Source organism: Halorhabdus sp. BNX81 (assembly GCF_029229925.1).
GTDB lineage: Archaea > Halobacteriota > Halobacteria > Halobacteriales > Haloarculaceae > Halorhabdus.
Genome location: NZ_CP107254.1, coordinates 281905 through 392454 on the forward strand (window position 1 = coordinate 281905; position 110550 = coordinate 392454).

A 110550-nucleotide genomic window follows, 5' to 3' on the forward strand; every position below is an offset into this window, starting at 1 on the left:
GGAGCGAGGATGGCGAGGTTATACAGTGCTCCCGCGATTGCGAGAGCGACCGTCATCGCACCGAACGCCGCGGCGAGGGCGATGATGAACCGCGAGCGTTGCACAACTCCACGTTAGGCCGTCCCCAGGTAAGGTTCTCGTTCCCCGGCAAATTGCGTGGGATGGGGTCACACCCCCGGGCCAACTGGACCGGCGTGACTAGTGGTGCTGGTGTGTCCAGTGGCTTTTTGCCCCCCGTCTCCAACCACGGGTATGCTCGTCTATCACGCCCTCTTTGTCACGCTGCTGGTCGGGACGACCGGTTTTTTCACCGCGCTTGCCGCGTTGAACGTCCGACACGCCGAACGGACCGTCGCCGAGGAAACGGATCTCGTGACCGAGCGTCTCGGGATCGAGGATCCCGAAGAATTACTCGCGTACAACCGGCTCGGAACGGCCCTGGGAGAGCTTCGGACGTGGGTGACACTTATCGTCGTCCTACTGGTGCTTTATTCGGGTCTGTACGCTGACGCCGTCGCGGCCCTGGAGGCGACTGGCTGGCCCGCCTTCGCTCGTGGGACCGCCCTCGTCGTGGGCAGCGTTCTCGCACTTCAGGCGTTCACCCTCCCCTTCGATGTCGTCGAGACGTTCGTCATCGAGGAGCAGTTCGGGTTCAACCAGCAGACACTACAGCTGTACGCACGGGATCAACTTGTTTCACTGGTTGTGACGGTCGTACTGGTCGGCGTCCTCGCCGCGGCGATCTTCATCGCCATCGACGCCCTGGGCGGACTGTGGTGGGTCGCCGCCTGGGCGCTGTTCGTCGGCTTCGCCCTGCTCATGCAGGTGCTGTATCCGCGCGTGATCGCGCCGCTGTTCAACGACTTCGACCCGATCGAATCCGGCGATCTCCACGACGCGGTGACCGATGTTTTCGATCGCGCGGGCTTCGACACCGACTCCATCTACGAGATGGACGCCAGCCGCCGCTCCTCGCATGCAAACGCCTATTTCATCGGCTTCGGCCGGACCAAGCGGGTTGTGCTGTTCGACACGCTGATCGAGCAGTTGTCGATCCCTTCGGTGCAGGCCGTCCTCGCCCACGAACTCGCCCACTACGACCGCGGGCACATCTGGAAGCAACTCGGCGCGAGCGTCATCTGGATGGGTGCCCTGCTATTCGGTGTGTCGCTGCTGGTCGAGACAACGTGGCTCTATGAGATGTTCGGCATTGCCGGCCAGCCAGTCTACGCCGGCCTCGTGTTGGCCGTGCTGTGGCTCGTGCCCGTTTCCCAACTCTCCGCGCCGCTCACCAACCGACTCTCACTGGCACACGAACGCGAGGCTGACGCCTTCGCCGTCGAGGTGATGGGGGCCGAGCCGATGGCCGACGCACTCGCCGATCTGACGAGTGAGAACCTCTCGAACCCGTTTCCCCATCCGCTCTATGAGACGTTCCACTACGATCACCCACCCGTGCCGAAACGGCTGCAGCACATCCGAACGCTGGCCGACGAATCCGCAAAAGCTGAGGCTTAGTCCAGATCGATTGCCGTTACGCCCGTGACACGGGGTTCGGATTCGAGTTCTTCGAGCAGGTCCGGCGAGACGGGTTCGTCGAGATTGTACACCGACATCGCCTCGCCGTCGATCGACTCGCGGGCGTTTGCCATCCCCGCGATGTTGATGCCGTGCTCGCCGAAGACGCTGCCGAGCGCGCCGATGACGCCAGGCTCGTCGCGGTTACGCGAGATGAGCATGTGGCCATAGGGCGTCGCATCGACCCGGAACCCGTCGATCTCGACCAGCCGGGGCTCGTTGTCGCCGAACAGCGTGCCGCTGACGGTGAGTTCGTCGTCCCCGTCGCTGACCGTGATCGACACCAGACTCTGGTAGTCTTCGGTCTCGCGGCGCTTGCTCTCGACGACCTGGATGCCGCGCTGTTCGGCGATCCGGGTCGGGGCGTCCACGACGACGTCCTGCCAGCCGAAGGGGTTGAACACGGCTGCGGTGACGAGATCGGTGTCCTCGTCGGCGAGGTCGCCCGCGTACTCGATCTCGATCGACTCGACCCGGCCCTCGAACAGCCGGAGGGCGATCTTGCTTGCCGTCTCGGCGACGTCGACGTAGCCCCGGGTGCGGGGATCCGAACTCGCGTCCGTCGAGGAGAGATTCAGCGCGTTCTGGACCAGATCGCCTTCCAGCGCCGAGATGATGCTGTCGGCGGCCGTGACGGCGACGTTGACCTGCGCGTTGTGAGTCTTCGCGCCGAGGTGGGGCGTCACCACGACGTTGTCGACGTCGAGCAGCGGGTTGTCCTCGGGCGGCTCCGTCGAGAAGACGTCCACGCCGGCGGCCGCGATCTCGCCGGATTCGACGGCGTCGGCGAGCGCCGGCTCGTCGACGATACCGCCACGCGAGGTCAACACGACCAGATCGCCGGCGAAGCGGTCGATCTCCTCGGGGCCGATCAGCCCGCGGGTCTCGTCGGTGAGCCGCGCCTGGACCGACAGCATGTCGACGCGTTCGAGGAGTTCGTCGAGTTCGACCAGTTCGATCCCCATCTGGCGCGCGCGAGCTTCCCCGAGGTAGGGGTCGTAGGCGACCAGATCCATGCCGAGGTTGTCGAGCCGCCAGGCCACCTCCTGGCCCAACCGGCCCAGTCCGACGATCCCGGCGGTCATGTCGCCGAGTTCGAGGCCGTCGAAGGACGCACCGTCCCACCCGCCGCCGGCGACCTGCATGTGCGCCTGCGGGATCTGTTTGGCGGCGGTAAACGCCAGGCCGATCGTGTGCTCGGCGGCGGCGTAGACGTTCCCGCGTGGCGCGTTGGCGACGATCACGCCGTGGTCGGTCGCCGCGGGGATGTCGATGTTGTCGACGCCGATGCCCGCCCGCGAGACGATCTTGAGGTTGGGCGCGTTCTCGAAGACCTCGCGGGTGATCTCCGTCCCGCGGATGAGCAGCGCGTCGACGTCCGCGATCTTCTCGAGGACGCCCGCCGTGTCGATGTCGAAGTCGGTCTCGACGTCGAGGCCGGCGCTCCGGAGGCGCGCCAGCCCGGCGTCGTCGATCGGGTCCGTGACCAGTACCTTCATGCACGGAGGGAATCTCCCCATCACATTAACCTTTTAGAGTTCGTCCTGTCGAGGGGTTCTTACTTGCTGTAAACGATGTGTATCAAGGACTGGTAAAATGACGGATTTATAATGTTTGGAAGGTCGTCGGAAAATACGTCTCTTCGGAGATAAATATACACAGTGAACGTGGCCACCCCGATCAATTCAGTATATTCTCCTTGTACCAGAACGTCAAGCGTAAACATTGGAGGGAGGAGTATGGCACTCCAGAGAGACATATTCCAGATACCGTACGCGATTATTAGATATAAAAGGGCGAAGATAGCTCTCCATGGGGTGTATGCATATGCCAGGATAAACTCAGCGAGACCAACTAGTAGCGTGTAGCCTGCGATAAGGGTAATTCCAAGTGGCCGCTTTTGGGTAGACATTACTTCATAGGCACATCTTCAGTATATAAAATCTTGCCACATTTGATTTATTACATTCATGTCAGTGTGTGCGCCGTGAAGAACGCGAGCCAGTGGTTTACGGCGAACAGGGCAATGAACAGGCCAAACAGCAAGAGGATTCCGCCCTGGGTTCGTGTCAGGCTCACCTTCCAGTCGGTCGGTTCGACCGTCTCCCAGTCCCGTTTACTCCCGATCGAATCCAATCGCTCCTCCCAGAGCGCGAGGGTATACGGCCTGAAAACGGCGAGGAGGCCAAGTCCGGTCGGGACTGCCGAGATCACCGTATAGCCGATTGCGAAGGCGAGACTCACTGCTCTCCGGTTCGTTATATTATACCATATTTTTTGCCCTGTCGATAGGGTAGTGTTCAGATACGCACTGGCCGCTGGAATGCAGACACCGAAAGCCCTCGTGCAGTTCCGGTCCCGCGGCTCGTTGCGGTCCTCACTGCGTTGCGGTCCTTACTTCGCCGGGGTTCCCGGAACTGCACTCGCCCTTTCATCCGCCAGGAGTTGGACCGTGAGGGCGTCTACGTGCCTGTTGGATGAAAGAGCGAGCCCCGCGAGGGCTTTCGGTGCGTTGCCTTCAGTTTGGATCTCTCATCTGAACACCACTGTCGACAGTCCATTTGTTTTGGCTCGTTTCCCATTCATGGATATCGCCGATCACGAACCGCGCCCGTTTTAGGCACGCTCGCCCATCGTCGGACAATGACGAGCGTGCGGATGGCTGTGCCCCGGAAGGGCCGGCCCCTGGAGGCGGTCCTCGAACGGATCGCGAGCCGGACCGGCCGGACGGGCCTGGCCGACGGGATCATCTCGACGCTGCGCTACGAGAAGGCCATCGCCAAAGGGGAGCAACAGCCCGACGCGCCGGTCTACGAGCGCCTTTCGAGCTACAGCGACGCTACGGACCCGACTGCCCCCGAATACACGCTGATGCGGGACGACCGTCAGGGGATGCCCCGCCGGATCGTCTTCGACAGCGTGCGGATTCCCACGGAGACGGTCGATCTGGAACTCATCGGCCGCGAGGAACCCTTCCGGGCGCTCCGGAAACACGAGTTCGCACTCGGCTTCGACAGTGCCGACCTCGTTCTGGAGGAGGTTGTCCGCCTCGACCCCGACCCGCTCACCGATCTGGCGGCGTTGAACGAGCGGATCGACCCGCTGGATACCGACGTCCGCGTCCACACTGGTCTCGGCGATACGGTGTATCACACGCTGCTCGCAACTCCCTCCGTTGCAGACACCCGGGACGCCGATCTCACGCGGGAGTTTGTCGCCGACTACGCCGGCGAACTCGCCATCTCGCCGCGGTACGAACGCCTCGTGACGGCGGTCCTCGGGACCGACGCCATCGAGGGCATCGACTTTTGCCACCCCGGTCGCGATCGGACTGAGGAGGACGTCGTTTCCGAGGTCGGACTGGGGGTCTATATCACCGTCTCGGGCTCGACAGCGAGAGATCACGGGCTCCTCGTCGGGGAGCGTCTGTTCCCCAGCGAGACGGTGTTGCTTGAGAACGGGGCCGAGATGACCGACCACGCCGAACGGGCGGTCGACCTCGTCGACGGTGCGGACATCGACACGGCGCTGGCAATTCAGTAGGCCGGGGGCCATCTTCCCCGTCGAATCGGCCGCCTGTCGACGGGCCGGTGTTTTCTCTCCATCCGACGGTCACCGGCATGGTCGAATTGCTGACGAATTCGATCGTACGAGTCGACAGCAGCCACTCCTCAACCGGAATCAAGATATGCTTGCCCCTGGAGTGACCGCCATCGTACACGCTCTACTGATACGGGTTACCACTCAGGCTGTGATCACCTGCATGACTGTTTGATTGTGGGCCAAAAATGATATTCAATATTAAATTACGTCAACGTGCGACAGCCTGAGAGATAAAGGATTATAGTGGCTGATTTTGAATCGTATTGACATGGATGCGGAGGAACTTCGAGACGCGCTGGAGAACACGGGGCTGACGTCGTATCAGTCGGATGCGTACCTCGCGGTGCTGGATCTCGGGGTGGCACCGGCTGTCACGGTCGCTCGAAACTGCTCCGTTCCCGTCTCACAGATTTACAAAGTCTTGCGTGATCTAGAGCAGAAGGGATTCGTCGAGACGATCGAGCGCGATCAACTGCACGTCCGGCCGCGGGACCCGGACGTGGTGCTCGATGAACTCCGTTCGACCGGCCAGTTGCTCCAGCAGGCGGCCGACGATATCGAGGACCGGTGGGAACAACCCCGGCTGTACGATGACAACGGTGGCGTCGTCAAACATCAGGAGACGCTCTTAGAGCGGGCAAAGGAAGCCATCGCGGAGAGCGAGACCCTCATCGAGATGGTGCTGTCGCCCGAGCAGTTCGAGACCCTCCATTCAGCACTGGTGACGGCCAAGGACAACGGCGTCATCGTTCGGGTCACGCTCTATGACAACCCGGAGACCGACGAACTCGCGACACACCATGACGTCGAAACAGCCGTCTCCGAACTCCGACTGTCGTACATCCCTGGTCCGTTCCTGGCCGTCGTTGATCGCGGTCGCTGTTTCTTCACACCGGACGCCAGCGCCACTGATCAGCACGGACTCCTGGTCGAAGACGAGACGCTATCCTTCATCTTCCACTGGTACTTCTACACCTGCAACTGGGCGCTCAACGATCGAGCGTACGTCGACACCACCAGCGGGTGGACCTACGTCACGCTCGAAGGCTTCGTCCGTGACTTCGCGGTCCTGCTCGACGGTGGGCTCGACGTTTCGATCACGGCTATCGGCTACGATAATTCCGAGCGCAAACTTCGGACCATCTCCGGGTGCGTCGTCGATATCTCCTATACGGATGACTTTCGGACCAGTGAGCCACCGACGCTCGAACAGCTGTCGGGCTCGCTTTCCGTCCTGTTGGACATCGGTGCCGAGACCTATGCGATCGGGAGCTGGGGAGCTGTCTACGAGGATATGGAGGTCCACCGCATCGAGATCGACGATATCTCGCTGTCGGTGACGGATGACCACTGCTTGCCGACATCGGCCCCGCCGACTCCCCAGGCGTGACCCGGTCTCTCAGGGAGTCGGGGAACGCCGCGTCGTCCAGGCAGTGATCGCGATGATCGCCCCGAGGACGACGAATGCCCCGGCCAGGAGACTAAGTGCCGTTCCGAGACCGATGTAGCCACTCACCACCCCGATTATCGCCGGGAACAGCGATATTCCGAGGTAGTTTCCACCGGTCGCGATGGCGCTGATCGGTCCGCTGTAGGCCGGGTGTTCGTCGACGCCGAAGGCCGAAAGCGTCGGGAAGAAGCTACTTACGAGTATCCCCGTCGCGAGGATCGCCGCAACGAACATTGCGACGCTAGTCGTCGTAAACGCCAGGTAGACGAGCGGTGCCGCGCCCACCGCGAGGACGAACGTCACCACGAGATAGTCAAAGCGTTCGATTACCAGTCCGTACACTCCTCGGGCTGGAATATACACGAACAGGAAGCCGGAGAGGAGAAGATTCGCCTGCGCGTCCGTCATTCGGTCGCCCGCGAAGTACGGCAACCAGGTGAAGATGCTCCCCTCGATGCCGCCGCTGAAAACCAGGGCCACAGCCATGCCGAGGATAGCGGGGTTGTCAAGCACCGCCCGAAGTCGGGCGACCGTCAGCTCTTGCTCGTTGGCCGCGGATTCGAGGTCGTCGGCGCGGACCAACAACAGGATCGGAACGACGAACAGCAGGGCCACGATGGGAAAGACGTATCGCCAGTTCCCAACGGCGACGACGGCGTTTGCCAGCACCGGCGCACTCGCCCCGCCGACCGCCCACGCCATCGCGTAGAGGTTGAACGTCCGGCCACGCTGGTCGGGATAGAGGTGACTCAGCGCTGGGCGATCGAGCGCGCGACCGACGCCGTCGGCCGTCCCCTGGATCAACAGCAATCCGAGAAAGAGGCCGTAGATCGGCGCGACCGCCATCGACAGGAGTGCGACGACCGCCACGCCCAGCCCGCCGAGCATCGTCCGCCGGACGGGCAGATGCCCGGCAGCCAGTCCGACCGCCAGCACGGCCAGCAAAAACCCAAGCGTGCCGGCCGGCGCGACCAGTCCCAGAACCCCTTCAGAGACGTCGAACTCCGCCGCGACCCGGGGCAAGATTGCCCCCCGCATCTGGAGGGCGATCGCATCACCGACCACGAACGTGAAGATCGCGAGCGTCCAGCGTCGGCGATTGTTCACACCGGTTTATTAGAACAAGCGGTGAAAAATTTCACCATTCGGAGGGATCTTTTCGGTCACAGTGGCCCAGCACTCGTCGGTGCTGTCGACAGCGGGGCAACCCGTCGGTCGGCCCGGCGAGCCACGGGTCGCGAACGGGTCCCCGGCAGTCCCGACCACTCAAGTTTCGGCGGCCCCTCGGTTCGAATCCACCGAGTGATACTGTGAACGAGATCGATGAGGAGACGGCCGCCGAATGGCGTTCGATCGCCCGGGAGGCAGCCGAGTCCGGGGCCGAGATCGCCTGTGAGTACTTCCGGGAGGGGATCGGCAACGACTTCAAGCGCGACCAGATGGACCCGGTTTCGAAGGCCGACCAGGAAGCCCAGGAGCGGATCATCGCGGTCTTGGCCGATCGCGATCCGGACGCGGCGATCGTCGGCGAGGAGAACGACGCCGAAAAGACCGTTCCCGAATCCGGGCCGGCCTGGATCATCGATCCGATCGACGGCACCAACAATTTCGTCCGGGACAATCGCCTCTGGAGCGTTAGCCTGGCACGCACACACGACGGCGAACCGGTCGCCGCCGCGACGGTGTTGCCGGCGGTCGGCGATACGTACGCGGCGGGTCTTGGTGCCGTCGAACGGAACGGCATCGAGTGCGCGGTCAGCGACCGGACGGACCCCTCGTCGCTGATCGTCGCCCCGATCTTCGGGCTGAAGGACCGCGATCGCGACGACTACGACCACGTGACGAGTTACATCCACCACGAACTCGGCGATCTCCGGCGACTGGGCAGTGGCCAGACTTCCATGGCGATGGTGGCCTGTGGCGAGATCGACGCCGCGATCTCGACGGTCCACATGACCGCCTGGGATACCGTCGCCGGCGCGCACATGGTCCGGGCCGGCGGCGGCCGCGTGACCGATCTCGCTGGAAATCGGTGGCGACACGACAGCGACTCGCTGATCGCCACGAGCGGTGAGATTCACGACGACGTCCTGGCGGCGCTTCGGGGGCGTCTCGATCGGGAGTAGCAGACGCGCTCGGACGCCAACGATCAGTAGTACGTCGCTCTCTGTCGGCTCGGGCTTGCTCAGTACGTCTCTATTTCGACGCCGAGTCGTTCGAAGTCCTCGACGTTTCGAGTGAGCACGGGTTCCTCGACGACCTCGGCAGTGGCGGCGATGATCACGTCACCGTCTCCGACCGGTGTGCCGTCGTTCTGTAGCTCGCCCGAGAGTTGCCCGGCCTTTCGCATGACTGCGGCGTCGGCGGGATAGATCGGCTTGGAGTCGAGGACGGTTTCGACCGTCTCGCGCTCGGTCTCGGAATCGGCCGCGCGAGCGATCCCGTAGTACAGTTCGAACAGCGTCATCGACGAGAGCCGCTGTTGGACGAGATCCCGTTCCAACTCGCGGGCTTTTTCGACGGCCGCGTCGTCGCCGTTCATCAGATCGATGAGAAACGACGTATCGAGGAGCACGTCAGACCCCGTCCATTCGGTCGGCGATCCCCTCGAGTTCGTCGCTCCGCCGTTCGCGGCGCTCCGCGACGGCATCTCGGAGGGAGTCGGCTTCGTCGTCGCTCAGGATCCCCGCAAGATCCAGGAGCGACCGCTCGCCGGCCAGCCGGAGGACCACCTCGGAGAAGGTCTCTTCCTCGCGTTTGTGCGCGGCGAGGCGCTCGTAGGCCTCCTCGGAGAGACGGATGCTTTTCGACATGTGCATACGGTTGTATGCAGACTCACAAAGGCTTTTCTCCGACCGTCAGTCGCTTCGTTTTGTTCAGCCGTTTAGATCCTTCGCCGGGCGCTCGCGGTCGGTTCGTCCTCGAAGAAGCCCTTGACGATCTTCTCCTCGGCGCGGTAGGGCCCATCGTTTTAGACGTTTCAATAGCTCACGACTGCCCGAATCGTTGTCACAAACCTTTTCAGTATTGGATAGGATATCTATCTATGGGCAGTAAAAATATCCAAAATGGCGCGTCACTTGCGTTGCCGGTACCGGTTCCACCGACGGGGCTGTTCAGTCACGGCTGTACTCCCGATGTACTTGGTGTTCTCGTCGACAACCCACATACAGCGTTCGGTATTCGGGATCTTAGCCGGGCGACAGACCACCCACATCGGAGCATTTCGGCGGCCATTGAGGACCTTGCAGCGGTCAACTTCGTCGAAACGGAGTATGACGGTCGGAAAAAACTCGTCCGAATCAATCGGGATCGGTTGGACAAACCGAACGATCCGATCGTCCAGATTCCGCAGGCGGAGTATCACACGCCAGTCCGGGAACTTCTCGCCCGGTTGTCCGAACGATTGGACAACGTTCGTGGGATCGTGCTCTTCGGGAGTGTCGCCCAGGGCGATGCAGACCGCCGAAGCGATATTGATTGTTTTGTGCTCGTCGGCGGCACACAGGCGACCGCGCAGCGAATCGCCGACGAGATCACCGACGAGTTGAACGAGGTGCCCTTCGACGGGGACCGCTACAAGTTCCACGTCCTGGTCGAATCCGTCGAGACCGCCCGTCGGCACGGCGATCGGCTGCGTGACATTTTCGCAACCGGACTCACCCTCGAAGGTTCCGACGCACTCGCCAAACTCAAATCGGAGGTATTGACGGATGGACGGTAGCTACGTCGAGGAAGCCCTCACGGATGCCGAGCGGGCCTTTCAGGACACTCGCGGACACACCGCCGAAGACGGGTTATCCGTCACGGATGCCGCGCTTGTCCAGTTACGAAAAGCCTGCCGTCTCCTGGAGGCCGCGCGTACACTCCGACAGCGAAACGGGTACTACACTGTCGTGATCGAGGCGTCGTTCGTCGCCATCGAACGGAGTATTCAGTTCTATCTACTCCATCGGGGGCACGTCTCGGCGGAAGATCTGCGATACGAACACACGGAAATCTATCGACACGGAACGACGGTGAATCTGTTCAGCGACACGTTCGCGGATCGGCTCACACAGCTCTGGAAGCAAAACCGAGCCGAAGTATACTATCGTGACACGGTTGCCAGCGCCGAACAAGCGGATGCGATGTTGGCGCTGGCCGAGGCCGTCCACCGGTACGTTCTCGACTACGCCTCCTTGGAGTATGAGTGTGTCTGTTCTTCGAGCACTTGATCGTCGACTTCCGATCGAAGCACGCAATCAGATCCGCCGTCGAGCACTCGCGGTCGGTTCGTCCTCGAAAAAGCCCTTGACGATCTTCTCCTCGGCGCGGTGGAGCGTCTCGCTACAGGTCGATTTGGCCATGTCCTGCGCGTCGGCGAGTTCGGTCAGCGTACACTCCCGTGGGGTGTCGTAGTACCCACGCTCGATCGCCGCCTGGACCAGCGTCGTCTGGCGATCGGTCAGCACCTGCTCGGGTTCGACGTGCTGGCGGAGCTGCTCGACGGTGAAGGAGATGCCAAGCGTTTCCAGTTGCTCGCCGAGTTCCGAGAGGCGGTCCTGGGAGGCCGTGAGTTCCCAGCGCGCCTCCCCATCGCGGATGTCGAAGGGGAGTTCCAGCGGGATCCCGGAGCCGATGATCGGGAACAGCAGGAGTGGATCGGTGGTCTCGAATTGCACCAGAGCAGTGTCTTCGTGGCGACCCAGCACCGCCAGATCGGTGACGGTCTCCTCCTCGTCGATCGCACGGACGACCGCCGGCACGTCCGGGCCGTCGACTTCGACCAGTCCAACGCCCGATTCCTCGCCCTTCGGGAACGCCGAGAGGACGCGAATGCACGACTCGGGATGATCCTGCGAGAGCGCGCCGATCCAGATCCGCCGGGGGATCGAGAGCGTCAGCGTCGCATGTACCATGTCCTGAACGTGTTCGGGCCGAACCAGGGTAATTGTTCCGAACATGTTCGACAGCGGCGGCTGCCCGTCGGGTTCACCCGCCGCAGGGCCGAACGTGTTCGACGACAGATTGACGCCGCCGGGGGTCCCTGTGGTGACCATGCAAGAGGTCACTGTCTCGCGGGACGTGGCGGCCGATCCTGAATCCGTCCGGGACGGATTCGAGGACATGGAGGCGTTCATGGACGCCGCGGGATTCGACGAGGTCACTGTCGAGGGCGACCGCGTGACGGTCGAGCGTGCGATCGGCCTGGCTGAGCTGGAACTCACGCTCGAAATCGTCGACAGCGACGACGCGCTGACCTACGAACAGGTCGAGGGGATGTTCGACGAGATGACGACGACCTATCGTCTCGACGGTGCGGACGGCGAGACGACGATCACCGCCCGGACGCAGTTCGAACTCGGCGGCGTCATCGGGGCAGCCCTCGACGCGACCCTGATCAAGCGCCAGCGGACCAAGGAACTCGAGGATCAACTGGCGTATCTCGAAGAGACCGCGACTGGAACCTAACCGACGGCTGACGACCCCGGTAATCGCATCGCCAGGCTGTACATTTCGCCCGTCGACTCCGATCCGATCGTTGTCGCGATGTCCTCGGCCCGTTCAGCTAGCAGATTTCCCGCTGTGCCAGCATCGTCGGCGAACTCCTGAGCAGCGTCAGCGTGGGCAGAAACGTGTGATTCGGACCAGGGAACGGGATCGAGCACGGGCTTCGTCCGGTCGTGTGTCCACCCATAGGACTCGAAGATGCCGCGGAGGACGCGGGCCGGATAGAACGTCAGTGCCGACCGGCCAACGGCGAGTTCGGCGGCCGCGTTCTCGACGGCGAAGAGATCGCGCATGGCCGCCTCGCCCGGCAGCGGCGCGTAGTCGTCGACGATCAGGTGCGCCCCCGGGGCCGCGACGCGTGTCACCTCGGCGGCGATATTTTCGAGTGCCGCCGGCGGAACGACGTTGCACAGCGCGTGGGCGGTGATGATTTCGACCGAATCGTCGGGGAGTGGAATCTCGCGTAGGTCGCCTTCGAGCACGCGAACCCGATCCGGATACTCCTGACCGACCCGTTCACGGACCGTCTGGGCGTGCTCGCGCTCGTTGGTCACTGCGACGACGCTGTCTGCGCCCGCGTCGATGAGTCCGGCGGTCGCGTTCCCCGCGCCGGCACCGGCTTCCAGGCAGTGCGCGCCATCGACAGGGCGATCGGCGAGCGCCGCGGTGACGGTCTCGGGAACCTCCATGCTAGTGATGGAGTTGTTCCGGCACCGGACTCCCGTCGTGACGGGCGTCCTCGCGAACGCTCCGCTGGGCCGCGGCGTCGAGTTCCGCGAACCGGTCGCCCGCATCGAGGACCATCTGCACGAGCTTTGGATCGCCGGGGCTGACGACGCTGGTGACGCCCTGGGAAAGCGTGTAGTTCAGTCGATCGCGGATCGTCTCGGGGGTGTCGACCGGCTCGTACCAGTTGGCGTAGGGTCGGCGATGCTCGGGCAACTCCGCGGTCGGGGGCCACGAGCCGCCGGCGAAGGCCTTGATCGCCAGCGTGCCGACGTCCTCGCGGTCGGCGCGATCGAGAACCGCCTGGTAGTCGTACTCGTCGCCGTCCTTGGCGTCGACGACGGGGTTCAGCGGGAACATCACCGACTCGAGGTCGTCGATCCGGCCGAGCGCATCGAGGATCAGGCCCGGATCGCCGTGGCTCGTCAGGCCGATGTGCTCGATGAGTCCCTCGTCTTTGGCCTCGCGGAACGCCGCGAGCGCCCCGTCGTCGGCCGTGATCTCGTCGAGTTCGTCCGCGTATTCGAGGCCGTGGACCTGATAGAGGTCGATCGTGTCGACGCCGAGGCGATCCAGCGATCGTTCGAGTTTCTCCCAGGCTCCCTCGTAGGACCGTTCCTGGGTCTTACACCCGAGGAAGATCTCCTCACGATACTCTCTGAGCTTCGGGCCGAGCTTGAGCTCGGCGTCGCCGTAGGTCGGCGCGACGTCGAAGTGATTCACGCCGTGATCGAGGACGAGTTCGACCATCTGGTCGGCTCCCTCCTGTTCGAGCCAGTTCAGCGCGATCGCGCCGAACGTGACGACGCTTGAGTCCTGACCGGTGGTGCCGAGCGGACGGGTTTGCATACGTGACCGTACTCGCGTGCGGACCATAAGTCACCGTGACGGGCCTTCGAGTTAGGAGTCTGCGAGTTCGAGCGTGAATCCGAATCCCGATTTCTCCTTGTCGATGTTTTCCCATTCTTCGTCAGGCCCAGCGACCTGAACGACCCTGTATGGTTCGGTACTCGCAAACTCGTAGGTTCCGGACGGGAGACAGGCTTCCTGTCCGAATCCCAGCAGCGTGTAAAGCTCGGCGACCGTCTCCCCCGGTGAAAGCTGGATGACGGCCAAGTCCGTTTCGTCACTTCCCGGGACCGCCGGCGCGCGCCAGCACCCGTCGGTCGGCTTCTCGGGCACCCACTCTTCGACAGGGGTCGTCCGTCCGGTCTTCTCGATACGGTCGGTGCCTCTGGGGATCGCCACCAGCATGTCGTCCGTGTCGACTCGACCGCCGACGTAGTTGCTGAACGGTAAAGTCCCTCCGAACGCGATCTGCCGCGGCGCGTCTGTCGACGCTGAATGTTCTACTTCGACCCGAATTCGGCCGGGCTGGTCGGCCGAGAACGATTCGACAATGTCGACGGTCAAATCGAAGGAGTCCTGTATTTCAGCGGGGACGGTTGTATCCACCACTGAAACGGCTGGCGTGCGGACGGAACTACCGAACGGTTGTTCACACCCGGCGACGCCGAGAAGCCCACCGACGGCGGCAGTCTGGAGGAGGTCACGACGGGAAACCTGCATTGTCTCCGGGTTGTGCTGTCTTCTTGTTAAGAATTTATATCACGACCGTATCAGGCCTTGCAACGGCCTGTCATCGTCCGGCCGGAGCCGTCCTCAGCTTCTATCGGCCCGGATTCGCCTGTTTACTCAAGAATCGTCGAGGGTCGCTTCAGATAGTAGTCCTGCTCGGTGACGCGCTGGTAGAGGCGATAGAGCGTCTCGACCGCGGCCGGATCGGGATCGAACTGGATGTGGGGGGCCATGTGATACCCCTTCGCGCTGACGAGGAAGAAATAAAGCGTCTGGTGGTGTTTCGGGCTGGCATCGACGACACCCAACTCCCCGCCGCTGAGGTCCTCGGCGAAGTCGTTGAGCATCCCGGCGATGTCGTCGTTGAGCTGTTCGTCCGGCCGGTAGGCGGGTGCGCCGAAGGTCTGCTGGAGGAACTCGGTCGTGTTCGCAAGGAACGGGTTCGAGTCGAGGCCCGTCGGATCGACCGCTGCGAAGGTCTCGTAGAGATCGAGCAACGCGTGGAGTTCGTCGTCGGTGAGCGCGACCGGCATCACGGGATCACCCTGTGGGATCGCGTAGTCCGGGAACGAGTACGATCCGGGGTCCGGGAGATTTTCGAAGACGTCCTCGAGTGCCATGCGTGGACATACGACCCAGTCATGCAAATGGTTGGTGTCGGGCGGGAGTCGACTGCACCATCCCCCTCACCGACCAGTCGGGACGCTTTTCACGGCGCGATTCGGATTCGCGAGCATGAGCGATATCGAACAGCAATTCGTCGACAGCGGGGTCGTGGCAGTGCTCCGGAACATCGACGCCGACGCGATGGTAGACACCGTCGAGGCCCTGCATCGGGGCGGCGTGACTGCCTTCGAGGTCACCGTCGACGCGCGGAACGCGAGCGAATTGGTCGGGGACGTCGTCGAGACGTTCGACGGCGAGGACGCGGTCGTCGGGGCCGGGTCGGTGCTCGACGCCGCCGCGGCCCGGGGTGCCATTGAGGCCGGTGCCGAGTTCGTCGTCGGCCCCACACTCGAAGAAGACGTCATCGAGACGGCCAACCGCTACGATACGCTCGTCGCGCCGGGCGTGATGACCCCGACCGAGGCGCTGCGGGCCGCCGAAGCCGGGGCCGACCTGATCAAGGTGTTCCCGGCCGCGACCGTCGGCCCGGGTCATCTCAGTGCGATCCAGGCCCCGCTCGGTGACCTGCCGCTGATGCCGACCGGCGGCGTCGGACCGGACAACGTCGCGGACTTTTTCGATGCGGGCGCGACCGTCGTCGGCGCGGGGAGTGCGATCATCGATTACGACGCGATCGAGCGTGGCGACTTCGAGGCCGTCGAAGCGCATGCCGCCGAATTCGTCGCGGCGGTCGAGGACGCCCGCGACTAGCGGCGTTTTCGGGCACCGTAGCCGGGGGAGTATCGATCGTCGCTCGAACATTCGATGAGAAGATACTTCCCCGTCGCCCTCCCTTTTAGCGAACATGAGCGAATACACAGTCACCGGGACGTTTCAGGCCCGTGACGGCTGGCAATCGTTCGAGACGGAGATCGAAGCACCGAACGAGAACGTCGCCGAGGAGCACACCCTTGCGGAGTTCGGCTCCCAGCACGGGCTCAAACGCTCTCAGATCGAGATCGAGGGGGTAGACGCATGAGTCTCGGTGGTGGCGGCGGCGGTCAGCAGCAACTCCAGGAGATCGCACAAGCGATCGAAGCAATCGACGAGGAACGCGAGGAACTCGAAGCGGAAGTCCAGGACCTCCGCAACAAGCAGACCGAGATCGACGAGGCGATCGAGGCCATCGAGACGCTCGAAACGGGCTCGACCGTGCAGGTTCCCCTCGGCGGCGACGCCTACGTCCGCGCGGAAGTCCTCGATATGGACGAGATCACCGTGAGCCTCGGTGCCGATTACGCGGCCGAGCAGGGACAGGACGACGCGACCGACACCCTCGAACGCAAGCAAGACGCCATCGACGACCAGATCGAGCAGCTCTCCGCGGAGATCTCCGATCTCGAAGAGGAGAGCCAACAGCTCGAACAGCAGGCCCAGCAGATGCAACAGCAGCAGATGCAACAGCAGATGCAGCAGATGCAACAGCAGGAAGGCGGCGAAGAGTAGGCGATGTTCGACGGACTGCGCGAGAAGCTCGGCCGCTTCAGCGACGACGTCGAGGAAGACGTCGACGCCGTCGAAGAAGGTGAGGCCGACGATATCGATGACAGCGGGGCCGACGCTGAGGCCCCGGGTGAGGGTGGGTCTGCGGGAGATGTCACCCAATCCGCGGCAGAGAGCGACGCATCCAGCGAATCCGATGCAGACGCTGAATCGACGGTCGACACGCAGCCAGCAGACGGCACAGCCGCTACTGAGACGTCTGCCGAACCGGACGCGTCCACCGAGGACGCGGCGGAACCCGACCGTGGCGTCGCCGAGCGGGCGAAACTCTTTGCGACCGGCAAGACCGTCATCGACGAGGACGACCTGCAGGACCATCTCGATGATCTCGAACTCACGTTGTTGAGCAGTGACGTCGAGATGAGCGTCGCGGGCGAGATTCTCGACGGCGTCGAGGCGAACCTCGTCGGCGAGACGCGCCGGCGTCTCCAGAGCACGGGCAACCTCGTGCAAGATTCCCTCCGGGAGGCATTGTACGACGTCATCAGCGTCGGGCAGTTCGACTTCGAGGAGCGGATCGACGAGGCCGAGAAGCCGGTCGTGATCGTCTTTACGGGCGTCAATGGCGTCGGCAAGACCACGACGATCGCCAAGCTTGCCCAGTATCTCGAGGAGCGTGGCTACTCGTCGGTGCTGGCCAACGGCGATACCTACCGGGCCGGCGCGAACCAGCAACTCGGCGAACACGCCGACACGCTGGACGTCCCCTACATTTCTCACGAACAGGGCGGCGACCCGACGGCAGTCATCTACGATGCCGTCGAGTACGCTGAAGCCAACGACGTCGACGTCGTGCTGGGCGACACGGCGGGGCGACTCCACACCAGCGAAGGGTTGATGGATCAACTCTCGAAGATCGAGCGCATCATCGAGCCGGACATGACGCTGTTCGTCGACGAGGCCGTCGCCGGCCAGGACGCCGTCACTCGCGCGACTGAATTCAACGACGCCGCCGAGATCGACGGCACGATCCTCACCAAGGCTGACGCCGATCCGCAGGGCGGCGCGGCGATCTCGATCGCCCACGTCACGGGCAAGCCGATTCTCTTTCTCGGCACCGGCCAGGGCTACGATCACCTCGAACGGTTCGACCCCGAGGAGGTCGTCGATCAACTGACGCTCGGCGAGTGAGCGTCTCCCCGACAACCACCCCTGTCCGTGTCGTAGCTGTCGGCACGCCTCGCCCCTTCCCACGAGCACTGACACGTGCTGCCGTGTCAATCACGATTATCCGTGCGGGTACAGTACCACCTGTCAGATAAATGAATACAGTCGAACAGTGGAAACAGGAGAAACACCCCCTCGACGTGATCGAGGACGTCACGGAATACGCAGAGGGTGGCCTCTCCTTTTCCGAGATCGAGGATCGGGCGGGCGATGGCGAGTGGGAGCGCCTGAAGTGGGCCGGGCTGTACGCCCACGGTGAGCACGACGACTTCTTCATGAAGCGGACGAAGGTGCCTGGCGGGTACCTCACACCCGAACAGGCCGAGGTGATCGGCCAGGTTGCCGACGAATACGCCACCGCACCCGCGGAACACGGTGGCGACGAACAAAACGAGATCTGGGGTGACGCGTATCTGGACATCACCACCCGCCAGGATATCCAGATGCACTGGATCGCGGTCGAGGAGGTCCCCGAGATCTGGGCGACCTACGACGAGGTTGGCCTGACGACGGTCCAGGGGTGTGGCGACTCCGCCCGGAACGTGCTGGGGTGTCCCGCGGCCGGACTCGACGAACACGAATGCTTCGACGCCCAGCCCGTGATCGATGCCGTCAACGAATTCTTCACCGAGAACCGGGAGTACGCCAACCTGCCCCGGAAGTTCAAGATGACGATCACCGGCTGTGCACACGATTGTGGGCAATCCCAGATCAACGACGTGGGCCTGACGCCGGCCCGGAAGGAAGTGGATGTCTCCGGCGAAGCCGGAGGCTCGTCGGACTCGTCCGACGGTGGCACCGACATCTACGGCTTCCATTGCAAAGTTGGCGGCGGACTTTCCGATGGCCCGCGGATGGCGACGCAGATGGATGTCTTCGTCCCGCCCGAAGACGCCGTGGAGTTTTGCCGAGCCATCGCCCAGACGTTCAAGGAGTTGGGCGATCGGAACAACCGCGGGGTCTGCCGGATGCGCTATCTCGTCGAGCAACTCGGCACCGAGGAATTCGAGGCCGCTGTCCGGCGGCGCTGCAGTGTCGACCTCCCGAAGAGTGGGACCGACCTCACCGAGGGCTATACCGGTGATCACGTCGGCGTCCACGACCAGAAGACGGAGGGGCTAAAGTACGTCGGGTTCAACGTCATCGCCGGCCGGATGAGCGGCGAGGAGTTCGTCGAGGCCGCCCGCGCGGCGAAGAAATACGGCACCGACGAGGCCTCGATCCGGCTGGCGACCGACCAGAACTTCCTGATCACGCACATTCCGGCCGAGAACGTCGGCGACCTCATGGCCGAACCGTTCGCCCGGAAGTACAGCCCCGATCCCGGGCCCTTCTCTCGGGGCGCGGTCGGCTGTACGGGGTCGGAGTTCTGCAACTACGGCATCATCGAGACGAAGAATCGCGTTTACAAGTGGGCGAAAGCCCTCGACCGCCGGATCGAGACACCCGATGATCTGGATGTGGTGCGGATGCACATGTCCGGCTGTTCGGCCTCCTGTGCCCAGCCACAGATCGCCGACATCGGGTTCCGGGGGGAGACGGTGAAGGTCGACGATCCCGAGGACTCGACGAATTTCGAGGGCGACGCCATCGTCGAGGGGATGGACTTCGGCCTGGGCGGCGCGCTCGGGACCGACAACGAGTTCCTCGATTGGGTCGAGACCGCGGTGCCCGCCCGGGCGGTGATTCCCGCCCTGGAGGAACTGTTCGCGGCCTACACCGAGGAGCGCAACGAGGGCGAACGGTTCTACGCGTGGTGTCGTCGCGTCGAGAACGACCGCCTGCGATCGATCATGCAGGGGGCCGATGCGCCAGTCGCGGCCGGGGTCGCCCAGGAGACGGGCGGCCGGGGGTCGAGTGATGACTGACGACCCGCTGCCGGGCGTGCCCGGCGGTCGCGACGAGAGCGGCGGTGCAGACGACGGCGGGTGTGGCGATGCCTGTGGCTGTGGACGCGAAACGGCGACCGATGGAGGAAGTACACCGACGAACGTCGACGAGCATGGCCAGTTGCGCGACGTCGAGTTCACTCAACCCGCCCGCGAGGCGAGCCAGGATGTCTACGAGACGCCGCCGGATCAGCGCGTCCAGCGACCCGGCGAGGAACACCTCGAACTCGACACGCCGTCCTACGAGATCCGCTCGCGGATGAGCGACATCGAGACGCCCGACGAGAAGACGTGGTTCATGGAACTGGACGACGCCGTGATCGACGACGGGCGGTGCATCCAGTGTGGCACCTGCGTCGCCTCGTGTCCCAGCGACTCCATCGGCGTCGACGAGAACGGCCTGCCCGAACTCGTCAAGATGTGCACCGGCTGCTCGCTGTGCTGGGACTTCTGTCCCCGCGGTGGCCTCCGGTACGAGCGTCAGTGGAAGATCACCGGCGGCGACGACAACGTCAGCGGTGCGGGCGACCCGATCACCGAGTTCTCGGCGAAGGTCGAGGACGACTGGCGGGAGAACGCCCAGGACGGCGGGCTCGTCACGAGCGTGCTGTGCCACCTGCTGGAGGCTGGCGAGATCGACGGCGCGCTCATCGCCACCGAGAGCGACGAGGACCCCTGGAAGGCCGAGGCCTTTCTCGCCACTTCCCCCGAGGAGTGCATCGAAAACGCCGGGTCGATCTACACCCAGACGATGGCGCTGGGGAATCTCGACTTGCAGCAGTGGGATCACAAGATCGACGGGCCGATCGAGGACGCCTCACTTGCCCTCGTGGGTACTCCCTGCGAGATCGAGGGGATCCGGGCGCTGCAGGACTTCGAGTGGGAGTACGGCAGCCACGAGGAGGGTGTCCGGGCGATCGACTACGCCATCGCGCTCATGTGCACGAAGAACTTCAACTACGAGCGCCTCATGGGCGAGCAACTCGTCGAGCAGCGGGACATCGACCTCGACGACGTCGGCAAGATGGACGTGCTCGACGGGAAGCTGATGGTCTACGACCACGGCGGCGAGTTGATCGTCGACGAGGACGTCGAGAACTTCCACGACGCCGCGCTGAAGGGCTGTGACGAATGTGCGGACTTCACCGGCTACTGTGCTGATCTGACGGTCGGCTCCGTGGGGTCGAGCGACGAGTACTCCTCCGTGATCGTCCGCACCGAGACAGGGTTGGACGCCTGGAACCTGACGAAGGACGATCTGGACTATCACGACCTGGAGGACCGCTCGGCGGTCGGCGGCCTGCAGTCCTGGGACAAGAAGAAAGCGTTCGACGCCTTAGAGCGCCCGTTCGACCCCGACGCGCCGCGATTCATCGAGTACACCGAGCACGTCGAGCACTACGGGACGACACTGAATCCCCACGACGAAGGGCACTGACCGACAGTCGAAAGAGGTGGTACCCTTGGGGCTCAGTACGTTTGCACGTCCACCTTTTCGATCCGTTCGAAGTGTTCCCGGTTCCGCGTCAGGACGGGTTCGTCTTCGAGCAGTGCCGTCGCAGCGATCACGCAATCCTCACGATCGATCCGCTCACCGTTGGCGGCGAGTTGGCCGGATATCTGACCAGCCCGTCGCATCACGTCCTGATCCGCCGGGACGACGACTTTCGAATCAAGCACTTCCAGGACGGCCGTCCGTTCGTCTTCAGGCCGTCCTGACTGGGCGACACCCTCGTAGAGTTCCAGGACGGTGACTGCCGAAAGCTTCTCGGGGATGCGCTCGCGTTCCATCCGCCTCACCGCCTCGAATGCACCCTCGTCTCCCCGGATGATGTCGACGACGAACGACGTGTCCTGAATCATTTCTTCCCGTGGCTCTCTTCGACGGATTCCCGACGTCGTTCACGCGATCGAGCGCGACCCCGCTCGATAGCTGCTTCCAGATCGTCGGTTTTGCCCTCCCAGATTCCAGCGACTTCCGACCAAGACCGTTCACCGGCCAGTCGCTTGACGACGTCGCTAAAGCTTTCCCCCTCGTGTTTTTCTGCCCGGAGACGCTCGTAGGCCTCCTCGTCCAGCGAAATGGTTTTCGTCGCCATTAATACACAGTTGTGTATGTACATACTTAAAAACACGTGTCGGTTGATGGTTTGGTGCGGGAGGCGTCCTTCGGTATCCCGAACATCTAATTGTATCAATCGAAAATAACGTGGTAGTGTCGCTGCTTTCGAGCGAGTCGACCACGGCGGGCCAGATTGCTCGTCTCTTTGCCGCCGAGACGGCGGAGTACGTCACGTTGCTCGTGGTCTGGGCGTCGATAAGTCTGGCCGTCGGTCCCAGCGTGCCGCGAGCCACTTTGGTTGCAGTCGTCCTCGCTGTGATGGATGTCGTTGATCGGCGACCGTGCGTCGGGAATGCGTTCGCGTTCCTGGGCGTGAGAGTATTTCTCCAGCCGGTTGCCTTCTGGTGGTTGTTCGTCCCAGGCTGGTCGTGGCTGTATTTTCCCACACAGGTTGCCATTCTCGCGATCAGCTTCGTGGTCGCGTTCCACTGGGGGCCGCTGGAGACAAGCCGACGGCTTCGGGAGGGACTCGACAGGGTCGTCAAAACCGACCCGGGTGCGGGTGCTCATTGACTACCTGGTGTACGTCCGCACCGATTCAATCCCGTCATTGCCGAATCCGAAGACATCCACGAAGGCAGCGATTTCCTCGCCGTCGTCGTCGAGCAGTCGACCACGGACGGCGAGTTCGCCGTCGCCGTCGCGATAGATCGCGTCGATCGGGTGGCTCGTCTCCCGGTTCGGTCGCTCCTCTCGCATGAACTGGACGAAGCGGTCGCGTCCGTCGAGGGTGAGTCCCGGACGGTCGTGGACGAAATCGGGAGCGAGCAGCGAGGTCAACCGATCGTAGTCGTGCTCGTCCAGAGCGTGATAGAACGATCGCACGCGGTCCGCGGGATCGTCTGTGGACATAGTCGACCCACGGCGACCGGACACAAGGATCTCTCGACTCGGGTGGACGCCCTTTCGAGACACTGACACTACCCCGATCCTGACTCGTCGGGTCCGAGATCGCCGCTCTGGGACTGCAGTTCCTCGGCGATCTCTTCGATCTCTTTCTCCGTGATGTCCGTTTCGGATGCCTCACTCTCGTCGTCGTTCGTCTCGGATTCCTCGGTCTCTTCACCGTCTGGCTCGGCGACACCCGTGTTCTCGGCTGGGCTGTCGGTGGTATCCGTTGGGGGGTACCGTGTTGGTGAGTCCTCTCGTGGCGCTTCGTGAGCTTCGTCGTCCAGGTGTCCTTCCGCGTCCGAGTCTTCGGTCGCGTCATCCGCGCCAGCGTTCTCATCAGCCTCGGCCAGGGCATCAGCGATCTGGTCGTCCTCGGCGCCGTCGGGGTCGTCGATCTCCATTCCGGCCCCGGCGTATTCGCGCATCCGCCTTGCGGTCTCGGTATTCGGGCCGTCCTGGTCCGGCAGGTCGTCGTTATCCCCGGTCTCGATCGTCACTTCGTCGAGTTCAAGCTCGACACCGCCGGCTGCCGTCCCCTCGTCCATCCCCGACCGAATCGCCTCCATCGCGGAGACCGTGTCGTCATCCTCGAGTGCATCGGGATCGATGGTCACCACGTCATCCTCGACGGTGATGTCGTCCGGATCGAGCGGTTCCGCCAGGTTTCGGGCTGTCTCTAAGGGTGATTCGGCGTCCTCGCGGTAGGCGTTGCCCTCCTCGCCGTCCCCACTGGAGAAGGCGTCGGCCGCTTCGGCGAGCCAGTCGGCGGCCTGCCAGAGCGCGTTTGCTTTCCGCCGGGCACGTTCGAAGTGATCGGAGAGATCGCCGTCGTCGACGAACCGGCCGGCCGAGGCGAACTGGTCCGTGGCGGTCGTGAACTCCTCGCGGGCGCGATCGAAGTCCCCCCGTGAGACCATCCAGTCGTGGGCCTCGAACTCACCCATCGCACTCGTAAACGCCCGCCGGCCTTCGATGTAGTGGGCGTGGGCGACACGATACCGCGAGACAGCCGCCGCGTCACCGCCGATGTCGCCGACCGCTCGCTGGATCGGTTCGGTCGGCGGGACTTCCCGGAGCTCGCGGGTCGACCAGGTATACTGAACGACGCCGTCCAGATCGATGACGAACACCGCCCGCTCGGTCAGGTGCTGACCGTGGTCGTCCTCGAAGCTGACGCCGTAGGCGTCCGCTACCTCGCCGCGGGTATCCGCAGCCAGCGGGATCGCGAGATCGTACTCCTCGGCGAACGCCCGGTGGCTGAACACCGTGTCCGGCGCGATCCCGATCACGGCGACATCCGGTTGCATCGTGAACAGATCGAGTTCGTCGAGGTCGCTCTCCTCGCCACAGGCCGGATTGAAGTCGCCTGGATAGAACGCCAGAATGACGATCCGATCGCCGAGGTACTCGTCCAGCGACACCGACTCGATGTCGCCCTCCACAGCGGCAGGGAGCGTAAACGCAGGCGGCTTTTCCCCGGACGACAGCATGACCAAACGTTGTAAAGCCGGCGGCATAAGGGTACCCCGTGCTTTCGTCGCCTGAAGACGCCCCGATCAGGCGATCTTTCGTCGCCGTCTTCGAGGTGCTTTTGGGTTGGTGGCCGCTACGTCGTCCGTGGAGCTACACGTCCGCTACGAGGGCGACGACGACCCCGAGAAGTGCACGGCCCGGAAACTCGACCGGATGGACATGGTCACCCTCCATCGGTCAGCCCGGGCGACCCCGGCGGGAGTGGTTCTCAACCCCTTCGCCGACCGTGCACTCTCGCCGGCCGACGCCGACCACGACCGGTTGATCGCCCTCGATTGCTCGTGGGAGACCGCCGAGCGCGAGGCTTTCGACTTCGCGGGCGTCCAGCGGTCCTTACCCTTCCTGGTCGCTGCCAATCCCGTCAACTACGGGACGCCCTTCCAGTTGAACACCGTCGAGGCGCTGGCCGGCGGGCTGGTCATCCTCGGCGAGCGCGACCACGCCGAACGCATCCTCTCGAAGTTCCGGTGGGGCCACACGTTTCTGGAACTCAACGCCGAGCCGCTCGAACGGTACGCAGCTTGCGAGGACTCAAGCGAGGTTGTCGCGGTCCAGGAGGAGTATCTCGTCGAGGCGTCGGACTAGATCGCGGCATGTCGCTCAATGTGTGCCAAAGCCGGGCGTTGACGCCGGCGGATCGAGCGGGCTTTCGGGGAGACCGCCTTCGACATCGGGGTCGTTGAACGCGCTCGGCGCGACGTCGTTCGGGCCGTCAGGGTAGAACAGCGACGCCAGCGCCTGGATCTGTGTCCGGCCGACGCCGAGTTCGAACTGCCCGCCACCGTACATCGTGATATCGTTGTCCAGACAGTACGAAACGACGTCACAGAGGCCTTCGACGCTGCCGATCCGGGAGGGTTTGATGTTGACCCACCGCGGCTCGAAGGAGACTGATTTGAGGGATTCGACGCTCGTGACTGGGACGTCCCACGAGAGGCGGTTGGCATGTTCGGCAAGCAACGGCTGTGTCTCTTCGCTCGCGGCCGGATCTTCGACGACTGCCGTCGGGAAGGCACCGAAGACCCGCTCGTAGAGCGATACGTTCGGCGGCTGATGGACATCGGCGTGGGCATATTGCCCCTTCAGATCCAGAATCCGGACGGCGTCGGTCGCGGCGAGCCGATCGATCAACTCGGCGGTCCACTCCGGTGTCGGGTCGAGCTTGAGTTCGACGTCCGGATACGCGTCACGCAACCGGGCGATCCGGTCGAAGGAGGGGGATTCGCCGAGCGTCGTGCTGACGACGAACCGGACCGGGTCGTACGACCGCTCGAACACGTCACCGAGATCGAGCCCCGCTTGGGCGAGCCCAAGATCGAGTGCCGCACTCTCGAGGGCCCACCGCCGGTAGCGCCGGGATGGCGGTCGTTGCGGGCCGCTCGGAAAGAGATCCATCGACGCGACGGTGTCGGCAAAGGAACCGAACGTGTATGCGCCTTCGAGGGGAAACGGCCCGGACTCGGCGAGTGCGTGGTGGTCCTCGCCGTCGTAGGTCACGTCTTCGCCGCGGCCGACGTGGCCGTCTCCCCGGAGCAGTACCGTCGTCGTCGTTCGCGTAAATCCGCTCGACGTGTCCTGTTCGCGCTGTTGTAATTCGACGTCGTCGATCGTCACCGAGAGGTCGGCAACCCGCCCGTAGTCCATACCGCTTTCTGTGAGCGAAGCGGTATAAGCGATGGGTCGCGAGTCGGGACCGCATCTCGCAAACGTTAAACGCCCACACCGGCAAGCCAGCCCATATGGCTCAATTCGACAAAGCGGAGGGGCGAACCCTCGACAAGCAGATCTGCATGCGCTGTAACGCCCGCAACCCCGAGCGCGCCGACCAATGCCGGAAGTGTGGCTACGGCAACCTTCGCCCGAAAGCCAAGGAACCCCGCAACGCCTAACGGTCGCTACTCCTGGGCCGGGGAGAGTCAGGCCACGCACTCCGAGACCGGAGTCGGCTGTCGACCGAGCGCTCCCGAGTCAGAAGTGCTTTCTCTTTTGACGACTCACGATTCTGTATGGGAATCGGCGATGTCAGGCAGGTAGCGACCGGTTCGTGTACCGATCTGTGGGTCGTCGACACTGGCATGTACGAAGTGAGTCAGTACGGATCGGTGTATATCCTCGACGCCGCGCGACCGGCGATCGTCGAAACCGGTATCGGAACCCACGCCGATCGTATCCTCGATGCACTGACGGAAGTGGGACTGGCTCCCGAGGAGATCGAAGTGATCGCGGTGACGCACGTCCATCTCGATCACGCCGGCGGGGCTGGCTTTTTGGCCGAGGCGTGTCCGAACGCGACGTTCGTGGTCCACGAGATCGGTGCGCCGCATCTGGCCGACCCCGGGCGGCTCTGGGCGGGGACCAAGCAAGCCGTCGGCGACCAGATCACCCACTACGTCGAACCGGAACCCGTGCCCGAAGATCGCATCCAGCCGATCGCGGACGGCGACCGGATCGGCCTCGGCGAGCACGCTCTGATCGCCCATCACGCACCGGGACACGCCCCTCACCAGGTCGTCTATGAAGATCCCGAAAACGACGCCGTCTTCACGGGTGACGCCGCCGGGTTGTACGCCCCCGAGCGCGATCAGGTCGAACCGTCTTCGCCGCCGCCGGACTTCGACCTGGAGCAGGCGTTGCGGGATGTCGAGACGATCCAGGACGTGAACCCGGAAACCCTACTGTACTCGCATTTCGGGCCGGCACTGCTGACCGATCAGCTGGACGCCTATGCCCGAACGTTGAGTGATTGGGTCCAGGCCGTGGCAGCGACTCGAGACGAACTTGGTGCGGATGCAGCCGTCGTCGAGCACTTCGCCGGCGAGACGGCCGCGAGCGACATCTGGGGGCCGGAGAAAGGGCGAGGCGAAACGGCGATGAACGTTCGTGGTGTGTTAACGTACCTGGATAGCACGGCGTGATACCGCCGGAATCGCCCGTTTTATTGCGATCGGGCGTGTGCTGGCTGGTATGGAGGTATCTCTGTGAGCGCGGGCGGAGCGGATCTGATCGTCGTGCTGGTAGCGATGATCTTCGCGCTTGGCGTCGGTGCGCAGCTGTTGGCCGCGCGCTTGCGCCTTCCGAGTATCATTTTCTACATCGCGGCCGGGCTGGCGATCGGGCCGCTGTCCGGGCTGGTCCTTCCGTCGCGGCTGTTCTCGCTCGAAACCTTCGGTGCGGCACCGCTCTCGGCGATCGTCGGGCTTTCGGTGGCGATCATCGTCTTCGAGGGGGCCTTTCATCTCCATCTCGACCGGTTACGCGAAGCGCCGGCGGCAACCTTCCGGCTGGTGACCCTGGGTGCAGCGATCGCCCTGGTCGGGACAGCTGTCGCTGTCAAACTGGCGTTTGCGACCACCACCTGGGGGCTGTCGTTTCTGATCGGTGCGCTGCTGGTCGCGACGGGGCCGACCGTCATCGCTCCGATCCTGCAGGTGGTTCCCGTTCGAGATCGCGTCGCCGCTGCCCTAGAAACCGAGGGGATCGTCAACGACGTGACGGCGGCGATCACCGCCGTCGTCGTCTTCGAGGTGGTCGTCCTCAGTGGCAACCCGCCGGTCGAGTTGCTCAGCGCGTTCGCCGAACGTCTCGGGCAGGGCCTCCTGGTTGGGGCGATCGTCGCCGCCGTCGTCTACTATCTGTTGCGGTACGTCGACCTCTCGCCGGGGGACGCCCCCCGGAACGCCCGGCTCCTGGTGCTCGCCGGCGCGATCGTCGCCTACGCCGGCGCGAACTACCTCTCGGGCGAAGCCGGGGTCGCCGCGGCCGCGACGGCGGGGATCATTCTGGGGAACATGGACATCCCCTACGAGGAGGAGATCACTGCATTCAAGGGCGACGTAACGCTGCTGGTGCTCTCGTTCGTGTTCATCACCCTGGCGGCGATCCTCGAACTAGATGTCCTCATCGAGGTCGGTGTGCCCGGCCTCCTGGTCGCGGTGGCGGTTGCAGCGGTCATCCGGCCGATCCTGATCTTCGTCTCGACGGTTGGCGGCCGGTTCACGTTTGGCGAGCGGGCGTTCATGAGTTTCGTCGGCCCACGGGGGATCATTCCGGCCTCCGTCGCGACGCTGTTCGCCATCGAACTGCAGGCACAGGGCATGGCTGCGGAGGCCAACGTCCTCATCGGGACCGTCTTTCTGGTCATCCTCACCACGGCAGTCGTCGAGGGCGGCCTGGCGCGCTACGTTGCACAATACTTGGACGTGATACCAATGCGAGTCATCATCGTGGGCGGCGGCCGAGTCGGCCGCGCGCTCGCCGACCGATTAGAAGCCCGTGGAGAGAACGTCGTCATCATCGAAGACGACGAAACACAGGTCGAAGAAATCCGTAATGACGGCTTCACCGCGATCATCGGCGACGGAACGGATACCGACGTCTTACGGGAGTCCGGGGCGAACAACGCCAAGACAGTCGTCGCCGCGACTGGCGATGACGACACCAACCTGCTGGTCGCCCAGCTTGCAAGCACCAACTTCGAAATCGAAGACGTCATCGCCCGGGCGAACAACCCCGACAACGTCGAGGCCTTCAAGGACCTGGGCGTCCGGACGATCTCCTCGTCGCTGGCGATCGCATGGGCGATCGACAACCAGATCGAGCGCCCGGCGATCGCCCACTGGATGACGGACGTCGACCGCGTCGGCGACGTCCAGGAAGTCGAGGTGACCAGCGAGGATCTGATCGGCCGGACGCTCCGTGAGGTCGGGCCGGAACTTCCAGACTCGTGTCTGATCGCGCTCGTCAACCGTGACGGCGAGACGATCGTACCGAACGCGGAGTTTACGATCCAGGCCGGCGACAAGGTGACGCTGCTGGGCGAGAGCGACGCGGTCCGGGAAGGCATGGCGTTCTGTCATCCGGAATGAGGAAGGTACCGCTCCGAACCCGGCGACTGCCGTGACCAACCACAATGGCTTCCGGTGTCCTCATCGACGTGGCGGTTATTCTCCTGACGTCGAGTGCGATCTGGCTCGGGAGCGGCTGGCTCGAAGGGGCCAGCGAACGACTGGCGACGCATTACGGACTCCCGCAGGTGGTCCAGGGGGCCGTGATCGCCGCCGTCGGATCGAGTATGCCCGAACTCGCGACCGTCGTGGTCGCCGGACTGGCTGGCTCGCTCGCACTCGGTGTCGGCGGGATCGTCGGGTCGGCGATCTTCAACGTCCTCGTCATCCCCGCGCTCGCCGGGCTCTTGACCGACGAGCCGATCGAGTCCAACCGGACGCTCGTCTACAAGGAGGCCCAGTTTTACATGCTCGCCGTCTCGGTCCTGCTGATCACGTTCGCGCTGGGGGTCATCTACTATCCCGTCGACGGTGTCGCGCTGTCGGGGACGATCATCCGGCCGCTTGCACTCCTTCCACTCGGACTGTATGGGCTGTACGTCTTCATCCAGTACCAGGACACCGCCGATCACCGGGCAAGCACGGTCCCGCCAGCGGATGGCGATGCTATCGAACCGGGTCGACAGTGGGGCTTGCTTGCAGCCGGGCTGGTCGTGATCGTCGTTGCCGTCCACTTCCTCGTGGAGTCGGTGTCCGCCCTCGGCGAAACCTTCGGCGTTCCCGCGTTTATGTTGGGTGTGACGATCATCGCCGCCGCGACCAGTTTGCCGGATGCGCTGGTGAGTGTCCGCGCCGCTCGGGAGGACCGTGGGGTGACGTCGCTGGCGAACGTCCTCGGCTCGAACACGTTCGATCTGCTGGTGGCGATTCCAGTCGGTGTTCTCATCGTCGGTGACGCGGCGATCGACTTCGCGATGGCCGTCCCGATGTTCGGCGTGCTCACGGCAGCGACGATCGCGCTCTTCACTGCGCTTCGGACGGACCTTTGGCTGTCCGATCAGGAGGCGTTTGGCCTCCTTGTTCTCTATGGAGTGTTCGTCGGCTGGGTCGTGCTCGAAACCGTCGGCGTCGCGGTCGATCTGCTGCCGAACGCGTAGCTCTCAGCAGCATTGCCATCCCAGTGCTTGCCCTTGGGACCAACGCTGTAACGTGCCCAGCCTCGACCGCGCTGTGGGCAAGCCATTGTGTCTCTGGACGTCCGTGATGGACGTGATATATGAAATAGGAATGATATACACGTGGTAGCTGTTGGCGTCTTGAATTCGCGAACTGCCTCGACGACCGCTGAAACGGCTGTTATCACGTCCGATACCGTTCATCTGCTAATCACGATGCCGGACAGCGCCGAAATCCGCCAGTAGCAACCTTCTGATATATAACTGTCAGAATCGCTAGTGTGGGTGTTCACGTGCCTTCCCATATTATGTCCGATCTTCAATTTATATCTGGTGTATCTCTATCTTCAACTGGGTTCTACTCTAATTATCATTTGTTTATTTGTTTTTTCCTCTGTTGAATATACGTATGGGAATTTAAGTGTGCGTAGCGTTTGTAAGTATCCGAGAAGCGGTTGCCGGACACAACATAGAAACGAACCATGATGGATTTCGATATCACACTCACGAGACGGCGCGTACTGGCAAGCATACTCGTCATCGGACTCGCTGCGGCGGCGGCCGGTGTCGGGACGTTTGCGTTGTTCAACGATGAAGCGGCTTCGAACAATAACATCGCTGCCGGAAACCTGGAACTTGACTCAGTTAGCGGGAGTTTCAATGTTAGTGGTCTCTACCCCACACAAAGTACGGATCAATCGATTACGACGACGTATACGGCCGGGGTCCCGGCCGACTTGAGTCTCGAAGTGGATGTCACTGATGACTCCTCCTTCTCGGACCAACTCGACGTCGAATCGGCGGACTTGCTCGTCAATGGCACGTCAGTCGGGAGTTTCAGCGGGGGATCCACCCTGTCGCAATTGGCGGGAAGCTACGATGACGTCGCGACCCTGTCAAGCGGCGAGGACGTTCCTGTCACTTTGAATGCAAACCTGACACTCGGTCGGGATACTGACAACAGCTTTCAGGGTGACGACGTCGACATCACAGTGACGTTCAACGCCACCCAACAGACGTAACGTCCCCACATTCGCCCCGCTGGCGGCTGAGTGGTACGTGATTCAGCAAAGACGCATTGATGCATCCAGCAGACATCGACCGCCGACAACTCGGGACCATCGCGGTAGTCGTTGCTTTCCTGCTCGTCTTCGGCGCCGTTTTCGTGACGACGGTCCCACAGCTTGCGGGCGCGGATCACAGCTACGTCGTCCTCTCCGACAGCATGTCGCCGAGTATCGACGCCGGATCGGTCGTTTTTGTCAGTGAAGTTCCCACGGATTCCATTGAGGAAGGGAACGTCATAACCTACGTCGCCTCGGAGAACGCCGATGGGACGACGCGGATCACCCATCGGGTCGTCGATGTCGAAACAGCGGACGGGAACCGACAGTTCCGCACGAAGGGCGACGCCAACGACGAACCAGATGGGCAACTCGTCGCCGCCTCGGCTGTCATCGGGACCGTCCAGTTTCACATCCCCTTGCTCGGGTATGTACTCAACTTCGCCAGTTCGACCACGGGAGTGATCGCACTCGTCATCGTCCCGGCGGTTCTGCTGGGAGTCTCGGAAGCGTGGTCGCTGTACGTAGACGCCAGCAACGGGGGGGACGAGCGGTCGTGAATCCACGAAAAGCTCTCGTCGTCGCGGTGATCGTCGGTCTGTTCGTCGCCGGCAGCGGATTCACTGCCGGCGCGACGACCTATGGGGTATTTTCCGACGCAGACACGGGCACTGGATCGATACAGGCGGCCGCATCCTTCGACGTGCCGGGTGATGGTCCCTGTGTGGACACGAACGGAAACGGTGAGTGTAACCCGGGAGACGCTCCGGTCGACCCGGATGAGCTGAGGACCTTCGACAACGCAAGTGCCGACCTGGTGATTCCGGCGAGCGTCGGAGATATCTCCACGAAGAAAGCCGACATATCGATCACGGCGAATACTATCACTTCCGAGGTAGATCTGACGACGAAAAACGCCAGGATCGACTTGCACGCTGGTGGTGGTGGCATCGATCTGGCCGGCACGAACCTGACACGGAACGGTGGCAACGGTGCCATCACTCTTCACTCGGCGGGCCCAGTGACGCTGTCGAATGCCGGGGTCAGCACGAAGGGGACTGTGGCTGTCTCGGCGGATGCCGGACTCGACCTCGACGGGATCAATATTGACACGAACAAGGAAATCACGCTCCGTGCGAGGACGATCTCGGCACACAATGCGGTATTGACCAGTAAAACTCGAGATATCGTCCTGGGAGCGACGAGGATGGGTGGTGGTGCGTTGACTGCGTCCGGGGCGGCCATCACTGTCGAAGGTGGGAACGGACAGGTCACACTCGAATCTGTCGGGAATATGTCCCTCGACGAGGCGACGATCACAACAGCGAACCGCCAGCCGACGGCCAACTTGACCAGCAGCGAGGCGATACTCGACGTAACAGCGACAGAGATTCTTGGGAAATACACCACCATCGCGTACACGCCCGCGAACGTCACTATCGAGCCACCGGACAGCGAATCTGTGGTCGGGTAGTGACTCCCGACGGGATCTAGGTCTCGCTATTGATATTTGAGCCGCCACCGATTAGTGACTGCCGTCCGATCGAACTGGTATGGCAACGGCCCGCCCGGAGTGGCTCCACCTCGAGGGCTCGCCCTTCGACGAGGAGCGCTTCCGGAACGTGTGGTTGCTCGCGCTTGGGACCTACGGCGTCGGCGATATCGTCACGACAATCACGATTGCCTACTTCAGCCGAGTTCACGTCGAGTCGAACCCGCTCGTCAACCTCGCGATCGATCTCTTTGGCGGCGGTGGGTTTCTCGCGCTGAAGTTGCTCGTCCTGTATGCCTGTCTCGGCATCAGCATCTGGGCCGGTCGCCTCGAAGACGATTATCTTCTGTTTTACGGCCCGCCGATTTTCCTGGCGATCGTCGGTACCGTAATCACCGGCATCAACCTCGGGTTGCTGTTTTCCTGAAGGCGGACGTATCGAGTCAGTAACTCACGAGATCGTCTTGTCGGCGTCAATAGCGGGGTCTTCGATGTAGCGATCCTTCCAGGTCCCCCGGAGGAACCAGGCGACGCCGACGACTGCGCCGACGATGTTACCAAGCGCCATGCCGACCCAGACGCCGGTTGCGCCCCACTCGAAGAGAAACACCAGAATGTAAACGCTCCCGACGCGGCCGAACCAAAGCGTCAGGATCGAGATGACCATCGCCGTCCGGGTGTTTCCGGCTCCCCGGAACGCCCCGAGAATCACCTGCGTGACGCCGATGAACGCGAACTCCACCGAGCGAATCCGGACGTACTCGACGCCGTTTGCGATCGTCGCGGGCGCGTCAGGCACGTCACCCATGAACGCGGCCACGATGGGTTCGGTGAAGGCGACGGCGACGATGGCGACGACCGCCATCACGCCCGCGCCGGTCCCGGCAGCCAGCCAGGTCGCCCGCGAGGCACGGTCGGCCCGACCGGCGCCGAGATTCTGGCCGACCATCGTGTCGATCGCCCGGCCCAACCCCATCGCCGGCAGGAAGACCAGCGAGATGAGCCGGTTGCCCAGGCCGTAGGCGGCCACGACCGGCGGCGTGAACGTGACGATCATCGCCGTCAGGGTAATCATCGCCAGCGCGCTGGTCGACTGCTCGACCATGCTTGGCGTCCCAAGCCGAATGATGTCCTCGATGACCTCGAAGTCAGGACGCAAGTGCTCGAACGTGACGGCGGGGCCGATTCCCGTGCCGAACAACAGCCAGAGGCCGATTCCCGTGCCGACGCCACGCGAGAGGATGGTCGCCAGTGCTGCCCCCTCGATGCCGAGGCCGGTGAAGCCGGTCGCGGCGTGTAACGACGTTTCCAGTCCGCCGAGGCTGAGCCATTCGAACAGGGGGTTGCCGGCGAACCCGAAGATGAAGAAGGGATCGAGGAAGACGTTCAGCCCGACGGAGACGACCATCACGAACATCGGCGTTCGCGTGTCGCCGTAGCCCCGCATCAGCGCCGAGAAGATGAAAAACCCGAACATCAGCGGAATCCCCATGAAGATGACTTCCATGTAATCGGCTGCCAACGGGATGATAGACGCCGAAGTCTCGGGATCGCTCGGGAGGAGTTCGAGCGCAGGCCGGGTGTAGAAGTACCCGACGATGCCGATCACGACCGACAACAATCCGACGAACGAGACGGTCTGGCCCGTTACCAGGCCGGCCGAGCGATCGCCTTTCGCGCCGGTGTACTGGGCGACCAGAATCGCTCCTGCGGTGGTAAAGCCACCGGCGACGGCGATCAGCAGGAAGATCAACGGGAACGCGAGGCTGATCGCGCCGACGGCATCCGTCGAGAGCCGGCCGAGCCACAGTGTGTCGGCGATGTTGTAGGTGACCTGCAACAGCTGGATGACGACGATCGGCCAGGCCAGCCCGATCAGCGGCCGGATCAGATCCCCTTCAGTGATGGAGTCGGCCACCTCGTCCCCGTCGCCCGAGTTTGCGTCCGGTTCGGTGCCGTCTGATTCTGTCCTCTCTGTGGCCGAGGGCGGCGGGCCAGTCCCATCGTCGTTCGACGGACCCGACTCGTCGCTGGGCGGGCGATCGTTCACTGCCATTTCAGAGGCTCGTGCGGTCAATCAACGTTGTGATCCCGGGGCAATACAGAGGAAAGAGCGTCTTCGACGCCGGCCACGTTCGACGCGAACAGTGCCATTATGTCACTTGACGCCCGGTGTGGTAACGATGGCCGCTTTCGAACCGGGGACGAACGTCCCCCGGGACGAGTTCGAGTTCGCGAACCAGCCGACCAGCGTGCAGTCTTTCGAGAATGCCCTGGCGAAGGCCCGTGACGGGTCGCGACTGCGCGTTGCGGACGCAATCGAGTTACTGACGACCGGCAGCGAGTCGCCGGGGATCGACCGCGAGCGCAAGGAGGCCGTGCTCGAAGCCGCCGATCGCCGCCGGGCCGCGGTCGTCGGCGAGGAGGTCACTGTCGTCGCCAACCTCAACAACAACGTCACGACCGCCTGCGATACGGGGTGTCTGTTCTGTAACTTCAAGGACAGTGCCGAGCAGTTCCGGGCCGACCGCCCCGACGATCATCCCGGATTTACCAAGACGCCCGCCGAGTCCCGCGAGATCGTCGCCGAGGCCGTCGAGCGCGGGATTTACGAGGTAACCTCCGTCTCGGGGTTGCACCCCGCCTTCGCCTTGGACGAGGAGCACCGCGAGCTGCTGGAGGCCGTCGATCCCGCGGACCGGGGGACGGTGAACTACCGCCCGCCAGACGCCTACACAACCGACCCCGGCACGTACGTCGAGCAGATCGAGGCGATGTCCGTCGGCGGCGTTCACGTCCACTCGATGACGCCCGAGGAGGCCGCCCACGCCCGTCGGGGCACCGACTGGGACTACCATGAGGTCTATCGTCGTCTCCAGAACGCCGGGCTCGACAGCGTCCCGGGTACCGCCGCGGAGATTCTCGTCGACGAAGTCCGGGACGTGATCTGTCCGGCGAAGATCGATACCGGCGAGTGGCTCGCGGCGATGGAGGCCGCAGCCGACGTGGGCCTGGATATCACCTCAACGATCATGTACGGCCACGTCGAGAACGAGGCCCATCGGGCGCTGCACCTGAAACGGGTCCGTGATCTTCAGGATCGGACTGGCGCGATCACCGAGTTCGTTCCGCTGTCCTTTGTCCACCCGAACACGCCGCTGGCGGAGAACGGGATGGTCGACAGCGGGGCCACCCGAGCGGAGGACGAACTCATGATTGCCGTTTCGCGACTCTTTCTCGACAACGTCGAGCACATCCAGTCGTCGTGGGTCAAGTACGGCGACGAGTTCGGGCTGAAACTGCTGTCCTGTGGCGCGGACGACTTCATGGGGACGATCCTCTCCGAGGAGATCACCGCCCGCGCTGGCGGGGACTTCGGCCAGTATCGCTCGTTCGCGGATTACGACGAACTCATCCGGTCGGTCGGTCGCCGGCCCGTCGAACGCTCGACTGACTATCGCCAGCGCGAACCGATACGTGGCGAGCCGCCCGGCCCGCGACTCGGGCCTAAAGCTGACGGGACGCCGCTGATCGAGTGATCCCCGTCGTGGCCGCACTCGGCAAGCGGTGTGGGTACCCCTCAGAGCTGTGGCAATTCACTCGAACACTCCCCACAATACGCATAGGACGTGTCGTTTTTCGCCCCACACTCCGGGCAGCGGGCGTACAATTCGCCGTCTTCGTAGACCGTGGGCGGTTCGCGGTCGGCTTCGCGGTCGCCTCCGGGGAAGCCCCCACGGGATCGATCTGGCTGTGTCCCCCACGGCGAGGCGGCGGGCAACGTGTTTCGCCAGCCGCTCTGCCAACTGGCCGCGCCGCCGGCAGCGAACAGCACGACGCTGCCGGCGACGAGCGCGATGTCCCCGGTCGTGAGGTTCGCAAGCGACCCCTCCGGCGGGGCGAGAAACGGCCCGACGCCCCCGAGGACGAAGAGGGTGATACCCGCCATGTAACAGCCGAGGGCGAGCGCCTGCCAGGCCAGTGCCGATCGGAGTGACTCGCGCATGGTCGTCCTACGGGCTGAGCCAGTATCAAAGTGGCCGTCAGACCGCTCCTCGCGAGGCGAGCACCGCACGATACGGCTCGCCGGCCACCTCCTCGGCGCGGATGGCATCCGGATCAGTCACTCTCGCCACTCTGTATCCACGTAACCCTGTCCAATCTCGGAACTCGACCAAGCCCAACGGAGCCGTGTTTGTTCGTGACGGATCGTTTGCTCGCTTTGCCTTCCGTTTCACTCCTCGCCGCCCTGCCACTGCATCTCGCCAGTTCGGGGAGCGTGAAAGCACGGCCACTTGACGTTCCCGGCCCGAGAGTCCGGGTCCGGCGCGGAGAGGTTTTTCGTGTTGATGAACGATTGCTCCCGCCTGTCCGTTATCGGGATCATCGGCAGATCCTGATGGGAGACCCACGCGAGCTCCTCGACAATCGGGGGCACATCATCGCCACGAGCTGTCGAGAGATCTTCGAGTCGCTGCTGGATGTCGACTGACATGGTGCCGTTGCCGTCCATGGCCAGCACCTCGATTTCCATGCCCTCCGCTGCACCGGGGTAGTCGTGGGCGTTCCCATTCACGCGCCCGAACACCCAGTTCAGCGGGAAGTACGGGAACGACGACCGCGCGCCACCCGGCGACCACGGCCTTGCAGCCATCTTGAACTCGCCGCTTCCGACAACGTTGTTGATGTTGTTGACGCGGTTCAGTCGTGCGTCGAATCCTGCCTGGGTTAGCTGGGAAACCACTGCCTGAATCACTTTTATCCAGTCGCTCCAGCCGCTCGGTACCGAAATGTCGAAGGAAACGGTGTCGCCGTCCATGGTCCAGCTACCATCGTCGTTTTTCTCGTAACCGGCGTTTTGCATGATTTCGGCGGCTCTCTCCGGGCCACCTTGCATCGCACCGAACGCCTCGGTGTCGATCCATTCGTCCTGGACTTCCGGGGATATCGCGGCCGGAGTCGGGAACGCGGTCTTGACCCGCGGTGCGACGGCATTCACTATCGCCTCACGATCGATGGCATGTGTGATGGCTTGTCGGACCGGCCGCTTTGAGATATGTGGCGCAATCTCCGGATTATGTTGCGGCAACAGGCCCACGCCCCAGTTGCCGGGGAAGGTGTACTCCTGCCAGTGGTCCGAGAGCGCCGTTTTGATATTCGCCGGCGTAAACACACTCATCACTGTGTCCACCCTATCGGACTGCATCACGTCCCACTTGGCCTGGTTCCCCGGGTAGGTCAGGAACCGGTACCGCTCGAAGTTGACGTTGCCGGCGTCGGGGTGCTCGGGATTGCGCTCCATGATGTACTGTTCTGCGTCCATCTCCTGGAGGCCGAAGATACCTGAGACGTAGTGGGGCTCGTTCGGAGCCATCGCTTGGATGTCCTCCCCGACGCCCGCTTCGCCGTCTTCCCAGAACCGCTGGTACAGTTCGTCGTACGGAGGGGCCATTTTGGCCTGCTGCAGATTCGAGAAGATCGCGAACTCGAAGATTGTCTTGTTGACCCGCTTGTTTGTCTCGATCACGAGCGTCTTCTCGTCAGGTTCGTCGAAGGAATCAAAGACATACGCGAACGGTGCCCCGGTCGCGAGGTTCATCACGATGTTTGCCTTGACGTCCTCGGCTGTGACCTCGTCACCGTCGGCGTATTTGTGCGGGTCTCGGATGTCCAGGGTGATCGTCGTGCCGTCGATCGACCAGTTTTCGATGAGTTGTGGGATCCAGACGTTGTTCTCCAGATCGTACTGGACGTAGCGCTCGTAGGCGAGCCACCGTCCCCAGATGTTCGGCCAACCGGCGTACTGGGTGTTCCAGTCCAGGATGTCCATCGAACGGGCGGCGACAGATTTAACCGTGACGTCGTATATCGTCTCTTTCTCGGTTGGTTCTTCTTCCTCGGTCGTCTCCGCTTCTGTTTCAGTCGGCGTGTCGGACTCGGTTTCAGTTGGTGTGTCCGTTTCAGTCTCCGTCGGTGTGTCGGTCTCTGTAGGTGTGTCCGTGTCGGTCTCTGTAGGTGTGTCCGTGTCTGTTGACGTCGGTGTGTCCGTTTCAGTTCCTGTCGGGGTACTCGTTGGTGTCCCCGTGTTCTCTTCGTTATCCGGGCCCAGCGTGGTGCACCCTGCCCCGGCACTCACTCCGACCCCCGCGAGACTGAGGAACAATCGTCGCGTCGTCTGCATATCCGCCGCTAGGTCTCCGTCCCGTGATGAGTCGGTCTCCCGTTGGTTTGCCGGGTCGGGTTGGTCCACATTGGATGCCTTTTCCTCTTCCCGTGACAATTCCGGGTGGACGTCGCCATCTGTCACCATGATGGGTCATCCTCTCACAACATTGGCTTGAAACTATCGGTAATCAGCTTCTCCCCGCTCGCCGAGTACGCCTGCTTCAGGGCCTTCCTTCGCCGAAGTCACTGTCGAAACAGTTTCCAGCACCTGCTCGCTTAGCCAATGTTCGTCCACGTAGCGCTCGTAGACCGGCAAGCGCTCGCGAAGCGGGACGCCCGCATCGTCGGCGATCGCCCGAAGTTCGTCCAGTGCCGGCCAGGCGTAGTCGGGATTGACGTGGTCGTCGGTGACCGGCGAGACACCGCCAAGGTCGTCGACGCCACAATCGAGCAATTCGCGCGTCCGGGCCAGATTCGGCGGGACCTGGACGCTGATCGCCTCGGGCAATCCCGCCCGTGCCATCGCGACCGTCCGGCGCATCGTCTCCAGACTCGGCGGGTCGCGATCCCAGCGTTCGTTCGGCGAAACGGGCTGGACGATCACCTCCTGGATGTGGCCGTACCGTTCATGGAGCTCACGGATCGCCAGAATGCTCTCGGCGCGATCGCTCCAGTCCTCGCCGATGCCGACTAGAATGCCGGTCGTGAAGGGGACCCCGAGTTCGCCCGCGGTCCGGATCGTCGCGAGTCGTTGGCCGGGCTCTTTCCGGCGCGAACCCGAGTGCGCGTCGATGTCGGCGGTCGTCTCCAGCATCACGCCCATGCTCGCGTTCAGATCGGCGACTTCGGCCATCTGCTCGCGGGTCTGATCGCCCGGATTGGCGTGGGGCAGCAGCCCCTCCTCAAGCGCGATCTCGCAGGCCTCCCGGAGATAGGTGTGGATCGAGTCGTGGCCCCACTCGGCGAGTTGGTCGTGGATTGCGTCGTAGCGGTCGTCGGGATCGTCGCCGAAGGTAAAGAGGGCTTCCGTACAGCCGGCGTCGGCCCCCTCCCGGCAGATCTCGCGGACTTCTTCGGGCGAAAGCAGCGAGGCCTGGCCCGGCGGATCGTAGTACGTACAGTAGGTGCAGGTGTACCGGCAGGCAGTCGTCAGCGGGACGAAGACGTTTCTGGCGAAGGAGAGGTGGTCGGGGCCGCCGTCCTCGCCGGGTTCGGCGACGTCCTCGGGGCCGACCGACAGCAGTCGCTCGCGCTCGGCCGGATCGATCGTGACGTCGACGTCGTATTCGTCGGCCCCGGGGATCACGTCCGGCTATCGGATCACGTCGGTCAAAAACGTTCTGTCGACGGCAGTCACAACGTCGAACTGCAACCTTGAATTGCGCCGACATAGCCATATTTATACTCGAACCAGCCAGGACATTACACTGCGATGGAACGAAACGCAACGATCCTCTTTGTCGTCAGCATCTATCTGGTGTTAGTGTCGATATTGTTCAAAATCCCGAACGAAAACCTGGGGCTGTCAGTGCTTTTTCTGACGATGAGTGCAGCCACACTGCTTGCGGGGATAAACGTCGAGAAGGGGTTCGTTGAGATCAACTGACGAGCTCGTTGCCGGGACGACAGCGGCGGTCACCGCTGTACGCTGACACGCCCTTCGTCGACCGTGAGTTCGAACCCACGCTCGCGAAGCCACGCGGCCCCCCGCCCCTCGCCATGTAACAGCACCTCGGCGAGATCGTCGGGTTCGTCGACGTCATTCGCCAGCCGGAAGGAGTCGACCTCGACAGTGTCCGCGCCGATCTCCTCGGCGATCGATCGGTGATCCGTGATCGAGGCCTCGTGATAGTCGACGCGGAAGTCCGGATGACGGGCCACGATCGCGTTGGTTCCGCCACCACGACCCGGTGCGAGAACGACGTTTCCGTCAGCTTCGAACAGTCGATCCAGTGCGTCAGGTGTCACGAGCGCAAGGTCAGCCATGACGACTGCTATCGGTCCGTCAGCCGCCGCCAGTTGGTCGTTCACGGCCGCGTCGAGCGACCGTTCGTCGACGACGATGGGCCACTCGCAGTCGATATCGGTCGTCGCGAGGATCGTCGGCTCGAAGCCGACGGATTCGATCGTGCTGGCGATGTCTGCAAGCATGACACGTGCAAAATTCCGTCGCTCCGCAGTATCGAGAACGGGGGCCAAACGGGTTTTCGGATCGCGACCGTCGAACGGAACGACGACGCGCATCTACCGGAGTTTGTCGTAGTCGTCCTGCTGGGAGCGCCAGTAGTAGATCCCGCCGCCCAGCAGCGCGAGCACGACGAGTGCGCCGACGCCGTACAGGACCAGTTGGGTGGTCTGGGCGGACTGCTGTGCGGATTCGGCGGTGCTTTTGGCGTCTTCAGCGAGGTCCCGTGCCTCGCCGAAGTTCTCGCCGCTACCGTCGAAGACACCGATCGCGCTTTCGAGCGTGCTCCGAGCGTCCTGGCTGTCCGCGTCCTCGACCGCCTCATTCGCCTCGTCGATCAAGGTCCGCGTTTGGCTGCTCTCTTCCGTGAAGTGGTGGATCGAAACGGTTTCGATGCTGTTTACGTTGTCGCCCTGGATCCGGGTAAAATCAGCCCCGACAAACGACTGTGGCGGATCGTAGGAGAACTGTTCGACCGGTGGGACGGTTCCCGTAATCGAGACCTCGACGTGATCGAGGTTCTCCTCGCCGGCGATCGAGACCTCGAAACTCGTCGAGCCGTCGAAGCGGGTCGTGTTTTCGTCGCCACTGGGCGTGACCTTCGTGACTTCCCAGCCGGTCACGTTCCGGAGCTCGGTCGTCCCGTTGAGCCGCCACTGCTCGGAGGTCTCGTAGACGTCCGAGACCGTCGCCGAGACGGTGATTTCCTCGCCGACCTGTGCCTCCGCTGGTGCGTCCGCAGAGACCGATGCGGCCGTAACTGCGCCGACCGCAGCGAACGCGAACACCAGCACCGCCAACAGGGTAACCCCCTTAGAAGAGCGGATCCAACTCATCTTCGTCATCTTCTACCAGCGTCTCTAAGTTCTCTTCGCTTTCGTCCCGGATCTCGTCGATATTGTCCTGGGCCTCGATGGCGACCTGCTGGAGTTCCTTGATCCGCGGCACGTTGTGAACTCCTGATAGCAGGATGACGCTTGCGACGTATCCCGAATCGGAGACGGGGTAGTCCCCGCCCCGGACTTCCATACTGCCGGTCTGCTCTTCGAGCCACTTGCGCCCGCGCTCGATCCCTTTCCGATTGAGGTGGCCCGGCGGGCCCGAGAGCACCAGTAGCGCGCGCTCGGACCCGTCGATCTCACAGGGGAGCGTCAACCGACCCAGTGCGGCCTTCCGGACCAGCGACGTGATGCGGTTGGTCGTGTTTGCCGATTCCATCGAGTCCGATGAATCGTCGCCCCGGAATCGCGAAAGCAACCCGCTGGAGTCCTCGAGGTCGACCTCTTCGGCCGCGTATCCGACCGTCGAGACACCGCCGCCCGCGAGCGTGTTGATGATTTCGCTGGAGTCGACGACGCTTTCGGCGACTTCGCCGGATTGTTCGACCTCACCTGCGCCAAAGAGAATACCAAAGCGCTTGACGATCTCGTCGTTGATCTCCGCGTAGCCCGCTTCCATGGACTCGCCTGTTTTCCGCCAGGCGTCGTTGTCGAAGACGAGGAGATTGTCCACTTCCCGAACGAACGTCTGGAACGACCGGGCAGCGTTGAGGGTGTAGATGCCACCCTCGTCGCTGCCGGGCAGGATCCCGAGGCCGTAGACCGGCTCGGTGTAGATCCGCTTCAAGTGCTTGGCGAGGACCGGCGAACCACCCGACCCGGTCCCACCACCTAGCCCGGCGATAATGAGGAACGCGTCGACCTCGTGGACGGGAATGTTGTCGATGGCCCCTTGAACCTCGTCAATGTCCTCCTCGGCGATCTCCGCGCCGAGTTCGTTGTCCGCACCGACGCCGTGTCCCTTGACCCGCGCCTGTCCGATCAGGACACGGTTCTCCTCGGGAACGCGTTCGAGGCCGAGCAGGTCGGCCTTGGCGGTGTTGACCGCGACCGCCGACCGGACGATCCCACTGCCCGTCCGTTCGTCGTACTCCAGGAACTTGTCGACGATCTTCCCGCCGGCCTGCCCGAAGCCGATCATAGCGAGTTTCATAAGTGTGCCTCTTGGCCTGAAAACAGTCGGAATATGCGTATAAGCTTTTTGCCCCGTTCCCACAGAAAATACTGCGACGCTGAACCGCAACGCCCTGTTGTGATCTTCCGCCTTCAGATCCCGTTAAGGTACTCCCCAAGCGTGAGTAACACGTCGGGTTCGGTCCCGAAGTCGGTCACGTCGTTGTCCGCCGTGGTGTTGTCAAACTTGAGTGAGCGGTACTGATCGCCCCCCATCGGGAAGCCCGGGATCGCGCCGCCGATCGAGAGACCGACGCCCGCCAGCGCCATCGGGACGGGGACGACCGCGACTCGCCCGCGAACGAGCTTGGCGATCTGCTTGAGCGTGAGTTGTTCCGGGCCCCCCAACTCGTAGACCTCGCCCGCCCGCTCGTCGTCTACGACACAATCGGCCAGCATCGGCGCGAGGTCCTCGACCCAGATGGGCTGGAAGCGGGTCTTTCCGCCGCCCGGCAGCGGCGCGACCAGCGGCGGCGTCAGCTTCTTCGTGAATCCGACGAACTCTCCCCCGTCGCCGAAGATTACCGAGGGCCGGACGATCACCCACTCCAGGGCGGACTCTTGGACCACTTCTTCCGCGCGCCCTTTTGCGCGGATGTAGTGCGTGGAGCCGTCGGGGTCAGCCCCCAGCGCGCTCATCTGGACGAAGCGCTCGACGCCTTCGTCCTCGGCAGCTTCGACCAGGGTCTCGGTGCCGCCGAGGTGGATGCGCTCGTGCATCTCGTTGCCGCCGCTCGGGATGAACAGCGGCGAGAGCGCGACCAGGTTCACGAGGATATCGACGCCCTCGAGGGCGGGTTCGATCGACGAACGGTCCGTGACGTCGCCCGCGGCTGTTTCGACACCCGGGGGAAGGACCACGGAATCGGGATCGCGCGAGAGTGCCGTCACGTCGTGGCCGCGCTCGTCCAGTTCTGCACAGAGGTGTCGGCCGACGAAGCCGTCGCCGCCAGTGACAAGGACATCCATACCACGACATTTGGTCTCACGCACCCTAAACCTACGGTGGCCGGCAAGCCGGACGGGATGGGGCGGCAACCCGGACGGCACAGCGGACCGTCGCTGCCCGCCACAATGGTCGTTCCGCGACGACGAGCCGGCGGCCTTACGTATCCCGGGTTCGATCGATCGCTATGCTCATCACGCTCGAAGGGATCGACGGCAGCGGGAAGTCCTCCGCCTGGAAATTCTTGCGGGAGCACACCGCCGACCTCGACCCCGATTTCACCTTCACCCGGGAGCCGACCGAGTCGTGGTACGGCGAGGCCGTCCAGCGCTCGATTCAGGAAGACGACGCCGACTCCCTCGCCGAGTTGTTCCTCTACACCGCCGACCACGCCGCCCACCTCGCCGACACCGTCCAGCCGGCGCTCGATCGCGGCGAGGTCGTCGTCTCGGATCGCTATTCGGACTCGCGCTACGCCTATCAGGGTGCGACCCTGGCGGATCGGCTGGACGACCCCCTCGCCTTCGTCCGGGAGATCCACGAGCCCTGGACCCGCCCGCCGGACGCGACGATCTACCTCGACGTCGACGCCGAGACTGGGGCCGAGCGCAGCGGCGGGACGAACAAGTTCGAGCGCGTCGAGCATCTGCGGTCTGTTCGGGAGAACTACGAGGCACTGATCGCCGCCGAACCGGACCGGTTTGTCCGGATCGACGCGACGCGAGCGGCTGAAGCGGTACGGGCGGACGTTTTGGAGGCGGTCGAACGGTTGCTTTCAGAACAATAACCGTTCTCGGAGTCCACTCGGACGAACGGATCTTACATCCGATCCGGCGGTTCTTGAAGCAATCACTCCGACTCACAAAGAGGACTACTTGCTCGCCTGTCCCTCAGCACTTTCGTATCCTTCCTGCATCCATCCCAGCAGGTATTTCCCGGCAAGTCCGAGCAGGGCAAGGGCGGGCAGTGCAGCGAGGGCGAGGAGGGAGAGCATCTCCGTGGTAGCCATGGCCGTGAGTAACGACGTTGCTGCGCATATACCTGTTGGTAGATTGAACGACTGCTGTCCGGTCCAATCGCGTGTTCTCTGTGATTGCTACCACAGTAGTGCCAGTATCGGTCTCAGATCCACACTTCCGGGTCACTCCCAGGGATGGCCCGCGTCCTCGGGCCAGAGGGGATACCAGTAGGCCTCGTCGTCTTCGAGATCGAGTTCGCCGTCCAGCACGCTCTGGAGTTTGAACTCCGCCGTGGCGTCGCGCTCACGCTCGCCGGGCTTGGGCGCGAAGGGGTAGTACGACCCGCGACGGAAGGAGTAGACCCAGTAGACGTACCGGTCGCTGTCGTCCCAGGCGGTCGAATCCTCGGGATCGCGGAAGGCGAAGACGGCCGCGAGCAGCCGCGAGCCGTAGCCGTTCTCGACGAGCGTGTCCGCGGCGAAGTGGACGCTCGTGACCAGGTCCTCGACGTCGTCGTCCTCGAGGACGACCCAGGTGTAGCCGTGGGCGTCCTCGACGAACTCCGCCGTCGTGCCCGTCTCGATCTCCCCGGCGGCCAGGATCTGCCTGACTTCCGCGATCGCATCCTGGAAGTCCGTGCTGTCGACGTCGGAGAAACACAGCGCCGCCTCGCCCGCGGGTTCGTACCCCAGGTCGGCCTCCATCGTGACGTAGGCGGTGCTCATCCCGAAGAGGTCCTCGGGGTCGGCGTCCCGGGTCGCGTCGGCCTCGGCTTTGAGCCCCAACGCTGATTTGATGCCCTCAAGCAGTCCCATACCGGTTGTTCCTGCGGTACGTACTTAGGCGTCGCGCTGATCATCCTCCGGAGACAACAGCGGGACCATCGTCCGTCCCACTCGGAGGCGACGCGATTCTCACGCGAGTCAGTCCGACTTGCTGAAGGTCCTCCCGTCAGGTTCGGGGTGGGCATTCGACCCTCGGCCGAGGAGCCGATCACGCGACGGCAGCAGCGACCGGTGTTTCACCAGCAGGAATCCTGTGAAGATAGCGAGGAACCCGGCGACGGTCGTCGAGTCGATCACCTCGCCGAGCACCAGCCAGCTCAACAGCGTCGCGACGACCGGCTCCAAATAGACGATGAGGTTGCTTTCAGTCGGGCCGATCCGGTCGAGGAGACTGAAGTAAAGCGAGAACGCGATGATTCCCGGCCCGACAACGAGGAAGGCGAGCGACGCAACCGACAGCGGTGTCCAGACGACAGTGCCGAGTGACTCGCCGGTTGCGTAGCCCGTCACGCCCAGCAGCCCGGAGCCGAGGACCATTGCCCAGCCCTGGAGGGCGACCGCCGAGAGGTCCGTCCGGAGCGGTCTCGTGGCGACGGACCCGAAGGCGAAACTCAGCGTGGCGAGCACGACCAGCCCTACTCCGAGCAGATCTGCGCTCGCAACCGTGCCCACGCCGATGTCGGAGATGACGACGACACCTCCAAGCCCGACGACCAGCCCCAGGATCTGTAGCGTGGTGAGGTCGCTGTCGGGCAGCAACGCACTCGCGAAGACCGCCGTCAGCGCCGGGGAGAGACTTACCACGATGGCCGCGATCGCGGGCGGGACGTGTTCCATCCCCAGGTAGAGAAAGGCGTGGTGACCCGCGATCATGAACGCGCCGGCAACCAGGACACTCCCCGCGTCTGCCAGCGACCGGGGGTACCAGCGACGCACCAACACTGCGGCAAAGCCGATCACTATCACGCCAACCAGCGCGTACCGGAGACCGGCGAACAAAAGTGGCGGAAAGTACGCGAGTCCCACGTCGATGGCCAGAAACGAACTTCCCCAGAGGATGCCGACTACCAGCGAGAGGACGAGCGTTTTCGATCGCATTAGGTAGATATCTAAGAGATAGATATAATAATCTGTCGGAAGATAGAATCCAATTCAACTATCGGCCAAATATTGGCGACAAATTCACACTGGGCTGCTTGACTGTCGCGATGTTGCTGCGCGAGCGAGCGGAGCATACTTACCGATCACCGCCGAGCGTGTCACGCATGGACGAACGCGACGTTCGGATACTCAAGGCGATCGCCGATCTCGGGACGGACAGTCCGGAGCAACTCCACGAGGAGACGGAGATCCCGATCTCGACGATTCACTACCGCCTCAACAACCTCCGGGAGGACGGCGTGATCGAGAACGATCTCAACGACATCGACCTGGACGCGGTCGGGTTGGGCGTGACGGTCATCGTCGAAGTCCTGGCCGAATACAGCGGGACCTACGACGCCGTCGCCGAGAAGTTCGGTGAGATCGAGGGGGTCACGCAGGTCTATCTGACGATGGGTGAGACGGATTTCATCGTGATCGCCCAGTTAACCGACTCCGATATGGTCGAACGGCTCATTAGCGACTTCGAGGCACTGGATGAAGTCGAGCGGACGAACTCGACGTTCGTGATCTCGACGCTCAAAGATAGCCATCGAGCGCTTGAAGCCTACGAACTTGACACCTTGCTTGCTGAACTTGTCGACGAGTAGCCCTCCGAGTGTCGACAGACACGCCGTTCCGCAGTCACTCCTCCGCGTCCGGATTGAGCTCCAACCACCCCAGTCTCACCACGGAGTCGCTTCGTGCTGGCACTTGCCGTACTGAGACACTCGTGTGGGGCCGCTCGAGCCGACGACGATCGGGTGTCTCAGAACGCAGTCGTCCATTCCGGCCAGGTGCACCCGGATTTTCGACTCGCTCTTCTAGCTCTGAGAATGTCCATTAAATTTACATACTTACACTTCGCATTCCCACTTGGGTCGGCGACGTGACCCCGTCACCGACCCGGACGATCAGCCCATGATCGTCTCTACACCGGCCGGACTCCACCGCACCTCCGCCGCGGTGGTCCGGGTGTGTCCCCGTCGTTGTCATCATTGCCGCTTGCCGGGTTCCCGAAACCCGGCATCTCCCACCCCGCTTTTCTGGCGTCCCCGCCAGGTTTGGATGCTGCACGGTCTCCTCTCGCATTCCCCGGCGCTCGCGCGAGACCTTCCAGGGTTCGGAGCCCGCCACCGGCATTTCCGGAGCAGTCGCTCACACAAGGTTCGCGACGGTTGAAAATGCCCGGGGAGGGCTCCGAACCCTCGATCTCCGCATGACCCAGGTCCGGGGTGACGAACCCCGTGGCCATGCCGATGGCGCACACAGTGGAACGACCCTATGAGTGCGGCGCTATGTCCAGCTAAGCCACCCGGGCTCACCCCGAGATTGCGTGAGGGTCTTCTTTAAGCTTCTCATCTGTTCGTCGGCTGGTGATGCCACGCGAAGATAGCGGACCGTTCGCTCGGCAGATTGCCAGCCGATCCGGTGTACCCGCGGATTTATGATACCGGACCGGTACACCTTGGATATGGAGATTCCAGACCTCGTCCACGAGGAACTGGGGGGCGAAGAGATCCGATCGGGGGTCGCCATCGGCGATGAGGAAGTCGTCTGTGCCACTGATTCGCGGACGCTCATCTATCGGCCCGAAGGGATTTTGAGCGACGAACGTATCGAGCAGTATCCACACGACGTCGACCGATTGGCCCTCTCGGAAGGCCGACGCAAGACCACGTTCAAACTCACGTACGTCGACGGCACGCGCTCGTTCGCTGTCCCTGCCAGCCACGGTCGGGACGTCCTGACGCTCCTGCTGGAAGGCATCCTCGGCGTCGACGGCGTTCTCGACGAGGACGAATCCGTCGTCGGTGCGTTTCGATTCAGCGAACTCACGCTGGTCATCGCCGAGAACCGTCTCGTCAGACACATCGGCGAGACTGTCTGGGACGACGACTTCACCCAGTACGAATACGCCGACCTCACCGGGCTCGACTTTCAGGAGGGCAGCGTCGCAACGGAGATTGTCCTCACGATCGACGGCCGTCCACAGCGTATCAAGACACCCCGCGAGGATGCTCGCCTCGTCGAGGAGACCCTGAAAAAAGCCGTCTTCGAGTTCTACGAGGTGGCCACGATGGCGGAACTCCAGCGCGCGGTCGAAACCGCTGAGACCGGCGACGAGTCCTCGGCGACCGACGAACCGGACGATCTCACGTTCGGTTCGGGCATCGATCCGCTCGTTTCGGAAACTGGCGACGAACCGTCGGACCCCTTAGAGACTGACTCCGAGATGGCGGAACCCTCGACACCGACGGAGGGGGAATCGACGACAGCCACGCAACCCTCTCAATCCTCTGTGGAGACGCCACAGCAAACGACGGAGCAGGGTGTGGACAACCGCTCGGATCCTGCGTCGACCGCTATCGGTGCCGCAGGGACCGAAGACACGCCGTCTCCACAACAGACCAACAACCCGGACCGCTCACGCTCCACAGACGCGACACCCCGGACTGGGTCGTCCCCGGAATCGACTCAAGCAGCGACCGAAGACGATGTCGAGGCCCTCCGCGAAGAAGTCTCGGAACTGTCCTCGGCCGTCCAGCGGCAAAACCAGCTCCTCAAAAAGCAACACAACGCGATCAAACAACTGCTCGGCGAGCTTCGCGATCAGTAACTTCCCGACTATTCCTCACTCTCTGCCGGTCACTTTCCGGATGCACGACGACCCGAACGGGCCGAGTTCGCGGTCGTCCTCGAACCGGATGAAGTGGCCCGTCGAGAGCCCCGCGCCACAGCGCTGACACGAAAAGTCCCCATCGCGAGTCACGACCTGGCTCTCGAAGGAGACGTACTGTCCAGTCGTGGGGCGGACGAGTCCCGCCTCCCGTTCGATGATTCCCCGGCGCTCGGCGGTATCGAGAATCTCACGCGTCAGGTGTGGATCGGTCGTGACCGTCTCGATCCGGTCGACCGCCTCGGCCATCGACAGTTCGGCGTCCTCGAAGTTCGCGAGCAGCGTCACGCCGAGTTCCACCGGGTCGTTCGTCTCGTCCACACCGCTCGTTCGTGCTCCGCCGCCAAGAATCGTTGGCCTTCGTTGGCGATGTCTCTAGTTGGGCCTGTGTCGAACGGAATAGATTACCAGTGCAAATCGGGTTGAACGTACGCCGAGGGAAGCGAGGCGTTTCACCGCCGGAGCCGTCGAAGACGGCGGAGGCGGCCGTTTTTACCACCGGGAGCGCAAGCGCTCCCGAGCCCACACTCACTGCGTTCACGTGGACCATGTTTTTGCCGGGAGCGGGTTGTGGGCCGACGGCCCGCAACCGAATGCCGTGGCGACGGAGACGGCATTGCCGTCTCCGATCGAGGCGGTGAAGCCGCCTCGCAGTCGCCACGCGGTGCCCGTAGCGAACGAAGTGAGCGAGGACACCCGACGACGAAAAAGATGGGACCACAAAAGGTTTGCCAGCTCCGGCACCTGTCTCCGGTAATGGAACCGGCAGTCAGACGCCAGCTCGGCGCGATCGCTGCAGTCGCCGTCGTCGCCGGCGCGGTCGCCGTTGTGGGTTCGCCCGACGCCCTGCGCTCGGTCGTCGAGACGGCGGTCGACTCGCCGCTCGCGTTCGCGGCCGTGTTGGTCGCCGTCTACACCGTCCGGCCGCTCGTTCTCTGGCCGATTTCCGCGGTGTCGATCCTCGTCGGCTACGGCCTCGGCATCCCGCTTGGCGTCCCCGTCGGTCTCCTCGGAGCCGTCTGTACCTCGCTGCCGGCGTATCTGCTCGCCCGTCACGCCCCCCGTGAGCGCGGTCTCTTCGGCCGACTCCACGACCGCGGTAGCCACGTCGTCGACACTACCGGCGCGTTCCGCGGTGTCGCCGCTGCGCGACTCCTGCCCCTCCCGGCGGACGTGATCTCGTATGGGGCCGGCCTCTCCTCGGTCCCGACGCGAGCGTTCGTCGCCGGGACGCTCGTGGGCCAACTCCCCTGGGTCCTGGCGGGCGTCGTCGCCGGGAGTTCGATGCGGACGCTCGCCGTCGAGGGGAGCGCCGGCGGCCTTCCCCTGGTCGTCGGGGCTGCTGCGGTCGGTGTGCTCGTCCTCGCCAGTCCCGTGATCCGTCACATTGCCGACTACGACCGACTGCCCTCCATGGGATCGTCCGGCTCGCAGTGATCGATTCCGTCCTCTTCGCCGTCTGTCTCTCCTCAGTAGAAGGTGTCCGCACAGTCATAGACGACGCCGTGGGCGGGACAGACGTACTTGCAGTGGCGTTCGAACAGCGGGCGACCACAGCGTGGACAGGGTCGGCCACCGGACTCTTCCATGTGTATTCCTGGCAAGCGGACTGCTTGATAGTTCGGAAGGCGGAAAAACGAACGTGAACGATCGCTGTAGCGAACGAGTCAGCTCAGTCGGCGCTCAACACTCCGACCAGCCACAGGACTCACAGGTCTTGCAGCCCTCGGAGTAATACAGCGACATCGACCCACACTCGGGACATTCGGGACTCTCGCCGTTCTCGATGAGTTCCTGCTGGTCACCACTCGGCTCGGTCGGCTCAATCGATTCACTCGACGCAGCCGTCGCGCCGCCGTCAGTCGAGTGGCCCATGGCTTCCGGATCCTCTTCGTCGGCGGTCTCTTCGAGCGTCTGCTGTTGTGGATAGGCCCGCTCGATGTCGCCATCGAGGTATCGGCGCATCGCCGTGCCGATAGCATCCGGGATCGACTGGATCTGTTCGCCCTTGTCCCAGGCGACCTTCGGTGAGCGGATACCCTGGAGTTCGCCGGCGATCTCGTTGGGATCGACGCCGGCCCGGAGGGCGGCCGAGACGGTCTTGGCGAGGGCCTCGGTGAACGACGCCGTGAAGCCGCCGGAGTTGCCGATGTTGGCGAACAGCTCGAAGGGCCGTTCGGCTTCGGGATCCTCGTTGATGTTGACGTAGACCTTCCCGTAGCCGGTGTCGATACGCTGGGTCACGCCGTGGAGGACGTCCGGGCGCGGGCGCTTTTTGGCGTAGTCGGCGTATTCGCCGTCGGCTTCGCCGAGTAGCGTTTCGATTTCACCGTCGAGGGCTGCCCTGACGTCCTCGTCATCGAGGAAGGCCTCGATCCCGCCGAAGACGGCCTCGATCTGGGCGATGACCTCCTCGGTGTCCATGTCGGCGAAGTCGGTGTTCTCCGCCCTGGTGGTCAGCACCTGCTTGCTCCGGGTGCCGTCCCGGTAATAGGTGACGCCTTTGCCGCCGTGTTCGTAGATGTACTCGAAGACATCTTTTGCGTCGGCGATGCTGGAGTCGTTGGGCGCGTTGACCGTCTTCGAGATGGCGCTGTCCACGCCGTCCTGGAGCGTACACTGGATCGAGGCGTGCTGCTTGGGCGAGAGGTCGCCCGTCGTGACGAACAGCTCGCCGATGGCGTCCGGGACCGTCGAGAGCCCCTCGACGCCGTCGAACTCGTTTGTCGCCATCTGCTCCTGGGCCTCTTGCTTGACGGTATCGACGTCGATGCCGTTCTCCTCCAGCACGCGGAGGAAGTAGTCGTCGAACTCCACCAGCATCTCGTCGCCCTGGACATCGTCGGAGACGTTCTTATAGTACGCGACGTTGTAGACCGGCTCACACCCGCCGGTCGTGTTGCCGACCATCGACGTCGTGCCGGTCGGCGCGATGGTCGTCGTGTTGTGGTTGCGGATGGGGAAGCCCTCGGCCCAGTCGTCGGCGTCCTCGCCGACGTAGTGTTCGAACCACTCGCGGTATTCGGTGGGGTCGGCGTACTTCGAATCCTCCCAGTCGTTGAAGACGCCGCGCTCCTCGGCGAGTTCGTGGCTCGCCCATTTGGAGTCGTGGTTGATCTTCTGCATGAGGTGGCCGGCGATCGCGTCGCCCTCGTCGCTGCCGTACTTCACGCCGAGCTGGATGAACAGCTGGGCCAGTCCCATGATCCCCAGCCCGATCTTGCGCATGTCCCGGACCGTCTCCTCGATCTTCTCGACCGGGAAATCGGACATCGTGACGACGTTCTCGAGGAACCGCGTCGCCATTTCGATGCGGTATTCGAGTTCCTCGACGTCGATGGCTTCGTCGAGATACGCCTCGACCGCCGCCTCGAAGTCCTCGTAGTCGTCGGCGTGGCGTTCCGACCAGACTCGCCAGTCGGGTGCGTCCTCGGCGGCCAGCGTCGAGAGGTTGATGTGTCCGAGGTTACAGGCCTCGTACTCCTCGAGGGGCTGCTCGCCGCAGGGATTTGTTGCAAGAATTCGATGATCAGGATGCTCCTCGACGTCGAAGGAATGTTCCTTGTTGGCGCGTTCGAGATAGATCACGCCGGGTTCGCCGTTCTCGTGGGCACCCTCGACGATATCGTCCCAGAGCTCGCTGGCTGGAATCGACAGTTCCTCGCCGACCTCGACGTACTCGCCGAGGCCGAACATGTCGTACAGTTCCTTGGTCTCGGCGGTGACGATGTGGGGATCGCCCGTCCGGGGATTGGTGAACGTGAACTCCTCGTCGTTCTGGAGGGCGTCCATGAAGTCGTCCGTGATCCCGACGGAGATGTTGAAGTTCGAGAGGTGGCCCTCGACGGCGTTGCGGAGGTGTTCGGGAACCCGCCCGTCGTCGTCGATCAATTCGCGGGCTTCCTCCAAGGCGTCCGAGAAGGACGTGTGGGTGAAGTCGTCCGGGTCGTTCAGCCGGAGCGTCCGGGCCAGGGAGACGTCCTTGTTCTTGGCGTGGATGAACTGGATGACGTCCGGGTGGGAGACCCGCATGACGCCCATCTGGGCACCCCGCCGGGCACCGCCCTGGGCGATCGTCTCGCACATCTGGTCGAACGTCCGCATGAACGTTATCGGACCAGACGCGATTCCGCCCGTGGACCCGACAGCATCCCCGTAGGGCCGCAATCGCCAGAAGGCGTACCCCATGCCGCCGCCGCTCTGGAACACCTGTGCGGCTTCTTTGGCTGTCTGATGGATGTCATCGATGTCGTCCTCGGGACTGTCGACGAAACACGCCGAAAGCTGCTGGAGTTCGTCCCCGGCGTTCATCAGTGTCGGCGAGTTCGGCATAAAGGAGAGATTCTCCATCAGATCCTGGAACGCCGCGGCGGTCTCCTCGACATGGTCACGGACGTCCGCGGGGAGTTCGGGGACGACCGTCTCGTAAGCGAACTTGTTGACGTTGTACTGGCTGAGCGTCGTCTCGGCGTCGTCCGTTGCCGAAGTTCCCTTCCCGAAGACCTCCTCGGCGAGCTCGTCCCGCCGGGGATGGTCGGGTTTGAGCTGGTCGGGCGTGACCGTGATCTCGACGTCTTCGTTTCGCGCCTCGTAGACGGCTTCGGCCAGCGCGATGTTCTTCGCGACACGTTCGAAGAGATCCTCCTGCTGTTCGATGAGTTCACCGTCGGCGTTCTTCCGGAGATATCGCGCCGGCAGAATGTTGTGGTAGGCGTTGTCAGTCAGCCGGTCGGCGAGGGTGTCGCCCTCGGTGCGCTTGATCGGGAGCGTCACCTCGTCGACGGCGAGTTCGGCGTCGGTCACTGCTCGGCCCCCCACGACGCGGCCGTCGATCCGTCCGTCCGTCCCGTAGTTTTCGCTCTCGTTTGTATCATATATGGTGGAAGTTCTGTTAGCCTGGATGCCTCATAACGCTTTGGCTTGCGCGATTGTTTGCGATTCGAGCCTCTGTCATATTTCGTATGGGTCCGTGTTCGAGCCCCAGGCTCAGAGGGCTAGCTCGCACGCTCACACTCAACGAGATGGGGATACATAAGGGTTCGTAGACCGGAGTGAAAGTGAACGCAGACAGGACAATGGCTGTCCCCTCGGGCGGGTCGGACTCGAAGAGAGGGGGTGGGTGGGTCCGCAATGCTGCGCTCGATCGGTGACTCGACGGCGGGGTCCCGTGGAGACATGCAACGCCATCACGAACTGGTCCGGAATATTACCGTTCGGTCTGCTCGGCGACGTTGAGTGCCGGCTCCCGGCGGGCACACTCGCGGATAGCTTTAGCCCCGTCGTCGCCATCGTTCACTGCTGTCCGGCAGCCCTCCAGCAGGTGATCGAGCACGGCCCGGTTGTCCTCGTACCGGACTCGGCCGTCGTAGCCGACGACGCACTCGGCGAGCCCACCATCGAGGAACGCCGTGGCGATCGACCGCTTGCCCTCGTCACTTCCGTTCCCGTCTCCGTCACCCTCGAACGCGCTACAGCAGCAACTCACCACAACCCGGTGTGGCTTTCCCTCGACACTGGTGACATCGTCAGCGTTGATCCGTCCGAGTCCCGTCCAGGCTCCCGGCTCGCCGTGACCGAAGTAGACCACGAGGTCGCGTCGACGTCCGAGCGCGTCGAGGGCGTCCTCGGCGTACCAGGTATCGGGATAGCCCTCGGTCACGGTACAGCCGACGGCCCGCAACCGATCGGCCCACGATCGAAGCGGCGTGAGGTACCGGGGATGGTAGAACCCGAGCAGGAGCACCTGCTCAGAACGTTCCATTCGTGACCAGTCGATCTGGATCGCCCGCGCCGAAGGACCCGTCGTCGGTCGGGTCTTCCAGCGCGATCACGTACTCGCGCTGATGGCCACCGTTTCCGTCCGGCGTAAAGCCGTTCAGCGTCACGTTCTCCGCGGTGATCTCGACGGTCCACAGGCAGTCTTCCCACCAGCCGGCGGTGCCGGTATTGACGTAGAACCGGCTGTTGTCGGTGCCGTCTTCCATGAGCTTCGGGACGTGGGTGTGGCCGATGATGAGACTCGCGTCGAGCTGGCGGATGGTCTCGACGACCGCGCTCTCCTCGAACATCGCGCCGTCCTCGATCGACGGGCTCTTGACGTCGCTGTCGACGATCGGTCGCCATTCGCCGGGGTCGTAGTAGGGGGCGATCGCGTGGACGGGGATCTCCTCGCCGAATGCGGTGATCGTCTCGCCTTCGAGGCTGGCGTCCTCACCGAAGACATCCTCGAGGGTATCGCTCAACACGTCGATCGGTTCGCCGACGAAGTTGCTCGAGAACTTCCCGAAGTCGTTGTTCGCGTCGCAGTTCCAGGGGTCGAACTGGTGGCCGTGAGTGATCAACACGTCCTCGCCGTCGTAGGTCGTCGTCACGAAGTCATAGACTTCCAGGTCAGGGAACCCGTGGTCCTCGTATGCCCCGACGACGTGGGGGTCCTCGTAACTGGCGTCGTGGTTGCCACGGACTTTGACGAACCGCCGGGGTGACTCGAACTTGTAGAAGTCCTCCGAGACGGTTTCGTGGACGGTCGGATGGGTAGCGACGATGTCGTCGACTTTGTCAGCCGGCTCGTTGGCGGTGAGGTCGTTGTCGATCCAGAACTCCTCGCTGTCGCCGTTGAAGACGACCGTCCACTCGTAGCCGTTCGCCTCGTCGGCAGCGTAGTCCGAGAGCACGGACTCGACGAGATCGGCGTTCGCGCTGAAGTGATCGAGGCCGGCGTCGATGTCGTCCTGGTCCTCCATGTGGAGGTCGCTGAAGACGACGATCCCACGGTCCTCGGCCGGCGGCGAGAGCTCGCGGATCTCGACGCGCTGGTCGCACTCGAAGCTCCGGAAGTCGGTGGGCCAGTGCTTGTAATCCACCTGGTCCGGATTGACCAGCGAGCCGAGCACGACGTAGGCGACGGCGAGGAAGGGGAGACTGGCCGTCGCGAGCGTGACGACGAGCGCGAGCTTGCCGGCCGCCAGCAGCGGCGCGATCACCTTGTCGCGAACGAAGTCAAAGGCGTTCGAGACGCCTTTTGCGAACCACTCGGCCAGTTGTTCGAGCACCGGGCCGCCGAGGCCGGCCGCCCACTCGATGAGATCCAGCAGCGAGTCCAGGGCGGCCTCGACGACCTCCATCACCCAGCCGAAGATGTCGAAGGCTCGATCGGCGGCCCACAGCACGACCTCGAAGGCCGTCACGCCGACTTTGAGCAGCCCCTCCAGCAGTTGCGTGAACGTCTCCTTGCCCGCCTCGACGATCGCACCCAGGACGTCCCCGAGCGCGACGCCGATGTTCCGGAGGGCTCGGTAGAGTCGCCCGAGAACCTGCTGGCCGGCGTCCGTGATGGCCTCGAACAACTCGCGGATGCTCGCGCCGACGTCCCGGAGTGCATCGACGGCCGTGCTGAAGACGTTGCCCGGGTCCGTCAGGAGTGTAACCAGGATCTCCCCGAGGCCGATGCCGATCGCGAGCAGCGCGCCGAAGCCGGCCCGCATGATGTCGATCGTCCGGCGGGCACACCACGCGACGAGTTCCCCGATAGCCACGCCGATGTCGATCAACGCCTGGAACGCCGTCTCCAAGACCTCGCCCACGCGCTCGACCGTGTCGACGACCCAGTCGAGGATGTACCAGATCGACCGCCCCAGGTCATAGAGGTGCTCGATGAACTCTTCGAGGACATCCAATCCGAGGTTCAGCCCGGCCGCCAGGACGTCCCGGATGCGCGCACCGACGTCCAGCAGCGTGTCGATCCCCTCCCGGAGGAAGTCCCGCGCTCGATCCCACAGCGTTTCGAGGATGTCACCGACGGCCCCGCCGGCCGCGAGGATGCCGTCGAAAACGGCGCGAGCGGCCATCCTCCCCCAGTCGGCCGCGCGCTCGACGAGGTCGACCAGTCCCTCGCCGATCTCGACGACGGCCTTGCCGAACTGATAGAGCGCGTCGGTCGTGAGTTCGCCGACGGTCGCGAGCGCGTCGAGTAGCCCCCGAACCGCGGCCGCGCCGGCATCTCGTGCCCACGCCACGAGGTCGGCGACCGATTCGCCGGCCGCCACCAGTGCCTCCATCACCGCACCGACGGCCCACTCGCCCAGATCCAGTGCCGCGGCGAAAAGATCCTCGGCGGCGTAGACGAGTTCCCGGAGCAGGGAGACGGCGTCGCTGAAGAAGTCACTGGCTTCCCGGTGGAGGTATTCGAGCAAGTCACCGAGGGCGATCCCGCCGTCGAGCAAGCCCTGGAGGACCGACCGGGCTTTATCGAGGGCGTTGTTCGCGGCCTTCTGGATCTGGTCGATGATCGCACTGAGTCCCTGCTCGACGGCGGCCTTGGCGAGCTCGTATGCCTCGTCGACGAAGTCCTTCAGGGTCTCGATGATCTCCTCGCCGAGATGGGTGAGCTTGTCCTTGACGATTTCGATGATGTTGTTTGCGCGTTCCTCCGCGTAACTCACCATGTCGACGAGCGTTCGCGCCGCGACTTTCAGGACGTCGACGCCGATCGACCCTGCGGCGACGACGATATCCGTGAGCGTTTCGCCCGTCTTTCTGAGCGCGCGAACGATACTCCGGAAGAAGGATTTGCCGATGTTGAATGCCTCTCTCAGTATCCCCTTGATCGCCTTCCCGGCCGACAGCAGCCCCTTGACGATCTTCTTGATGGTCGAATACGCTTCCTGGGCGATGCCCGCGATGATGTCGGCGACAGTCTTTACGCCGTCGAGTAACGTCTCGACAACCGAGTTGATCCGCCGCTGGGCGTAGTCGACGACGTCTTTGACCACCTCGCCGAAGGATTTGCCGGCCTCGACCACTGAGTCGACGACTGTATTGACCGCCTCCGCGACGCTCTTGCCCGCCTCCTTGATGTCGTTCCAGGTGTTCTGGAACCAGCCGTCGTATTCGACGTCGATGTTGCCCTTGCGCTTCTCGCGACGGTAGCCCAGCCCGACCAGCGAGAGCCACTCCGCGATCGGCTTGGTGTCGCCGCCTTCCTCGAAGTAATCCCGGAAGACGGTCGAGGCATCTTCGACCGTCAGTAGCCCGGCTCCCGTCACGAGTGCGTCCTCCCGGCCGATGTCCCGGAAGGATCTGATCACCTCGCGGCGCAGCCGTTCGTCGCCGCGGCGACACGCGTCCCGCAACACCCGGCCACTCACGCCGCCGGCCGGCTGGGCCCGCATCAACCCATCGAGGACCGTGCGTCCCTCCCGGCCATCACGGCCGAGACCGGCCTCGACGACGTCGAGGTAGTTTTCCTCGGGAAGTTCCCGCGCTCGAAGGTTCGCGGCGACCGATTCCGGGCTCCCAGCCCCGAGTTCCTCGGCCATCCGCTGGGGGTCGATCTGGTCCGTCATGGGTGGTCATCTCCGCTGGTTGCGTTCGACGGTGGCTGGTAATCACCGCTGGACGCGGTCGATGTCGACTGGCTGGTCAGCCACTGCTTGCGGTGCTGTACTTCCTTTGCCGTTGGCATTTGGATGGGGTAAATCATCAGTCTATCAGGGTGGTGTGGGTGGCGTCGGAACTCGACGCGTCGGCGTTCTCCCCTTCCCAGTCGATGTCGCCGGGGACGGCGTTGTGATGGAAGGTGTCGGGGCTGTCGAACTGGAGCAATCGTGCCGTCGCGTCGAAGGTGGCCTCGCCGGCGCTTTTGTGGGCGAACAGCGAGGCGTCGATGACGTCGGTCCAGGACAGCGACGGATCGTCGCGGATCGCCTGCTCGGTGTCGCCCGGGATGAACTCCCCGATCCGCTGGAGGAAATCGGGCGGGACGGCTCGTTTCATCCCGGCCTCCCAGTTCTTGTAGAACAGCAGGAACTCGACGTCGATCCGATCGTCCCGAGTCGTGATCGATTCGATGGCGACGTCGTGTTCGAGCAAGTGCATCCCCTCGGCGTGATCCGCGAGCGCGCCGGCAGCGGCGATCAGCGGCGGATCGCCGGTCTTCGTCAGCGTGACGTCGACGTCCGTCAGCCCGACGGCATTTTCGACGCTCGGGCCGGTCCAGCGATTCGAGTCGGTGACCGCGGCGTTGGCGACGCCGTCGCGCTTTTGATCGGGTTCCTGGGACATGGACCACGCGTAGTCCGTCCCGGCCGAGATCGCGGGGCCCGACCGGACGGTATCGGCATCGCCGCCGACGACGAGATATCGCATCTCGACTGTGTAATCGACGCCGTCCTCCCGACACTCGGGCGTACCACAGTCGCCACGGAATTCGACGCTGGCGTCGAAATCGAGACTGGTCCTCCCGTCAGTCGGCGTCGGCCGGTCGACGTGCAGGGACAGCTCCTGGAGTTTGTCGGCGTCACTCGCCGCGTAGATGTCGAACCCGTTGAGCAGTACCTCGTAGGTGTCCCGGTTTTCCAGCGGGCTCTCAAGGTCGCTCGTGAGCGACTTGGATACCGTGATCGGGACGTTCTCGTCACCCTCGACCTCGAAGGACTCCGTGTGGGACTGGAAGGCAACGCCGTCGCCCGCTACTTTGGTGTAGAGATCACAGAACCGGGCCGTGTCCGGTCCCGTCCCCGAGGCGGCGGTGTGGACACACTCCCAGTCGTCACCGTCGAATTCGAGGTAACTCCCCAGCCGGTTGAGCCGGTGGTTGTATCGCCAGGCGTGGTGATACCCACGCCAGATCACTCCTTCGCCTGTTGACATATGATTTCAGTCATCTGATTGTCCATTAAGTATTAGCATTCCGGCAGATTTCATGTCATTCCATCTCACGTCACTCACTAACGTCCACCAAGACCGCCCGAAACGGCGCCCCGCAGTCAGGACGCGCCGACACGACGCCTTGACAGGGAACGTGGGCCGACATCCAGTTCGATCGACAGCCGACTGCCGGATCGAGTCGTCAGCCGTCGCCGGTGGCTGCGAGTACTGGGGCCATCGAGTCCCCAGCCGGGGGACCCGGGGTGGCCGGGCCCCGGCCACGAATGATTCGGACGGAGCATCGTTCATAGCCACGGATCCATTTTCGAATATGACAGTATACAAAACACTTTTCAAAACACTGTTCGATCGAGGAGTAGGTCCTGGACGGTAGCTGTCACGGATCGCGGTCACGATATTCGGTATTTCCAGCCAACGACGGAGCGCTCGATCCGGGGCCAGTCACGAGGTCGACGACCATGCACGAGACTGATTCAGTACGTAGACGGACCGTACTCAAACAAACAGGGGCTGCCGTCGTTTTCGGCGCCACGATGGGGACTGCTACCGCGTCCGGCGAGGCGTGGTATATAGCTGTCACGGACGGCGACGCCGCTGACCGCCTTTCCCGGCACGGGTTCGAAGTCCGGAATCAACTCGCCGACGGCGATGTCCTGGTGGTAACAGGCCGCGAAGGCAAGACTGACCGCATCGCGTCGACGAGTGGTGTCTCCGCCGCGACGGTCGACGTACCGCTTGCTAGCCCCGCTGGGGAGGGCCCTACAGCGACCCCACCGGATGAGGTGGCCGCTGAGGGGTCACCCTCTCGGAGGGGAACTGCCACAACCCACCGATCGGAGACGACTGACGAGCCTCATTACGATCGCCAGTGGGACAAGCCGCTCATCGATCTGCCCGCGGCCCACGAACGGACGACAGGCGAGGGAACCCGGATCGCCCTCCTCGATACAGGTGTCTACGCTGACCATCCGGATCTGGACGTCAACGAGGATCTCAGTCGTGTCGTCACACGGGAGACCATCGAGAAGCGCACTGTCCGCGATATGATCGGCCACGGCACCCACGTCGCCGGCATCGCCACCGCCTCGATCAACAACGACGTGGGTATGGCCGGCGTCGCGCCCGACGCTGAAGTGGTTTCGATACGTGACACCTATGACCCGGAGGGGGGCGACGGGCGGTATACGCCGACGCTGGCACGTCGTCTCGCCGGCCTGGAGTACGCGGCGAGCATCGATGTCGACGTTGTCTCCTCGACGGGGTCACCGGCCGGACGTATCAGGTCGTTCCCGCCGGCGGCCCGCGCGAACGCACTCGCCAAGGCCAGTCGTCGACTCATCCAACAAGCGGTTGACTCGGGGACAGTTGTCGTTCAGGCAGCCGGGAACTATTTCCTTCCCCCGGAGGGTGGCACGAACTTCCAGGACGGGGGCGGGACAATGTTTCCAGGGTCCGTTCCGAGTGCGCTCACCGTCGGCGCGACCGGCCCGACGGACGAGCGAGCCTACTACTCCCACTATGGGTTGGGTTACCTGGATATCGTGGCACCAGGCGGCGGCTACGGGTCCTTCGAGAAGACCTTCGAGTCGGCGGACGTCGACCGGCCGTATCCGACAAACGGAGTGTTTAGTACCACAAAGCCGGGAACCCGCCTCGCGGAGAACAGTGGCTTTCCCGAGAGCGACCGGTACGGATACAGCCTCGGGACGTCGATGGCGACGCCACAGGCGGCCGGCGTCGCCGCCCTCGTCCGCTCGATCGCCCCCGACGTGAACCCCTATCGTGTGATACAAGCTCTCAAGCAGAGTGCTGACGGCAAGAAAGGTCCGGAGCTTGGGTCCGGCCGACTCAACGCCGCGGCGGCACTCGAATCGTCGGTTCTCGACGGTGCACGCGAGTGACGAGAGCCCCACACATCCGGAGTCAGGGACGGATGTCCGCCAAGGGACCAAAGACGGCGTCCTAAGCCCCGCCGATCAGTCTGTCCGCCTCCTCCGTAACAGGTTCACCCGAACAGGAACCCGGGGGCGAAGACGAACGCGACGATGAGACACAGCAACACGACCAGTACCGTGAGACGAAGTACACCGGTTGTTTGTCGGCGACTTTCCGGAAGCGACTCGGTGATCCCAAACAGAGCCCATATAACCGCCATCACGAGTGTAAATCTGGTCGAACCGTTACTACCGAGGATCCAGGCGTAGTATACGTGTATACTCAGGAAGAAGGCTGCTGAGCCGAAATAGATAAGCGTCTCGGGGCGCCCATCCGGTTCTCTGAAGACGTGTTCATCGATTGTGGAACGCACGATTGCCAAATCATCGCTCAAGCTATAAATTATTTCGTTCCTCGTTCACCCGTCTGGTCCGGTGTTCGACTGTGAACGGTTCTATGCCACGCGATGGAGACAGAGATGGCTGTGCAGTTCCCGAGAGACAAGAACGGTACGTCCCCGCAGCAATCGGCGACGGCGGCCCGCTCGAAAAACGGCAGATGCACTCACACGGTCGCCAAGAAATTGCGGATCACGTCGTGTCCTACCGCGGTCAGCACCGACTCGGGGTGGAACTGCACGGCCTCGATCGAGTGCTCGCGATGGCGGATTCCCATGACGAGTTCCGTTCCATCGTCGGCCGCCGTGGTCGCCGTCACGTCGAAGCAATCGGGGACGTCACTGGCAACCAGTGAGTGGTATCGCCCACCCTGGAACCCCTGGTCGAGGCCGGCAAAGACGCCCTCGCCGTCGTGATCGATCGAGGCTGCCTTCCCGTGGATCGGTTCCGGCGCGTGGCCGACCGTGCCGCCGTACTCGTAGACCGCAGCCTCCAGGCCGAGACAGACCCCCAGCGTGGGCACCTCGGGACTGACTTCTCGCAACACAGCCGTCGTCACGCCCACGTCGCGGTCGTTCTTGGGATGGCCCGGCCCCGGCGAGATAATAATGGCGTCGGGATCCGCTGCCCGGACGTCTTCGAGCGAAGCCGTGTTCTTCACGACCGTCGTGTCGGCGTGCTCGGACACGTACTCCACGAGGTTGTACGTGAAGGAGTCGAAGTTGTCGACGAACAGCACCTCGAGTTCGTCGGCGTCAGTCGGCGTCGCGGTTCCCGCAGGCGTCGCGGACTCGCTGTGGCGGTCGTCGGAATCGCTGACCGACTCGCTCATCGGGACACCTCCTCGACCGGGGCCTCGCTGTCCACGGACTCGATCCGTTCGAGGGCGTCGATCACGCCGCCCATCTTCTGTTCGGTTTCCTCGTACTCGCTGGCCGGGTCGGAGTCGGCAACGATCCCCGCCCCGGCCTGGACGGTGATGCGATCTTGCATTCGCTTCTCGCCACTTCCGTCGACGGTGTCGACGCCGTGTTCGACCGCCGCCGACCGGATGACGATCGCGAAGTCGGCGTCGCCGTTCCAGGAGAAATAGCCCACACCGCCGCCGTAGATCCCGCGCGGGTCGGGCTCGAGGTCGTCGATGATCTCCATCGCGCGGATCTTCGGCGCACCCGAGAGCGTCCCCGCCGGAAAGGCCGCCCGCGTCGCGTCGAAGGCGTCGCTGTCGTCGGCGAGCGTCCCCGTCACGGTCGACTCGATGTGCTGGACGTGGCTGTACTTCAGGACGTTCATGAACTCCTCGACCCGGACGCTACCGGGCTCGGCCACGCGGCGGACGTCGTTTCGCGCCAGATCGACCAGCATCGTGTGCTCGGCGCGCTCCTTCTCGTCGGCGAGCATCTCGCCCGCGAGCCGGCGGTCCTCGACGGGGCTGTTGCCGCGCGTGGACGTCCCTGCGATCGGGTTCGAGGTGATCAGGTCGCCGCCGACCGAGACCAGCGTCTCCGGGCTCGCGCCGACGATCGTGCGGTCGTCGTACCCCAGCAGGTACATGTACGGCGAGGGGTTGATCGAGCGTAGCGAGTCGTACAGCGCGAGCGGGTCGACATCGCCGTACAGTTCTCGCTTCCGGGAGATGACTCCCTGGTAGATGTCGCCGTCGAGGACGTGCTCCTTGGCGCGTTCGACCGCCTGTTCGTACTCGTCCTGTGGGCCGGCGTCCTCGTGCACCCGGTGGAATCCGCCGGTCTCGGGATCCCCCGCGTCGGCAAGCAGCGACTCGACGCGCTCGACCGCCGCAAGCAACTCGTCGTATCGCGCGCCCGCGTCCTCCTCGGGCCGAACGACCGGCGTGAACACCAGCGAGACCGTGTCCTCGGCGTGGTCGAACACCAGCGTCTTCGTCGCGAGCACGAACTGGGCGTCCGGGAATCGTGAGTCCGGTCGCTCGATTCCTACCTCGTCGAGCCAGAGATCGTAGACGGCCTCGTAGGCCAGAAACCCGACGAGCCCGCCCGAGAGCGTCTGGCGGTCGTGGGTCGGAAAGCCGCGGCGCTCGACGTCGGGCAGGACGGCCCGCAGGTCGTCGAGCACGTCGCCGCCGTTGGTTTCGAGCAGGTCGACGTAGCGGTCGTCGAAGACGTCCAGATCCGTCCCGTCAGATCCGACAGTCGCGACCGCGACGGGATCGTAGCCGACGAACGAATACCGGGCGTGGCGGTCGTCAGTCGATGGCGCGAACGCGCCGTTGGGATCGCTGGAGGCGACCTTCTCGGCACTTTCGAGCAGGAACGCGTACTCGTCGGCGTTGGCGTTCTCGGAGTCACTCTCGCGACCGGTTACCGCCGCGTAGGCCGCGAGCGGATCCACGTCGGCGTCGAGTTCGACGGCGACCCGGATCACGCCCGGTTCGTCGGCGTCGGCCAGGTCCACGAACGCATCGCGGGAGAGCGACGGCTCGCCCGTCATGCGACCACCCGCGGTTCCCCAGCCCGATCGACGAACTGTTCGACGGCGTCGTGATCCTTGACCCCACCGTCGCGCTCGACGCCGCTGGCGGTATCGACACCGAACGGCCGGACGGTCTCGACGGCCTCAGCGACGTTCTCGGGCGTGAGTCCGCCGGCCAGCAGGATCGGGACGTCGAGGCGTTCGACGATTTCTGCCGTCCGGTCCCAGTCGTGGGTTTGACCGGTCCCGCCGCCGCCGGCTTCGTCCAGCGAGTCCACGACGAGTCCGTCGGCCGCGTCGGCGTAGGCGTCTAGTTCGGCGTCGTGGTCGAGTGCGACCAGGATCGGCTGGGAAATTTCCGCCGCGAGTGCCGCCACTTCGTTGGGGTCGAGCGTTCCGTGTATCTGGACGGCGTCCGGCTGAGTTTCCGCGACGAGTTCCCGGGCGTCCTCGACTGTCTCGGGCATCGTGACGAGCACGCCCGAGACGAGCGGCGGCACGGCGTCGAGCAGGTCGGCGGCACGTTCGCGGGAGACCTCGCGGGGCGTGTCAACTGGTACCTCGCTGATCATGCCGACGGCGTCCGCGCCGGCGGCGACGCTCGCCCGCACGTCCGCCTCGCGGGTGTGCCCACAGATCTTCACGCGCGTCATGCGATCACGCCGCGGAGGGAGGCGAATTTCTCGCCGGCCGCCCCCGAGTCGATCGCCTGGCGGGCAACTTCAACGCCGTCTTCCAGCGAGTCGGCTTCGCCCGCGACGTAGATCGCCGCGCCGGCGTTCGCGAGGATGATGTCCCGTTTCGCGCCGTTTTCCTCGCCGCGGACGATCCCGCGGAGGGCCTCGGCGTTCTCCTCAGGTGTCCCGCCCGCCACATCGGCGATGTCGTGGCGGTCGAGTCCCAGGTCACTCGGAGAGAGGGTATACTCCTCGACGGAGTCGCCCTGCACTTCGGCGACGGTCGTCTCGTCGTGGATCGCGATCTCGTCGAGGCCAGCGCCGTGGACGACCAGGGCGTGTTCGACGGGCATGTGCGCGAGCGAGCGCGCGATGAGGGGAACTAGATCGGGGTCGTAGACGCCCAGGACCTGCGCGTCAGCGCCGGCGGGGTTCGTGAGCGGGCCGAGGACGTTGAAGATCGTCCGCATGCCGAGTTCCTTGCGCGGCCCGATGACGGCCTTCATCGCCGGGTGGAAGACGGGCGCGAGCATGAACCCGATGCCCTCGTCCTCGATGGCGTCCGCGACGGCCGGCGGTTCGGCGTCGACCGTGACGCCGACCTCCTCCAGCACGTCGGCGCTGCCCGAGGAGGAGGAGACCGAATAGTTGCCGTGTTTGGCGATCGGGACGCCCGCGCCCGCGGCGACGATCGCGCTCGTCGTCGAGACGTTGATCGTGTCGTAGTCGTCCCCGCCCGTCCCGCAGGTGTCGACCAGCGGGTCGCGATCGGGCTCGATCGTCCGGGCGGCCTCGCGCATCCCCTGGGCGAAGCCCGCGATCTCGGCCTCGGTCTCGCCTTTCGCCCGGAGTGCACTCAGGAGCGCGCCGATCTGGGCCTCCGTCGCGTCCTCGAAGACCGCACTCGATGCTTCTTTGGCCTGTTCGACGGTCAGATCCTCTCCCTCGGTGACGCGTTCGATGTGTGTCTGTAGTGTGGACATTGTTGTACGTATTCGGATTGTAGTGTACAAATCCGTACAACGACTTAAGCGTATCGGGACCGGTGTGGTCGGTCGTCGTCAATCGGTACCGAAACCGATTTTCCCGTGAGTGCCGGACGGATAGATGCGCGAGGGTGGCTGAGCTAGGCCAAAGGCGGCGGGCTTAAGACCCGCTCCCGAAGGGGTCCAGGGGTTCGAATCCCCTCCCTCGCATAGCGAGACGTGAGCGAAGCGAACGTCTCGATTATTACGAACGGCGAGCGAAGCGAGCCGTGAGTACGGTGCGGCGAGCAATTCGCGAGCAGCAAATGTAATAGTGGGATTCGAATCCTGGAAGTCGCAGTCCCGGGAGCGCAGTGAAGCGAGCACCCCGGAACGTCTTCCTCCGGTTCGAATTCCGATCGACGCGTAGTGATACAGAGAACGATTGAAATACGAAATTGAAAGCCCCGGCTCGCTGGAGTCGGGGGCCTTGCTGTGCGCTTCCCTCGCTTCGCTCGGTCCAGTGCTTGCGTCGGCCGCCTTCCTCCAGCGAGCCGCCCCTTTCAGTCCCACCCGAACCGCCCCACCCAGCGGCCGAAACGGGTGGGAATGGAAGGGGACGCCCGCTCGGGGACGGTGGACGAAGAAAGCACCGCAGCGAACAGCGTGAGTGAGGAGCGCAGCGAGTCCCCCGAGCCGAGCGGGCGTGGGCTTCCCACTCTCAAATATTCATTTCTCGTATGAAGTACTAGGCGTCGATCGACGTTCGCAAACGCTTCGCGTTTACTCACTACATAAATTGTACAACTCTAAATATACATTCAAAATTCAATTATTGGAGATAGATTTACCCATATCGACTGTAATAGCTGTTTACTAATGGATGAAAACCTCAGCCGACGGCGATTAATTGCGGTAAGTTGTACCGTGGCTGCAAGCGGAGGGCTCGCGGCGTGCATGGATACGGCGGAGACAGAACCAAGCGGTAACGTAAAATCAGAATCGGATGGCAATGTAACAACTCCGGGTCCATATGATGCCGATTGGGATGACATTGAGTTCATCAACTTCGAGATGGCGTACGAACAGGACGACTCGCTCGACGAGAAGGGATCTCCCTGGGATTCCGCCGACACCGACGGGACCCTCACCATTTCGGCCAAGGCTCGTGAAAATCCGTATGAAAGCAACGTCCACGTTTCCGCGAGCGATGTATTCATTCGAGGGTCGTCGATCACGACTGTGGGCAATGGGAAGTGGTCCGAACAAATCGACGCGAATCCCGAAAATACGGAACGAAAGGGAATAGATGGTGATTCTATCGTCATTGAGGCAAATTCCGACTACGAACTTCAGATCGTATATGACAAACCCAAGGAGAATGGCAGGGTGACGATCAGCGGATGGTCCGGTCCCGATAGTGATTAAGAAACGATGCGAGCGTGCCATCGACGGGCTCGTATGATCTGTTGAATCTACTGTCCCATCGATTCGTACTGTCGTGCACTTGGTGTGCGCAGATTTTGGTTGCGTCTTATTATATAATTATTACAATTCTATTGTGAGATGGGTTCTATGAACGCTCGTAGAGGCCAATCCCCACACCACCAGCCAGGACACACCCCGCGTAGACGACTGTGGGCGAGAGCAGGCCGAGCAGCGGGTTCCAAGCGAGCGGAGCCAGCGGTCGGGCGTCGGCGTACAGCATCGCGTCCAGGACGACGTGGGACCAGGCACCGACGAGCGCCCCGGCGGCGACACTCGATCGGGACCAGCGGATGTCGAGGCCGTATCGTTCGATAGTGGGGCCAGCCAGCTCGTACCCGGCCAGGACGGCGATCGTGACGGCGGCGGCGACGCCGGCACCGCCAGGCAGCGTCGTGAGCGGGCCGTGAATCGGGGGCTCCAGCGGGCCGAAAATGACCAGCACGGCGCGGACGTCGATGACGACGCTCCCGAGACAGAGCGCTGGCAGGTCGAGCCGTCGGGTGGCCAGATTGCCGAGCAGCACCGCGGGACCAAGGTGGAAGGGCGTCAGCGGCACACCGGAGCGTGGTGGCCACGGTTCATATAGCTATGTCGACGGGTTGGTGGCGCGGAACTACCGTTCGTACATTCCGGAATGCGGTGTACTACTTTATCGTACAGCGTGCACGAGTCCCGTCCTGTCGACAGCACCCTGCAATCTCAGGCCCCGCCATCCGTATAGCCGTAGATGTCGGCCCAGTAGACGGTGCCGTCGTACCGGACGAGATATTCGCCGTCGACGTAATCGCTGTCGTTCTCGGCGTCACCGTAGACCGGATCGGCGGCGTCGAATTGCTCAACCAGCCTGGTCCAGGCGTCCGACTCCTGCTCTTGATAGTACGTCCCATCGATCGCATCGCTGACTATCTCCTGTTGTGCCGTGGAGAGATTCGATAGCGTGAACAGATGGGTCGATTCGAGCCTGGTCGCGAGTTCGTCACTGTTGGCTGCCACCTGTTCGGCCTCGTATCGATAGGTGTAGATCGTTTTCGGGGACGGTCCTTCCACGGTGATACGGACCGTTCGATCCTCGAACTCGACCAGTTCGTAGCGGGGCCCGGAAACCAGGACGGACGCCGCCTGCTCGGACTCGTTGTAGACAGCCTGCGTCGCGATGGTCTCGTCGGCGGTGACCGCTGTCGAACCGGGGTCCGGGAGCGCGTGCTGGTCGACCGCCGGGAGATCTCGATACGCGATGCGATCGCCGGTCGTGTTGGTCGGGTCCTTCTCAATTTCCAGCACGAACGTGGGAACCTGCCTGGAGTCGATTGCCGACCAGGAGACGTTGTAGTACGTCCCGTCGACCGCGATCGGACGGTCGGGCGTGAACGGCGGATAGTCATTCGTCACGGTGGGGCCGGAGCCGTTTACGGCACCGACCGCGAGTCGGTGTGCTTCCTCGTCAAGGTCGCTTGTGTCCAGCGTGGCGTGTTCGGCGATCACCGTGGCGTTCGGTGCCGGGTGCATCGAGAGTGACTCCGCGTAGGAGCACCCCGACAGGCCGATCAACAGCAGCACCAGCACGGTGAGGAGGGCTGCGCGGCGTTGCATACGTTGTAGTCACATGATATGGGCATGTGTTTTGTGGTTGGGATGTCGGCCTGCGGCCCGAACTTCGGCGGGGAAACAGGACGGCAACAACTCACGCGACGTTCTTTTTTGTACTCCGGCCCAACGAGCGATCGATGACTGATACGCTACCGCCGGCCGTCGCCGACGCGTTCGACGACCACGGCGCGTTCGAAGCAAGCGAGCAGGGATATCGCGTGACGACGACCGTCTTCGATGCGACGGTGACGGCGACCGAGGTCGAGGGGGTGGGTCACGAATATACGGTGACCGTCCGGACGCCGATGCTCGACGCGGCTGTCGAGGACGAGGTCGTGGGGCCGGCGGTCGAAGAGGGCTGGTTCGAGACCTTTGAACGCCGACTCGAGGACGCGGCCGGGGCCACACGGGCGCGGGTCGACCTCGACGAGCATCGGCTTCGTGTAGACGACAGCCAGGCAGTCGCTTCGTTCGTCTTCTCGTACGGCGACCCGAATCAGGCCGCGGCGATCGCCAAGACGCTCGTCGAGTACGTTGAGGGGACCTACGTCGAAGGGATCGTTCCCGGGTACGACTACCAGCCGCCGGTCGCCGATCTCCTCCAGGCCTCGAAGACGGCCGGCGATAACGAGCGAAGCGGTACCCCGCTGTAGCGGCGGCGACCCACCGGCCCTGTGTGGCCGACCGGTTCAATCCATCGCGAGGTACGTCTGGGTGTCCTCGATACCGTCGATCTCCTGGATCTGTGTGGCGGCAATGTCCTTGACGTCGGCCGGTGCGGCGACATCGACCTTCGCGATGAGGTCGACGTCGCCGGCGACGACGTGCGCGCTCGCCACCCCGTCGATGGCGTCGATGGTGTTCTTGAGTCGATCCGCCTCGCCGGTGTGTGCTTTGACCATAATGTACGCTGTAACCATGTCAGGCACCTCCGAGTGCTTGCTGTGGGGGCTGCTCGCCCACGATCAACTGTCGGACGTCGCCGAGAACGGTGAAATCCGCGAGGACGACCAGTCGATCGCCAGCCTCCAGGGACGCGTCGACGTTCGGCACGTCGACCGGATCGTCCTGCTTGCCGAAGGCCAGTAGCCGCGCGTTGGCCGGCAGTTCGAGTTCACTCAGGCTGTAGCCGTTGACCGGTGCGTCGGCGGTGACGGTAAACTGGATCAACTGGAGATGCTGGGCGATATCGGCGATCGCGACGCTGTTGCCTCCGAGCAGGGCATTCTTGGTCGCGATCGCGCCGAGGCGTTCGGGGTAGACAACCTCGTCGACGGCATCGGCGTACTGTCGGTAGATGTCCTCGCGGTAGTCTTCGTCGATGCGTAACACTGTCCGACACCCGTGTTCGCTGGCGATCAGACAGGTTGCGAAGTTGGCATTGAGATCACCAGTGAGCGCGCCGACAACGTCCGTCGAGTCGAGATCCGCTTGTTCGAGGACCGGTTCGAGCGACCCGTCCCCGTTGATCACCTCGAAGCCCGCGTCCCGTCCCCGGTCGGCCGTCCTGGGATCCGCCTCGACGAGGACGACGTCGTGGCCGCTCTCCCGGAGCGCTCGGGCTGTCCGGAGCCCGACCCGACCGGCACCCACGATAACGAATCGCATATGGTGACTATTCACGTGCGAACGAATAAAGCTATCCTCGCCGGCGAAACCGACGCCGGTTCTGGCTGGCACTGGGAGGGAAAGGTTCATGTCATGGTAATCCGTATCATGGTTACCGATGGTTAGAGCGTTCATCCTGGTGAAGACGGCCGCAGGGACGGCCGAGCAACTACTCGGAGATGCTCGGGCGGCAATCGGTGTCGAGGAGGCCCACGTCGTGGCTGGACAGTACGATCTCGTCGTCGAGGCCGAACGGAACTCCGTCTACGAGATCATGGAGTCGGTGGCCAGCGGTATCCGTGACCTCGACGGCGTCACCGACACCCGGTCGTACATCTGCCTGGAGTAGTGCTACCACCCCGGTCGGGACGGCAAAACGGCGTCGTGACGATGGCTTGCCGGCTGAGAAGTTTCGCCGTCCGGATATCATCTCCAACTGGTTTTTGCGTCCGTATTGTCGAACCGACGCCCGCCGATCGAGCAGGGCTGCCGGAAACGATACCTCGAAGGGGCTGGCCCGTGTGGATGCTGGTATGACTGGCGTGGCCGACGCCATCGGGCTCGCGGTGATCGTCCTTCTCAACACCGCGACCGTGGCGCTTACCACTCGGTTTTTCCGCGTCCGATTGCACACTCGCTGGGGCGCAGCGATCTACGCGGTCCTGTTCGGTATGCTCGCGCTGTTCGTCACGACGCTCGTCCTGGCCGGCTTTCTCGGACTTGGTCCCGATCTTGACAGTCGCATGGCTGTCCTCGGTGTGACCATCGTCGGCCCGCTCACGCTCGGCGTGACGATCGACTACTTCTGGATGCCCGATCCGGCGAACGTCGAGTTGCCCGAACCCACGGATCGGTCCTGATCGAACCGTTTGTCGGGGAATGCTCCTCCGAGACGCTCGCTTCGTACTGTCTCTAGGCAGGCTTCTGATTACCCGCCACCAGCTTCACTTTCACTCCGGTGTTAACGAGGCTTTATATGCCAGGGCGGGTAAACCGACTGGTATGGCAGCAACAGAAGATCTCGAAGATCTGCCGGGCGTGGGTCCGGCGACTGCGGAGAAGCTCACCGAGAACGGATTCGACTCCTATCAGGGCATCGCCGTCGCGAGCCCCGGCGAGTTGAGCAACACCGCCGACATCGGCGAGTCCAGCGCGGCGGACATCATCCAGGCCGCCCGCGAGGCCGCCGACATCGGTGGATTCGAAAGCGGGGCCGAGGTGCTCGAACGCCGCGAACAGATCGGCAAGCTCACCTGGGGCGTCGAGGAGGTCGACGAGTTGCTCGGCGGCGGCGTCGAGACCCAGTCGATCACCGAGGTCTACGGCGAGTTCGGGGCGGGCAAGTCCCAGGTCACCCACCAGCTGGCGGTCAACGTCCAGCTCCCGGCCGAGCACGGCGGGCTCGAGGGTAGTTCGATCTTCATCGACAGCGAGGACACGTTCCGCCCCGAGCGTATCGAGCAGATGGTCGAAGGGCTTGACGACGACGTGATCGAGGATACGATGGTGCTCCACGGCGTCGCCGAGGAGGGCGAGGCCGATGCGACCGACGACGCTCTCTTCGATGACCTCGTCGAGTCGATGCTGGACAAGATACACGTCGCGAAAGCGTTCAACTCCAACCACCAGATCCTGCTGGCCGAGAAGGCCCAGGAGCTCGCCAGTGAGGGCCAAGACGAGGAGTTCCCCGTTCGGTTGCTCTGTGTGGACTCGCTGACCGCGCACTTCCGGGCGGAGTACGTCGGCCGTGGCGAACTCGCCGACCGCCAGCAGAAGCTCAACAAGCACCTCCACGACCTGATGCGGGTCGGCGACCTCAACAACACCGCCGTCGTCGTCACCAACCAGGTCGCGGCCAATCCCGATTCCTTTTTCGGTGACCCGACCCAGCCCATCGGCGGGAACATTCTGGGACACACCTCGACGTTCCGACTGTACCTCCGGAAATCGAAGGGCGACAAGCGGATCGTCCGGCTGGTCGACGCGCCGAACCTGCCCGACGGCGAGGGCGTCATGCGCGTCGAAGGTGGCGGCCTGATGGCGGAGTAAGGTCTCAGGCGGTCGAGGGCGTGTCCCCGCCGAATCGACAGTGCGAGATACTTAACTGAACGCGGCCGCTATATGGCGCATATGCAACACGTGAAGATTCCGCAGGACCGGATCGGTGTGGTGATCGGCGAGGGTGGTGAGACGATGCGGGAGATCGAACAGGAAGCTGAAGTTCGACTCGACATCGATAGCGAGACCGGCGCGGTCGCCGTCGAGTCCGTCGGCGACCCCGTGACGGGACTGAAAGGCCCGGACATCGTCAAGGCGATCGGTCGCGGTTTCTCGCCCGATGACGCCCTCCGGTTGCTCGATGACGATATGATGATGTTCGATATGATCGACATCGATGCAGTCGCGCGTAACCCGAACGATCTCAAGCGTCTCAAAGGCCGGCTCATCGGTGAGGACGGCCGCACCCGTGAGTTGATGGAGGACCTTACCGGGGCCGCGGTCGCAATCTACGGGTCGACGCTGTCGATCATCGGCGGCCCAGAGCAGGTCGACGCCGTCCGGGAGGCAGCCGAAATGATCCTCGACGGTGCGCCCCACGGGTCGGTCTACTCGTTCCTCGAACGCCGCCACAACGAGATGAAACACCAGGGCCTGGAGTACCACCAGTTCACCGGTTGATCTTGACGGAACCAAGAAGCTGCTCCCGGATCAAGCAGTTTCCACCTGCTAGACGGCCGCTTGGACCGCCTAGTCGATTTGTCTCAATTTGGGAAGGGAGGTCGTGACCGCCGTAACATATTTCGTCTCACTGAACAGTGTGGCTAGTGACGGATTCCATGGGGGAGACAGTTGACGATCACGACCGGGACGATGAGGTGGGGGATCGCGCCGAGCGCGTCGTCGATCGGTTCCGACAATTGCGGGAGGACGACCGAAAGCGCCGGACGCACGCCGAGGCGGGCGTCGTGCTGGACCAGTTCGACGCGGTCGAGCAACGACTGCTCGCGTTCGGCCGGGCACTCGGGGGCGATCCCGACGATGTCGCGGACCTCCCGTTCACCGAGGAGGCGGGCCGGGACGGAATGCCCGAACCGCTGTACGTCCGCCACGACCGCACGCTGCTCAATCAGGTGACCAGTTGGTTGCTCCAGCGCCAGCACATCGGCCTCGTCAGCGAGTACGGCACCGGTAAGACAGCCTTCCGGGAGATCCTCAAGCGGGACCTGGGGGACCGTGATGACTTTCTGGTCGCCCACGTCGACAATCCACAACAGACGACCGCCCGAGGACTCTACGAGAGGGTGCTCCGGGTGGCTGCCGAGGCGGGCATCGAGATCGATCCCGACAACTACTGGCAGATCCGCGACGGGATTCCGTGGGCGACGGCCGAAACGAAACAGGCCGTCAAAGAGGTCGCCGAGCAGGCCCGGGCCGAGGACGTGACGATACTGCTGATCATCGACGAGATCGAGGATCTGCCCGAGGATCTGCTTTCGGCGATCCAGATCGCGGGCGACGCTGGTGTCCGATTGTTCCTCAGCGGGACGCCCACCGGCCGGGATCGGCTCGGGGACGTCAAAGCCACGCTCGATTCACGACTCCGATATTACGAAGGGATCGACCCCTTCGAAGTCGAGGACATCGCCGAGTACATCGCTCGATCGCTCTCGTACTTCCGGGGAGAGGACTACGACGGGGAGTCGCCCGATCTCTTCGAACCCGCGGCGATCGTGGACATTCATGATCGGACCGGAGGAAACCCACGCGAGGTTCGCTTGGAGTGTCGGGAACTGTTCACGCGTGCGGCGTTCGTCTGGTACCGCTCCGGACAGGACATCGAACGGATTCACATCACTCCCGAACTCCGCCACCGACGTTTCGGAATGAACCAGTAATACTTAAAAGGCTGGTACCAGGTCACATGGATTGGCACCTTCCGGGAGTACACTGTCCCATTCTGATTTGTAACGAAGTACTTATATAGAAGGGCAATCAATCCTCGTCTGACTATGGCTCAACAAATGGGTAACCAGCCCCTCATCGTACTTTCCGAGGACAGTCAGCGAACCTCCGGAAAGGACGCCCAGTCGATGAACATCACCGCCGGGACCGCCGTCGCCGAGGCCGTTCGGACGACGCTCGGCCCGAAGGGGATGGACAAGATGCTCGTCGACTCGACGGGCAACGTCGTCGTCACGAACGATGGCGTCACCATCCTCGACGAGATGGACATCGAGCACCCCGCGGCGAACATGATCGTCGAGGTCGCCGAGACACAGGAGGACGAGGTCGGCGACGGCACGACCACGGCCGTCATCATCGCCGGCGAACTCCTGAGCAAGGCCGAGGACCTCCTCGAACAGGACATCCACGCCACGATCCTCGCACAGGGGTATCGCCAGGCGGCCGAGCAGGCAAAACAGATTCTCGAGGAGAACGCCATCGAGGTCACCCCCGAGGACGACGAGATCCTCGAACAGATCGCGGCGACCGCGATGACCGGCAAGGGGGCGGAAAGCTCCAAGGACACGCTGGCGGAACTGGTCGTCAACGCGCTCCAGTCAGTCGCTAACGGCGACGAAATCGACACGGACAACGTCAAAGTCGAGACCGTCGTCGGCGGCTCGACCGACGAGTCCGAACTCGTCGAGGGCGTCATCATCGACAAGGAGCGCGTCCACGACAACATGCCCTACGCCGTCGAGGACGCCGACGTCGCCCTGCTGGACACCGCGATCGAGGTCCAGGAGACAGAGATCGACGCCGAGGTCAACGTTTCGGACCCCGACCAGCTTCAGGAGTTCCTCGACCAAGAAGAGGCCCAGCTTCAGGAGATGGTCGATCAGCTCGCCGACGTCGGTGCCGACGTCGTCTTCTGCCAGAAGGGCATCGACGACATGGCCCAGCATTACCTCGCCCAGGAGGGCATTCTCGCCGTTCGTCGGGCCAAGAAGTCCGACATCAAGGCGCTCTCGCGAGCCACGGGCGGCCGCGTCGTCTCGAACATCGACGACATCACCGCCGAGGACCTCGGCTTCGCCGGCAGCGTCGCACAGCGCGCCGTCGGCGGCGACCAGCGTATCTTCGTCGAGGACGTCGAGGACGCCAAGGCCGTCACGCTCATCCTGCGCGGCGGCACCGAACACGTCGTCGACGAGGTCGAACGCGCCATCGAGGACTCGCTGGGCGTCGTTCGTGTTACCCTCGAGGACGGCAAGGTCCTGCCCGGCGGCGGGGCCCCCGAGGCCGAACTCGCGCTGGGACTGCGTGACCACGCCGACTCCGTCGGCGGCCGCGAGCAGCTCGCCGTCGAGGCGTTCGCCGACGCGATCGACGTCGTCCCGCGAACCCTCGCCGAGAACGCGGGTCACGACCCGATCGACTCCCTCGTGGACCTCCGCAGTCAGCACGACGCCGGCGACATCGGCGTCGGCCTGGACGCCTACTCCGGTGACATCGTCGACATGACCGAGGACGGCGTCTACGAGCCGCTGCGCGTCAAGACTCAGGCCGTCGAGAGTGCGACGGAGGCCGCCGTGATGATCCTCCGGATCGACGACGTGATCGCCGCCGGCGACCTCAAGGGCGGCGGCAGCGACGACGGCGACGACGGCGGCCCGCCCGCCGGCGGCCCCGGCGGTATGGGCGGCGGCATGGGCGGCATGGGCGGTATGGGTGGCATGGGCGGCGCGATGTAAGCGAGGTTCTGAGCGCAGCGAAGAACCTCGGAACGCCGAGCGGGGAGGAACGACCCGCGAGGCGAAGTCGGTCAACATCACATCAGCCCCCACGGCCACCGCCTGACGCCATCGCTCGCCGTCCGCTTGCCTCGCGGACGTGAACTAATTGATTCGACGAATTCTTTCGTTAATTCGATTTACCGCTACTACCTGGATAATTTCCGCTGTAATACTTCCGACTCAAACGAGTTGGTCGAGCTGGCGGTGCAGCTGGGCTGCCGTCTCGAAGCGAGTGAGCTTCCGGGGAGCCATCGCCTTGGCGACGATCTCGTCGACGGGCTCTGGAACGTCCGGGCGGACGTCGCTGGGGACCGGCGTCTCGTCGTCGAGGATGGCGGCCCGGACGTCGTCGTAGTCGCCGCGGTACGGATCCTCGCCGGTGAGGAGCCGGAACAGCACAGCCCCGAAGTGATAGACGTCGGTCGCGTGGTCGACCGAGCCGTAGCGATCGTCGAAGTACTCCGGGGCGGCGTAGCGGGGGTCGACGTACTCGGCGGGCTGGAAATGCCGCCGGAAGACCGTCATCACGCCGAGGTTGGCGAGGCTGGGTGAGGGATTCTCCTCGAAGCCGATCGAGGGGTAGACCACGTCGTGTGGGTCGATCCCGCCGTGGACCAGCCCGCGCTCGTTGACGGCCGCGAGGCCGGCGGCGAGGTCCCGGGCGTCCCGCAGGGCGACGTCGAGATCCGCGGGTCTGCGATCGGCAAGCGTGTGCTCGGCCCGTGGCGTCGCGACCCACGGCCGGGGGTGGTCGCCGTAGTCCGCGACGGCGACGATCCCCGTCGCCTCGTCGGCGCAGTACCACTGGTGGAGGCGTTCGTGGACGGCCGACCCGAACTCCCGAGCGCCTTCGCCGGGTTCGTCGAAAAACAGGAGATCGACGCCGTACTCGGCCTGGTCCATGCGAGCCCGGGAAGGCAAGATGTGGCCGTACCGCCCGCGTTCGGGCGGGTCGATCACGCTGATCTCGTCGAAGGCACTCACTAGCTGGACGGCGGCGAAGGCCTCGGAGTTCTCGGCGGCCTGGATGCGGCGGCGGCGCTCCTCGACGTGCTCCGGCGTCCCCGGTTCATCGGGGACGCTCCCGTCGGTGTCCGGCGTCGGTTCGGGCTCAGGTTCCGATTCGACCTCGTCATCGACGATTTGATCCGGCGGCTCGGGCTCGACCGGTTCGTCGGGCAGCGATCGCTCGTAGACTGAGACGCCCGGTTGAGACGTTTCGACGACGTGTTGGCTCCCGGAGGCCGTCGTCGCGCCGCCGTCGGCCCGGAGTTCCGCGTCGAAATCCCAGCTGCCGGCCTTCCGGACGGCCCGGACGACGGTCCCGTCGAACGCCCGGAGGGCGTTGCCGACCTGCTCGGGGTGGCGTTCGTGGAGCGTCGCGAGCGTTCGAACCAGGGCCTCCCGGTGAGCTTCTCCGGCGGATCGAACGAGACGGGCGGCGAGTTCGGCACCGAGCTGTGGGCGCTCGTCGGCCAGCCGGCAGGCCGTCCAGGCGGCACTGACGCGCGCCCGGCGAGCCTCGGCGGCCAGCCCGTCGAGCACCGACGGGAGGACTAACGAGAGTACGTCCTCGGCGTCGGGCTCGGCCGCGCGACGAGTGGCGTCGTCCCCGTCGCCCGTTTCGGTTCCCATTGGGGCATGCTATCCACCTCAACCACAAGAACCTCAGTCAGACAGTCGTCACACACCCTTCGGCTTCCGCCGTGTGACCGGGGTGTTTTTGGGCCGCTATGCCGAAGCGACCTGTATGCGAACGATCACGCTCGGCCCGTCGGGCACCTATTCCCACCGGGCCGCGTCGGCGCTTTCCGACGCCGTCGAGTTCACCGAGTCCGTCACGGCGATCGTCGAGGCGGTCGCCGACGGCGAGTACGACCGCGGGGTCATCCCGATCGAGAACAGCATCGAGGGCAGCGTCACCGAATCGCTGGACGCGCTGGCGGATTCCGACGTGGCGGTCGTCGCGGAGATCATCACGCCGATCCGCCACGGCTTGCTCGCCCAGAGCGACGAGTTCGACCTCGTCGCGAGCCACGCTCAGGCGCTGGCTCAGTGTCGGAGCTACCTCGAAGATCACTATCCCGACGCCGAGTTAGAGGCCGTCGCGAGCACGGCCCGCGGCGTCGAACGTGCCCGGGAAGACTCCACGATCGCCGCCATCGCCCATCCCGACAACGCGGGGGCGGACCTCTCGGTCCTCGCCGAGGACATCCAGGACCGGTCCTCGAACGCGACGCGTTTCTTCGCGATCGCCGGGCCCGAGGAGCGATCGGTCGAGGGCGGGAACACGTCGCTGATCGTCTACCCGAACGTCGACTATCCCGGCCTCCTGCTCGAACTCCTCGAGCCCTTCGCCGACCGGGACGTCAACCTCTCGCGGCTGGAGTCCCGACCCAGCGGCGAGCGACTCGGTGATTACGTCTTCCACATCGACGTCGAGGCCGGCCTCTACGAGCAGCGCCTCCAGGACGCTCTGGACGTCGTCGAGGAACTGGCGAGGGAGGGCTGGGTCAAGCGCCTCGGCTCCTACGATACCCGCCACGTCGTCGAGTAGTCATCACGATTGTTTCAGCCATCGTCGGTCACGAACTCATAGGCGTCATAGACCAGCGCGACCGTGAGGAGTCCGGTCACGACTGTAGGAAGGGGGCGTCGGGTCCGGACGGCGTCGATCGCCGCCAGACCAAGCGCCAGCAGGAACGTCCAGTGATCGAGCTGTCGGAGATGGTCGATGGCGCGGTCGGTCATCCTGGCCTCCGTCTCGGGCCTCCAGCCAGTTCAGTCGTCGGCTTCCGATTCCGTCTGGGCGCGGCGTTCGGCGGCCCGCTCGATGAACTCCTGGGGGAGTTCGTCGATTTCACCGGCCTGGACGGCCCAGAGTTTTGCATAGAGGCCGTCTTCGGCGAGTAGTTCCTCGTGGGTCCCGCGCTCGACGATCCGCCCGTCCTCGATCACGACGATTTTCTCGGCGTCCTTGATCGTCGAGAGGCGGTGAGCGATGGCGAAGGTCGTCCGGTCTTCGGTCAGTTTATCCAGCGAGCGCTGGATCAACATCTCCGTCTCCGTGTCGACGTCGGAGGTCGCCTCGTCCAGGACGAGGATCTCGGGATCCTTGAGGATCGCTCGCGCGAGGGCGATCCGCTGGCGCTGGCCACCCGACAGTTTCACGCCGCGCTCGCCGACTTTCGTGTCGTAGCCGTCGGGAAGGTTCTGGATGAAGCGGTGGGCTTCGGCCATCTTGGCCGCCTCGACGACTTCGTCCTTCTCGGCGTCGAACGTGCCGTACTCGATGTTCTCCCGGACGGTCCCGTAGAACAGGAACGTCTCCTGGCTGACGTATCCCAGGGCCTGTCGGAGACTCGGGATCGTCGCCTCGCGGAGGTCCGTCCCGTCGATTTCGATTGCCCCCTCGTCGACGTCGTACATCCGGAGGAGGAGCTTCATCACGGTGGACTTGCCCGCGCCGGTCGGACCGACTAAGGCGACGGTATCGCCGCCCTCGACCTCGAAGGAGATGTCCTCGACGATGGTCTCCTCGTCGTCGTAGCCGAAGGTGACATCGTCGAATTCGACGTGGCCGTCGGTGACGTCGAGGGGTTCGGCGTCGGGGTCCTCGACGATCCGACTGGGCGTGTCCATCAGCCCGAAGATGCGCTCGCTGGAGGCGTGGGCGCGCTGGTACATGTTGATGATCTGTCCGAACTGCGCCATCGGCCAGATGAACCGCTGGGACAGCAGGATGAAGCCGACGAACTCCCCCACCGAGAACTTGCCCGTGAAGAACCACGGCCCGGTTCCGGTGGTCTGGGAGGTGAACACCCACAGGCCCCCGACGAGGAAGGTGACGACGAACCCGACGCCCGACAGCAGCCGGAGGCCGGGGAAGAACTTGATCCGGGTGCCGATGGCGTCCCAGTTGGCGTCGAAGTAGTCTTCGGAGACATCGTCCACCCGATCGGATTCGAAGGTCTCGGTGTTGGCGGCCTTGATGACCTGGATGCCCCCGAGGTTGTTCTCTAGGCGTGAGTTGAGCTGGCCCACGGACGACCGGACGTCGGCGTACTTGGGTTGGATAGTCTCGACGAACTTGTAGGTGAAAAAGCCGATCAGGGGGACGACGCCGAGCGTCACCAGCGCGAGCTGCCAGTTCCAGTAGAAGAGGATGCCGGCGATGCCGAGCACCATGATCGACAGCCGGAAGAACGCGTTCATCCCCTCGTTGAGGAAGCGTTCGAGCCGGTTGACGTCGTTCGAGAGGATCGACATGAGTTCGCCTGTCTGCTTGTCGGCGAAGAAGTCCATGTTGAGCCGCTGCATCTTGTCGTAGGTGTCCGTCCGGACGTTGTGCTGGATGTTCTGGGCGAAGGTGTTCCACCCCCAGTTGCGCGTCCAGTGGAAGCCGGCCCCGATCAGGAACGCGGCGGCGATGATACCGACGGTGAGCCAGAGCTGTGCGCTCTGGGTTTCGGGAATCAGCGACTGGGGGACCAACCAGAGGCTGTACTGCTGGTCGTCGAAGATGGCGTCGATGGCGAGCGTAAGCAGGAGGGGCGGAAGCAGGTCGAGGATTCGGGCGGCGACGCTGCTGACGAACCCGATCGTGAACGGGAACGAATACTCCCGCCCGTATTCGGCAAACAGTCGGCGCATCGGGCGATCCGCGCGGTCGCGGACGTCCTCGAATACTTCGTCGTCGTCGAGGTCGATGCTCATTCGACTGTCCCAGGAGTCGCCGGGAGAAAAGACCATCGGAAAGATGGTGATAAATCACATCTTAGATTTGTTCCGTGTTGTCGAGACCCACCTCTCTGGCACCGGGTTCAGCACTGTACACACGCAAAACCACTCGACGATATCGGTTCCTGGAACCGGACAATTAGAACGGGTTGCCGCCGCCGCCCATGCCACCCATCCCGCCCATGTCCACATGTCGCCGCCCTCCATCTACTCATCATGCGTTCCATATCTGCATCGCCCATGCCCTGGAACTGATTGGGGGTCCGATCCATCATCTTGTGCTGCTCTAAGAGTTCCCGGATGTAGTCCTTGGTTTCTCCAATCTCACGCGTAAACGGGAATCTCCTGCTTCAAGGATCCAGTATTCCTAAGTGACAAGGACAGAAAAATTTCACCGTCGGCAAATATATGACTATGGATTCGCTGCGTGCTGACGGCTGGGAAGACGTTGTAGCGTTCTTTGTATCGGTAATAGCAGCAGTAGTCTCTTGGTATACACATGGTTTCTACCTGAACTGGGGCGTATTCGTCGTCGGTATTGGCACTGGCATCGTGGTATACTTCATTTTCGACTTCGTGGAGGATCGTCCTGTAGTGGTTGAATTTCCAATCACGATGGCACTTATTCTCGGTATGCTCATCGCGCTCTACGAAGAGACATTAGTCGCTGGAGTCGTCGCTGCCGTAGCAATGACTACTGCGATCAAAGCGTACGACGTGTATCTATAAGGGGGCCCCGTTGAACGTTCGATCTCCGGCACATCACGGGGTTACTGTTCACAATAGCTGCTTTCCGCCTGTTCTCGATCAGTCCCCGAAGGGCCCGCCGCCCATGCCACCCATGCCGCCCATATCGCCCATGTCCCCCATGTCGCCGCCCTCCATCTGCTTCATCATGCGCTCCATGTCGGCGTCGCCCATGCCCTGGAACTGATTGAGGGTGCGGTCCATCATCTTGTGCTGCTCTAAGAGTTCCCGGATGCGGTCCTTGGGTTTGCCCGAACCTCGCGCGATGCGTTCGGTTCGACTCCGGCCGATCTGACGGGGGTTCTCGAGTTCGGCCTCGGTCATCGAGTCCATGATAACCTCGAAGTCACGCATGCGCTCCTGGGTGACGTCCATGGCGTCGTCGGGCAACTGATCCATCATCCCGCCGCCGAGGCCGGGGATCATGTCCATGACCTGATCCAGCGGCCCCATCTTGTTCATCGCCTCCATCTGCTTGCGCATGTCCTTGAGGGTGAACTCGCCATCGAGCATGTCCTCCGGCCCCCAGTCACCCTCTTCGGCCTGGGTTTCCTCCATCGCGCGTTCGACGCGTTCCGTGAGTTGCTGAAGGTCGCCCATCCCGAGCAGCCGGGAGATGAACCCGGAGGGCTCGAAGCGCTCGACGTCCTTGACCGTCTCGCCGGTGCCCAGGAAGGCAATGGTCGAGTCGGTCTCGTTGACGGCGACGAGGGCACCGCCACCCTTGGCCGTCCCGTCGAGTTTGGTGATCACGACGCCGTCGATGCCGACCGCGTCCTCGAAGCGGCTGGCCTGTTCTTTGGCTTCCTGGCCGATCGCGGCGTCGAGCACCAGCAGGTTGTGGTCCGGGTCGGCGACCGACTCGATGTCTTCGAGTTCGTCGATGAGCCCGTCCTCCAGCGCGTGTCGACCAGCGGTGTCGACGATCTGGACGTCCGCGTCGTCGGTCGCTTCGAGTCCATCGCGGGCGATCTTGACGGCGTCGTCCTCGTCGGGATCGCCGTAGAAGTCGACTTCCGCTCGCTCGGCCATCTCCTCGGCCTGTTCGTAGGCCCCGGGCCGCCAGGTGTCGGTCTGGATGACCGCCGGCCGGAGCCCCTTTTTCGAGAACCACCAGGCGATCTTCGCCGCGGAGGTGGTCTTCCCTGATCCCTGGAGGCCCGCCAGCACGATCGTCTGTGGCTCCAGGGGAAGTTCGGTCGATTCGCCGACCAGGTCGACGAGTTCCTCATAGACGATGCGCAGTACCCAGTCCCGCGCGGAGGTACCGGCCGGCGGCTCCTCCTCTAAGGCGCGGGTCTCGATGCTGTCGGAGAGGTCCATCACCAGGTCGACGTCGACGTCGGCCTGGAGCAGCGATCGCTGGATCTCCTTGACGACCGCCTGGACGTCCTCCTCGCTGATGCGGGACTTCCCCCGGAGGCCGTCGAGTGCCCCCCGCAGGGACGATCCCAGATCGTCGAGTACCATTTGTCCCTCGGTAGGCGATGACGGCGGTAAAGCCTTTTTGTCGGCCGTGCTCGGGCTGCCCTTTGATTTCGCGGACGCCGCCCGGGCTCAATTGTCGCCGGTGAGTGGGACGACGACGTCGTCATCTTCGCCAATTGCCCCCTGCTCGCGGAGCCGCTCCAGCCCGGCGACCGCCGTCGCGCTGGTCGGCTCGACTGCGAGTCCACACCGGGCAAGTCGATCGTGGGCCTGCTCGGTCTCGGCGGCCGTGACGGCGATTGCGTCGCCGCCACTCGCTTCGATCGCGTCGAGGATCCCGCCCCGTCGGACCGGCTCGGCGATCTGGATGCCGTCGGCGAAGTCGTTCCGGCCGGCGTCGCGATCGTTCCCGCGGGCCGCGGCGATCGGTGCGACGCCGCTGGCCTGGACGCCGAAGAGTCGCGGCACGTCGTCGATCCAGCCGGCACGCTGCAGGCGATCGAACCCGCGAGACGCGCCCAGAAACAGCGTCCCGTGACCCAGTGGCGTCACCACGGCGTCGGGGGCTTCCCAGCCGCGCTGGGCCGCGACTTCGAGCGCGAACGTCGCCGTCCCGACCAGAAACAGGGGCTCCCAGGCGTGGCTGGCGTAGTAGCCGTCCCCTGCCTCGACAGCATCAATGCAGGCCTGGGTCACGTCCGCTCGGTCGCCCTCGACCTGCCGCAGGGCGGCTCCCGTCCGTTCGATCGCCCGAAGTTTCCCCGGTTTGGCGTCGCTTGGCACGAAGATCTCGGCGTCAATGCCGGCACGGGCGGCGTAGGTCGCGATCGCCAGCCCCGCGTTTCCCGAGGAATCTTCGATCACCCGGTCGGCCCCCCGATCGAGGGCGTGGGAGACGACGACCGCGGCACCGCGATCCTTGAAGCTCCCCGTTGGAAACAGGTGTTCGCGTTTGTACTGGACGCCGTCCTCCTTTCCGTTGAGCAGCGGTGTCCACCCTTCGCCGAGTGTCACCCGGGCGTCGACGGGCAGGAAGCCTTCGCAGCCCCAGAGTCCGGCGTCCCGGTCGAGCTCGGGCGGCTGTGCGGGCAGATCGGGGAGCCCCCGCAGGTCGAGCGGACTCCCGCATGCACATCGCCAGGGGCCCTCGAGTGGGTACGTCCGTCCGCAGTCAGTACAGACGCGCTCCATGTGTGCTCTTTCGGGCCCGGGATCACGGATCTGTCGCTCGTAATTCTCTCGCCCAGTGTCGCTCGGGATGCAGTCGCCTCAGGCCCTCGGTGCTCAGTCGGCCGCAGCGTGGTCGGTTCGGCGTTCCCAGCCCGGGTCGAGCCGACGCCGGACTGCGGGGACGAGCGACGCGTCGAGCGAGTACCGGCCGCTTCCGACGACCAGCAGTGCCGAGAGCAGCCCGAACAGCGTGATGTGAGCCAGCACGGGGTCGTCGGGCAGCCCGAACAGCGTCGTCGTTAGCATCAGGAACCCGACGGCGGCGGTCCCTCTGGTGAACAGTCCCAGGATGAACGCAACGCCGACCGCGGCCTCGACCAATCCAGCACCGAACACCCACAGCTCCGGGGACACCGGTACGACCGCGGTCAGGTTGTACTTCTCGACCACTGCGATGCCACCCGCCGGGTTGAGCCACTTCTGTGTGATACCGAGAAACATGAAGTTCACCCCGACGAACAGCCGCAACAGGGGGGCAACCGGTAACTCGTCGATCCCCACTTTGGCGATCATCTCCGCGGGCGTGGGCAGTCCGCGGGCGCGGCTGGCGAGCGTCCCCTCGGTGACGACCAGCCGCCGAAGCAGCATGTCCGCGCTGGGCTGGCCGGCACCGACGATCATGATGGCCAGAAAGCCCGCGATGTACTCGCTGGCCAGCAGGAGTGTACTGTCAGTGGCGAGCAAGCCGAGATAGATGACCAGCCCCGCGGCGGCGACCAGTCGCGTCGCCAGCCCGAACAGGAGCAAAAACCCGATCGCGACCTGGAGGAGGCGTGCCTCGACCGGCAGACTCGGCGTGAAGAGGTAGCCGGCGAAGCCGGCCCCCACGAGGGGCAGACCGACCGTCAGCCGGAGCATCCAGGGCAGGTACGGCCGGTAGGACTGCAACGTCCGGCTGGCGACGGCGATATCCGGCACCAGTCGCGAAAACCGGAAGTAACCGGCGAGGAGCAGCCCCGCACCCAGTGCGCCACCGGCCAGCAAGGCGACGCTTGCTGGGTCACTGAACACGGCGGCGAAGAGCTCGGCCGCGCTCCCGGTACTATCCTCGTCGGTGACGTACTTGACATGGGCACTTGCTTGGCCAGCAAAACCGACTGATGAGACTCCAGCGAGCAGGAGTGTAAGGAGTGTCCGATCCGAAGCTGTTGGCATAGGAAACCTAGGGCCGAGAGGAGTAATATCCTTGGCCTCCCGGAATTTCGTGTCGGCACGGGGTCACGTTTCGATCGTCGATCCGTCTCGACAGCTGTCGCCGTCACAGTCGCCGCCGTGGTGGGATCGGCCGGTTTGATTCCGTGGTGACGCCGCTCCCGAACGTTCGTCTGAGGCTCGCACCGAAGCCGACGATAGCGACGACGCCGACCACGGTCGGCCCCAGTATTGGCACGGCCGACAGACCGACGAGAGTGGTCGCACCCACGAGGACACCGAGCCAGGTCGTGAGACGCCCCGATCGGTGACTGATCGTCTTGCCGAGTGCCAGGATCGCGACCGCGTCGCTCACGAGGACGAAACACGCCTGGATGGTGAACGTGACCAGCCAACTCAGCGCCCGGAACTGACTGTACACACCAAATGCTACCAGGGTCAGCAAGGGAATCGCGTAGCCGACTGCGCCGACGATTCCGACACCGAACGAGAGTAGTGTACTTGTTCTGGCAGTCCGGGTTGCGTCCGCCGTCCACTTCGGGGCGAACGCGAGCAGAAGCGGCACCAGACACACCGCGATGATGGTTCCGGCCCCGAGGATCTGGAACGGTTCACCCCCGGAGACGGTGCTGAGCGGTTCAAGCGGATCGCCGAAGGCCATTGGTGTTCCCCCACCCACATCACTCACCGTGTCGTGGCACTAATCCGGGGAAAATAAATCTCGTGATTGTCGCCCTATACGTCGAGTGCTTCCATCGACTCGACGTCGAAGCGCAGCACTTCGGGCTCGCCGTCGAGCAGGTCCGGGAGGTGTTCGCCGAAGGCCTGGTAGTGCTCCGTCTGGGTGTGGGCCTCCAGCGCTTCGGCGTCCTCGTAGCGCTCGATGAACCGGATCACGTTCTCATGTTGAAGGTCGACCGTGGCTCGGTACTCGATGGTGCCGTCCTCCTGGTTCGACCCCTCGACGAGGTCGTCGGTGAGTTCGATGGCTTGCTCTCGTTTCTCGGGCTTGATCGGGAACGACGCGTGAAGTACGATCATGTGGCTTCCTCGCGTGGTTCGACCCCTGGCGATGTAAGTCCTGTCGAAGCGGGGGAAGCCGGTCGCCACTGCGGACGGATGCGGGCGTCCGGGCCGCCGACGCTATTCGATCGCAATGATCCCATCGCCGACTGGGACGTACAGCAGTCCGTTGCCGATTGCTGGTGGGTTGGGGGTTGCCGACCAGGATATCGATACGTTGTGTTCCGCGTAGTTGACCGAATCGAGAACATCCCCCTCGGTCGAAATCGCTTTCACGCCCGGTGTCGAGGTATCATAAATAACGTCCCCGGCAGCGACGGGAATTCCGATCGTCTCGCCGATCTCGACCGACCAGGCAAGCGAACCGTCTTCGATAGCAAAACAATGGAAGGTCTCGGGGTCGTCGTTTCCCCCGAACGCGCCATAGCCCGTCGCGACAACGAGATCGTCCATCGGGAGGGGCATGCCATAGACACCGGAGGCCGGGGGAAGTTCGTCGACGTTTTGCTCGGTTACGTCGGATAATTCAAGATACGGGTGGTTTTCACCCTCGATCCCCGGTGGTCTGTATCGGGATCGTTCCGCCCCATCCTCAGTGTCGAGGGCGACGAGCGGAGACATCCACCCACCGCTCCCCTGCCGGGAGCCGGCAGTATAGATGTCCTCAGCGATCGTCGGTAGCGTGAACCCGAGGGGATCGCTCACGGGTTCGAGATGGGGTCCTGAAATATCGAGCGGCGTGTCCCACGCGAGGTCCCCGTCGTCGATATTTCGGGCGAGAAGGTCGGTTGGCTCATCTTCTTCCGTCTCCCTGGCATAGATGATGGTGTCTCCGGCGAGCGAACCAAACGGTGCCGTTGTTTCAACCATCGTGTCGACGGCCCACTTCTCGGCACCGGATTCGGCGTCGAACGCGTATAGTCCACGCTCATCGGTGTCGTCCACGGATATCTCGACGAAGATCCTGCCGTCGTCAACGATCATATTCCCTGCAGACGACAGTCCGAGATCGAGTTCGCGCTCGGTCTCACCGGTTTCCGGATCGAGGACGGTGACGCCCAATGAATCGCGTGGCGCGGTTTCACCTTCGGCGTCGGTGGCGTCACGTCGATAGTCCGCTGGGACAGTTGGCTGGTAGATCTGCCCGTCGTCGATCCGGTGGCCAAAATACGGCACTGCGTTACCGTTCGCTAACACAGGCAATTCTCGGGACCACTTGATCGCTCCGGACGTGTCTGTTGCGACCAAACGACGGTGTGTCATATACGTCTCGCCTGGTCTCTCATTGTTCCTGCTCTGGAACTGCACCCCCCAGATAAGCAGGTCATCGGCGAGCAGTGGCCACGTCGAATGCGTTCCCATGACGAGCCCATTCGAGAGGTCGATGTCTTCGACTTCTTCGGCGATGTCCTCGTACCGCAACTGCCAGGCGACCGACAGCGACTCGCCGGGCCCCTCCTCAGCAGCGATCCGGCCTGTCCGAGCCACGTCTCCCCTATAGGCACCCCAGTTCTCGCCCCCGTCGCTAGTATTGCCCCCCAGCACGGCGTCGAGCTGTCCACAGCCGGCTAGGGACGTTGTTAGTGCCCCGATACTCGCCAGGCCGAACTGCCGTCTGTTCATGTTGATAGATTTGACAGTACGCCATATAATAGTTCTCACTCTAGCTACACTATCCGGTCACAATTCGGGACCGAACCAGCGCGTCAGTACGAGTCGATGTCGGTACCGACAGAACAGACGTACTCGCCGGTCGCCACTTGTGGGAGTCGGCGCGTCCGCCAGAAGATGCCCGTCGAGTCGGCGGTCACCCGCTCTTTGACCGTCCCGAAGACGTCGGTGACGGTGAACAGCGTCTCGCCGCGATCGACCCGCTCGCCCAGATCGGGCTCGAAATCGAGGAGTCCGCCCGCCGGCGCGCCGTACTGGTCGAAGGAACTCGCTCTGGTCTGGGGGTCCATCGGGGCCTCTCCGTCGAGAAAGTCGTAGTGTCTGAGCACGTTCCGGACGCCTGTAACGCCGATCTTGATCGACTCCTCGTCGAACCCGACCGCCCCGCCGAGTTCCGGATCGATCGTCGGCACGCCCTCGTCGGGGGCGGCCCGCGCGAGTTGGCCGTCCGGGCCTTTCTTGTCGAGGACGGTCCCGCAGTCGAAGGCCTTCGCGAGTTCGAGACACTCGTCGTGCAACCGGTGGCGGGTGCCACATCGGACCCGTGTTTCATCGATCATCCGGCTGGTCGAACCCTGGTGGAGGTCGATCACGAGGTCGGCCCGCATCGCCGCCTCGAACGTCGCTGCGGCGATGCGCTCGCTGGTCGTCCCCGTTTCCTCGCCGGGGTAGGCCCGGTTCATCTTCGTGTCGTCGATCGGGTTGCGGTGCTCGGCCACCTGGAAGGCGTGGTAGTTGACGATCCCGACGATCAGGATCGTCCCGCTGATCTCCGTCGGATCGAGTCGCGGGACCAGCCGCTGGATCACGCCGACGCCGTTGAGTTCGTCGCCGTCGCTGGCGGCCTGCAGATACAGTGTCTTCCCATCTTCTGTTCCGTTGACGACCGCCACCGGCAACCCGACGTCACTCCCGTCCCGTGTCTCGCCGACGTACAGTCGCCCGGTGGCGACCTCGCCGGGATCGGCGCTCGCCGTGCCCAGATTCGTCATTGGGGGAACTGCGAAGGGGAACGGCCTTTAGTGTGCTGTCTCCGGCGTGGGATGCACGCTTTGGAGACCGCTCGCAGAATCAGGCCACGATCGACCGTCTCAGGCTTCGATCTTCTTGTAGTCGATGTACTCGCCGCCGCGGAAGTCCTCCAGCAGGTTGATCGCCGCCGTCGTCCCCTCGCCGACCGAGACGTTGACCTGGCGTTGCCCGCCAGTCAGGTCGCCGGCAGCGTAGACGCGGTCGACGCCCGTGTACTGGTCCTCGTCGACGTCGAGGTACGAACCGTCACGCGGAATGCCCAGCATGTCGGCGATGTCGGTCCCGCCCGCCGCGCCGAGCGCGATGAAGACGCCTTCGACGTCGAGTTGCTCGCCCGCGTCGAGTTCGACACCCTCGACGACCTCGTCGCCGACGATGTGATCGACCGGTTCCTCGATGACCGGAATGCCCTCGCCCTCGAGCTGGTCGAGCAGCGCGTCGTCCATGTCGATAGCGTTGCCGTTGGTGAGCACGCGCACGTCGTCGGTGTAATCCAGCAGCATCATCGCCTCCTTTGCGGCGTAGTTGCCCGCACCGACGACCGCGACTGGCTTGTCGCGATAGAAGAAGGCGTCACACTCGACACAGTAGGAGACGCCGCCGCCCTCGTAGTCGTCGACGTGGGGGATCGCCGGCGTCTCGTAGGACGCGCCGGTCGCGAGGATGACGCCCTTCACCTCGTACTCGTCGACCTCGGTCTCGATGCGGTAGCCGTCGCCGTCCTCGCCGACCTGGACGACCTCTTCCTCGACAATTTTCGCGCCGAACTTCGTCGCCTGCTCGCGGCCCACGTCGACGAGTTCGGGGCCGCTCGCGCCCTCCGGGAACCCGTAGACGTTCTCCATCCAGTCGACATCCCTGGTCGTGCCACCGCCCTTGTCGAAGACAAGCGTTTCCTGATCTGCGCGTGCCGTGTAGACGGCTGCGGCCAATCCAGCCGGACCGCCACCGATGATCGCTACGTCTGCCATTGTGTATTGATAGTACAATACCGTCGCGTATAAACGACTCGCTTCGGGCGAACTATACGCCGTATTCTGCATGAATAGTCATGTTTTGCGGGCCATTATCGCTTGGTAGCAGTCAACAGTTCGAGCACAATATTGCGGGACTTGTGATCAAATGGTGCCGATCCGCGCTTAGACCATCCCGAAGAGATTCGCCAGCGCGATCCCGAGCACCGTGGCGAAGGCGACGTGCAGCAGCGTCAGCGCGGCCGTCGCGGGTCGGGGCAGGTCATAGACCGTCGAGATCGCGACGGCGTCGGCGAGAACGGTCGCGACGACGACGATCCCGACACCCAACTCGGGGGAGACGAAGCCGACGCTCGCCACGCCGTAGCGCTGGAGCAGCAGCGAGACGACCGCCGGGACCGCGCCGGCGTAGGCGGCCCGCTGGGAGCGGACCTCGCCGATAAAGAACGTCGCTGCGAGGTGGAGTGTCACGGCGTAGAACACCCACGCCCCGACGAAGGTTGCGACCAACAGGACGAGGGTGCTACTGAATGGCCCGCCCTGCAACGGGATCGGTGCGAGAGACACCGCTGGCGCGTCGATCGCAGCGAGAGAGAAAGACGGGGAGAGCGTCCACATACTCGCGATTCGAGTCGCAGTCGTTTCTGCGTTGTTATTCCAGCAGGCCGAGTTCTTCGAGCCGGGAGACGATCTTGTCGACGGCCTTCTTGGCGTCGTCGGGTTCCTTGCCGCCGGTGATGACGAGCTTTCCGGAGCCAAAGAGGAGTGCGACGACGTCGGGGTCGTCCAGCCGGTAGACGAGACCGGGGAACTGCTCGGGTTCGTACTCGATGTTCTCCAGTCCCAGCCCGATCGCGATCGCGTTCAGGTTGAGATTCCGGCCCAGATCGGCCGAGGTGACGATGTTCTGGACGACGATCTCGGGGTCCTCGTCGACCTGAATCTCCAGGTCACGGAGCTTCCCGAACACGATCCGGAGACTCTCGTGGACGTCGTCGGTACTCTTTGCGCCGGTACAGACGATCTTGCCTGATCGGAAGATCAGCGCCGCCGACTTGGGTTCCTGGGTCCGATAGACGAGGCCGGGGAACTGCTCGGGGTCGTAATCGGCCCCTTCGAGGTCCATCGCCACGCTCTGGAGATCGAGCTCCTGACCGATACCGGTTGAGGCGACGACGTTTTCGATGTTGATTGTTTCCTTGGGGTCAACCATGACTCGAACTATAAATCGTATTTAAGGCTTATAAAGGTTGGTATTTAACGTTTATAAGCACCCCTATATTCGGGGTACGGTCGTTTTGACGGGCAAATAGACGGGATTTCAGGTGAGAACGATAGGCAGCCATTTCGACCGCGTCCACCACGATCGAACCGTCTTCAGCCCCGATCGCCAGAACCAAGCATCGAGCCCTGTTGCTGAGACGCGTGTACCTGCTGGAACTCGCCGGTACCGACGACGCCTTTGCCGCCTACGAAGCCGACAGCGCTGCCAGTCGGGTCACCGTCCGCGGCGGGGGTGTCGCGACTGCCCGCGGGATCACTGATCGGGTGTCACAACTGGCGTTGACCCATCGGGTGAGTGACCTGCTCGGGACGGCTGCGCCGAACCTCGACAGCGCTCGCGCGCTGCTCGAAGCGGCCAGCATCGACCGCTCGGGGTCGGTCGCGGTGCGAGCGCGGGACGTCCGCGGCGCGACGGGCGTGAGCACGCAGGCCGTCGAGCGCGCGCTCGGTTCGATACTTGTCGAGCGCGGGTTCGCGGTCGATCTCGACGATCCCGACTACGAACTCCGGGCGGTGTTCGCCGGCCCGCCCTCGACAACTGAGTGGGATGGCGACGGTATCGAAATCGCGCCTGACGCTGGCGAGGACGGACTCTGCGCGCTCGGCTGGCTCGCGGTCGAACCGGAGCGGGACTTCACCGATCGCGCGCCGACCGATCGCCCGTTCTTCCAGCCGGGGAGCATGGACCCGGCCCTCGCCCGAGCACTGGTCAACGTTGCCGGCGCACGGCCCGGCGCGCGCGTGCTCGATCCGATGTGCGGGACTGGCGGCCTCCTGCTGGAAGCGACGCGGGTCGGCTCGGCGGTCGTCGGCGTCGATGCCCTGGAGAAGATGGTTCAGGGGACGCGCGAGAATCTCGTGGCTGCGGGGGCTGACGAGTTCCTTGTCTGCCGGGGCGACGCCAGGCGGCTTCCGTTCGAGGCTGATACGTTCGATGCCGTCGTCGTCGATGCGCCGTACGGGCGACAGACCAAGGTGTCGGCGGACTCGCTGGCTGTGCTACTCGAAGATGCACTCGGGCAAGCCCGTCGGATCGCGCCCCGGGCCGTCGTCGTCGGGGATCGCCCTTGGGCTGCGGTAGCTCGCGAGGCTGGCTGGACCGTCTCGGCCCAGTTTCAGCGCCGCGTCCACCGCTCGCTCGATCGATTCGTTCACGTACTCGACCGCGGGTAAGTCCGTCAAGCCCTGGCTGCCGCCGAGAGTGCTTCCCCGTTTCCCCAATCATGCCGCCTGGAGTATCTTCCTCATCATGTCGAGTTCCTGGATGAGATCGTCGTCACCGATCGAATCAGCTTCCCCCTCAAAGTACCCCCGGAACCGTTCGATCCGGGACTCGTAGGGCGAAGAGACCGCCAGCGGCTGGGACTGCTGTTCCCACTCACCGAGCGGCAGGTCTTCCGGTGGGACCCCGATTTCGCTGTCAGCCGTGACCGTGACTCGGTCAGGATCGCGTTCGTGGACCATCCAGTTTCGCAGGAGATCGGCATACCGGGCCAGCAGGACCGCTTTCCGGATTCCCGTGTTTGCGAAATGTTCCGGCGACTCTTCCGGGAATTCGATGGTCCGCGTCGTCTCGTCCGCCGACCCCGATCGATCCTTCCAGGACGCCCGCAGCGTCATGTCTCCGCTGGCTTCCCCGTCGAGTTTGACCAGGACCACGCCGCCGCGGGTTTCACCGTCCGATTTCGGGGACGGGAACAGCGTGTTCACTGAAAGCAGCTCGTCGGTCGCGTCTTCGGCAGCCGTCGAGCCGTACACGGTCGCGATCTCGGCGTCCGCAGCGTCGAGTTCCACCGAGAGATCGTACACGAGCGGCGTCACCATGTACTCGAACTCCTCGCCGAGATATGTCTCGAATTTCTCGGCGGAGTGGACCGATCGGTAGTTCGCGCCGCGGACGGCGGTGATCTCGTCGACGAGTTCGGGGTTGAAGTCGACGCCGACGCCGACGAAGCTGGTATGAATCCCGTCTTCGGCGTAGCCCGCGAGACGATCCTGTAGCGCCTGGTCGTCGGTCTGGCCGGTGTTCGGCATCGCGTCGGTGACGACGATCTGTCTGGTCTCGGCTTCCGTGGGGTCGGCGTCGGCGTACTCGCCGAGCATGTCGGCGGCCTCGGCCATGCCGTCGGCGATGTTCGTCCCGCCGCCGGCCTGGATGTCCTCACGGATGTGCCCACGGATCGCGTCCATGTCTGTCGTCTCGACCTCCCGGAGTGGCTTGGCGACGGTCGCCTCGTTGTTGAACAGGACGACTCCCACCCGATCGTCGGGGTCGAGCTGCTCGGTCAGCGCCACCAGGGCGTCCTTGGCGACGGCCATCTTCGTCCGGCTGTCTCCCTCCTCGACGGTGTGTCTGTTCCCGAAGCGATCGTAGTAGTACTGGTCGAACTGCGACCCCATCGACCCGGAGATGTCGAGGACGATCACGACGTCGAGCCGCTTGCGTTCGAAGGTCGACGTATCCAGCGTCGAGTTGAGTCCGACCGTGAAATAGCGGTCTGTGGACTCGCCCAGCGGGTCTTCCGTGATCGCCGTCGCGTATGAGGGACAGAACAGCGACGAGCACTCACCTGTCCCGCCAGTGTCGAAGTAGTAGTTGTAGAACAGTCCCTCGACCGGAAGGCTGTCGGGGAGTGGCAGGTACCCCTCCTCGACGTTGCGCCGGAAGTCCGCGACGTTGCTCGCGCCGCCGGCGGCAAGCCCGAGATCGGCACTTTCCGCGTTGGCACTCAATTGGACACCGGCCCCGCTACTCGCGTTCAGGCCGTCGGTCCGCTCGGCCGGGTCGTACTGCCAGTCGTCGACCGCGTCGGATTCCCGATCCTCGTCACCCAGCAGTCCGGCACAGCCGGCAAGCAATCCACCGGTACTGGCCGCACACAGCCGGAGGTACTGTCGCCTGCTGTGAGCCATGTCCGTCGTTACTGTCGCCGTTTATATTAATACGCTGAACGGTCAAGCGGCTGTTTGATTATCGGCCGTAGCGACGAGCATGCCGGTGACTCGATGGGCGGGCCATTCCCCCACCCGACCGGGTCGCTCACTCGACCGTCCCTATTCGAGGGACTTCGCCCGGTTCTGGAATTCGCCGCCACAGTCTGCACACTCGCCGGGGTGGGTCTCGGCCTCGACGATCGTCCCACACCCCATGCACTCGAACTGCGAGGTCACGTCCGCGGTGTCGTCCTCGACGTCCTGATTGTGTGGCATCGTAACATGTCCGGCCGCTATTCTTAAGTATTAATCGTACGAGGAATATGATGGCATATATACACATGGTGTTTCGTGTGGGTCACCCCACGATACTCACTCCCAGTTAGTCCCGGCGATCGGGCGACGCAGGCGGTTTGCGTTGGACACAACAGGAGTAACCGGCCGGGCTTGCACAAGCCGCACGGCTTTTAGTCGTGAGTCGGGTATACGGTTTCACGCAATGATTTCAGAGGGCTGCGAGCAGTGTGCCAAGGGCGGGAAGATGGTGATCTTTGTCTACGGCTACTGCGACCAGCGCGACTGCTTTTACTGTCCGCTCGGCGAGAACCGCAAGAACGTCACCGATGTCTACGCCAACGAGCGGAAAGTCGAGGACGATCAGGACCTCATCGAGGAAGCAAAGCGCATGGACGCGCTGGGCTCGTCGCTGACCGGCGGCGAACCCCAGGAGGTCATGGACCGCACCTGCCGGTATATCTCCCTGCTCAAAGACGAGTTCGGCGAGGACCACCACATCCATCTGTATACCGGCATCACCGGGGGGCGCGAGAACATGCGCCGCCTCGCCGAGGCCGGTCTGGACGAGATTCGGTTCCACCCGCCCCTGGACATGTGGGGTGACCTCCACGGCACCGAGTGGGAGGATATTCTCTATATCGCCCGCGAGGAAGGGCTCACGCCGGCCTTCGAGATTCCCGGTATCCGTCCGGAGGACGAGTTCGTCACCTTCGTCGAAGAGGGGGCCGCCGAATTCGTCAACGTCAACGAGTTCGAGATGAGCCAGGGCAACTACCGCCGGATGCAACAGCAGGGCTTCGACCTGAAGGAGGACCACATGAGCGCCGTCGAGGGGAGCCACGACGTGCTCGACTCGATGGCCAAACACCCGAAAGTCTACTTCTGTACGTCGGTGTTCAAAGACGCCGCCCAACATCGTAATCGGCTCAAGCGGATGGCCAAGAACGTCCGTCGTCCCTTCGACGAAACCACCGACGACGGTACCCTGGTTTACGGCAAGGCCTGGGTCGAGGCCGATCGCCTCGACGAACTCGGCGTCCCCGCGGAGTACTACGTCGAGAAATCCGAGCACGTCGAGATGGCGTGGTGGCTCTTAGAGGAGATGATCGAGGAGGGCGATATCGCGGAGGGCGAGATCGTCGAGCAGTATCCGACGGTCGACGGGACGGTGGTCGAGCGGACGCCGCTTCCGGAAGTCTCCGCCGAGCGAAGTGAGGCGGTTCGCTCGGATCGAACGGCGTGAGATCCGTGGTAGTTTTGGCCCAGCTTTTGCGACGAGGGGTAGCCAAGCGAAGCGCGGCTACCCGAGGAGGAAAAGGTGGGACTGGGACGGTGGTCGAGCGGACCCCACTTCCGGAAGTCTCCGCCGAGCGAAGTGAGGCGGTTCGCCCGGATCGAACGGCGTGAGATCCGTGGTAGTTTTGGCCCAGCTTTTGCGACGAGCGGGTTGCGGGCCGTCGGCCCGCAACCGGGAGCCGTGGCGGTTCCACCGCCACGCGGTAGCCGAGCGAAGCGCGGCTACCCGAGGAGGAAAAGGTGGGACTGGGACAGTGGTCGAGCGGACGCCGCTTCCTGACGGATCGATCGATGGGACTGAGTCGGCCCAGTCTGTTCGAGCCGAGTAGGTACGACGGCTCGAGGTCGGGGCCGGGCCCCGCCGTCAGCGTCGAACGATCCGTCGAGCGAGCCAGACACAGCCCACGCCGAGGATAGCGCCGGCGACGACGTCGGTTCCCCAGTGGATGGCCAGGTACATCGTCGAGATCACGACGCTGCCGCCGACGAGCGTCGCGATCGGGAGCCATCGAGGATAGACACGGCGGGTCCGGTACGCCAGGGCGATCACAGTCACCGACAGGGACGTGTGCAACGACGGGAAGACGTTGGTGTTGGCGTTCACTTCACTCACGAGAAACTGCGAACTCGGCCAGTTCGTATACAGGAGTGGCTCCGTGAGGTCCGGGAGCAGGTTTCGTGGGCCATAGGCGATGAAGACGAGGTACAAGCAAAGCCCGATCGCATAGTTGAGCGCGTAGGCTATCGCCGCCGTCCGGAACCACTCCATGTCGTCGAGAACGAGATACGCCACGAGCGGGAACACCAGCACGAAGACGTATCCATAGACGTAGATCAGCGAGAAGTACGTCGTCAGCCACGGGTGGGCGAGCGATTGGATCGCCGGGACGAGGTTCCCCTCGATCGCATAGATATCGCCAGTGATGTTCCAGCCGATGAGCCAGGAGACTTCCACGCCGACTTCCCGGACGACACTGTTGATGGCGAGCACGCCGCCGAGTAATGCAAGCGAGGGGATGGCGTTCCGTGCTATCGAGCGATAGTCGGTCCGAAGTCGGGTGAATCGTCGCCACCCGATGACGACTGCCGTCGTGACGCTTACCAACACGACGGTGACGGCTATCACCATGCCCAGCAGTGTGATCGGGACCGTCATCCGCGCAACCGCCCGTCGTCGTCGTAGGTGTACCCTGCTTCGCGGAACGCGTCCCTGGCTTCGGACACGTCGATCTCACCATCCGATCCGGCGAACGGAACGAACGGATCGTCGCCGTCCCATTCGAACTCCGTCGGTTCCCAGGCCGTTCCGGCAAGCGGCGTCGCCGCTGGTGTGGCGTAGCCCTCGAACACTGTCGAGGCGATGTACTCGGAATCGAGGAGTCGAGCGACCGCCTGCCGGAAGCGAACGTTGCCGAATGGCTCACGCCGTGCGTTGAATCCCACGTGATAGAACGACCGTGAGTCCGTCATGTAGGTCTCGATCGAGTCGCTGTCGGCCACGCTGTCGAGAACCTTCGGATGGACGGGACTGCCGGTTGCATCGACCGTCCCGTCGGTGACGAGTGAGACTGCCGCCGCGTCCGACGGCGCGACCCGGACGTCGAATCGCTCGAACGGGATCGTGAATCGGTCCGGACCGCCACCGACCAGAAAGTGCTCGTCGAACCGCGAGAAAACGACTTGCTCTCCCGGCGTTCGTGACTCGAACTGTAACGGACCGCTTCCGACCGGGTCGGTGTTTGCCCAGACCAGTGCCTGCGTGATGCCTTCCGAGATGTCGATCCCGGCGATGTTCGTCTCTCCGGTCTTTTCCTGCCAGACGTGGGACGGAAGCATCGGGACCGTCAGCGCACGGGCTGCGACTGTCTCGACAGTGTCGCCGAACCCGAACCGCACGGTCCGGTCGTCGAGACGCTCGACCGACTCGACCAGCGACGTTCGGCCCCGGAATCGGGGCGAGTGCACGGGCATGTCCCCTGTCCCCAGGCTCGTGTCATCGAGAAACCGATACGTGAAGACGACATCGGCTGCCGTCAGGTTCTGCCCGTCGTGCCAGGACAGTCCTTCCCGGAGGGTGACGGTCGCCGTCACGCCCAGGTCCGCAGTCCGTCGCCACGTCACGTCGGTGGCCAACCACGGCCTGATCTCGCTGCCCTGCTGTCGGGCGAGTGGATCATAGAGGAGCTTGGTCAGCGTGTTGGGTCCACGGTACTCGACCGCGATGGGGTTGCAGTTCTTCGTGATGCGGTCGTCCGTCAATACGACCCTGAGCGTCGTTGGATCCTCGCTCGGAGCGTCTGCAGGGCGATCGACGGCCAGATAGTTGATCGGCCTGTCGAGGCCGTCCACAGACCAGTTGTCGAACCGGTCGGTCCGGACCACAGTGATGTCCTTGGGGAAACACGCCATGGCGAACGGCTGGATCTCCCCGACGGCCTCTGTGGCCGACGTCACGGCACGTTGTCGGTCATCCGTTGTCGTTGATCGCTGATCGACCAACCGCTCGTCGAGTCCGAGGTCGGAGATCCCGAAGGGGTTTTGCCACCCCTGCTCGGTAACGAACCGTGAGTGCAACGCGGGCCGAAGGAAGTCGGGGTCGTGCTGTGGTGGATATTGGCCCACGTAGACGTCAAAGGACTGGTTCAAGAGGATATCGCGGAGCAACTCCGTATTTGCTACCAACTCGATCGAAGCGTCGATCCCGGCCGTCGTCATGTGTTTCTGGAGGCGACGCGCGATCTGGACGGCCGCTTCGTCGTCGTCTGCCGGGACTGTCTTGATCGTCACCGAGACCTGCTCGGGGCTGTCCCGGTTGGTCAGACTCCGGGCGTACTGGAGACAGCCGGCACTGCCAACGGCCGCGCCGAATCCGACGCCGCCCAGCAGTTTCCGACGCGAGAGGGTGGGGGACACATCCGAAGAGTCCATGGAAGCGGAGGATTACTATATGGTTCTACGTTACGTTACATAACTGTGGCGTCTTTGCGTTCGTTCCCGCCGAATCGACATAGCGATTGTCAGTAGGGCAGACACCGCCAGCGTCCGGACGGTCCACGTTTTGCCGCCCTATATCGATCTGTATACCGTCGGGGACCCGTGTAGACATCGACGAATGAAAGCAGTTATTCGCTCGGGGGCTAATGACGACCCACGATGAGCCATGGAACCCGGGGCACGGTGATAGTATGCGCGTCGTAGTCAAGTTCGGCGGGACGAGTCTGGGTAGCGGTGATCGGATCGAACGAGCGGCCGACTCGATCGCCGCTGTCGTCGAGCAGGGGCACGAAGTCGCCGTCGTGGCCAGCGCGATGGGGTCGACGACGGACCATCTGCTGGAGGAAATCGAGTACGAGGCCGACGAGGCCGATCAGGCCGAAATCGTCAGCATGGGCGAACGGACCTCCGTTCGGATGCTCAAGGGGGCACTGTCGGCCCGCGGGATCAGTGCGGCCTTTCTCGAACCGGGCAGCGAGGACTGGCCGATCATCACCGACGAGTACGGCGAGGTCGACGTCGACGAAACGACCCAACGTGCCCACGCCCTGGCTGGCCAGTTGAAAGATGTTGTGCCGGTTCTCACCGGGTTCCTGGCCGAGGATCACAGCGGGAACGTCACCACGCTGGGTCGTGGTGGCAGCGACACGACCGCGGTGATGCTCGGGAAGTACATGGATGCAGACGAGGTCGTCATCGTCACCGACGTCGAGGGCGTCATGACCGGCGATCCGCGGGTCGTCGAGGGGGCCCGCAACGTGGGCGAGATCTCCGTCGACGAACTCCGGAACCTCTCCTTTCGGGGCGCGGAGGTCGTCGCACCGAGCGCCCTCTCGTACAAGGACGGCAACATGGACGTCCGCGTCGTTCACTATCAGCACGACAATCTGCTGAAGGGCGGGACCTCCATCGAGGGCGAGTTCCAGAAACTCATCGATCTCCAGGAAAACCGACTGTGCTGTCTGACCGTCGCGGGCCGGGCGATCCGCAACCAGTCGGGGATTCTCGCCCAGCTTACGAACGCTCTCGCCGACGAAGGCATCAACGTCGAGGCCGTCTCCAGCGGGATGGACTCGATCACCTTCTATCTCGACACCGAGGTGGCAGAGACGGCCGAAGCTATCCTGCACGACGAAGTCGTCGACGCCGACGTCCTCTCGAGTATCACCGTCATCCAGGACGTCGCCGTCATCCGCGTGACCGGCGGGGAGCTACCGGATCAGCCGGGTGCGGTCAAACAGGTCATCGATCCCGTCTCGGAAGCCCACATCAACCTGCTGGACGTGATCACGAGCGCGACATCGATCGCCGTCTTCGTCCCCTGGGACGATCGCGAACAGGCACTCGAACTGGTTCAAGACGCCCTTTGAGTCCGCGCCGGGTTGGCACGTTTCACTGCCCGAACAACTCGTAGTACAACACGCCGAGCAGCGTCCGGCCGTCGCGTAACTCGTCGTCCCGGGCCGCCCCGCGGAGGGATTCGACGGTCGTCGTCCCGACGCGGATCGACTCGTTGTAATCGAGGTCCTGCTCGCCAGTCGGCGTACAGTCCTCGGCGAGGACATAGTGAAAGACGGCGTCCGAGAACCCGTTGGCGGGTTCGACGGTCGTCAGGTGGTCAATCGTCCCGGCTTCGTACCCAGTCTCTTCTTTGAGTTCGCGGGCGACTGCCGTCCGGAGGTCCTCGTCGTCGGGCTCGACGCTGCCAGCCGGCAGCCCGTAGTTGACCCGCCGGACAGGCTGTCGCCATTCTTCGATAACGACCACCTCATCGTCCGGTGTCAGTGGCAGGATCACGACGCTTTCGCCCTCCGACAGATAGTCGAACTCGGTCTCGGTGCCGTCCGGCAGTCGGACCGTCTCTGTGATGACGTCGAACCCCTCGCAGGTGTAGGTGGTCTCGCTCGATAGCGTCTCCCAGGCGAGTGACTCCTCGGACATATACTCGGGTTACGTGCCACGGATATAAACTGTCACGGCCCCGGGGATGCCCCCTTCTGAGAGCGACACGGCAGGGAGGCGCTTCATGCAGGACATCGCCGACGCTCTCGATCCAGGATTCCGTGGCACGCCGAAAAGTCATGGTTGGCCATTATATAAAAAAGACTATATTTACTGGGACCAGTTCACTCAACCCGGTTGTAGTGGAACCAAACCGCAACCCGGCGAATACATTCTCCATGTGGTCGTTGTAACAGAATGTACTATTTTCGTAGACATATGAATTATCACTTTTGGATATGGCCATCATACATTCTAAAATACACCTTAACACAAGAATTTGGGTGGGCTAATATACTCTTCAGAAGCTATCAAGAACTGAAAATCACCCCTCCTTTAATATACCTTATCAGCGAATATGTGGCTGGAGGAAGGCAGCAATGGTAAATACCGAGGTGGACACAACGCTGTTCGGGACGGATGTATCGTACGAGATAGACGGTAGGTGGTTGGCCTACTGGACGTTCCTGTTGCGAGTGGTCGTCGGGTGGTGGTTCTTCCACGCAGGCATCACGAAGGTGCTTGAGAGTGGCGTCTCATACAACGCCAGTTGGTTCGTCGCCCAGGAGGGGCTGGTTCTCTCGCCGATCATGAACCTCTTCCAGTCCGGGATTCCCTATGGGCTTGTCCAGTTCTGGATCCCGGTCGGCGAGACCCTGATCGGACTCGGCCTGCTGGTCGGGTGTCTCGTCAGGCTCGCGTCCTTTTTCGGCGCGTTCCTGATGATGTTCTTTGTGACCACCAACCGTGGGTTCGCCCACAGTATGGTTAACAGCGACCTGATGGGGCTGCTGTTGTTCATCACGCTGATCGTGCTGGCTGCCGGTCGCGTGTGGGGTATCGATGCATACCTCGAACGGCTGGACATCGTCCAAAAGTATCCCCGACTGCGGTACCTGCTCGGCTAAGGAGGTGACAAAATATGGCAACTAACACAGCAACCGACGAAACGCTGGCTGACCAGATCGCGATGGCCGTTGGCGGAGGGCTCCTCCTTGTGAGTGTCTTCGTGATGGGCCTCATCGAAGTGATCACCGGCAGCCCGTACAATCCAGTTCGGGAGGTCGTCGAAGGTGGGCGATCGATGATCGTGGTCAACGAGGCTGCGACGTTCGGTCCCTACATTCGCGGGCTCCTGTTGACACTCGGCCTGGTCGTCCTCGGCGTGTTCGCGATCTACGCGTTCGCGACCAAGCAACACCTCGAGTAACGCCGCTGCATTTCGATCTCTTTTCCGGCAAATCTAGGCGGACCGAAGGAAAGTTCCGTCTGGGTCCCCGAGACAGCACTAATGACGGTACGTGAAACAGGGGACGTAGACGTCGGGTCGATCCGGGACGACTTCCCCGTGCTGGAGCGGGAGTTCGAGGGGACACCGCTGGTCTATCTCGACAACGCGGCGACGACACAGACGCCCCAGCGGGTCATCGACACTATCAGTGAGTACTACGAGACCTACAACGCAAACGTCCATCGGGGCCTCCATCAGCTCAGCCAGGAGGCCAGTGTGGCTTACGAGGAGGCCCACGACACTGTCGCCGAATTCGTCGGCGCGAGCGGCCGCGAGGAACTCGTCTTCACCGGCAACACGACCGAATCGGAGAATCTGGTGGCCTACGCGTGGGGACTGCACGAACTCGGCCCCGGCGACGAGGTCGTCCTCACGGAGATGGAACACCACGCGTCGCTGGTGACCTGGCAACAGATCGCCAAGCGGACCGGCGCGACGGTGCGATACATCCGGGTTACCGACGAGGGTCACCTCGACATGGAGCACGCCAAAGAGCTGATCGGCCCCGAGACGGCGATGGTCTCGGTGGTCCACGTCTCGAACACGCTCGGGACGATCAACCCCGTCGCCGACCTCGCCGAGCTGGCCCACGCCGAGGACGCGCTCATCTTCGTCGACGGCGCCCAGGCCGTCCCGAACCGGCCGGTCGACGTGAAAGCGATCGACGCTGACTTCTATGCCTTCTCCGGTCACAAGATGGCCGGACCGACCGGGATCGGGTGTCTCTACGGCAAGCAAGCGACCCTCGAGGACATGGAGCCGTTCAACTACGGCGGCGATATGATCACGAAAGTCACGTTCGATGATGCTACCTGGAACGAACTGCCCTGGAAGTTCGAGGCCGGGACACCCAAGATTGCCCAGGGGATCGCCCTGGCGGAGGCCGCCGACTACCTCGCTGACATTGGGATGGACCGAATCGCCCGCCACGAGAACGAACTCGCCCAGTATGCCATCGACCGCCTCGGGGAGTTCGACGACATCGAGATCTACGGCCCACCGGCCGGCGAGGAACGCGGTGGCCTGGTCTCGTTCAATCTGGAATCAGTCCACGCCCACGACCTCTCCTCGATTCTCAACGACTACGCGGTCGCCATCCGGGCCGGCGATCACTGCACCCAGCCGCTGCACGACAAACTCGGCGTTGCTGCCAGCGCGCGTGCCTCGTTTTACCTCTACAACACGACTGACGAGATCGACGTGCTGATCGAGGCGATCGACGACGCCCGAGAGCTGTTTGGGTGAGCATACGCGGCCTGTGGCCGCGTTTCGCCGGTCCCGAGGCGTAGCCGAGGGATCGGTTTTTTTGGTCCAGATTTTTGCCGCGAGTGGTCGCCGAAGGCGACCCGAGCGGGAAAAAGGTGGTCGACGACGCCCGCGAGCTGTCGGTTAGAGTGACGGCAAGCGCGGTTTGTCGGCGTCACTCGGCGGCGTCGGGCGAACCCCACTCCCACTTGGTGCGGTCGATCTTCTCATCGAGGGTTGCCAGTCGCGTCTCGAAGGGATCGTCGTCGACGGACGCCCACTTCTCGGCGACGGCCTGTGCGTCCCGAAGGGTGTCGGCCGCCTGTCCGTACAGCGAGCGGGCGGCCTCGGCGTCGTCGTCCTCGCAGTTTTCACCTTCGTCTTCGAGGCGCTCGGCGTGCTCGACTAGTGCCTCGACGGTGTTTTCGGCGATTCCCTCGAGTTCGCTCTCGGTCGACAGCTCCGGGAGGTCGGCTGTTCGATCCCAGTCCGTCTCGTGGGCGGCGTCGAACCGCCGGTATGCCTCCAGCCAGCGTGTCGCCGCAGTCTCCGGGTCGTCCGCGTTTCTGGCCGCGTCGAGTGCGTCCTGGCTTGCCTCGACGTAACCGGTATCGAGCCCCGCGACACCCTCAACGAACGCCTCGACGCGGTCGATCACGCTCTCGGAAACGTGATCGAACCGTTCGCCGACGTTCGCGAGCGTATCAGCTGCTGTGGCCGCTGTCGTATAGGACCGACAGAAGGCTTCGTAATCGTCCTCGCCCGTCGACTCCGCTGTTTCGAGTGCTGCCTCGCCGCGTTCGATCCAGGTGGTGACGTATCGCCGCTCGAACTCCCGCTCGGCCTCGGTCACCCGGTCACCCAGCTTCTCGCGTGGGGCCATCTCGGCGTTGGCTGCCTCGTGGCGCGCCTCGGAGAGCTTCGAGCGGGTTCGGACCAACCGGTTTTCCGTGGGTTCGTCCGCCCGGATGCGCTCCTCCAGCGTGTCGAGGCGCTCCATGGCGGTCTCGATGGCATCGTCGACCGTTCGGTAGGTCTCGGCGACGGTCTCGACATACGTCGCCGTCGATTCGAGATCGCCCGCGGTCGGCGAGAAGGTGATCGACTCCGTATCGTGGCCGACGACCACCGTCTCGTTCAACAGCCCGGAGTCGACCTCGCAGGTCGTGATCGCGTCCATCTCGAAGGTGATCTCGGCCTCTTCTGGCTGGTCGCCGAGGATGATCACTACCCGTTCGTCGGTCGCGAGGAGATACGCGGCGTGGTCCCCATCGGGCTCGACGGTCGTGGTCCGGCCGTCCGTCTCGTGCTCAACGCCGTCGCTCGCCAGCACGTGCTCGGGCTGTTCGCCGTTGTCCAGCAACTCGGCGAACGCGGCCGGGTCGAGATCCGCGTCTGTCTCTCCACCCCCAATCAACGAGTCGGATAGGTCGTTCACTCTGTCGAACATTGATGTCTCGCCCCTCGCCGGGACCGCTCCATACTGTGACCTGTGATATTGTAGGGTATTAATAATACGCTTTTCGGCCACACTCTCACACCGGCTCACGTCAGCATGCCAACTCATCCCGCGGAACGTTTTTCGGCCGGTATCACCTATCCGGCACTACTATGGGAATCGGCGGCAGCGACATGTACCGACAGCAGATCCTCGATCACTACAAGAACCCGCGGAACCACGGCGAACTCGACGATGCCACGTTCTCTCACACCGGCGAGAACCCGATGTGTGGAGACACCATCGAGATGGACATCGTCCTCGATGACGACGAGGAGACCATCGAAGCCGTCGCCTTCCGCGGCGACGGGTGTGCGATCTCTCAGGCCTCGGCGTCGATGCTCTCCGAACGGCTTCAGGGAATGACGATCGAGGAACTGGAAGCACTGGATCGGGACGACGTCATCGACATGCTCGGGGTGGACATCTCGCCGATGCGCGTCAAATGTGCCGTCCTCGCCGAGAAGGTCGCCCAGGACGGCGCGGAGATCTACTTCGGCGAGAAGGACCTCGACATGACTTCGACCGAGGACGACGACGCTCACGAGGAGTAGCCGGTCGATCGGTTTTTCCGGGCCGCACTCTCCGTCTCGGCTGTTCACTCGGCTCGCTCGATCAGCGTCGGCTCTTCGTCAGCGTGGGTAAGTTCGACCGCGTGATCGGTGTGTCTGGCGTGGGTCTGTGCCCACCGTCGCGCTCCGCGCTCGTCGAGGCGCTGGACTGATTCGGGACACTGTCGGCAGTCTGCCTGCCAGGTCGAGACGCCGTCGGGGAAGTGCCCGGTGTGCCGTTGGTGATCGAGGGCGAACTGTTCGAGCGCCTGGTTGCCGACCGCGAGTTCCTCCAGTTCGTAGGCCAGGTCCCACTCGCGCCCGCAACGCTCGCAAGTGATCGTCGGTACGTCCTCGATATCCGCAGGGCCGAGTGGACCAGCTGGCCCCTCGTCGCTGTCGTTTGGCATAGCGATCACTGGGTAGCGACACACTTGAGGATTCGCGTCGGCGGACCGATCACGCCAGGAAGACGTGCCGTGGCTGGTCCGCCAGGACTTCACGCCCCCATTCGACGATATCCTGAACGTTCCCGGACTGATGGCTGGCTGACCGCTCTTGGCGTCGTCGGCTCCCCACTCGAACGGCAGGCTCAGTTTGCTTGTTCGTGCCACCAGGTCGCGACTTGCCGGCTGAAATCGTCGTATACGCCGAGATCAGTTTGGAGGTATTCGTACACTTGCTTCGGTCGCACGGTGCCGTATTCGTGAGCGAGAATATTCCGAAAGCCCACCGCGTCGATCAGTGTCGACGCGGTTTCTTCACGAATGACGCCGTTGTCTCGAAGCACGTTCACTGCTCCTTTCGAGGTATTTCCCTCGTATCCGAAGTCCGTCGACGCAATGTGCTTTGGGAGGTCGACCGATGCCTGGATCGCGTTTTCGAACATGCGTTCGACTGCCCGTTGCTGGGTAATGTCCTCCAGGAACGGTTCCCTCCCGAGGTCCTGCTTTGCCCGTAGTTCGCTATGGTACTGTTCGATCTGTTCGAGTTTCGTCCCGATGACGGCGGCGTCAGCCACGCAGTCCCTCCTCCGCGATTCGACGAATGCGATCACGGTGGTTCTCGGCTAACTGTTCGCGCTTGCGCTCGAACTCGGCCGCAATGTTCTCACGGTATGTCCGGAAGGCCGCGTCGTTTCCACAGAGCAGTTCCCCGCTGACAGCCGCCTGAGCGAACTCGAGCGACAACTCCTCGATATCGGAAACATCGACGAACGGGAGTTCACTGTCCTGAAGCTGGCCGGAAAGTCGATACTGCTTTCGAAACCGTTCCTCGGGGGAGAGGCGATCGGTGAACTTGACGGCGATGTCGATATCCGAGGACGAACTCGCTGTCCCGGTAACTCGCGAACCGAAGGCGACGACGAACTCGACGTCCGGATCGTTACACAGTCGCTGTTTGACTGCGGACGGGAGTGGGTCACTGCCGCTGTTCGTCGCCATAGATGCTATTCGAACGTTTTGTTACAAAAGTATTCCCTCCGGTTCTACAGCCGGATCGGGGCCAAGTGGTCTACGCCAGGAAGACGTGCCGTGGCTGGTCCGCCAGGACTTCACGCCCCCATTCGACGGTCTCACGGAAGTCATCCGAACGGAAGAAGGCCATCGCGTCCTCGCGGGCGTCCCAGTTCGACGCGATGAACATGTCGGTCTCGTCGTCGTCGTTGACCAGCAACGCCGTCCCCCGGTGGCCGTCCATCTCGGCGAGTTTCTCGCCGACGGCCCCGAAGGTCTCGACGAACTCCTCGCGGTAGTCGGGTCTGACCTGGTAGAACATCCCCATCGTGCCGAAGCCCTCGCCCTCGCCGGCGCGGGCAAGCACGCCGGGCAATTCCGCCAGGGCGTCGGCCGCGTCCTCGGCGTCCGCGGCGTCCTCCCAGAGGCTGACGATCGCGGTCGCCTCGCCATCGCCGACGGCGGTCACTTCGCCCACTTCGGGCTCGTAGATCGCGGTCCTGACGTGGCCCTCGGCGTCGGCGAAGTGGTCCCGGAGTCCCCCGACGGGGTCGGCGAGTTCGTCGGGTGCGGCCTCGGAGTAGACCACCATGGCGTAGACATCCTCGCCGTGGGGCTGGCCGGCGTAGACGCCTGCCTCGGACAGTTCAGCCCGGACTGACGCGGCTGCTTGTTCGTCCGTCCCTGCCTCGGTGGTCGCGCCGTGGTCTTCCTTGCCGCCGTCCGCCGCGTCTCCGGCGTCGAGGACGCCGCCGTATTGCTCGGTGATGCCGGGGAGATCACCCAGGAAGCCCGCCGCCGTTTCGGCGGCGTCCTCGGCTGTCCAGACCGAGACGACGGCCGACCGGCCGCCGGAGGCCCGCACGAGCGTGGCGACGTGGCGGTCGTAGTGGTCGAAGTTCCCCCTGAGTCCGTCGACCTCCTCGGCGAGTTCGGCGGCGTCGGCGTCCGAATAGAACAGGAGGCCGTACTCGCCGCCCTTGTAATCCTCGCCGGCCCGGAGGCCGAGCTGGAAGAGTCGCTCGGGCAGATCATCGACCTCCGAGTAGGAGACATCGCCGACTGACGGGCGGCCGCCACCGCCGGGATGGCCGTCCTCGTCCGATTGCTCGCCCGCGTCGCCGGGGTGACCCCCGTCTTCGCCCGTCTCGTGGCCGGACGGGTGGCCGTCGGCAGAGTCGTCCGTCTCGGGATGTCCACCGGGGTGGCCCCCGGAGTGTGCGCTTTCACCGTGCTCCTCCGCATCGTGCTCGCCGCCACCGTGCCCGTCGGCAGCGTCTTCGGGTGTAGCAGGGACGTTCGAGTGGTCCGCGGACGAGTGTTCGTCGTCACCGGCAATCGTCTCGCCGGCCATGTACGCCGCCAGGTCGGCGGGTTCCATTCGGCGACCGACCCAGAACGGGCCAAAGTCGGCGTACTTCGAACTGGAGGGGTCGAATCGCATCTCGTAGAGGAGTTCCTTGACGTCGGTGAGGTCGTCGGCCCACAGCGTCACGCCCCACTCCCAGTCGTCCATCCCGATTGCGCCGGTGATCATCTGGGTCACCTTGCCGGCGTACTCCCGCCCGATCACGCCGTGGGTGTCCATGTGTTCGGCGCGCTCCTCGAAGGGCAGGTCGTACCAGTTGTATTCGGGATCGCGGCGCTTGTCCATCGGATAGAAACTGACGTGTTCGGCGTCGGGAATCTCCGGTTCGAGCCGCGAGCGCATGTATCGCGCCAGCCCGGAGTCGTCCTCAACTTCGCCCTCGATGAACTCCCGGCCCTTCTTGGAGTACCCCGAGGCCTCGGTGACGGAGACAAAGGAGTCAGTCCGTTCGGTGAAGCCGGCGAACTCCGTCTGTTCGAATCGACGCTGGAGGCGGTCGATGGCGGTTGTCGTCGGCCGGAGGTGGACGATCAGGAGGTCGGCCTCGTGTCCCAGCATGGCGTAGACGGCCGAGTCGCCGTCTGCGGCGTCGGCGACCGCCGTGGCTTTCTGGAGGTGAGATTGCCCCTCGTCGATCGCGCGGTCGCGTACTCGCTTGGGGGCGTCCCGCCAGGCGTCCCAGTCGATCGTCCTGAAGTCATGCAGTGCATACCAGCCTTCGAGCGTCGGTGGTGCGCGGCGTCTGACCATGTCCGACTGTTGGTCCCGACTGATAAGGAACCTTGGCCTCCCGTCGAATGCCGCCTCGAAGCGAGACCCCGGCGTGGGGCACAGTCACAGACTCAGCAGTCGGGGGTGGGTTTTTAACCCCCACCGCACTGACTTGGCCTGTGAGCGGCGACAGCGAGACCGCCGAATTGCTCGCCCTCCTCGAGGATGAGTACGCCCGCGAGATCCTCACAGCCACGAGTGCCCAACCTATGTCAGCAGAACGGCTCAGTCAGCACTGTGACGCGTCGGATTCGACGATCTACCGGCGCGTCGACCGGCTGAAAAACCACGACCTGATCGACGAACAGACACAGTTCGATCCGGACGGCCACCATTACAGCGTCTACATCTCCTGCCTCGAATCGGTCACTGTCTCCTTCGAAGACGGGGAGTGTCGGATCGAACTCGAACGACGCCGCCCGGCCGAGGAAGACCCGGCCGATCGCTTCACCAGGATGTGG

General features: G+C 63.6%; 114 protein-coding genes and 2 tRNA genes (2 of these 116 cut by a window edge). 49 read left to right on the top strand and 67 right to left on the bottom strand.

Features of this window, described 5'->3' with window-relative positions; all coding sequences use genetic code 11:
• Positions 1-104, bottom strand: partial view of a DnaJ domain-containing protein gene (locus tag HBNXHr_RS01335; RefSeq protein ID WP_275882857.1) — the 5' portion only. It extends 427 nt beyond the left edge of the window; the window shows 104 of its 531 coding nt (coding positions 1-104); its start codon is at positions 102-104; its stop codon lies off the left edge, out of view.
• Between the two features lie 148 nt (positions 105-252).
• Here HBNXHr_RS01335 and HBNXHr_RS01340 point away from each other — a divergent pair, with 148 nt between their 5' ends.
• On the top strand, positions 253-1518 hold the full coding sequence (locus HBNXHr_RS01340) for a M48 family metallopeptidase (protein ID WP_275882858.1): 1266 nt from the start codon (positions 253-255) through the stop codon (positions 1516-1518).
• Here HBNXHr_RS01340 and serA read toward each other — a convergent pair.
• From serA to HBNXHr_RS01355, 3 genes are read right to left on the bottom strand one after another with little or no spacing between them, the layout of a single operon-like run.
• Positions 1515-3077 (bottom strand): phosphoglycerate dehydrogenase, encoded by a 1563-nt coding sequence (serA, locus tag HBNXHr_RS01345; RefSeq protein WP_275882859.1) that lies wholly within the window; start codon positions 3075-3077, stop codon positions 1515-1517. The genes HBNXHr_RS01340 and serA overlap by 4 nt on opposite strands.
• Positions 3078-3136: 59 nt before the next feature.
• Positions 3137-3490, bottom strand: a complete 354-nt coding sequence (locus HBNXHr_RS01350; protein ID WP_275882860.1) for a hypothetical protein — start codon at positions 3488-3490, stop codon at positions 3137-3139.
• A 56-nt stretch (positions 3491-3546) separates the two neighbouring features.
• Entirely contained in the window at positions 3547-3822 is a 276-nt protein-coding gene (locus HBNXHr_RS01355; protein WP_275882861.1) for a hypothetical protein, read from the bottom strand.
• 399 nt (positions 3823-4221) lie between these two features.
• Here HBNXHr_RS01355 and HBNXHr_RS01360 point away from each other — a divergent pair, with 399 nt between their 5' ends.
• Complete coding sequence (locus tag HBNXHr_RS01360) at positions 4222-5121, top strand: hypothetical protein (RefSeq protein ID WP_275882862.1); 900 nt, start codon at positions 4222-4224, stop codon at positions 5119-5121.
• A 328-nt stretch (positions 5122-5449) separates the two neighbouring features.
• Complete coding sequence (locus HBNXHr_RS01365) at positions 5450-6571, top strand: TrmB family transcriptional regulator (RefSeq protein ID WP_275882863.1); 1122 nt, start codon at positions 5450-5452, stop codon at positions 6569-6571.
• A gap of 9 nt (positions 6572-6580) precedes the next feature.
• On the opposite strand, the gene HBNXHr_RS01370 is transcribed toward HBNXHr_RS01365, so the two are convergent.
• The gene (locus HBNXHr_RS01370; protein ID WP_275738837.1) at positions 6581-7738 is read right to left on the bottom strand and encodes an MFS transporter; all 1158 of its coding nucleotides are present in this window, start codon (positions 7736-7738) and stop codon (positions 6581-6583) included.
• Between the two features lie 203 nt (positions 7739-7941).
• Here HBNXHr_RS01370 and HBNXHr_RS01375 point away from each other — a divergent pair, with 203 nt between their 5' ends.
• The gene (locus HBNXHr_RS01375; protein WP_275882864.1) at positions 7942-8757 is read left to right on the top strand and encodes an inositol monophosphatase; all 816 of its coding nucleotides are present in this window, start codon (positions 7942-7944) and stop codon (positions 8755-8757) included.
• Positions 8758-8816: 59 nt separating this feature from the next.
• On the opposite strand, the gene HBNXHr_RS01380 is transcribed toward HBNXHr_RS01375, so the two are convergent.
• Together HBNXHr_RS01380 and HBNXHr_RS01385 are read right to left on the bottom strand one after the other, a co-directional pair.
• Positions 8817-9206, bottom strand: a complete 390-nt coding sequence (locus tag HBNXHr_RS01380) for a type II toxin-antitoxin system VapC family toxin (protein WP_275882865.1) — start codon at positions 9204-9206, stop codon at positions 8817-8819.
• A 1-nt stretch (position 9207) separates the two neighbouring features.
• Positions 9208-9444 carry an antitoxin VapB family protein gene (locus tag HBNXHr_RS01385; protein WP_049941221.1) on the bottom strand — a complete coding sequence of 79 codons (237 nt, stop codon included), beginning with the start codon at positions 9442-9444 and terminating at the stop codon, positions 9208-9210.
• 233 nt (positions 9445-9677) lie between these two features.
• Between HBNXHr_RS01385 and HBNXHr_RS01390 the strand changes: the two genes are divergently transcribed.
• Positions 9678-10355, top strand: a complete 678-nt coding sequence (locus tag HBNXHr_RS01390) for a nucleotidyltransferase domain-containing protein (RefSeq protein ID WP_275882866.1) — start codon at positions 9678-9680, stop codon at positions 10353-10355.
• Positions 10345-10848, top strand: coding sequence for a hypothetical protein (locus HBNXHr_RS01395; RefSeq protein WP_275882867.1), 504 nt, complete (start codon positions 10345-10347; stop codon positions 10846-10848). Before HBNXHr_RS01390 ends, HBNXHr_RS01395 begins: the two co-directional genes overlap by 11 nt.
• Positions 10849-10875: 27 nt before the next feature.
• On the opposite strand, the gene HBNXHr_RS01400 is transcribed toward HBNXHr_RS01395, so the two are convergent.
• Positions 10876-11532 (bottom strand): helix-turn-helix domain-containing protein, encoded by a 657-nt coding sequence (locus HBNXHr_RS01400; protein WP_275740849.1) that lies wholly within the window; start codon positions 11530-11532, stop codon positions 10876-10878.
• A gap of 139 nt (positions 11533-11671) precedes the next feature.
• Here HBNXHr_RS01400 and HBNXHr_RS01405 point away from each other — a divergent pair, with 139 nt between their 5' ends.
• Entirely contained in the window at positions 11672-12085 is a 414-nt protein-coding gene (locus tag HBNXHr_RS01405) for an SRPBCC family protein (RefSeq protein WP_275882868.1), read from the top strand.
• Here the strand turns inward: HBNXHr_RS01405 and HBNXHr_RS01410 are convergent.
• The 4 genes from HBNXHr_RS01410 to HBNXHr_RS01425 form a co-directional block, all read right to left on the bottom strand.
• Positions 12082-12813 (bottom strand): class I SAM-dependent methyltransferase, encoded by a 732-nt coding sequence (locus tag HBNXHr_RS01410; protein ID WP_275882869.1) that lies wholly within the window; start codon positions 12811-12813, stop codon positions 12082-12084. The two genes, HBNXHr_RS01405 and HBNXHr_RS01410, sit on opposite strands and share 4 nt — an antisense overlap.
• 1 nt (position 12814) lies before the next feature.
• Complete coding sequence (locus HBNXHr_RS01415; protein WP_275882870.1) at positions 12815-13699, bottom strand: aldo/keto reductase; 885 nt, start codon at positions 13697-13699, stop codon at positions 12815-12817.
• A gap of 51 nt (positions 13700-13750) precedes the next feature.
• A complete protein-coding gene (locus HBNXHr_RS01420; protein WP_275882871.1) occupies positions 13751-14419 on the bottom strand; it encodes a twin-arginine translocation signal domain-containing protein in 669 nt (222 codons plus the stop codon).
• A 122-nt stretch (positions 14420-14541) separates the two neighbouring features.
• Entirely contained in the window at positions 14542-15048 is a 507-nt protein-coding gene (locus HBNXHr_RS01425; protein WP_275882872.1) for a hypothetical protein, read from the bottom strand.
• Positions 15049-15163: 115 nt separating this feature from the next.
• Between HBNXHr_RS01425 and eda the strand changes: the two genes are divergently transcribed.
• The 6 genes from eda to HBNXHr_RS01455 all read left to right on the top strand — a co-directional run bounded on the left by eda (position 15164) and on the right by HBNXHr_RS01455 (position 21091).
• Positions 15164-15805 (top strand): bifunctional 4-hydroxy-2-oxoglutarate aldolase/2-dehydro-3-deoxy-phosphogluconate aldolase, encoded by a 642-nt coding sequence (eda, locus tag HBNXHr_RS01430; protein ID WP_275882873.1) that lies wholly within the window; start codon positions 15164-15166, stop codon positions 15803-15805.
• A 94-nt stretch (positions 15806-15899) separates the two neighbouring features.
• Positions 15900-16073 carry a 50S ribosomal protein L18Ae gene (gene rpl18a, locus HBNXHr_RS01435; protein ID WP_008525576.1) on the top strand — a complete coding sequence of 58 codons (174 nt, stop codon included), beginning with the start codon at positions 15900-15902 and terminating at the stop codon, positions 16071-16073.
• Entirely contained in the window at positions 16070-16540 is a 471-nt protein-coding gene (gene pfdA, locus HBNXHr_RS01440; protein WP_275882874.1) for a prefoldin subunit alpha, read from the top strand. The genes rpl18a and pfdA overlap by 4 nt, the downstream gene beginning before the upstream one ends.
• 3 nt (positions 16541-16543) lie before the next feature.
• Entirely contained in the window at positions 16544-17728 is a 1185-nt protein-coding gene (ftsY, locus tag HBNXHr_RS01445; RefSeq protein ID WP_275882875.1) for a signal recognition particle-docking protein FtsY, read from the top strand.
• 131 nt (positions 17729-17859) lie between these two features.
• Positions 17860-19632 (top strand): ferredoxin--nitrite reductase, encoded by a 1773-nt coding sequence (locus HBNXHr_RS01450; protein ID WP_275882876.1) that lies wholly within the window; start codon positions 17860-17862, stop codon positions 19630-19632.
• Complete coding sequence (locus HBNXHr_RS01455) at positions 19625-21091, top strand: Coenzyme F420 hydrogenase/dehydrogenase, beta subunit C-terminal domain (protein ID WP_275882877.1); 1467 nt, start codon at positions 19625-19627, stop codon at positions 21089-21091. Before HBNXHr_RS01450 ends, HBNXHr_RS01455 begins: the two co-directional genes overlap by 8 nt.
• 32 nt (positions 21092-21123) lie before the next feature.
• Here HBNXHr_RS01455 and HBNXHr_RS01460 read toward each other — a convergent pair whose 3' ends face one another.
• Both HBNXHr_RS01460 and HBNXHr_RS01465 read right to left on the bottom strand, forming a co-directional pair.
• On the bottom strand, positions 21124-21516 hold the full coding sequence (locus tag HBNXHr_RS01460) for a type II toxin-antitoxin system VapC family toxin (protein WP_275738868.1): 393 nt from the start codon (positions 21514-21516) through the stop codon (positions 21124-21126).
• Positions 21513-21752: an antitoxin VapB family protein gene (locus HBNXHr_RS01465; protein ID WP_275738870.1), complete on the bottom strand. Its 240-nt coding sequence runs from the start codon at positions 21750-21752 to the stop codon at positions 21513-21515. Before HBNXHr_RS01465 ends, HBNXHr_RS01460 begins: the two co-directional genes overlap by 4 nt.
• A 116-nt stretch (positions 21753-21868) precedes the next feature.
• On the opposite strand from HBNXHr_RS01465, the gene HBNXHr_RS01470 reads away from it, so the two are divergent.
• Positions 21869-22288: a hypothetical protein gene (locus HBNXHr_RS01470; protein WP_275882878.1), complete on the top strand. Its 420-nt coding sequence runs from the start codon at positions 21869-21871 to the stop codon at positions 22286-22288.
• On the opposite strand, the gene HBNXHr_RS01475 is transcribed toward HBNXHr_RS01470, so the two are convergent.
• A complete protein-coding gene (locus HBNXHr_RS01475) occupies positions 22289-22627 on the bottom strand; it encodes a nuclear transport factor 2 family protein (protein ID WP_275882879.1) in 339 nt (112 codons plus the stop codon). It lies immediately after the preceding gene.
• Between the two features lie 68 nt (positions 22628-22695).
• Positions 22696-24156, bottom strand: a complete 1461-nt coding sequence (locus HBNXHr_RS01480; RefSeq protein WP_275882880.1) for a redoxin domain-containing protein — start codon at positions 24154-24156, stop codon at positions 22696-22698.
• 127 nt (positions 24157-24283) lie between these two features.
• On the opposite strand from HBNXHr_RS01480, the gene HBNXHr_RS01485 reads away from it, so the two are divergent.
• Positions 24284-24784, top strand: a complete 501-nt coding sequence (locus HBNXHr_RS01485; protein ID WP_275882881.1) for a DUF367 family protein — start codon at positions 24284-24286, stop codon at positions 24782-24784.
• 15 nt (positions 24785-24799) lie between these two features.
• Here HBNXHr_RS01485 and HBNXHr_RS01490 read toward each other — a convergent pair whose 3' ends face one another.
• On the bottom strand, positions 24800-25843 hold the full coding sequence (locus HBNXHr_RS01490) for a hypothetical protein (RefSeq protein WP_275882882.1): 1044 nt from the start codon (positions 25841-25843) through the stop codon (positions 24800-24802).
• Positions 25844-25938: 95 nt separating this feature from the next.
• Between HBNXHr_RS01490 and HBNXHr_RS01495 the strand changes: the two genes are divergently transcribed.
• The 8 genes from HBNXHr_RS01495 to HBNXHr_RS01530 all read left to right on the top strand — a co-directional run bounded on the left by HBNXHr_RS01495 (position 25939) and on the right by HBNXHr_RS01530 (position 33141).
• Complete coding sequence (locus HBNXHr_RS01495) at positions 25939-26088, top strand: 50S ribosomal protein L40e (RefSeq protein WP_275738883.1); 150 nt, start codon at positions 25939-25941, stop codon at positions 26086-26088.
• Positions 26089-26205: 117 nt separating this feature from the next.
• A complete protein-coding gene (locus HBNXHr_RS01500) occupies positions 26206-27114 on the top strand; it encodes an MBL fold metallo-hydrolase (protein ID WP_275882883.1) in 909 nt (302 codons plus the stop codon).
• A 105-nt stretch (positions 27115-27219) separates the two neighbouring features.
• Entirely contained in the window at positions 27220-29064 is a 1845-nt protein-coding gene (locus HBNXHr_RS01505) for an NAD-binding protein (RefSeq protein WP_275883690.1), read from the top strand.
• Between the two features lie 44 nt (positions 29065-29108).
• Positions 29109-30140 (top strand): sodium:calcium antiporter, encoded by a 1032-nt coding sequence (locus HBNXHr_RS01510; protein ID WP_275882884.1) that lies wholly within the window; start codon positions 29109-29111, stop codon positions 30138-30140.
• A gap of 500 nt (positions 30141-30640) precedes the next feature.
• Positions 30641-31180, top strand: coding sequence for a TasA family protein (locus tag HBNXHr_RS01515; RefSeq protein ID WP_275738889.1), 540 nt, complete (start codon positions 30641-30643; stop codon positions 31178-31180).
• 59 nt (positions 31181-31239) lie between these two features.
• On the top strand, positions 31240-31782 hold the full coding sequence (locus HBNXHr_RS01520) for a signal peptidase I (RefSeq protein WP_275882885.1): 543 nt from the start codon (positions 31240-31242) through the stop codon (positions 31780-31782).
• A complete protein-coding gene (locus HBNXHr_RS01525) occupies positions 31779-32696 on the top strand; it encodes a hypothetical protein (protein ID WP_275882886.1) in 918 nt (305 codons plus the stop codon). The genes HBNXHr_RS01520 and HBNXHr_RS01525 overlap by 4 nt, the downstream gene beginning before the upstream one ends.
• Before the next feature lie 79 nt (positions 32697-32775).
• Positions 32776-33141 (top strand): hypothetical protein, encoded by a 366-nt coding sequence (locus HBNXHr_RS01530; RefSeq protein ID WP_275738895.1) that lies wholly within the window; start codon positions 32776-32778, stop codon positions 33139-33141.
• A gap of 24 nt (positions 33142-33165) precedes the next feature.
• Here HBNXHr_RS01530 and HBNXHr_RS01535 read toward each other — a convergent pair whose 3' ends face one another.
• The gene (locus HBNXHr_RS01535) at positions 33166-34764 is read right to left on the bottom strand and encodes an MATE family efflux transporter (protein WP_275882887.1); all 1599 of its coding nucleotides are present in this window, start codon (positions 34762-34764) and stop codon (positions 33166-33168) included.
• A 133-nt stretch (positions 34765-34897) separates the two neighbouring features.
• Here HBNXHr_RS01535 and cofH point away from each other — a divergent pair, with 133 nt between their 5' ends.
• Positions 34898-36253 carry a 7,8-didemethyl-8-hydroxy-5-deazariboflavin synthase subunit CofH gene (gene cofH, locus HBNXHr_RS01540; RefSeq protein WP_275882888.1) on the top strand — a complete coding sequence of 452 codons (1356 nt, stop codon included), beginning with the start codon at positions 34898-34900 and terminating at the stop codon, positions 36251-36253.
• Positions 36254-36294: 41 nt separating this feature from the next.
• On the opposite strand, the gene HBNXHr_RS01545 is transcribed toward cofH, so the two are convergent.
• From HBNXHr_RS01545 to cofG, 3 genes are all read right to left on the bottom strand, one after another.
• A complete protein-coding gene (locus HBNXHr_RS01545; RefSeq protein ID WP_275882889.1) occupies positions 36295-36720 on the bottom strand; it encodes a hypothetical protein in 426 nt (141 codons plus the stop codon).
• A gap of 228 nt (positions 36721-36948) precedes the next feature.
• Positions 36949-38895 carry an ABC transporter substrate-binding protein gene (locus HBNXHr_RS01550; protein WP_275882890.1) on the bottom strand — a complete coding sequence of 649 codons (1947 nt, stop codon included), beginning with the start codon at positions 38893-38895 and terminating at the stop codon, positions 36949-36951.
• Positions 38896-39057: 162 nt separating this feature from the next.
• Positions 39058-40185, bottom strand: coding sequence for a 7,8-didemethyl-8-hydroxy-5-deazariboflavin synthase subunit CofG (cofG, locus tag HBNXHr_RS01555; protein ID WP_275882891.1), 1128 nt, complete (start codon positions 40183-40185; stop codon positions 39058-39060).
• Between the two features lie 126 nt (positions 40186-40311).
• Here cofG and HBNXHr_RS01560 point away from each other — a divergent pair, with 126 nt between their 5' ends.
• Complete coding sequence (locus HBNXHr_RS01560; protein ID WP_275882892.1) at positions 40312-40485, top strand: hypothetical protein; 174 nt, start codon at positions 40312-40314, stop codon at positions 40483-40485.
• A 29-nt stretch (positions 40486-40514) separates the two neighbouring features.
• Here the strand turns inward: HBNXHr_RS01560 and cofC are convergent, their stop codons facing one another.
• The 4 genes from cofC to HBNXHr_RS01580 form a co-directional block, all read right to left on the bottom strand.
• Entirely contained in the window at positions 40515-41123 is a 609-nt protein-coding gene (gene cofC, locus HBNXHr_RS01565; RefSeq protein ID WP_275882893.1) for a 2-phospho-L-lactate guanylyltransferase, read from the bottom strand.
• Positions 41124-41900 (bottom strand): hypothetical protein, encoded by a 777-nt coding sequence (locus HBNXHr_RS01570; RefSeq protein WP_275738914.1) that lies wholly within the window; start codon positions 41898-41900, stop codon positions 41124-41126.
• Entirely contained in the window at positions 41878-43056 is a 1179-nt protein-coding gene (locus HBNXHr_RS01575; RefSeq protein ID WP_275738916.1) for a tubulin/FtsZ family protein, read from the bottom strand. Before HBNXHr_RS01575 ends, HBNXHr_RS01570 begins: the two co-directional genes overlap by 23 nt.
• A gap of 113 nt (positions 43057-43169) precedes the next feature.
• Positions 43170-44045 carry a complex I NDUFA9 subunit family protein gene (locus HBNXHr_RS01580; RefSeq protein WP_275882894.1) on the bottom strand — a complete coding sequence of 292 codons (876 nt, stop codon included), beginning with the start codon at positions 44043-44045 and terminating at the stop codon, positions 43170-43172.
• Between the two features lie 164 nt (positions 44046-44209).
• On the opposite strand from HBNXHr_RS01580, the gene tmk reads away from it, so the two are divergent.
• Positions 44210-44809: a dTMP kinase gene (gene tmk / locus HBNXHr_RS01585; protein WP_275882895.1), complete on the top strand. Its 600-nt coding sequence runs from the start codon at positions 44210-44212 to the stop codon at positions 44807-44809.
• A gap of 84 nt (positions 44810-44893) precedes the next feature.
• Here the strand turns inward: tmk and HBNXHr_RS01590 are convergent, their stop codons facing one another.
• The 3 genes from HBNXHr_RS01590 to HBNXHr_RS01600 form a co-directional block, all read right to left on the bottom strand.
• Complete coding sequence (locus HBNXHr_RS01590; RefSeq protein WP_275882896.1) at positions 44894-45031, bottom strand: hypothetical protein; 138 nt, start codon at positions 45029-45031, stop codon at positions 44894-44896.
• 132 nt (positions 45032-45163) lie between these two features.
• Positions 45164-45796: a hypothetical protein gene (locus HBNXHr_RS01595; RefSeq protein ID WP_275882897.1), complete on the bottom strand. Its 633-nt coding sequence runs from the start codon at positions 45794-45796 to the stop codon at positions 45164-45166.
• Between the two features lie 108 nt (positions 45797-45904).
• The gene (locus tag HBNXHr_RS01600) at positions 45905-46864 is read right to left on the bottom strand and encodes a DMT family transporter (RefSeq protein WP_275882898.1); all 960 of its coding nucleotides are present in this window, start codon (positions 46862-46864) and stop codon (positions 45905-45907) included.
• A gap of 167 nt (positions 46865-47031) precedes the next feature.
• On the opposite strand from HBNXHr_RS01600, the gene HBNXHr_RS01605 reads away from it, so the two are divergent.
• Positions 47032-47517: an Lrp/AsnC family transcriptional regulator gene (locus HBNXHr_RS01605; RefSeq protein ID WP_275738929.1), complete on the top strand. Its 486-nt coding sequence runs from the start codon at positions 47032-47034 to the stop codon at positions 47515-47517.
• A 574-nt stretch (positions 47518-48091) separates the two neighbouring features.
• Here the strand turns inward: HBNXHr_RS01605 and HBNXHr_RS01610 are convergent.
• A tRNA-Met gene (locus HBNXHr_RS01610) sits at positions 48092-48227 on the bottom strand.
• A gap of 153 nt (positions 48228-48380) precedes the next feature.
• Between HBNXHr_RS01610 and HBNXHr_RS01615 the strand changes: the two genes are divergently transcribed.
• Positions 48381-49526 carry a hypothetical protein gene (locus tag HBNXHr_RS01615; RefSeq protein ID WP_275882899.1) on the top strand — a complete coding sequence of 382 codons (1146 nt, stop codon included), beginning with the start codon at positions 48381-48383 and terminating at the stop codon, positions 49524-49526.
• 15 nt (positions 49527-49541) lie between these two features.
• On the opposite strand, the gene HBNXHr_RS01620 is transcribed toward HBNXHr_RS01615, so the two are convergent.
• Positions 49542-49907, bottom strand: a complete 366-nt coding sequence (locus tag HBNXHr_RS01620; protein WP_275738933.1) for a DUF5830 family protein — start codon at positions 49905-49907, stop codon at positions 49542-49544.
• Between the two features lie 435 nt (positions 49908-50342).
• Between HBNXHr_RS01620 and HBNXHr_RS01625 the strand changes: the two genes are divergently transcribed.
• Positions 50343-51023, top strand: coding sequence for a VTT domain-containing protein (locus HBNXHr_RS01625; RefSeq protein ID WP_275882900.1), 681 nt, complete (start codon positions 50343-50345; stop codon positions 51021-51023).
• Positions 51024-51055: 32 nt separating this feature from the next.
• Here the strand turns inward: HBNXHr_RS01625 and HBNXHr_RS14290 are convergent, their stop codons facing one another.
• The 5 genes from HBNXHr_RS14290 to HBNXHr_RS01645 all read right to left on the bottom strand — a co-directional run bounded on the left by HBNXHr_RS14290 (position 51056) and on the right by HBNXHr_RS01645 (position 60236).
• Positions 51056-51175, bottom strand: coding sequence for an HVO_2523 family zinc finger protein (locus HBNXHr_RS14290; RefSeq protein ID WP_345893716.1), 120 nt, complete (start codon positions 51173-51175; stop codon positions 51056-51058).
• Positions 51176-51269: 94 nt separating this feature from the next.
• Complete coding sequence (locus HBNXHr_RS01630) at positions 51270-54389, bottom strand: adenosylcobalamin-dependent ribonucleoside-diphosphate reductase (protein ID WP_275882901.1); 3120 nt, start codon at positions 54387-54389, stop codon at positions 51270-51272.
• Positions 54390-54792: 403 nt separating this feature from the next.
• Complete coding sequence (locus tag HBNXHr_RS01635; RefSeq protein ID WP_275882902.1) at positions 54793-55347, bottom strand: hypothetical protein; 555 nt, start codon at positions 55345-55347, stop codon at positions 54793-54795.
• Complete coding sequence (locus HBNXHr_RS01640) at positions 55334-58930, bottom strand: hypothetical protein (protein ID WP_275882903.1); 3597 nt, start codon at positions 58928-58930, stop codon at positions 55334-55336. The genes HBNXHr_RS01635 and HBNXHr_RS01640 overlap by 14 nt, the downstream gene beginning before the upstream one ends.
• A 136-nt stretch (positions 58931-59066) precedes the next feature.
• Entirely contained in the window at positions 59067-60236 is a 1170-nt protein-coding gene (locus HBNXHr_RS01645; protein WP_275882904.1) for a hypothetical protein, read from the bottom strand.
• 551 nt (positions 60237-60787) lie between these two features.
• Between HBNXHr_RS01645 and HBNXHr_RS01650 the strand changes: the two genes are divergently transcribed.
• Complete coding sequence (locus HBNXHr_RS01650) at positions 60788-62155, top strand: S8 family serine peptidase (RefSeq protein ID WP_275882905.1); 1368 nt, start codon at positions 60788-60790, stop codon at positions 62153-62155.
• Between the two features lie 104 nt (positions 62156-62259).
• Here HBNXHr_RS01650 and HBNXHr_RS01655 read toward each other — a convergent pair whose 3' ends face one another.
• The 5 genes from HBNXHr_RS01655 to trpD form a co-directional block, all read right to left on the bottom strand.
• Positions 62260-62562 (bottom strand): hypothetical protein, encoded by a 303-nt coding sequence (locus HBNXHr_RS01655; RefSeq protein WP_275882906.1) that lies wholly within the window; start codon positions 62560-62562, stop codon positions 62260-62262.
• Between the two features lie 191 nt (positions 62563-62753).
• Complete coding sequence (trpG, locus tag HBNXHr_RS01660; RefSeq protein WP_275882907.1) at positions 62754-63419, bottom strand: anthranilate synthase component II; 666 nt, start codon at positions 63417-63419, stop codon at positions 62754-62756.
• Positions 63416-65056, bottom strand: coding sequence for an anthranilate synthase component I (trpE, locus tag HBNXHr_RS01665; RefSeq protein WP_275882908.1), 1641 nt, complete (start codon positions 65054-65056; stop codon positions 63416-63418). Before trpE ends, trpG begins: the two co-directional genes overlap by 4 nt.
• Entirely contained in the window at positions 65053-65691 is a 639-nt protein-coding gene (locus HBNXHr_RS01670; RefSeq protein WP_275882909.1) for a phosphoribosylanthranilate isomerase, read from the bottom strand. Before HBNXHr_RS01670 ends, trpE begins: the two co-directional genes overlap by 4 nt.
• Positions 65688-66698 (bottom strand): anthranilate phosphoribosyltransferase, encoded by a 1011-nt coding sequence (trpD, locus tag HBNXHr_RS01675; RefSeq protein WP_275882910.1) that lies wholly within the window; start codon positions 66696-66698, stop codon positions 65688-65690. The genes HBNXHr_RS01670 and trpD overlap by 4 nt, the downstream gene beginning before the upstream one ends.
• Positions 66699-66826: 128 nt before the next feature.
• On the opposite strand from trpD, the gene HBNXHr_RS01680 reads away from it, so the two are divergent.
• A tRNA-Leu gene (locus HBNXHr_RS01680) sits at positions 66827-66911 on the top strand.
• A 726-nt stretch (positions 66912-67637) separates the two neighbouring features.
• Entirely contained in the window at positions 67638-68108 is a 471-nt protein-coding gene (locus HBNXHr_RS01685) for a hypothetical protein (protein WP_275882911.1), read from the top strand.
• A gap of 145 nt (positions 68109-68253) precedes the next feature.
• Here HBNXHr_RS01685 and HBNXHr_RS01690 read toward each other — a convergent pair whose 3' ends face one another.
• Complete coding sequence (locus HBNXHr_RS01690; protein WP_275882912.1) at positions 68254-68724, bottom strand: hypothetical protein; 471 nt, start codon at positions 68722-68724, stop codon at positions 68254-68256.
• A 143-nt stretch (positions 68725-68867) separates the two neighbouring features.
• Positions 68868-69758: a hypothetical protein gene (locus HBNXHr_RS01695; protein WP_275882913.1), complete on the bottom strand. Its 891-nt coding sequence runs from the start codon at positions 69756-69758 to the stop codon at positions 68868-68870.
• Between the two features lie 134 nt (positions 69759-69892).
• On the opposite strand from HBNXHr_RS01695, the gene HBNXHr_RS01700 reads away from it, so the two are divergent.
• Positions 69893-70408, top strand: a complete 516-nt coding sequence (locus tag HBNXHr_RS01700; protein ID WP_275882914.1) for a DUF5813 family protein — start codon at positions 69893-69895, stop codon at positions 70406-70408.
• Positions 70409-70444: 36 nt separating this feature from the next.
• Here HBNXHr_RS01700 and HBNXHr_RS01705 read toward each other — a convergent pair whose 3' ends face one another.
• Positions 70445-70675 (bottom strand): Lrp/AsnC ligand binding domain-containing protein, encoded by a 231-nt coding sequence (locus HBNXHr_RS01705; protein WP_275738950.1) that lies wholly within the window; start codon positions 70673-70675, stop codon positions 70445-70447.
• A gap of 1 nt (position 70676) precedes the next feature.
• Positions 70677-71363: a TrkA family potassium uptake protein gene (locus HBNXHr_RS01710; protein ID WP_275738951.1), complete on the bottom strand. Its 687-nt coding sequence runs from the start codon at positions 71361-71363 to the stop codon at positions 70677-70679.
• 118 nt (positions 71364-71481) lie between these two features.
• Here HBNXHr_RS01710 and HBNXHr_RS01715 point away from each other — a divergent pair, with 118 nt between their 5' ends.
• From HBNXHr_RS01715 to thsA, 6 genes are all read left to right on the top strand, one after another.
• Positions 71482-71712: an Lrp/AsnC ligand binding domain-containing protein gene (locus HBNXHr_RS01715; RefSeq protein WP_275882915.1), complete on the top strand. Its 231-nt coding sequence runs from the start codon at positions 71482-71484 to the stop codon at positions 71710-71712.
• Positions 71713-71896: 184 nt separating this feature from the next.
• A complete protein-coding gene (locus HBNXHr_RS01720; RefSeq protein ID WP_275738953.1) occupies positions 71897-72223 on the top strand; it encodes a hypothetical protein in 327 nt (108 codons plus the stop codon).
• A 142-nt stretch (positions 72224-72365) separates the two neighbouring features.
• Positions 72366-73412, top strand: coding sequence for a DNA repair and recombination protein RadA (radA, locus tag HBNXHr_RS01725; protein WP_275882916.1), 1047 nt, complete (start codon positions 72366-72368; stop codon positions 73410-73412).
• Between the two features lie 81 nt (positions 73413-73493).
• Complete coding sequence (locus HBNXHr_RS01730) at positions 73494-74042, top strand: KH domain-containing protein (protein WP_275738955.1); 549 nt, start codon at positions 73494-73496, stop codon at positions 74040-74042.
• A 158-nt stretch (positions 74043-74200) separates the two neighbouring features.
• Positions 74201-75259, top strand: coding sequence for an ATP-binding protein (locus HBNXHr_RS01735; protein ID WP_275882917.1), 1059 nt, complete (start codon positions 74201-74203; stop codon positions 75257-75259).
• Positions 75260-75385: 126 nt separating this feature from the next.
• Positions 75386-77062 carry a thermosome subunit alpha gene (thsA, locus tag HBNXHr_RS01740; RefSeq protein WP_275883691.1) on the top strand — a complete coding sequence of 559 codons (1677 nt, stop codon included), beginning with the start codon at positions 75386-75388 and terminating at the stop codon, positions 77060-77062.
• A 222-nt stretch (positions 77063-77284) separates the two neighbouring features.
• Here the strand turns inward: thsA and HBNXHr_RS01745 are convergent, their stop codons facing one another.
• The gene (locus HBNXHr_RS01745; RefSeq protein WP_275882918.1) at positions 77285-78739 is read right to left on the bottom strand and encodes a protein kinase; all 1455 of its coding nucleotides are present in this window, start codon (positions 78737-78739) and stop codon (positions 77285-77287) included.
• A gap of 115 nt (positions 78740-78854) precedes the next feature.
• Between HBNXHr_RS01745 and pheA the strand changes: the two genes are divergently transcribed.
• On the top strand, positions 78855-79661 hold the full coding sequence (gene pheA, locus HBNXHr_RS01750) for a prephenate dehydratase (RefSeq protein WP_275882919.1): 807 nt from the start codon (positions 78855-78857) through the stop codon (positions 79659-79661).
• A 14-nt stretch (positions 79662-79675) separates the two neighbouring features.
• Here the strand turns inward: pheA and HBNXHr_RS01755 are convergent, their stop codons facing one another.
• On the bottom strand, positions 79676-79855 hold the full coding sequence (locus tag HBNXHr_RS01755; protein ID WP_275882920.1) for a hypothetical protein: 180 nt from the start codon (positions 79853-79855) through the stop codon (positions 79676-79678).
• Between the two features lie 30 nt (positions 79856-79885).
• A complete protein-coding gene (locus HBNXHr_RS01760) occupies positions 79886-81820 on the bottom strand; it encodes an ABC transporter ATP-binding protein (protein ID WP_275882921.1) in 1935 nt (644 codons plus the stop codon).
• Between the two features lie 432 nt (positions 81821-82252).
• Between HBNXHr_RS01760 and HBNXHr_RS01765 the strand changes: the two genes are divergently transcribed.
• Positions 82253-82573: a hypothetical protein gene (locus HBNXHr_RS01765; protein WP_275882922.1), complete on the top strand. Its 321-nt coding sequence runs from the start codon at positions 82253-82255 to the stop codon at positions 82571-82573.
• A 78-nt stretch (positions 82574-82651) separates the two neighbouring features.
• Here HBNXHr_RS01765 and HBNXHr_RS01770 read toward each other — a convergent pair whose 3' ends face one another.
• The 10 genes from HBNXHr_RS01770 to HBNXHr_RS01815 form a co-directional block, all read right to left on the bottom strand.
• Positions 82652-84061, bottom strand: coding sequence for a signal recognition particle protein Srp54 (locus tag HBNXHr_RS01770; RefSeq protein ID WP_275882923.1), 1410 nt, complete (start codon positions 84059-84061; stop codon positions 82652-82654).
• Between the two features lie 87 nt (positions 84062-84148).
• On the bottom strand, positions 84149-85210 hold the full coding sequence (locus HBNXHr_RS01775; RefSeq protein WP_275882924.1) for a threonine synthase: 1062 nt from the start codon (positions 85208-85210) through the stop codon (positions 84149-84151).
• Positions 85211-85303: 93 nt separating this feature from the next.
• Positions 85304-86404 carry a DoxX family protein gene (locus tag HBNXHr_RS01780; RefSeq protein ID WP_275882925.1) on the bottom strand — a complete coding sequence of 367 codons (1101 nt, stop codon included), beginning with the start codon at positions 86402-86404 and terminating at the stop codon, positions 85304-85306.
• A gap of 103 nt (positions 86405-86507) precedes the next feature.
• Complete coding sequence (locus tag HBNXHr_RS01785; RefSeq protein ID WP_275882926.1) at positions 86508-87062, bottom strand: hypothetical protein; 555 nt, start codon at positions 87060-87062, stop codon at positions 86508-86510.
• A 74-nt stretch (positions 87063-87136) separates the two neighbouring features.
• Positions 87137-87442 carry a putative quinol monooxygenase gene (locus HBNXHr_RS01790; protein ID WP_275882927.1) on the bottom strand — a complete coding sequence of 102 codons (306 nt, stop codon included), beginning with the start codon at positions 87440-87442 and terminating at the stop codon, positions 87137-87139.
• 102 nt (positions 87443-87544) lie between these two features.
• Positions 87545-89047, bottom strand: a complete 1503-nt coding sequence (locus tag HBNXHr_RS01795; protein WP_275882928.1) for a PQQ-binding-like beta-propeller repeat protein — start codon at positions 89045-89047, stop codon at positions 87545-87547.
• 83 nt (positions 89048-89130) lie between these two features.
• Positions 89131-90087, bottom strand: coding sequence for a succinylglutamate desuccinylase/aspartoacylase family protein (locus tag HBNXHr_RS01800; protein WP_275882929.1), 957 nt, complete (start codon positions 90085-90087; stop codon positions 89131-89133).
• A 99-nt stretch (positions 90088-90186) separates the two neighbouring features.
• A complete protein-coding gene (locus HBNXHr_RS01805) occupies positions 90187-91098 on the bottom strand; it encodes an FAD-dependent oxidoreductase (RefSeq protein WP_275882930.1) in 912 nt (303 codons plus the stop codon).
• A 168-nt stretch (positions 91099-91266) separates the two neighbouring features.
• The gene (locus tag HBNXHr_RS01810; RefSeq protein ID WP_275882931.1) at positions 91267-91719 is read right to left on the bottom strand and encodes a hypothetical protein; all 453 of its coding nucleotides are present in this window, start codon (positions 91717-91719) and stop codon (positions 91267-91269) included.
• 34 nt (positions 91720-91753) lie between these two features.
• Complete coding sequence (locus HBNXHr_RS01815; protein ID WP_015789000.1) at positions 91754-92314, bottom strand: TATA-box-binding protein; 561 nt, start codon at positions 92312-92314, stop codon at positions 91754-91756.
• A gap of 212 nt (positions 92315-92526) precedes the next feature.
• Between HBNXHr_RS01815 and HBNXHr_RS01820 the strand changes: the two genes are divergently transcribed.
• Positions 92527-93558 (top strand): methyltransferase domain-containing protein, encoded by a 1032-nt coding sequence (locus tag HBNXHr_RS01820; RefSeq protein ID WP_275883692.1) that lies wholly within the window; start codon positions 92527-92529, stop codon positions 93556-93558.
• Positions 93559-93606: 48 nt separating this feature from the next.
• Here HBNXHr_RS01820 and HBNXHr_RS01825 read toward each other — a convergent pair whose 3' ends face one another.
• Together HBNXHr_RS01825 and HBNXHr_RS01830 are read right to left on the bottom strand one after the other, a co-directional pair.
• Positions 93607-95298 carry a VWA domain-containing protein gene (locus tag HBNXHr_RS01825; RefSeq protein ID WP_275882932.1) on the bottom strand — a complete coding sequence of 564 codons (1692 nt, stop codon included), beginning with the start codon at positions 95296-95298 and terminating at the stop codon, positions 93607-93609.
• 141 nt (positions 95299-95439) lie between these two features.
• Complete coding sequence (locus HBNXHr_RS01830) at positions 95440-95595, bottom strand: rubrerythrin-like domain-containing protein (protein ID WP_275738976.1); 156 nt, start codon at positions 95593-95595, stop codon at positions 95440-95442.
• A 223-nt stretch (positions 95596-95818) separates the two neighbouring features.
• On the opposite strand from HBNXHr_RS01830, the gene HBNXHr_RS01835 reads away from it, so the two are divergent.
• Positions 95819-96859: a radical SAM protein gene (locus HBNXHr_RS01835; protein WP_275882933.1), complete on the top strand. Its 1041-nt coding sequence runs from the start codon at positions 95819-95821 to the stop codon at positions 96857-96859.
• Positions 96860-97276: 417 nt separating this feature from the next.
• On the opposite strand, the gene HBNXHr_RS01840 is transcribed toward HBNXHr_RS01835, so the two are convergent.
• Together HBNXHr_RS01840 and HBNXHr_RS01845 are read right to left on the bottom strand one after the other, a co-directional pair.
• Entirely contained in the window at positions 97277-98068 is a 792-nt protein-coding gene (locus tag HBNXHr_RS01840) for a phosphatase PAP2 family protein (RefSeq protein WP_275738978.1), read from the bottom strand.
• A complete protein-coding gene (locus HBNXHr_RS01845; protein WP_275882934.1) occupies positions 98065-99840 on the bottom strand; it encodes an ABC transporter substrate-binding protein in 1776 nt (591 codons plus the stop codon). The genes HBNXHr_RS01840 and HBNXHr_RS01845 overlap by 4 nt, the downstream gene beginning before the upstream one ends.
• Before the next feature lie 257 nt (positions 99841-100097).
• On the opposite strand from HBNXHr_RS01845, the gene HBNXHr_RS01850 reads away from it, so the two are divergent.
• Positions 100098-101276 (top strand): aspartate kinase, encoded by a 1179-nt coding sequence (locus HBNXHr_RS01850; RefSeq protein ID WP_275738980.1) that lies wholly within the window; start codon positions 100098-100100, stop codon positions 101274-101276.
• Positions 101277-101298: 22 nt separating this feature from the next.
• Here HBNXHr_RS01850 and HBNXHr_RS01855 read toward each other — a convergent pair whose 3' ends face one another.
• Complete coding sequence (locus HBNXHr_RS01855; RefSeq protein ID WP_275882935.1) at positions 101299-101847, bottom strand: NUDIX hydrolase; 549 nt, start codon at positions 101845-101847, stop codon at positions 101299-101301.
• Positions 101848-102287: 440 nt separating this feature from the next.
• Between HBNXHr_RS01855 and HBNXHr_RS01860 the strand changes: the two genes are divergently transcribed.
• The 3 genes from HBNXHr_RS01860 (at position 102288) to HBNXHr_RS01870 (ending at position 104443) form a co-directional block, all read left to right on the top strand.
• On the top strand, positions 102288-102815 hold the full coding sequence (locus tag HBNXHr_RS01860; RefSeq protein WP_275738982.1) for a DoxX family protein: 528 nt from the start codon (positions 102288-102290) through the stop codon (positions 102813-102815).
• 14 nt (positions 102816-102829) lie between these two features.
• Positions 102830-103117 (top strand): hypothetical protein, encoded by a 288-nt coding sequence (locus tag HBNXHr_RS01865; RefSeq protein ID WP_275738983.1) that lies wholly within the window; start codon positions 102830-102832, stop codon positions 103115-103117.
• Between the two features lie 81 nt (positions 103118-103198).
• The gene (locus HBNXHr_RS01870; protein WP_275882936.1) at positions 103199-104443 is read left to right on the top strand and encodes a cysteine desulfurase; all 1245 of its coding nucleotides are present in this window, start codon (positions 103199-103201) and stop codon (positions 104441-104443) included.
• 175 nt (positions 104444-104618) lie between these two features.
• Here HBNXHr_RS01870 and HBNXHr_RS01875 read toward each other — a convergent pair whose 3' ends face one another.
• The gene (locus tag HBNXHr_RS01875) at positions 104619-105893 is read right to left on the bottom strand and encodes a hypothetical protein (protein WP_275882937.1); all 1275 of its coding nucleotides are present in this window, start codon (positions 105891-105893) and stop codon (positions 104619-104621) included.
• A gap of 161 nt (positions 105894-106054) precedes the next feature.
• Here HBNXHr_RS01875 and sufU point away from each other — a divergent pair, with 161 nt between their 5' ends.
• A complete protein-coding gene (sufU, locus tag HBNXHr_RS01880; protein ID WP_275738986.1) occupies positions 106055-106495 on the top strand; it encodes a Fe-S cluster assembly sulfur transfer protein SufU in 441 nt (146 codons plus the stop codon).
• Positions 106496-106539: 44 nt separating this feature from the next.
• On the opposite strand, the gene HBNXHr_RS01885 is transcribed toward sufU, so the two are convergent.
• From HBNXHr_RS01885 to HBNXHr_RS01900, 4 genes are all read right to left on the bottom strand, one after another.
• Positions 106540-106902, bottom strand: a complete 363-nt coding sequence (locus HBNXHr_RS01885) for a hypothetical protein (RefSeq protein ID WP_275882938.1) — start codon at positions 106900-106902, stop codon at positions 106540-106542.
• Between the two features lie 182 nt (positions 106903-107084).
• The gene (locus tag HBNXHr_RS01890; protein WP_275738988.1) at positions 107085-107513 is read right to left on the bottom strand and encodes a DUF86 domain-containing protein; all 429 of its coding nucleotides are present in this window, start codon (positions 107511-107513) and stop codon (positions 107085-107087) included.
• Complete coding sequence (locus HBNXHr_RS01895; RefSeq protein ID WP_275882939.1) at positions 107506-107937, bottom strand: nucleotidyltransferase domain-containing protein; 432 nt, start codon at positions 107935-107937, stop codon at positions 107506-107508. The genes HBNXHr_RS01890 and HBNXHr_RS01895 overlap by 8 nt, the downstream gene beginning before the upstream one ends.
• Before the next feature lie 70 nt (positions 107938-108007).
• The gene (locus tag HBNXHr_RS01900; RefSeq protein ID WP_275882940.1) at positions 108008-110068 is read right to left on the bottom strand and encodes a heme-binding protein; all 2061 of its coding nucleotides are present in this window, start codon (positions 110066-110068) and stop codon (positions 108008-108010) included.
• 140 nt (positions 110069-110208) lie between these two features.
• Here HBNXHr_RS01900 and HBNXHr_RS01905 point away from each other — a divergent pair, with 140 nt between their 5' ends.
• On the top strand, positions 110209-110550 hold the 5' portion of the coding sequence (locus HBNXHr_RS01905) for a winged helix-turn-helix domain-containing protein (protein ID WP_275738991.1). Its footprint extends 12 nt past the window's final position; the window shows 342 of its 354 coding nt (coding positions 1-342); its start codon is at positions 110209-110211; the stop codon falls past the right edge of the window.

Bases quoted from the DNA above. Each gene is read 5' to 3' on its own strand.
- ftsY (WP_275882875.1), top strand. From the start codon at position 16,544: ATGTTCGACGGACTGCGCGAGAAGCTCGGCCGCTTCAGCGACGACGTC.
- HBNXHr_RS01545 (WP_275882889.1), bottom strand. From the start codon at position 36,720: ATGCGCGAGTCACTCCGATCGGCACTGGCCTGGCAGGCGCTCGCCCTC.
- HBNXHr_RS01710 (WP_275738951.1), bottom strand. From the start codon at position 71,363: ATGCGATTCGTTATCGTGGGTGCCGGTCGGGTCGGGCTCCGGACAGCC.
- pfdA (WP_275882874.1), top strand. From the start codon at position 16,070: ATGAGTCTCGGTGGTGGCGGCGGCGGTCAGCAGCAACTCCAGGAGATC.
- HBNXHr_RS01490 (WP_275882882.1), bottom strand. From the start codon at position 25,843: ATGGACTACGGGCGGGTTGCCGACCTCTCGGTGACGATCGACGACGTC.
- HBNXHr_RS01405 (WP_275882868.1), top strand. From the start codon at position 11,672: ATGCAAGAGGTCACTGTCTCGCGGGACGTGGCGGCCGATCCTGAATCC.
- HBNXHr_RS01515 (WP_275738889.1), top strand. From the start codon at position 30,641: ATGATGGATTTCGATATCACACTCACGAGACGGCGCGTACTGGCAAGC.
- HBNXHr_RS01570 (WP_275738914.1), bottom strand. From the start codon at position 41,900: ATGAGTTGGATCCGCTCTTCTAAGGGGGTTACCCTGTTGGCGGTGCTG.
- HBNXHr_RS01560 (WP_275882892.1), top strand. From the start codon at position 40,312: ATGGAACGAAACGCAACGATCCTCTTTGTCGTCAGCATCTATCTGGTG.
- HBNXHr_RS01770 (WP_275882923.1), bottom strand. From the start codon at position 84,061: ATGGTACTCGACGATCTGGGATCGTCCCTGCGGGGGGCACTCGACGGC.
- HBNXHr_RS01495 (WP_275738883.1), top strand. From the start codon at position 25,939: ATGGCTCAATTCGACAAAGCGGAGGGGCGAACCCTCGACAAGCAGATC.
- radA (WP_275882916.1), top strand. From the start codon at position 72,366: ATGGCAGCAACAGAAGATCTCGAAGATCTGCCGGGCGTGGGTCCGGCG.
- HBNXHr_RS01395 (WP_275882867.1), top strand. From the start codon at position 10,345: ATGGACGGTAGCTACGTCGAGGAAGCCCTCACGGATGCCGAGCGGGCC.
- HBNXHr_RS01790 (WP_275882927.1), bottom strand. From the start codon at position 87,442: ATGATCGTACTTCACGCGTCGTTCCCGATCAAGCCCGAGAAACGAGAG.
- HBNXHr_RS01365 (WP_275882863.1), top strand. From the start codon at position 5,450: ATGGATGCGGAGGAACTTCGAGACGCGCTGGAGAACACGGGGCTGACG.
- HBNXHr_RS01815 (WP_015789000.1), bottom strand. From the start codon at position 92,314: ATGGTTGACCCCAAGGAAACAATCAACATCGAAAACGTCGTCGCCTCA.
- HBNXHr_RS01755 (WP_275882920.1), bottom strand. From the start codon at position 79,855: ATGACCGACCGCGCCATCGACCATCTCCGACAGCTCGATCACTGGACG.
- HBNXHr_RS01625 (WP_275882900.1), top strand. From the start codon at position 50,343: ATGGAACCGGCAGTCAGACGCCAGCTCGGCGCGATCGCTGCAGTCGCC.
- HBNXHr_RS01775 (WP_275882924.1), bottom strand. From the start codon at position 85,210: ATGGAGCGCGTCTGTACTGACTGCGGACGGACGTACCCACTCGAGGGC.
- eda (WP_275882873.1), top strand. From the start codon at position 15,164: ATGAGCGATATCGAACAGCAATTCGTCGACAGCGGGGTCGTGGCAGTG.
- HBNXHr_RS01500 (WP_275882883.1), top strand. From the start codon at position 26,206: ATGGGAATCGGCGATGTCAGGCAGGTAGCGACCGGTTCGTGTACCGAT.
- trpE (WP_275882908.1), bottom strand. From the start codon at position 65,056: ATGACGGGCGAGCCGTCGCTCTCCCGCGATGCGTTCGTGGACCTGGCC.
- HBNXHr_RS01870 (WP_275882936.1), top strand. From the start codon at position 103,199: ATGACGGTACGTGAAACAGGGGACGTAGACGTCGGGTCGATCCGGGAC.
- HBNXHr_RS01765 (WP_275882922.1), top strand. From the start codon at position 82,253: ATGACTATGGATTCGCTGCGTGCTGACGGCTGGGAAGACGTTGTAGCG.
- HBNXHr_RS01510 (WP_275882884.1), top strand. From the start codon at position 29,109: ATGGCTTCCGGTGTCCTCATCGACGTGGCGGTTATTCTCCTGACGTCG.
- HBNXHr_RS01505 (WP_275883690.1), top strand. From the start codon at position 27,220: ATGATCTTCGCGCTTGGCGTCGGTGCGCAGCTGTTGGCCGCGCGCTTG.
- HBNXHr_RS01830 (WP_275738976.1), bottom strand. From the start codon at position 95,595: ATGCCACACAATCAGGACGTCGAGGACGACACCGCGGACGTGACCTCG.
- HBNXHr_RS01720 (WP_275738953.1), top strand. From the start codon at position 71,897: ATGACTGGCGTGGCCGACGCCATCGGGCTCGCGGTGATCGTCCTTCTC.
- HBNXHr_RS01850 (WP_275738980.1), top strand. From the start codon at position 100,098: ATGCGCGTCGTAGTCAAGTTCGGCGGGACGAGTCTGGGTAGCGGTGAT.
- HBNXHr_RS01480 (WP_275882880.1), bottom strand. From the start codon at position 24,156: ATGCTGTCGTCCGGGGAAAAGCCGCCTGCGTTTACGCTCCCTGCCGCT.
- HBNXHr_RS01715 (WP_275882915.1), top strand. From the start codon at position 71,482: ATGGTTAGAGCGTTCATCCTGGTGAAGACGGCCGCAGGGACGGCCGAG.
- HBNXHr_RS01530 (WP_275738895.1), top strand. From the start codon at position 32,776: ATGGCAACGGCCCGCCCGGAGTGGCTCCACCTCGAGGGCTCGCCCTTC.
- HBNXHr_RS01425 (WP_275882872.1), bottom strand. From the start codon at position 15,048: ATGGCACTCGAGGACGTCTTCGAAAATCTCCCGGACCCCGGATCGTAC.
- HBNXHr_RS01650 (WP_275882905.1), top strand. From the start codon at position 60,788: ATGGGGACTGCTACCGCGTCCGGCGAGGCGTGGTATATAGCTGTCACG.
- HBNXHr_RS01350 (WP_275882860.1), bottom strand. From the start codon at position 3,490: ATGTCTACCCAAAAGCGGCCACTTGGAATTACCCTTATCGCAGGCTAC.
- HBNXHr_RS01860 (WP_275738982.1), top strand. From the start codon at position 102,288: ATGGTAAATACCGAGGTGGACACAACGCTGTTCGGGACGGATGTATCG.
- HBNXHr_RS01745 (WP_275882918.1), bottom strand. From the start codon at position 78,739: ATGGGAACCGAAACGGGCGACGGGGACGACGCCACTCGTCGCGCGGCC.
- HBNXHr_RS01685 (WP_275882911.1), top strand. From the start codon at position 67,638: ATGGATACGGCGGAGACAGAACCAAGCGGTAACGTAAAATCAGAATCG.
- pheA (WP_275882919.1), top strand. From the start codon at position 78,855: ATGCGAACGATCACGCTCGGCCCGTCGGGCACCTATTCCCACCGGGCC.
- HBNXHr_RS01780 (WP_275882925.1), bottom strand. From the start codon at position 86,404: ATGCCAACAGCTTCGGATCGGACACTCCTTACACTCCTGCTCGCTGGA.
- tmk (WP_275882895.1), top strand. From the start codon at position 44,210: ATGCTCATCACGCTCGAAGGGATCGACGGCAGCGGGAAGTCCTCCGCC.
- trpG (WP_275882907.1), bottom strand. From the start codon at position 63,419: ATGAGCGAGTCGGTCAGCGATTCCGACGACCGCCACAGCGAGTCCGCG.
- rpl18a (WP_008525576.1), top strand. From the start codon at position 15,900: ATGAGCGAATACACAGTCACCGGGACGTTTCAGGCCCGTGACGGCTGG.
- trpD (WP_275882910.1), bottom strand. From the start codon at position 66,698: ATGTCCACACTACAGACACACATCGAACGCGTCACCGAGGGAGAGGAT.
- HBNXHr_RS01635 (WP_275882902.1), bottom strand. From the start codon at position 55,347: ATGGAACGTTCTGAGCAGGTGCTCCTGCTCGGGTTCTACCATCCCCGG.
- HBNXHr_RS01840 (WP_275738978.1), bottom strand. From the start codon at position 98,068: ATGACGGTCCCGATCACACTGCTGGGCATGGTGATAGCCGTCACCGTC.
- HBNXHr_RS01785 (WP_275882926.1), bottom strand. From the start codon at position 87,062: ATGGCCTTCGGCGATCCGCTTGAACCGCTCAGCACCGTCTCCGGGGGT.
- HBNXHr_RS01450 (WP_275882876.1), top strand. From the start codon at position 17,860: ATGAATACAGTCGAACAGTGGAAACAGGAGAAACACCCCCTCGACGTG.
- HBNXHr_RS01875 (WP_275882937.1), bottom strand. From the start codon at position 105,893: ATGTTCGACAGAGTGAACGACCTATCCGACTCGTTGATTGGGGGTGGA.
- HBNXHr_RS01415 (WP_275882870.1), bottom strand. From the start codon at position 13,699: ATGCAAACCCGTCCGCTCGGCACCACCGGTCAGGACTCAAGCGTCGTC.
- HBNXHr_RS01640 (WP_275882903.1), bottom strand. From the start codon at position 58,930: ATGACGGACCAGATCGACCCCCAGCGGATGGCCGAGGAACTCGGGGCT.
- HBNXHr_RS01520 (WP_275882885.1), top strand. From the start codon at position 31,240: ATGCATCCAGCAGACATCGACCGCCGACAACTCGGGACCATCGCGGTA.
- HBNXHr_RS01460 (WP_275738868.1), bottom strand. From the start codon at position 21,516: ATGATTCAGGACACGTCGTTCGTCGTCGACATCATCCGGGGAGACGAG.
- HBNXHr_RS01885 (WP_275882938.1), bottom strand. From the start codon at position 106,902: ATGCCAAACGACAGCGACGAGGGGCCAGCTGGTCCACTCGGCCCTGCG.
- HBNXHr_RS01645 (WP_275882904.1), bottom strand. From the start codon at position 60,236: ATGTCAACAGGCGAAGGAGTGATCTGGCGTGGGTATCACCACGCCTGG.
- HBNXHr_RS01400 (WP_275740849.1), bottom strand. From the start codon at position 11,532: ATGGTACATGCGACGCTGACGCTCTCGATCCCCCGGCGGATCTGGATC.
- HBNXHr_RS01390 (WP_275882866.1), top strand. From the start codon at position 9,678: ATGGGCAGTAAAAATATCCAAAATGGCGCGTCACTTGCGTTGCCGGTA.
- HBNXHr_RS01600 (WP_275882898.1), bottom strand. From the start codon at position 46,864: ATGCGATCGAAAACGCTCGTCCTCTCGCTGGTAGTCGGCATCCTCTGG.
- HBNXHr_RS01795 (WP_275882928.1), bottom strand. From the start codon at position 89,047: ATGAACAGACGGCAGTTCGGCCTGGCGAGTATCGGGGCACTAACAACG.
- HBNXHr_RS01800 (WP_275882929.1), bottom strand. From the start codon at position 90,087: ATGACGAATCTGGGCACGGCGAGCGCCGATCCCGGCGAGGTCGCCACC.
- HBNXHr_RS01340 (WP_275882858.1), top strand. From the start codon at position 253: ATGCTCGTCTATCACGCCCTCTTTGTCACGCTGCTGGTCGGGACGACC.
- cofH (WP_275882888.1), top strand. From the start codon at position 34,898: ATGGCCGCTTTCGAACCGGGGACGAACGTCCCCCGGGACGAGTTCGAG.
- HBNXHr_RS01385 (WP_049941221.1), bottom strand. From the start codon at position 9,444: ATGTCGAAAAGCATCCGTCTCTCCGAGGAGGCCTACGAGCGCCTCGCC.
- HBNXHr_RS01805 (WP_275882930.1), bottom strand. From the start codon at position 91,098: ATGGCAGACGTAGCGATCATCGGTGGCGGTCCGGCTGGATTGGCCGCA.
- thsA (WP_275883691.1), top strand. From the start codon at position 75,386: ATGGGTAACCAGCCCCTCATCGTACTTTCCGAGGACAGTCAGCGAACC.
- HBNXHr_RS01360 (WP_275882862.1), top strand. From the start codon at position 4,222: ATGACGAGCGTGCGGATGGCTGTGCCCCGGAAGGGCCGGCCCCTGGAG.
- HBNXHr_RS01615 (WP_275882899.1), top strand. From the start codon at position 48,381: ATGGAGATTCCAGACCTCGTCCACGAGGAACTGGGGGGCGAAGAGATC.
- HBNXHr_RS01760 (WP_275882921.1), bottom strand. From the start codon at position 81,820: ATGAGCATCGACCTCGACGACGACGAAGTATTCGAGGACGTCCGCGAC.
- HBNXHr_RS01590 (WP_275882896.1), bottom strand. From the start codon at position 45,031: ATGGCTACCACGGAGATGCTCTCCCTCCTCGCCCTCGCTGCACTGCCC.
- sufU (WP_275738986.1), top strand. From the start codon at position 106,055: ATGGGAATCGGCGGCAGCGACATGTACCGACAGCAGATCCTCGATCAC.
- HBNXHr_RS01465 (WP_275738870.1), bottom strand. From the start codon at position 21,752: ATGGCGACGAAAACCATTTCGCTGGACGAGGAGGCCTACGAGCGTCTC.
- HBNXHr_RS01895 (WP_275882939.1), bottom strand. From the start codon at position 107,937: ATGGCGACGAACAGCGGCAGTGACCCACTCCCGTCCGCAGTCAAACAG.
- HBNXHr_RS01900 (WP_275882940.1), bottom strand. From the start codon at position 110,068: ATGGTCAGACGCCGCGCACCACCGACGCTCGAAGGCTGGTATGCACTG.
- HBNXHr_RS01855 (WP_275882935.1), bottom strand. From the start codon at position 101,847: ATGTCCGAGGAGTCACTCGCCTGGGAGACGCTATCGAGCGAGACCACC.
- HBNXHr_RS01670 (WP_275882909.1), bottom strand. From the start codon at position 65,691: ATGACGCGCGTGAAGATCTGTGGGCACACCCGCGAGGCGGACGTGCGG.
- HBNXHr_RS01835 (WP_275882933.1), top strand. From the start codon at position 95,819: ATGATTTCAGAGGGCTGCGAGCAGTGTGCCAAGGGCGGGAAGATGGTG.
- HBNXHr_RS01550 (WP_275882890.1), bottom strand. From the start codon at position 38,895: ATGCAGACGACGCGACGATTGTTCCTCAGTCTCGCGGGGGTCGGAGTG.
- HBNXHr_RS01580 (WP_275882894.1), bottom strand. From the start codon at position 44,045: ATGGATGTCCTTGTCACTGGCGGCGACGGCTTCGTCGGCCGACACCTC.
- HBNXHr_RS01605 (WP_275738929.1), top strand. From the start codon at position 47,032: ATGGACGAACGCGACGTTCGGATACTCAAGGCGATCGCCGATCTCGGG.
- HBNXHr_RS01865 (WP_275738983.1), top strand. From the start codon at position 102,830: ATGGCAACTAACACAGCAACCGACGAAACGCTGGCTGACCAGATCGCG.
- HBNXHr_RS01845 (WP_275882934.1), bottom strand. From the start codon at position 99,840: ATGGACTCTTCGGATGTGTCCCCCACCCTCTCGCGTCGGAAACTGCTG.
- HBNXHr_RS01420 (WP_275882871.1), bottom strand. From the start codon at position 14,419: ATGCAGGTTTCCCGTCGTGACCTCCTCCAGACTGCCGCCGTCGGTGGG.
- HBNXHr_RS01810 (WP_275882931.1), bottom strand. From the start codon at position 91,719: ATGTGGACGCTCTCCCCGTCTTTCTCTCTCGCTGCGATCGACGCGCCA.
- HBNXHr_RS01705 (WP_275738950.1), bottom strand. From the start codon at position 70,675: ATGGTTACAGCGTACATTATGGTCAAAGCACACACCGGCGAGGCGGAT.
- HBNXHr_RS01410 (WP_275882869.1), bottom strand. From the start codon at position 12,813: ATGGAGGTTCCCGAGACCGTCACCGCGGCGCTCGCCGATCGCCCTGTC.
- HBNXHr_RS01455 (WP_275882877.1), top strand. From the start codon at position 19,625: ATGACTGACGACCCGCTGCCGGGCGTGCCCGGCGGTCGCGACGAGAGC.
- HBNXHr_RS01700 (WP_275882914.1), top strand. From the start codon at position 69,893: ATGACTGATACGCTACCGCCGGCCGTCGCCGACGCGTTCGACGACCAC.
- HBNXHr_RS01595 (WP_275882897.1), bottom strand. From the start codon at position 45,796: ATGGGACTGCTTGAGGGCATCAAATCAGCGTTGGGGCTCAAAGCCGAG.
- serA (WP_275882859.1), bottom strand. From the start codon at position 3,077: ATGAAGGTACTGGTCACGGACCCGATCGACGACGCCGGGCTGGCGCGC.
- HBNXHr_RS01825 (WP_275882932.1), bottom strand. From the start codon at position 95,298: ATGGCTCACAGCAGGCGACAGTACCTCCGGCTGTGTGCGGCCAGTACC.
- HBNXHr_RS14290 (WP_345893716.1), bottom strand. From the start codon at position 51,175: ATGGAAGAGTCCGGTGGCCGACCCTGTCCACGCTGTGGTCGCCCGCTG.
- HBNXHr_RS01730 (WP_275738955.1), top strand. From the start codon at position 73,494: ATGCAACACGTGAAGATTCCGCAGGACCGGATCGGTGTGGTGATCGGC.
- HBNXHr_RS01475 (WP_275882879.1), bottom strand. From the start codon at position 22,627: ATGTCCACAGACGATCCCGCGGACCGCGTGCGATCGTTCTATCACGCT.
- HBNXHr_RS01735 (WP_275882917.1), top strand. From the start codon at position 74,201: ATGGGGGAGACAGTTGACGATCACGACCGGGACGATGAGGTGGGGGAT.
- HBNXHr_RS01695 (WP_275882913.1), bottom strand. From the start codon at position 69,758: ATGCAACGCCGCGCAGCCCTCCTCACCGTGCTGGTGCTGCTGTTGATC.
- HBNXHr_RS01575 (WP_275738916.1), bottom strand. From the start codon at position 43,056: ATGAAACTCGCTATGATCGGCTTCGGGCAGGCCGGCGGGAAGATCGTC.
- cofC (WP_275882893.1), bottom strand. From the start codon at position 41,123: ATGCGCGTCGTCGTTCCGTTCGACGGTCGCGATCCGAAAACCCGTTTG.